General features: G+C 71.2%; 109 protein-coding genes, 2 tRNA genes, 1 other RNA gene and 2 pseudogenes (2 of these 114 running past the window's edge). 56 read left to right on the forward strand and 58 right to left on the reverse strand.

Annotation, left to right across the window (positions count from 1 at the left end; all coding sequences use genetic code 11):
* A protein-coding gene (locus BCF33_RS02785; RefSeq protein WP_106159403.1) for a leucyl aminopeptidase crosses the window boundary here: on the forward strand, positions 1-115 show its final stretch. Its footprint begins 1,343 nt before the window's first position; 115 of the gene's 1,458 nt are visible here — the last part of the coding sequence; the start codon falls outside the window, past its left edge; its stop codon occupies positions 113-115.
* Between the two features lie 141 nt (positions 116-256).
* Here BCF33_RS02785 and BCF33_RS02790 read toward each other — a convergent pair whose 3' ends face one another.
* The 5 genes from BCF33_RS02790 to BCF33_RS02810 form a co-directional block, all read right to left on the reverse strand.
* Positions 257-835 carry a retropepsin-like aspartic protease family protein gene (locus BCF33_RS02790; protein ID WP_106159404.1) on the reverse strand — a complete coding sequence of 193 codons (579 nt, stop codon included), beginning with the start codon at positions 833-835 and terminating at the stop codon, positions 257-259.
* Positions 832-1,407: a retropepsin-like aspartic protease family protein gene (locus BCF33_RS02795; RefSeq protein WP_106159405.1), complete on the reverse strand. Its 576-nt coding sequence runs from the start codon at positions 1,405-1,407 to the stop codon at positions 832-834. The genes BCF33_RS02790 and BCF33_RS02795 overlap by 4 nt, the downstream gene beginning before the upstream one ends.
* A gap of 15 nt (positions 1,408-1,422) precedes the next feature.
* The gene (locus tag BCF33_RS02800) at positions 1,423-2,049 is read right to left on the reverse strand and encodes a MarC family protein (RefSeq protein ID WP_106160168.1); all 627 of its coding nucleotides are present in this window, start codon (positions 2,047-2,049) and stop codon (positions 1,423-1,425) included.
* A 66-nt stretch (positions 2,050-2,115) separates the two neighbouring features.
* Complete coding sequence (locus tag BCF33_RS02805) at positions 2,116-3,957, reverse strand: ABC-F family ATP-binding cassette domain-containing protein (protein ID WP_106159406.1); 1,842 nt, start codon at positions 3,955-3,957, stop codon at positions 2,116-2,118.
* Positions 3,958-3,988: 31 nt separating this feature from the next.
* The gene (locus BCF33_RS02810; RefSeq protein ID WP_106159407.1) at positions 3,989-4,399 is read right to left on the reverse strand and encodes a VOC family protein; all 411 of its coding nucleotides are present in this window, start codon (positions 4,397-4,399) and stop codon (positions 3,989-3,991) included.
* A 78-nt stretch (positions 4,400-4,477) separates the two neighbouring features.
* On the opposite strand from BCF33_RS02810, the gene ndk reads away from it, so the two are divergent.
* On the forward strand, positions 4,478-4,900 hold the full coding sequence (gene ndk, locus BCF33_RS02815; protein ID WP_106159408.1) for a nucleoside-diphosphate kinase: 423 nt from the start codon (positions 4,478-4,480) through the stop codon (positions 4,898-4,900).
* Here ndk and BCF33_RS14270 read toward each other — a convergent pair.
* A complete protein-coding gene (locus tag BCF33_RS14270; protein WP_245883695.1) occupies positions 4,897-5,055 on the reverse strand; it encodes a hypothetical protein in 159 nt (52 codons plus the stop codon). The two genes, ndk and BCF33_RS14270, sit on opposite strands and share 4 nt — an antisense overlap.
* Before the next feature lie 448 nt (positions 5,056-5,503).
* On the opposite strand from BCF33_RS14270, the gene BCF33_RS02825 reads away from it, so the two are divergent.
* Positions 5,504-6,631 (forward strand): tyrosine-type recombinase/integrase, encoded by a 1,128-nt coding sequence (locus tag BCF33_RS02825; RefSeq protein ID WP_158259342.1) that lies wholly within the window; start codon positions 5,504-5,506, stop codon positions 6,629-6,631.
* A 297-nt stretch (positions 6,632-6,928) separates the two neighbouring features.
* Here BCF33_RS02825 and BCF33_RS14275 read toward each other — a convergent pair.
* Positions 6,929-8,188: pseudogene (locus tag BCF33_RS14275) on the reverse strand (PriCT-2 domain-containing protein); the annotation flags it as partial.
* On the opposite strand from BCF33_RS14275, the gene BCF33_RS14525 reads away from it, so the two are divergent.
* Complete coding sequence (locus tag BCF33_RS14525; RefSeq protein ID WP_483867464.1) at positions 8,103-8,495, forward strand: ImmA/IrrE family metallo-endopeptidase; 393 nt, start codon at positions 8,103-8,105, stop codon at positions 8,493-8,495. The pseudogene BCF33_RS14275 and the gene BCF33_RS14525 sit on opposite strands and share 86 nt — an antisense overlap.
* A gap of 225 nt (positions 8,496-8,720) precedes the next feature.
* Here BCF33_RS14525 and BCF33_RS02835 read toward each other — a convergent pair.
* Both BCF33_RS02835 and BCF33_RS02840 read right to left on the reverse strand, forming a co-directional pair.
* Positions 8,721-8,795 (reverse strand) — tRNA-Asn (locus BCF33_RS02835).
* A 14-nt stretch (positions 8,796-8,809) separates the two neighbouring features.
* Positions 8,810-9,721, reverse strand: coding sequence for an MBL fold metallo-hydrolase (locus BCF33_RS02840; RefSeq protein ID WP_106159411.1), 912 nt, complete (start codon positions 9,719-9,721; stop codon positions 8,810-8,812).
* Positions 9,722-9,816: 95 nt separating this feature from the next.
* Here BCF33_RS02840 and BCF33_RS02845 point away from each other — a divergent pair, with 95 nt between their 5' ends.
* Entirely contained in the window at positions 9,817-11,142 is a 1,326-nt protein-coding gene (locus BCF33_RS02845) for an ATP-binding protein (RefSeq protein ID WP_106159412.1), read from the forward strand.
* Here the strand turns inward: BCF33_RS02845 and BCF33_RS02850 are convergent.
* Positions 11,139-12,062: a ribokinase gene (locus tag BCF33_RS02850; RefSeq protein ID WP_106159413.1), complete on the reverse strand. Its 924-nt coding sequence runs from the start codon at positions 12,060-12,062 to the stop codon at positions 11,139-11,141. The two genes, BCF33_RS02845 and BCF33_RS02850, sit on opposite strands and share 4 nt — an antisense overlap.
* A gap of 92 nt (positions 12,063-12,154) precedes the next feature.
* Positions 12,155-12,232, reverse strand: a tRNA-Ile gene (locus BCF33_RS02855).
* Between the two features lie 105 nt (positions 12,233-12,337).
* Between BCF33_RS02855 and purM the strand changes: the two genes are divergently transcribed.
* From purM to rnd, 3 genes are read left to right on the forward strand one after another with little or no spacing between them, the layout of a single operon-like run.
* Positions 12,338-13,360 (forward strand): phosphoribosylformylglycinamidine cyclo-ligase, encoded by a 1,023-nt coding sequence (purM, locus tag BCF33_RS02860; protein ID WP_106159414.1) that lies wholly within the window; start codon positions 12,338-12,340, stop codon positions 13,358-13,360.
* Positions 13,361-13,395: 35 nt separating this feature from the next.
* Complete coding sequence (gene purN / locus BCF33_RS02865; protein ID WP_106160169.1) at positions 13,396-13,959, forward strand: phosphoribosylglycinamide formyltransferase; 564 nt, start codon at positions 13,396-13,398, stop codon at positions 13,957-13,959.
* Between the two features lie 28 nt (positions 13,960-13,987).
* Entirely contained in the window at positions 13,988-15,154 is a 1,167-nt protein-coding gene (gene rnd, locus BCF33_RS02870) for a ribonuclease D (protein ID WP_106160170.1), read from the forward strand.
* Here rnd and BCF33_RS02875 read toward each other — a convergent pair.
* On the reverse strand, positions 15,151-15,603 hold the full coding sequence (locus tag BCF33_RS02875; RefSeq protein WP_106159415.1) for a hypothetical protein: 453 nt from the start codon (positions 15,601-15,603) through the stop codon (positions 15,151-15,153). The genes rnd and BCF33_RS02875 overlap by 4 nt on opposite strands.
* A 111-nt stretch (positions 15,604-15,714) precedes the next feature.
* On the opposite strand from BCF33_RS02875, the gene BCF33_RS02880 reads away from it, so the two are divergent.
* Positions 15,715-16,125, forward strand: coding sequence for a SufE family protein (locus BCF33_RS02880; RefSeq protein WP_106159416.1), 411 nt, complete (start codon positions 15,715-15,717; stop codon positions 16,123-16,125).
* Here BCF33_RS02880 and BCF33_RS02885 read toward each other — a convergent pair.
* From BCF33_RS02885 to BCF33_RS02905, 5 genes are all read right to left on the reverse strand, one after another.
* Positions 16,122-16,724 (reverse strand): DUF1638 domain-containing protein, encoded by a 603-nt coding sequence (locus BCF33_RS02885; protein WP_106160171.1) that lies wholly within the window; start codon positions 16,722-16,724, stop codon positions 16,122-16,124. The two genes, BCF33_RS02880 and BCF33_RS02885, sit on opposite strands and share 4 nt — an antisense overlap.
* A gap of 126 nt (positions 16,725-16,850) precedes the next feature.
* Positions 16,851-17,168 carry a YbjQ family protein gene (locus BCF33_RS02890; protein ID WP_106159417.1) on the reverse strand — a complete coding sequence of 106 codons (318 nt, stop codon included), beginning with the start codon at positions 17,166-17,168 and terminating at the stop codon, positions 16,851-16,853.
* On the reverse strand, positions 17,165-17,374 hold the full coding sequence (locus tag BCF33_RS02895) for a hypothetical protein (protein WP_106159418.1): 210 nt from the start codon (positions 17,372-17,374) through the stop codon (positions 17,165-17,167). The genes BCF33_RS02890 and BCF33_RS02895 overlap by 4 nt, the downstream gene beginning before the upstream one ends.
* 53 nt (positions 17,375-17,427) lie before the next feature.
* Entirely contained in the window at positions 17,428-17,949 is a 522-nt protein-coding gene (locus BCF33_RS02900) for a superoxide dismutase family protein (protein ID WP_106159419.1), read from the reverse strand.
* A 290-nt stretch (positions 17,950-18,239) separates the two neighbouring features.
* Positions 18,240-18,941: a corrinoid protein gene (locus BCF33_RS02905; protein ID WP_106159420.1), complete on the reverse strand. Its 702-nt coding sequence runs from the start codon at positions 18,939-18,941 to the stop codon at positions 18,240-18,242.
* Between the two features lie 126 nt (positions 18,942-19,067).
* Between BCF33_RS02905 and BCF33_RS02910 the strand changes: the two genes are divergently transcribed.
* Both BCF33_RS02910 and BCF33_RS02915 read left to right on the forward strand, forming a co-directional pair.
* On the forward strand, positions 19,068-20,159 hold the full coding sequence (locus BCF33_RS02910; protein WP_106160172.1) for a PA0069 family radical SAM protein: 1,092 nt from the start codon (positions 19,068-19,070) through the stop codon (positions 20,157-20,159).
* Positions 20,160-20,201: 42 nt separating this feature from the next.
* Complete coding sequence (locus BCF33_RS02915) at positions 20,202-20,825, forward strand: SAM-dependent methyltransferase (RefSeq protein ID WP_106159421.1); 624 nt, start codon at positions 20,202-20,204, stop codon at positions 20,823-20,825.
* On the opposite strand, the gene bmt is transcribed toward BCF33_RS02915, so the two are convergent.
* A complete protein-coding gene (gene bmt, locus BCF33_RS02920) occupies positions 20,822-21,820 on the reverse strand; it encodes a betaine--homocysteine S-methyltransferase (protein ID WP_106159422.1) in 999 nt (332 codons plus the stop codon). The two genes, BCF33_RS02915 and bmt, sit on opposite strands and share 4 nt — an antisense overlap.
* Before the next feature lie 69 nt (positions 21,821-21,889).
* On the reverse strand, positions 21,890-22,210 hold the full coding sequence (locus tag BCF33_RS02925) for a DUF1476 domain-containing protein (protein ID WP_106159423.1): 321 nt from the start codon (positions 22,208-22,210) through the stop codon (positions 21,890-21,892).
* Positions 22,211-22,332: 122 nt separating this feature from the next.
* On the opposite strand from BCF33_RS02925, the gene purC reads away from it, so the two are divergent.
* From purC to BCF33_RS02955, 6 genes are all read left to right on the forward strand, one after another.
* Complete coding sequence (purC, locus tag BCF33_RS02930) at positions 22,333-23,091, forward strand: phosphoribosylaminoimidazolesuccinocarboxamide synthase (RefSeq protein WP_106159424.1); 759 nt, start codon at positions 22,333-22,335, stop codon at positions 23,089-23,091.
* Positions 23,091-23,321: a phosphoribosylformylglycinamidine synthase subunit PurS gene (gene purS, locus BCF33_RS02935; RefSeq protein ID WP_106159425.1), complete on the forward strand. Its 231-nt coding sequence runs from the start codon at positions 23,091-23,093 to the stop codon at positions 23,319-23,321. Before purC ends, purS begins: the two co-directional genes overlap by 1 nt.
* Positions 23,318-23,983, forward strand: coding sequence for a phosphoribosylformylglycinamidine synthase subunit PurQ (gene purQ, locus BCF33_RS02940; RefSeq protein ID WP_106159426.1), 666 nt, complete (start codon positions 23,318-23,320; stop codon positions 23,981-23,983). The genes purS and purQ overlap by 4 nt, the downstream gene beginning before the upstream one ends.
* Positions 23,984-24,053: 70 nt before the next feature.
* Entirely contained in the window at positions 24,054-25,796 is a 1,743-nt protein-coding gene (locus BCF33_RS02945; protein ID WP_106159427.1) for a sensor histidine kinase, read from the forward strand.
* 4 nt (positions 25,797-25,800) lie between these two features.
* Positions 25,801-27,129: a sigma-54-dependent transcriptional regulator gene (locus tag BCF33_RS02950; RefSeq protein ID WP_106159428.1), complete on the forward strand. Its 1,329-nt coding sequence runs from the start codon at positions 25,801-25,803 to the stop codon at positions 27,127-27,129.
* A 401-nt stretch (positions 27,130-27,530) separates the two neighbouring features.
* A complete protein-coding gene (locus tag BCF33_RS02955; RefSeq protein ID WP_106159429.1) occupies positions 27,531-30,068 on the forward strand; it encodes an Rne/Rng family ribonuclease in 2,538 nt (845 codons plus the stop codon).
* On the opposite strand, the gene BCF33_RS02960 is transcribed toward BCF33_RS02955, so the two are convergent.
* Positions 30,065-30,295, reverse strand: coding sequence for a sulfurtransferase TusA family protein (locus tag BCF33_RS02960; protein ID WP_106159430.1), 231 nt, complete (start codon positions 30,293-30,295; stop codon positions 30,065-30,067). The two genes, BCF33_RS02955 and BCF33_RS02960, sit on opposite strands and share 4 nt — an antisense overlap.
* A gap of 118 nt (positions 30,296-30,413) precedes the next feature.
* Between BCF33_RS02960 and BCF33_RS02965 the strand changes: the two genes are divergently transcribed.
* Together BCF33_RS02965 and BCF33_RS02970 are read left to right on the forward strand one after the other, a co-directional pair.
* Positions 30,414-31,658: a hypothetical protein gene (locus tag BCF33_RS02965; RefSeq protein WP_245883696.1), complete on the forward strand. Its 1,245-nt coding sequence runs from the start codon at positions 30,414-30,416 to the stop codon at positions 31,656-31,658.
* On the forward strand, positions 31,655-33,034 hold the full coding sequence (locus tag BCF33_RS02970) for a cytochrome P450 (protein WP_106159432.1): 1,380 nt from the start codon (positions 31,655-31,657) through the stop codon (positions 33,032-33,034). The genes BCF33_RS02965 and BCF33_RS02970 overlap by 4 nt, the downstream gene beginning before the upstream one ends.
* Before the next feature lie 160 nt (positions 33,035-33,194).
* On the opposite strand, the gene BCF33_RS02975 is transcribed toward BCF33_RS02970, so the two are convergent.
* From BCF33_RS02975 to BCF33_RS03035, 12 genes are all read right to left on the reverse strand, one after another.
* Positions 33,195-33,407 carry a ribbon-helix-helix domain-containing protein gene (locus BCF33_RS02975; RefSeq protein ID WP_106159433.1) on the reverse strand — a complete coding sequence of 71 codons (213 nt, stop codon included), beginning with the start codon at positions 33,405-33,407 and terminating at the stop codon, positions 33,195-33,197.
* Positions 33,404-33,574: a DUF4169 family protein gene (locus tag BCF33_RS02980; RefSeq protein WP_106159434.1), complete on the reverse strand. Its 171-nt coding sequence runs from the start codon at positions 33,572-33,574 to the stop codon at positions 33,404-33,406. The genes BCF33_RS02975 and BCF33_RS02980 overlap by 4 nt, the downstream gene beginning before the upstream one ends.
* Entirely contained in the window at positions 33,571-34,962 is a 1,392-nt protein-coding gene (gene fumC / locus BCF33_RS02985) for a class II fumarate hydratase (RefSeq protein WP_106159435.1), read from the reverse strand. The genes BCF33_RS02980 and fumC overlap by 4 nt, the downstream gene beginning before the upstream one ends.
* A gap of 67 nt (positions 34,963-35,029) precedes the next feature.
* Positions 35,030-35,533: an SspB family protein gene (locus BCF33_RS02990; RefSeq protein WP_106159436.1), complete on the reverse strand. Its 504-nt coding sequence runs from the start codon at positions 35,531-35,533 to the stop codon at positions 35,030-35,032.
* Between the two features lie 65 nt (positions 35,534-35,598).
* Positions 35,599-36,846: a chromate efflux transporter gene (gene chrA, locus BCF33_RS02995; RefSeq protein WP_106159437.1), complete on the reverse strand. Its 1,248-nt coding sequence runs from the start codon at positions 36,844-36,846 to the stop codon at positions 35,599-35,601.
* Between the two features lie 434 nt (positions 36,847-37,280).
* Positions 37,281-37,931: a DUF1194 domain-containing protein gene (locus BCF33_RS03005; RefSeq protein ID WP_106160173.1), complete on the reverse strand. Its 651-nt coding sequence runs from the start codon at positions 37,929-37,931 to the stop codon at positions 37,281-37,283.
* Positions 37,932-37,964: 33 nt separating this feature from the next.
* Positions 37,965-38,315, reverse strand: a transfer-messenger RNA (tmRNA) gene (gene ssrA, locus BCF33_RS03010).
* 113 nt (positions 38,316-38,428) lie between these two features.
* Positions 38,429-39,460, reverse strand: coding sequence for an extracellular solute-binding protein (locus BCF33_RS03015; RefSeq protein WP_106159439.1), 1,032 nt, complete (start codon positions 39,458-39,460; stop codon positions 38,429-38,431).
* Between the two features lie 71 nt (positions 39,461-39,531).
* The gene (locus BCF33_RS03020; protein ID WP_106160174.1) at positions 39,532-40,692 is read right to left on the reverse strand and encodes a cytochrome P450; all 1,161 of its coding nucleotides are present in this window, start codon (positions 40,690-40,692) and stop codon (positions 39,532-39,534) included.
* Positions 40,693-41,255: 563 nt separating this feature from the next.
* Positions 41,256-41,765, reverse strand: a complete 510-nt coding sequence (locus tag BCF33_RS03025; protein ID WP_106159440.1) for a bactofilin family protein — start codon at positions 41,763-41,765, stop codon at positions 41,256-41,258.
* Positions 41,755-43,062, reverse strand: a complete 1,308-nt coding sequence (locus BCF33_RS03030; protein ID WP_245883697.1) for a DUF5930 domain-containing protein — start codon at positions 43,060-43,062, stop codon at positions 41,755-41,757. Before BCF33_RS03030 ends, BCF33_RS03025 begins: the two co-directional genes overlap by 11 nt.
* A 203-nt stretch (positions 43,063-43,265) precedes the next feature.
* Positions 43,266-43,748 (reverse strand): peroxiredoxin, encoded by a 483-nt coding sequence (locus BCF33_RS03035; protein ID WP_106159442.1) that lies wholly within the window; start codon positions 43,746-43,748, stop codon positions 43,266-43,268.
* 82 nt (positions 43,749-43,830) lie between these two features.
* On the opposite strand from BCF33_RS03035, the gene queA reads away from it, so the two are divergent.
* Together queA and BCF33_RS03045 are read left to right on the forward strand one after the other, a co-directional pair.
* Positions 43,831-44,865, forward strand: coding sequence for a tRNA preQ1(34) S-adenosylmethionine ribosyltransferase-isomerase QueA (queA, locus tag BCF33_RS03040; protein ID WP_106159443.1), 1,035 nt, complete (start codon positions 43,831-43,833; stop codon positions 44,863-44,865).
* A gap of 95 nt (positions 44,866-44,960) precedes the next feature.
* Entirely contained in the window at positions 44,961-45,479 is a 519-nt protein-coding gene (locus tag BCF33_RS03045; protein WP_106159444.1) for a winged helix DNA-binding protein, read from the forward strand.
* 3 nt (positions 45,480-45,482) lie between these two features.
* Here the strand turns inward: BCF33_RS03045 and BCF33_RS03050 are convergent, their stop codons facing one another.
* The 3 genes from BCF33_RS03050 to BCF33_RS03060 all read right to left on the reverse strand — a co-directional run bounded on the left by BCF33_RS03050 (position 45,483) and on the right by BCF33_RS03060 (position 48,329).
* Positions 45,483-46,778: a TRAP transporter large permease gene (locus BCF33_RS03050; RefSeq protein ID WP_106159445.1), complete on the reverse strand. Its 1,296-nt coding sequence runs from the start codon at positions 46,776-46,778 to the stop codon at positions 45,483-45,485.
* The gene (locus tag BCF33_RS03055) at positions 46,778-47,302 is read right to left on the reverse strand and encodes a TRAP transporter small permease (RefSeq protein ID WP_245883698.1); all 525 of its coding nucleotides are present in this window, start codon (positions 47,300-47,302) and stop codon (positions 46,778-46,780) included. The genes BCF33_RS03050 and BCF33_RS03055 overlap by 1 nt, the downstream gene beginning before the upstream one ends.
* Before the next feature lie 64 nt (positions 47,303-47,366).
* On the reverse strand, positions 47,367-48,329 hold the full coding sequence (locus BCF33_RS03060) for a TRAP transporter substrate-binding protein (protein ID WP_106159446.1): 963 nt from the start codon (positions 48,327-48,329) through the stop codon (positions 47,367-47,369).
* Between the two features lie 257 nt (positions 48,330-48,586).
* Here BCF33_RS03060 and BCF33_RS03065 point away from each other — a divergent pair, with 257 nt between their 5' ends.
* The 6 genes from BCF33_RS03065 (at position 48,587) to BCF33_RS13875 (ending at position 55,934) form a co-directional block, all read left to right on the forward strand.
* Positions 48,587-49,840 carry an MFS transporter gene (locus BCF33_RS03065; RefSeq protein ID WP_106159447.1) on the forward strand — a complete coding sequence of 418 codons (1,254 nt, stop codon included), beginning with the start codon at positions 48,587-48,589 and terminating at the stop codon, positions 49,838-49,840.
* A 142-nt stretch (positions 49,841-49,982) separates the two neighbouring features.
* Positions 49,983-50,582 (forward strand): DUF924 family protein, encoded by a 600-nt coding sequence (locus BCF33_RS03070; protein ID WP_106160176.1) that lies wholly within the window; start codon positions 49,983-49,985, stop codon positions 50,580-50,582.
* A gap of 64 nt (positions 50,583-50,646) precedes the next feature.
* Positions 50,647-50,868: a hypothetical protein gene (locus BCF33_RS03075; protein ID WP_106159448.1), complete on the forward strand. Its 222-nt coding sequence runs from the start codon at positions 50,647-50,649 to the stop codon at positions 50,866-50,868.
* Positions 50,869-50,976: 108 nt separating this feature from the next.
* Positions 50,977-52,374: a dihydrolipoyl dehydrogenase gene (lpdA, locus tag BCF33_RS03080; RefSeq protein WP_106159449.1), complete on the forward strand. Its 1,398-nt coding sequence runs from the start codon at positions 50,977-50,979 to the stop codon at positions 52,372-52,374.
* A 288-nt stretch (positions 52,375-52,662) separates the two neighbouring features.
* A complete protein-coding gene (gene uvrA / locus BCF33_RS03085) occupies positions 52,663-55,521 on the forward strand; it encodes an excinuclease ABC subunit UvrA (RefSeq protein ID WP_106159450.1) in 2,859 nt (952 codons plus the stop codon).
* A gap of 2 nt (positions 55,522-55,523) precedes the next feature.
* The gene (locus tag BCF33_RS13875; RefSeq protein WP_146132777.1) at positions 55,524-55,934 is read left to right on the forward strand and encodes a hypothetical protein; all 411 of its coding nucleotides are present in this window, start codon (positions 55,524-55,526) and stop codon (positions 55,932-55,934) included.
* 12 nt (positions 55,935-55,946) lie between these two features.
* Here the strand turns inward: BCF33_RS13875 and moaA are convergent, their stop codons facing one another.
* Positions 55,947-56,966 (reverse strand): GTP 3',8-cyclase MoaA, encoded by a 1,020-nt coding sequence (gene moaA / locus BCF33_RS03090; protein WP_106160177.1) that lies wholly within the window; start codon positions 56,964-56,966, stop codon positions 55,947-55,949.
* A 95-nt stretch (positions 56,967-57,061) separates the two neighbouring features.
* Between moaA and BCF33_RS03095 the strand changes: the two genes are divergently transcribed.
* The gene (locus BCF33_RS03095) at positions 57,062-57,583 is read left to right on the forward strand and encodes a hypothetical protein (RefSeq protein WP_106159451.1); all 522 of its coding nucleotides are present in this window, start codon (positions 57,062-57,064) and stop codon (positions 57,581-57,583) included.
* Between the two features lie 125 nt (positions 57,584-57,708).
* Here the strand turns inward: BCF33_RS03095 and BCF33_RS03100 are convergent, their stop codons facing one another.
* From BCF33_RS03100 to glmU, 3 genes are all read right to left on the reverse strand, one after another.
* Positions 57,709-58,371, reverse strand: coding sequence for an HAD-IA family hydrolase (locus BCF33_RS03100; RefSeq protein ID WP_158259344.1), 663 nt, complete (start codon positions 58,369-58,371; stop codon positions 57,709-57,711).
* A 125-nt stretch (positions 58,372-58,496) separates the two neighbouring features.
* Positions 58,497-60,299: a glutamine--fructose-6-phosphate transaminase (isomerizing) gene (gene glmS, locus BCF33_RS03105; protein WP_106159453.1), complete on the reverse strand. Its 1,803-nt coding sequence runs from the start codon at positions 60,297-60,299 to the stop codon at positions 58,497-58,499.
* Between the two features lie 12 nt (positions 60,300-60,311).
* Positions 60,312-61,664: a bifunctional UDP-N-acetylglucosamine diphosphorylase/glucosamine-1-phosphate N-acetyltransferase GlmU gene (gene glmU, locus BCF33_RS03110; RefSeq protein WP_106159454.1), complete on the reverse strand. Its 1,353-nt coding sequence runs from the start codon at positions 61,662-61,664 to the stop codon at positions 60,312-60,314.
* Positions 61,665-61,784: 120 nt separating this feature from the next.
* Between glmU and BCF33_RS03115 the strand changes: the two genes are divergently transcribed.
* From BCF33_RS03115 to BCF33_RS03235, 24 genes and pseudogenes are all read left to right on the forward strand, one after another.
* Complete coding sequence (locus BCF33_RS03115) at positions 61,785-62,438, forward strand: HAD-IA family hydrolase (RefSeq protein ID WP_106159455.1); 654 nt, start codon at positions 61,785-61,787, stop codon at positions 62,436-62,438.
* A 70-nt stretch (positions 62,439-62,508) separates the two neighbouring features.
* Positions 62,509-62,949: a hypothetical protein gene (locus BCF33_RS03120; RefSeq protein WP_106159456.1), complete on the forward strand. Its 441-nt coding sequence runs from the start codon at positions 62,509-62,511 to the stop codon at positions 62,947-62,949.
* 112 nt (positions 62,950-63,061) lie between these two features.
* A complete protein-coding gene (locus BCF33_RS03125) occupies positions 63,062-64,174 on the forward strand; it encodes a lytic murein transglycosylase (RefSeq protein WP_106159457.1) in 1,113 nt (370 codons plus the stop codon).
* A 75-nt stretch (positions 64,175-64,249) separates the two neighbouring features.
* Positions 64,250-64,657 (forward strand): NADH-quinone oxidoreductase subunit A, encoded by a 408-nt coding sequence (locus BCF33_RS03130; RefSeq protein WP_425432739.1) that lies wholly within the window; start codon positions 64,250-64,252, stop codon positions 64,655-64,657.
* 148 nt (positions 64,658-64,805) lie between these two features.
* The gene (locus BCF33_RS03135; protein ID WP_170073281.1) at positions 64,806-65,330 is read left to right on the forward strand and encodes a NuoB/complex I 20 kDa subunit family protein; all 525 of its coding nucleotides are present in this window, start codon (positions 64,806-64,808) and stop codon (positions 65,328-65,330) included.
* Complete coding sequence (locus BCF33_RS03140) at positions 65,327-65,968, forward strand: NADH-quinone oxidoreductase subunit C (RefSeq protein WP_245883699.1); 642 nt, start codon at positions 65,327-65,329, stop codon at positions 65,966-65,968. Before BCF33_RS03135 ends, BCF33_RS03140 begins: the two co-directional genes overlap by 4 nt.
* Positions 65,968-67,200: an NADH-quinone oxidoreductase subunit D gene (locus BCF33_RS03145; protein ID WP_106159460.1), complete on the forward strand. Its 1,233-nt coding sequence runs from the start codon at positions 65,968-65,970 to the stop codon at positions 67,198-67,200. Before BCF33_RS03140 ends, BCF33_RS03145 begins: the two co-directional genes overlap by 1 nt.
* Positions 67,201-67,311: 111 nt before the next feature.
* A pseudogene (gene nuoE / locus BCF33_RS14280) lies at positions 67,312-68,277 on the forward strand (NADH-quinone oxidoreductase subunit NuoE); the annotation flags it as partial.
* Between the two features lie 719 nt (positions 68,278-68,996).
* A complete protein-coding gene (locus tag BCF33_RS14215) occupies positions 68,997-70,220 on the forward strand; it encodes a hypothetical protein (protein WP_211292353.1) in 1,224 nt (407 codons plus the stop codon).
* A gap of 3 nt (positions 70,221-70,223) precedes the next feature.
* The gene (locus BCF33_RS14425; RefSeq protein ID WP_158259345.1) at positions 70,224-70,547 is read left to right on the forward strand and encodes a DUF5337 domain-containing protein; all 324 of its coding nucleotides are present in this window, start codon (positions 70,224-70,226) and stop codon (positions 70,545-70,547) included.
* The gene (gene nuoF, locus BCF33_RS03165; RefSeq protein WP_106159461.1) at positions 70,547-71,839 is read left to right on the forward strand and encodes an NADH-quinone oxidoreductase subunit NuoF; all 1,293 of its coding nucleotides are present in this window, start codon (positions 70,547-70,549) and stop codon (positions 71,837-71,839) included. The genes BCF33_RS14425 and nuoF overlap by 1 nt, the downstream gene beginning before the upstream one ends.
* 463 nt (positions 71,840-72,302) lie before the next feature.
* Complete coding sequence (locus BCF33_RS03175; RefSeq protein WP_106159463.1) at positions 72,303-72,692, forward strand: DUF5333 domain-containing protein; 390 nt, start codon at positions 72,303-72,305, stop codon at positions 72,690-72,692.
* A gap of 96 nt (positions 72,693-72,788) precedes the next feature.
* Complete coding sequence (gene nuoG / locus BCF33_RS03180) at positions 72,789-74,780, forward strand: NADH-quinone oxidoreductase subunit NuoG (protein WP_106160180.1); 1,992 nt, start codon at positions 72,789-72,791, stop codon at positions 74,778-74,780.
* On the forward strand, positions 74,780-75,160 hold the full coding sequence (locus BCF33_RS03185) for a hypothetical protein (RefSeq protein WP_106159464.1): 381 nt from the start codon (positions 74,780-74,782) through the stop codon (positions 75,158-75,160). Before nuoG ends, BCF33_RS03185 begins: the two co-directional genes overlap by 1 nt.
* A 7-nt stretch (positions 75,161-75,167) precedes the next feature.
* Positions 75,168-76,229, forward strand: a complete 1,062-nt coding sequence (gene nuoH, locus BCF33_RS03190) for an NADH-quinone oxidoreductase subunit NuoH (protein ID WP_106159465.1) — start codon at positions 75,168-75,170, stop codon at positions 76,227-76,229.
* Between the two features lie 49 nt (positions 76,230-76,278).
* The gene (gene nuoI / locus BCF33_RS03195; protein WP_106159466.1) at positions 76,279-76,779 is read left to right on the forward strand and encodes an NADH-quinone oxidoreductase subunit NuoI; all 501 of its coding nucleotides are present in this window, start codon (positions 76,279-76,281) and stop codon (positions 76,777-76,779) included.
* Positions 76,780-76,789: 10 nt separating this feature from the next.
* On the forward strand, positions 76,790-77,404 hold the full coding sequence (locus tag BCF33_RS03200; protein ID WP_106159467.1) for an NADH-quinone oxidoreductase subunit J: 615 nt from the start codon (positions 76,790-76,792) through the stop codon (positions 77,402-77,404).
* A gap of 45 nt (positions 77,405-77,449) precedes the next feature.
* Positions 77,450-77,755, forward strand: coding sequence for an NADH-quinone oxidoreductase subunit NuoK (gene nuoK / locus BCF33_RS03205; RefSeq protein ID WP_106159468.1), 306 nt, complete (start codon positions 77,450-77,452; stop codon positions 77,753-77,755).
* Between the two features lie 88 nt (positions 77,756-77,843).
* A complete protein-coding gene (gene nuoL, locus BCF33_RS03210; RefSeq protein WP_106159469.1) occupies positions 77,844-79,943 on the forward strand; it encodes an NADH-quinone oxidoreductase subunit L in 2,100 nt (699 codons plus the stop codon).
* Between the two features lie 4 nt (positions 79,944-79,947).
* A complete protein-coding gene (locus BCF33_RS03215) occupies positions 79,948-81,495 on the forward strand; it encodes an NADH-quinone oxidoreductase subunit M (RefSeq protein ID WP_106159470.1) in 1,548 nt (515 codons plus the stop codon).
* Positions 81,492-82,928 (forward strand): NADH-quinone oxidoreductase subunit NuoN, encoded by a 1,437-nt coding sequence (gene nuoN / locus BCF33_RS03220; RefSeq protein WP_106159471.1) that lies wholly within the window; start codon positions 81,492-81,494, stop codon positions 82,926-82,928. The genes BCF33_RS03215 and nuoN overlap by 4 nt, the downstream gene beginning before the upstream one ends.
* A 14-nt stretch (positions 82,929-82,942) precedes the next feature.
* A complete protein-coding gene (locus tag BCF33_RS03225; protein WP_106159472.1) occupies positions 82,943-83,680 on the forward strand; it encodes a biotin--[acetyl-CoA-carboxylase] ligase in 738 nt (245 codons plus the stop codon).
* Positions 83,681-83,785: 105 nt separating this feature from the next.
* Positions 83,786-84,556, forward strand: coding sequence for a type III pantothenate kinase (locus BCF33_RS03230; protein ID WP_106159473.1), 771 nt, complete (start codon positions 83,786-83,788; stop codon positions 84,554-84,556).
* Entirely contained in the window at positions 84,553-86,217 is a 1,665-nt protein-coding gene (locus BCF33_RS03235; RefSeq protein ID WP_106159474.1) for a ribonuclease J, read from the forward strand. Before BCF33_RS03230 ends, BCF33_RS03235 begins: the two co-directional genes overlap by 4 nt.
* 72 nt (positions 86,218-86,289) lie before the next feature.
* Here the strand turns inward: BCF33_RS03235 and BCF33_RS03240 are convergent, their stop codons facing one another.
* The 4 genes from BCF33_RS03240 to BCF33_RS03255 form a co-directional block, all read right to left on the reverse strand.
* A complete protein-coding gene (locus BCF33_RS03240; protein WP_106159475.1) occupies positions 86,290-87,783 on the reverse strand; it encodes a DEAD/DEAH box helicase in 1,494 nt (497 codons plus the stop codon).
* 145 nt (positions 87,784-87,928) lie between these two features.
* Positions 87,929-88,360, reverse strand: coding sequence for a hypothetical protein (locus BCF33_RS03245; RefSeq protein WP_106159476.1), 432 nt, complete (start codon positions 88,358-88,360; stop codon positions 87,929-87,931).
* A 92-nt stretch (positions 88,361-88,452) separates the two neighbouring features.
* Entirely contained in the window at positions 88,453-88,881 is a 429-nt protein-coding gene (locus BCF33_RS03250) for an OsmC family protein (protein WP_106159477.1), read from the reverse strand.
* Positions 88,882-88,951: 70 nt separating this feature from the next.
* Positions 88,952-90,547 (reverse strand): peptide chain release factor 3, encoded by a 1,596-nt coding sequence (locus BCF33_RS03255; protein WP_106159478.1) that lies wholly within the window; start codon positions 90,545-90,547, stop codon positions 88,952-88,954.
* A gap of 103 nt (positions 90,548-90,650) precedes the next feature.
* Between BCF33_RS03255 and BCF33_RS03260 the strand changes: the two genes are divergently transcribed.
* Complete coding sequence (locus tag BCF33_RS03260) at positions 90,651-91,124, forward strand: nuclear transport factor 2 family protein (protein WP_158259346.1); 474 nt, start codon at positions 90,651-90,653, stop codon at positions 91,122-91,124.
* A 4-nt stretch (positions 91,125-91,128) separates the two neighbouring features.
* Here the strand turns inward: BCF33_RS03260 and BCF33_RS03265 are convergent, their stop codons facing one another.
* Positions 91,129-93,051 (reverse strand): ABC transporter ATP-binding protein, encoded by a 1,923-nt coding sequence (locus tag BCF33_RS03265; protein ID WP_245883701.1) that lies wholly within the window; start codon positions 93,049-93,051, stop codon positions 91,129-91,131.
* 181 nt (positions 93,052-93,232) lie between these two features.
* Here BCF33_RS03265 and BCF33_RS03270 point away from each other — a divergent pair, with 181 nt between their 5' ends.
* Positions 93,233-94,012, forward strand: a complete 780-nt coding sequence (locus BCF33_RS03270) for an SDR family oxidoreductase (protein ID WP_106159480.1) — start codon at positions 93,233-93,235, stop codon at positions 94,010-94,012.
* Between the two features lie 119 nt (positions 94,013-94,131).
* On the opposite strand, the gene BCF33_RS03275 is transcribed toward BCF33_RS03270, so the two are convergent.
* From BCF33_RS03275 to gltX, 5 genes are all read right to left on the reverse strand, one after another.
* Entirely contained in the window at positions 94,132-94,965 is an 834-nt protein-coding gene (locus tag BCF33_RS03275; RefSeq protein ID WP_106159481.1) for a DUF481 domain-containing protein, read from the reverse strand.
* A gap of 216 nt (positions 94,966-95,181) precedes the next feature.
* Positions 95,182-95,319, reverse strand: a complete 138-nt coding sequence (locus BCF33_RS03280; protein WP_106159482.1) for an entericidin EcnA/B family protein — start codon at positions 95,317-95,319, stop codon at positions 95,182-95,184.
* A gap of 216 nt (positions 95,320-95,535) precedes the next feature.
* The gene (locus BCF33_RS03285) at positions 95,536-96,420 is read right to left on the reverse strand and encodes a LysR family transcriptional regulator (protein WP_106159483.1); all 885 of its coding nucleotides are present in this window, start codon (positions 96,418-96,420) and stop codon (positions 95,536-95,538) included.
* A gap of 12 nt (positions 96,421-96,432) precedes the next feature.
* Positions 96,433-97,722 carry a citrate synthase gene (gene gltA, locus BCF33_RS03290; protein WP_106159484.1) on the reverse strand — a complete coding sequence of 430 codons (1,290 nt, stop codon included), beginning with the start codon at positions 97,720-97,722 and terminating at the stop codon, positions 96,433-96,435.
* A 32-nt stretch (positions 97,723-97,754) separates the two neighbouring features.
* Positions 97,755-99,149 (reverse strand): glutamate--tRNA ligase, encoded by a 1,395-nt coding sequence (gene gltX, locus BCF33_RS03295; protein WP_106159485.1) that lies wholly within the window; start codon positions 99,147-99,149, stop codon positions 97,755-97,757.
* Between the two features lie 68 nt (positions 99,150-99,217).
* Here gltX and BCF33_RS03300 point away from each other — a divergent pair, with 68 nt between their 5' ends.
* Positions 99,218-101,239, forward strand: a complete 2,022-nt coding sequence (locus BCF33_RS03300) for a ComEC/Rec2 family competence protein (RefSeq protein ID WP_106159486.1) — start codon at positions 99,218-99,220, stop codon at positions 101,237-101,239.
* A 13-nt stretch (positions 101,240-101,252) separates the two neighbouring features.
* Here BCF33_RS03300 and lexA read toward each other — a convergent pair whose 3' ends face one another.
* The 7 genes from lexA to BCF33_RS03335 are packed head-to-tail and all read right to left on the reverse strand — an operon-like array spanning position 101,253 to position 106,701.
* A complete protein-coding gene (gene lexA, locus BCF33_RS03305) occupies positions 101,253-101,942 on the reverse strand; it encodes a transcriptional repressor LexA (RefSeq protein WP_106159487.1) in 690 nt (229 codons plus the stop codon).
* Between the two features lie 56 nt (positions 101,943-101,998).
* On the reverse strand, positions 101,999-103,171 hold the full coding sequence (locus tag BCF33_RS03310) for a molybdopterin molybdotransferase MoeA (protein WP_106159488.1): 1,173 nt from the start codon (positions 103,169-103,171) through the stop codon (positions 101,999-102,001).
* The gene (gene moaC / locus BCF33_RS03315; protein ID WP_106159489.1) at positions 103,168-103,632 is read right to left on the reverse strand and encodes a cyclic pyranopterin monophosphate synthase MoaC; all 465 of its coding nucleotides are present in this window, start codon (positions 103,630-103,632) and stop codon (positions 103,168-103,170) included. The genes BCF33_RS03310 and moaC overlap by 4 nt, the downstream gene beginning before the upstream one ends.
* Complete coding sequence (gene trpC / locus BCF33_RS03320; RefSeq protein ID WP_106159490.1) at positions 103,629-104,429, reverse strand: indole-3-glycerol phosphate synthase TrpC; 801 nt, start codon at positions 104,427-104,429, stop codon at positions 103,629-103,631. The genes moaC and trpC overlap by 4 nt, the downstream gene beginning before the upstream one ends.
* A 6-nt stretch (positions 104,430-104,435) precedes the next feature.
* Positions 104,436-105,113, reverse strand: a complete 678-nt coding sequence (locus BCF33_RS03325; protein WP_106159491.1) for a uracil-DNA glycosylase — start codon at positions 105,111-105,113, stop codon at positions 104,436-104,438.
* Positions 105,110-106,123, reverse strand: a complete 1,014-nt coding sequence (gene trpD, locus BCF33_RS03330) for an anthranilate phosphoribosyltransferase (protein ID WP_106159492.1) — start codon at positions 106,121-106,123, stop codon at positions 105,110-105,112. The genes BCF33_RS03325 and trpD overlap by 4 nt, the downstream gene beginning before the upstream one ends.
* Positions 106,120-106,701: an anthranilate synthase component II gene (locus tag BCF33_RS03335; RefSeq protein WP_106159493.1), complete on the reverse strand. Its 582-nt coding sequence runs from the start codon at positions 106,699-106,701 to the stop codon at positions 106,120-106,122. The genes trpD and BCF33_RS03335 overlap by 4 nt, the downstream gene beginning before the upstream one ends.
* 170 nt (positions 106,702-106,871) lie before the next feature.
* Here BCF33_RS03335 and BCF33_RS03340 point away from each other — a divergent pair, with 170 nt between their 5' ends.
* Positions 106,872-108,365 (forward strand): divergent polysaccharide deacetylase family protein, encoded by a 1,494-nt coding sequence (locus tag BCF33_RS03340; protein ID WP_106159494.1) that lies wholly within the window; start codon positions 106,872-106,874, stop codon positions 108,363-108,365.
* Here the strand turns inward: BCF33_RS03340 and trpE are convergent.
* Together trpE and BCF33_RS03350 are read right to left on the reverse strand one after the other, a co-directional pair.
* On the reverse strand, positions 108,362-109,879 hold the full coding sequence (gene trpE, locus BCF33_RS03345; RefSeq protein WP_106159495.1) for an anthranilate synthase component I: 1,518 nt from the start codon (positions 109,877-109,879) through the stop codon (positions 108,362-108,364). The two genes, BCF33_RS03340 and trpE, sit on opposite strands and share 4 nt — an antisense overlap.
* Positions 109,879-110,882, reverse strand: the 3' portion of a protein-coding gene (locus BCF33_RS03350) for a peptidyl-prolyl cis-trans isomerase (RefSeq protein ID WP_106159496.1). Its footprint extends 841 nt past the window's final position; the window shows 1,004 of its 1,845 coding nt (coding positions 842-1,845); the start codon falls outside the window, past its right edge — the gene reads right to left on this strand; it ends in the stop codon at positions 109,879-109,881. Before BCF33_RS03350 ends, trpE begins: the two co-directional genes overlap by 1 nt.

The raw sequence follows: 110,882 nt of genomic DNA on the forward strand, positions 1-110,882 counted from the left end.
CTGGGCGCATCTCGACATCGCGGGCACGGCCTCGCAGTCGAAGGGCACCGATCTGGGCCCGGCTGGCGCGACCGGCTGGGGCGTGCGGGCGCTGGACAGGATGATCGGGGGGTGAGGGGCGGTCCGGCGGAGCCGGCGGTCGGTCCGGGGGACCGATCGAGCCCCGAACGGGCGCAGCCCCGGAGGAGGGGCGGTCCGGCGGAGCCGGCGGTCGGTCCGCGAGGCCGATCGGCCGGGACCGCCCGCGCCGGCGCCCTCAGCGCACGAGGCGCATCACGCCGTCCTCGAAGGTGATCTCGTCGAAGCGGGAGAGGTAGCTCATGCCGAGGAGGGAGATGGAGAGGTCGCCCTCGCCGATGGACACGAAGAGGACCGGATCGACGATGTCACCGAGGCGGACGTCCTCGACCCGGGCCTGGGCGGTGCGGACGGGGCCGTTCGCGGTGTTCACCACACCGTCGAAGCGCAGGGCGGCCGTGTTCACCCCGACCCGTGCGGCGTCCGCCATCGTCAGCGCGGTGTCCGTCGCGCCCGTGTCCACGAGGAAGCGGACCGGCGTTCCGTCCACCTCCAGCGTGGCATAGTAGTGGCCGCCGGGGCCGCGCGGCAGCTCGACCACCTCGCCGTTCCCGGAAGGGGGCGGGGGAGGCGCGATCTCGGCGGCGATCTCGGGCCAGAAGACGAGGGCGAAGCCGGCGCAGCCCGCCGCGAGCAGCCATTTGCCGAGGCCCCGCAGGCTGTCCCCGAGGCGGGGCGCCGCGGCCGTCCATGCGATCACGCCGAGGACGACGAGCCCGAGGAAGACGACGCGGACGAGGTCTGACGGCTCGCTCACGGCGTGAGGGTCAGGACGCCGCGGCGGATCGAGACGCTGCCGAAGCGGTTCAGGTAGCTCATCCCGAGGAGCGGCGTTCGAAGGCCGCCGCCGTTCACCGCGACGGGGACGTCGCGGTCCACCCGGTCGCCCAGGGCGACGGTGCCCACCCGCGCGCGGGCGAAGGGAACGGTGCCGTTGGCCGTCATGGCCTCGCCGTCGAAGGCGAGGGCGTCCACGTCGATGCCGACATCGGCCGCCACGTCGCGCGGCAGCGAGATGCCAGTCGCGCCGGTGTCGACAAGGAAGCGCACCGGGCGGCCGTCGAGGCGCAGCACGATCTCGTGGTGGCCGGAGCGGGCGCGCGGCACCTCGACCGCGCCGTTCGCGAGATAGGTCTGCGGCGGGAACCAGTCGTCGCGCAGATCCTCCCACGCGGCGAAGCCGAGCGCGGCGATCCCGAGGATGGCCGCCCAGATCAGCCCGTAGCGCAGGAAGCCCGAGAGGTTCTGCCCGCGCGCGACGACGAGGATCAGGAAGGCGCCGAGGAGCGAGAGGTAGAGAAGGCTGGCCGTGTCGTCGCCGGTCCACATGAGCGGGGTATGCCCCTAGCGGGGGCCGGGCGCCAGACCCGCGGCGAGGAGGCCCGACAGGACGAACTGCACCGCCAGCGCCGCGACGAGAAGACCGAGGAGGCGCGTCAGGACCGCGATGCCGATGGGGCCGAGCAGCCGCTCGATCAGGCCGGCGGCCATGAAGAGGGGGATCGCGATGCCCACGGCGGCCAGCATGGCGAGGTGCAGGGTGATCAGCTCGCCCGCGTCGTCCGCGCGCCCGGCCAGGAGGATCATCGTCGCGACCGCGCCGGGACCGGCGAGGAAGGGGATCGCGAGGGGGAAGACGGACGGATCGTCCCGCGTGGAGGATTCGGCCGTCGCCTCGCGCCGCTCGGTGCGCTTCTGGAAGAGCATCTCGACCGCGATGAGGAAGAGCAGGAGGCCCCCCGCGATGCGGAAGGCGGGCAGGGAGACGCCGAGATAGCGCAGCACCGCCTCGCCCGTCAGGCCGAACAGGGTGAGGATCGCCGCCCCGACGACCGCCGCGCGGATGGCGACCCCCGTGCGCTGGCGCTGGGTCATGCCCTGCGTCAGCGCCGGCACCAGGGGCGCGGTGCCCACGGGGTCGATGGTCACGAAGAGCGTGACGAAGGCGGTGACGAAGTCGGACCAGTCCATGCCGGGCGCGGTGGCGGGCGAGGCGCGCGGCGTCAAGGCTCCGCGCGGCGCGCGGCGCCGGGCGGCTCAGCCCTGGGCGGCGGCCAGCTTCTCCTCCGCGCGCAGCCAGAGGGTCTCGGCGCGGTCCATGGCCTCGCGGACCTCGGCGTACTTCTTCTGCCAGACCTCGCGCTCGCCCCCGCGGGCATCCTCGTAGAGCGCGGGGTCGGCGAGGCGGGCGGCGAGCTTGTCCTCCATCGCGGAGAGCTTCTCGATCCGCTCCTCCGCGCGGCGGACCTCCGCCCGCAGGGCGAGGACGGCCTCGCGCGAGGGCCGGGGCCTGGGCTTGGCCTTGGGCTTCTCCTCGCGGGGGTTCTGCGCGCCGAGGAGGTGGGCGCGGTAATCCTCGAGGTCGCCGTCCCAAGGCGCCACGCGGCCCCCGGAGACCAGCCAGAGGCGGTCCGCGACGAGCGAGAGGAGGTGCATGTCGTGGCTGACGAGGATCACCGCGCCCGTGTACTCGGTCAGCGCCTCGACCAGCGCCTCGCGCGATTCGATGTCGAGATGGTTCGTCGGCTCGTCCAGGATCAGCATGTGGGGTGCGTCGAGCGTCGCCAGCAGCAGCGACAGCCGCGCCTTCTGCCCGCCCGAGAGGCGCGCGACCGTGGTGTCGGCCTGGTCCGCCGTCAGCCCGAACCCCGCGAGGCGCGCGCGCAGCTTGCCCGGGGCTTCGGCCGGGAAGTGGCGGCGGAGGTGGTCGAGGGGGGTCTGGTCGACGACCAGCTCCTCGACCTGGTGCTGGGCGAAGTAGCCGACGCGCAGCGTGCGGGCCTTCGTCACGGTCCCCGCGAGGGCGGGCAGCTTGCCCGCGAGGAGCTTGGAGAGGGTCGACTTGCCCTCGCCGTTGCGCCCCAGCAGGGCGATCCGGTCGTCTTGGTCGATCCGCAGGGCGAGCTTCGACAGGACCGGGCGGCCGTCGTAGCCGACGGCGCCGCCGTCCATCGCGACGATGGGGGGCGACAGCTCCTCCGGCTCGGGGAAGGTGAAGCGGCGCAGCGCCGTCTCCTGCGGGGAGGTGATCGGCTTCATCCGGGCGAGGGCCTTCAGCCGCGACTGGGCCTGGCGCGCCTTGTCCGCCTTGTAGCGGAAGCGGTCCACGTAGGACTGGAGGTGGGCGCGCCGCTGCTCCTGCTTCCTGGCTTCGGCCTCCTGCGCCGCGAGCCGGGCCGCGCGGGTCTCGGCGAAGGCGTCGTAGCCGCCCGCGTAGAGGGTGAGGCGGCGGTCTTCGAGGTGGAGGATATGGCCCACCGCGCGGTTCAGGAGGCCCCGGTCGTGCGAGATCACGAGGACGGTGTGGGGGTAGCGGGCGAGGTAGGATTCGAGCCAGAGCGCGCCTTCGAGGTCGAGGTAGTTCGTCGGCTCGTCCAGGAGGAGGAGGTCGGGCTGCGCGAAGAGCACCCCGGCCAGCGCCACGCGCATCCGCCAGCCGCCCGAGAAGGCGCTGCAGGGCATGTGCTGCTGCCCCTCGTCGAAGCCGAGGCCCTTCAGGATCGCCGAGGCGCGCCCCTCGGCCGACCAGGCGTCGATGTCGGCGAGCCGCGTCTGCACCTCGGCGATGCGGGCAGGGTCCTGGCTGGTGTCGGCGAGGAGGGCGGCGCGTTCGATATCGGCTTCGAGAACGGTGTCGAGGAGGGTCGCCTCCGACCCCGGCACCTCCTGCGAGACGCCGCCGATGCGGGCGCCCTTCGGAAGCTGGATCGTCCCCACCTCCAGCGGCAGCTCGCCCCGGATGGCGCGGAAGAGGGTCGTCTTGCCCGTCCCGTTGCGCCCCACGATGCCGACCTTGTGCCCGTCCGGCACGACGGCCGACGCCCCCTCCAGCAGGGGGCGTCCGGCGACGGAGAGCGTGATGTCCTCGATGCGGAGCATGGGGGGGCGTTAGGATGCCGCGCGAGGCACCTCAAGGCTGCGAGGGCGGGCCCTTCAACTCGAGAAGGTTGCCGGAGGGGTCGCGGACGTAGAGCGCGAGGCCCATGCCGCGCGCCCCGACCTGCCGCACCTCCTTCACGACGGGCACGCGGTGGGCGGCGAGATGGGCGCGCAGGGCGTCGTCCGTCACCCCGTTCACCGCCAGCGCGAGGTGGTGGGCGTTCTCGCCCCGGGACGGCGGGGCGGCGTAGGCCGCTTCGGGCGCGTGGCGGTCCCAGAGGCCGATCACCATCGGGCCGAACCAGAGATGCTCCATCGCGATGTCCGGGAAGGACCAGGCGGGGCGGCAGCCGAGGACGTCGACGTAGAAGCGGAAGGCGTCGCCCATGTCGTCTACCCAGAGGACGACGTGGTCGAGGCCGGCGGGCGTGAAGGGCGGCATGCGGGGCTTCTAGCCCGGGGGTTTGCCCGTGGCGAGGAGGGTGCTAGGCGCGCGCCGGAATCCACATGGAGGCGGCACATGGCCACCGAACGCACCCTTTCGATCATCAAGCCCGACGCGACGAAGCGGAACCTGACCGGCGCCATCAACAAGAAGTTCGAGGACGCGGGCCTGCGCATCGTCGCGCAGAAGCGCATCCGCCTGACCGAGGAGCAGGCCGGCCGGTTCTACGACGTCCACCGCGAGCGCCCCTTCTTCGGGGAGCTGACCGAGTTCATGGCCTCGGGCCCGGTGGTCGTGCAGGTGCTGGAGGGAGAGGGCGCGATCGCGAAGAACCGCGAGGTGATGGGCGCGACGAACCCCTCCGACGCCGCCGAGGGGACCATCCGCGCCGAGTTCGCCGAATCGGTCGGCGAGAACAGCGTCCACGGCTCGGACGCACCGGAGACGGCGAAGGAGGAGATCGCGTTCTTCTTCTCGGGCCTCGAGATCGTCGGCTAGCGCCGGCGCATCGTCCCGATCCCGTCGAGGGCCGCTTCGAGATCGGGGCGGCCCTTCGTCTTTCGGGTCAGCGCGTCGAACCGTACCCGAAGCGCCTTCTTCTCCTCGGCCTTGCACTCGTTCCAGGGACGGCTCTGCAGGCCCATCCCGATCACGCGATGGCCGATGGAGCGCTGTCGGTGTCCGCTTTACAGCGGGCGGGCGCAGGCGGCGTCGGCGCCCGTCTAGCGCAGCTCCTCGGCGGCGGTGATCCCGGCGCGGGCGAAGGCAGCCTCCAGTGCCGGGGCGAGTTTCGGATGCCGGAAATCGCGGTCACGCGCGACGATCAACCCTGCGACCGCACGCCCGGCAAGGGCGGGGCGATCACGTCGGGCGCGAGGTTCAGGGCGTCCATCCGAACGGGGATCGTAGGCTGGCTCCGGCGGTAGGGATCGAACCTACGACCAATTGATTAACAGCTCCCCGGCGCACGCCGTGGGCGGTCGTGCAGAGTCTTGCCGGGGTTCGCGAAGGTCCTGAAACGGCGCACTTTTCTTGTGACGGTCCATGTCGGGCGGTGCTCGGCATCGGGCCTCGGGCCGGGCCTCACGAGGAAGGAAAGCCATGACCACCAAGCTCACACAGGCCACCGTCAGGAGGGCGCTCGACAAGCACCCGCCGGGCGTCCAGCTCCACGACGACCAAGTCTCGGGCCTACGCCTCGTCGTGGGCAAGACCTCCGCCAGCTATAAGCTGGTTGGCCGGATCAACGACGGGTCGAAGCGCTACGTCTCCATCGTCGTCGGCCGGACGGACGAGGTGTCGCTGAAGGACGCCCGCGACGAGGCCACCCGCCTGCGCCTCGCGCTGCGCCGGGGCGAGGACCCGCGGTCGAGGAAGACAGCCGTCCCGAACGTCGGGGCCGCGCTGGACGCCTACCTCGCAGGACGGCCCGACCTCTCGCCCGCGACCGTCGAGTGGTATCGGAAGCTGATGCGCGGCCCCCTCGCGCCCCTTAGGACCGTGCCGATGGACAAGCTAGAGCGGACCAAGGTGCGCGCCCTCCACGAGCGGATCACGAAGACCGCGCCCACGATGGCGAACGGGGCAATGCGGCTGCTGAAGGCGCTCGCGAACGACGTGGCGCGCACCCACGACCTGCCGCCGAACGTGGTCTCGCGGGCGGTGAAGATGAACAAGGACAAGGTGAGGGACTGGGCGGTGCGGCCGGAGGACATGTCCGCCCTCTGGTCAGCGATCGACGGGCTGGAGGACGAGAGGCGGCGGACGGCCTGGACGGCGCTCCTCACGACCGGCCTCAGGTCCCACGACGTCAGGTCGATGCGGTGGGAGCACGTCGACCGGGACCGCGTGCTGACGGTGCCCTGCCCGAAGGGCGGGGAGGACCGAGCGTTCCGGCTGCCGCTGACCCGCTTCCTCCTCCAGCGGCTGGAGGCGCTGCCCCGGACGTCGGACTGGATCTTCCCCGCGGCGTCCAGGACCGGCTACCTATCCGAGCTCCGCAGGACGGACGCGTTCCCATACGCGCCCCACGCCATGCGGCACACTTGGAGGACGATGGCGCTGGAGGCCGGCGTGGACCTGTCGATGGCGATGGTCCTGATGAACCACAAGCCGCAGGGCGTGACGTGGAACTACGTGACGAAGGCCAACCTGCTGGGGCCGATGCGCGACGCCGCCGAGCGCGTCTGCTCGACGCTGACCTCCTACCGCGGCCAGGAGGCGCCGTAGGCCGTGCGTGTCTCGTGCTGAGCGCCTTGGCAGCCGTCCGAGGCGTTCCGGTAGCCTGAGGCCGCCGAGAGCCGCCGAAAAGCTCTGCAAGAAAAATTGGCGGCGGGCGCCAAGGCCCGCCGCCCTCCGTTCCTCCCCCGGGGGGCGCGGGCTACCCGCGCCGTGCCTCCTCGGGCCAGGTCTCGTGCCTCTCGAACACGCCGTCGCCAGGGTCTGCTGCGACGTGTCCTGCGTGAGGAGGTATCCGACGACCTCCTGGAGCGTGGACCGGACCTCCTCGTCGTCGGGGAACACCTGCTCGAGGAACGCCAGCCAGGCCGTCGGCTCGGGCGCGGACGGGTCGTAGCGGACGGGCGAGGCGTTCCGGTTCACGAATCTCGGGTCCGCCGGGAGGAGGCGGCCCGTCGAGAGGTCGAGCAACCCGTTCCTGACGGCGAGCAGGTCCTCGGGGTCGGGATCGGCCGCCCTGGGCGGGTGCCAGGCGGGGAGCGCCCTCGGCCCCTGCCGCTGCGCGGTGGCGGCCCTCGTGACGTTCGACACGAGCCCGCCGTCCGCCGTCAGGCGCGCGACCTCCGCGCCCTTCCGGTAGGGTCGCCCGTCGGTCCAGCGCCAGACCCGCGACTCGAACGCCTCCGGCTCCTCCTCCACGTAGGAGTTCGCCGCCCCGTCGTAGCGGAGCCAGTCGCCGTTGCTGCGCACGAGCTCGACGCCTTCGAGCATCGCGCTCGCGATGACCATGGGCGCGCGGCCGGGGAGCGCCTCGGCCGGCGGCGGCGGCGCCGGGAGGGCGCCCTCGGGAACGTCCGCATCGTCCCCCTCGAAGTCGGTTGCGGCCGCCTCGTGGTCCGGCGGGACGAGGTGCGCCGCGCCCGAGGCGATCACGTCGCGGAACAGGGTGCGCTCGGTCACGCGTCGGCCCTTTGTGTCGGCGTGCAGGCTGTCCCAGCGACGGCCAATGATCCAGGAGTCCGCGGCGTATTGCGGGTCGGACGTCGACCACTCGATGAACTCCTGCCGGCCCTCGCCCGCGGTGGCGTGGTGGCAGGCCATCATCATCGTCAGCCACCGATCCTGGTCCCGGTAGGCCGTCGGGTCGAGCACCCCGAGGATCGCCTCTAGCCTCTCTGGTGTCACCGTGCCGACCGCAGCGGTCCCGACGACCTCTGGCTTGGTCAGCGCAGAGATTAACTCCGCCGGGGCATTCACGGCCACCGCGTCGTCCAGGGGGTCGAGTTCGAGCTGGTAGGTTCTGCCCGTCTCTGGATGGACCGATCCCGGCGCGACGACTTGGCGGCCGTGGGTCTTGAACTCGACACCGGGGTAGCCGTCCAAGGTCTCGACTATCATGACCTCAGCGGGTTTGGTCAGGTAAACGTGGAGCCCTCCGCCTCCGGTGACCACTCGGGGATGGGTGGGGAGGCCAAAGTCGGCAGCAAGCCGCGCAAGCGCGTCGTCGCCTTGCTCATAGTGCCTGGGGTCCGCATTTCTGATGCCGGCGTCGGACGTCCGTGCCAACCTTCCGCGGGTGGTTACGACCGACGGGATCGTGAGGCTCAAACGTCGGTGGGGTGTGTCAGCCGTAGCGCTCGCATACCGGCTCCATAAGATGGGCCGAATGACCGAATGGCAGTACGTCCAAGTCAGTCGCCAGTACCGGACCGAGGAGCCCAACCCGATGGATCGCGAGCGATCCGCTGTCTGGGACGCGGTCCTGCGCGAGCTCTGGCAGGACGGCATGTCCCGCGGTCGGGTGGCACGCGCCCTCGGCATTCCCGAAGACGAACTCCACGCCCTCTTGTTCGGCCTAACCGAGCAAGCCCCGACTCCTGCTTGTGGTAGCGGGCGCGCCCTTCGCGCTCTTTGAGGACATGAAGAGCGCGCCCGCGCAGGTCACTCCCGTATCTTCCCACGGAAGCCATGGCAGGAGGGACCATCGGACGGACGGCTAGGATCAGCGATGCAAATCGCGAGCGGATAAGCTCCAGGAACGATGATCGGTTCGAACGTGGCCTACGTCGGGCCTCGGGCCGGACAAGGAAAAGGCGTCGAGACCGTCAGGTGCTCAACGCCTTGTTCCAAATGCTGTTTTTGGCTCCGGCGGTAGGGATCGAACCTACGACCAATTGATTAACAGTCAACTGCTCTACCGCTGAGCTACGCCGGACCAGCGCCGGCGATCTAGCCGGGGGGGGGCGCCGGCGCAAGGGGGTGGAAGATGGCCCCTTCGGAAAGCGGGCCGTCCGGGCGGGCGCGCCCCTGGCGGGTCTGATCGAGGAGGTGGGCAAGGACGTTGCGCGCGGCGGCGGGCATCAGCGGCGCCGGCACGTCGTAGAGGCGTTCGGCGAGGTCGTGGGCGGTGCCCGGCCGCGCGCGAAGGGCGGCCGCGATCTGGCGGTCGCGCAGGGCGCGGTGGGCGAGGACCGCGTCGATCCGGGCGGCGGGGTCCTCGACCGGGTCGCCATGGCCTGGCAGCAGGCGCGAGAAACCCGCCGATCGGACGCGCGCGCAGCTCGCGCGGAAACGTTCGAGATCGCCGTCGGGGGGCGAGATGAGCGTCGTCGCCCAGCCGAGGATGAGATCGCCGCACAGCAGGTCCGGTCCGGCGGCGAAGGCCAAGTGCCCGCCGAAATGCCCCGGCGTGTGGAGCGCCGCGATGCGCGCGCCGCCCGTCTCGACCACCTCCCCGTCGCCCAGGGTGCGGTCGGGTCGGAAGGCCGCGTCGAGGCCCTCGCCGCCGCCCAGTGCGGCCAGTGCCGGCCCGGCCGGGCGCCCGGCCTCGGGCGGCCCGAAGGCGAGGACGGGCGCGCCCGTCTCGGCGGCGAGGGCAGGCGCGCTGGCCGAGTGGTCGAGATGGGCATGCGTGACGAGGATGGCGGCGATCCGCTCGCCCGGACCGAGCGCCGCGAGCAGCGCGCGGCGATGGCGGGGATCGTCCGGCCCGGGATCGACCAGCGCCACGGCGCCCGTGCCGACGACGTAGCCGTTCGTGCCGGGCCCCGTCAGCGGCGAAGGGTTCGGCGCCACCACCCGCCGCACGAGCGGCGAGAGCCGCACCGCACGGCCCGGGGCGAGGTCGTCGGACGGGTCCATGGGCGCGAGCCTGCCCCGGACGCGGGGCGGGGTCCATCGGGGGCGGCCGGCGCCCCCGCCTTGCCCGCGGAGGGCCCGCGGGGCAGGCAGGGGGGATGCGGCTTCCCCTTCCCGGCACGAACGTCCTCAAGCGGCTGACGCCGCGCGGCCTCTACGGGCGGGCGGTGCTGATCCTCCTGCTGCCGGTGGTGACGGTGCAGCTCGCCGTGGGGGCGGCCTTCATCCAGCGCTACTACGCGGACGTCACCACGCAGATGACCGGCAACCTCGCGCGGCCCCTGGCGGCGGTGGTGGCCCTGGTGGACGAGGCGCCGGACCTCGCAGCCGCGCGCGAGATCTTGGCGCAGGCCGCCCCCGCGCTGGGGGTCGAGATGCGCCTGCCGGGACCGGACGTGCCCGCCTTCCGCGAGTGGATCGACTTCTCCGGCCGGTCGGTCGTGACGACGCTGGAGCGTTTCCTTCCCGGGCTGGGCGACGTCTACCTCGCGCCGGGCCAGCGGGTGGTGCGGGCCGAGGTGGCGACCGTGCACGGGCGTCTCGTCGTGCAGGTGCCCCGGCGCTTGGTCACGGCCCGGAACCCGCATCAGCTTCTGGTGATCATGGTCTTCGCGAGCGTGGTGCTGACGGCGATCGCCTTCCTCTTCCTACGCAACCAGGTCCGGCCCGTGCAGGAGCTGGCGCGCGCAGCGACGGCATTCGGCCGGGGGCAGGCGGTGCCCTACAAGCCCTCCGGCGCGACGGAGATGCGGCAGGCGGGGCAGTCCTTCCTCGACATGCGCGCGCGGATCGAACGGGCGCAGCAGCAGCGCACGATCATGCTTTCGGGCGTGGGGCACGACCTTCGGACCCCGCTGACCCGGATGCGCCTCGCGCTGGAGATGTCGCAGGACCCCGAGGCGCCGGCCCTTCTGGCCGACGTCGCCGAGATGGAGACGATGACCCAGGCGTTCCTGGACTTCGCCCGCGCGGATGCCGGCGAGGGGGCCGAAACGGTGGAGATCGGCGCCCTCGCCCGGGAGGTCGTCGAGGGCGCGCGCCGCGCCGGGCGCGCGGTGGAGGAGGGGGAGATCGACGACGTCTCGGCGACCGTGCGGCCCGGCGCGATCCGGCGGGCGTTGGACAACCTCGTCTCGAACGGGGCGCGGTACGGCAGGCGCGTGATGGTCACGGTCCGTGCCGGCGAGCGGTCGGTCGTGCTGCAGGTCGAGGATGACGGCCCCGGCATCCCGGAGGCCGAGCGCGAGGCGGCGATGGCGCCATTCGTCCGGCTGAACCATGCGCGACCCCGCGACGGCGGGGCGGGCGTGGGCCTCGGCCTAGCCATCGCGCGGGACGCGGCGCGCGCCCATGGCGGGACGCTGCGCCTGGGCACCTCGGAGGCACTGGGCGGCCTCAGGGCGGAGATCGTCCTGCCCCGCTAGGCCCGCCCGGCGAGGTGGGCGTCGATCTCGGCGCGGGTGGGCATGGAGGCCGCCGCGCCGGGGCGGGTGATCGACAGGCCCGCGAGGGCGTTGCCGAAGCGCACCGCATCGAAGGGCGCGCGCCCCTCGGCCAGCGCGGTCGCGAAGCCGGCGTTGAAGGCATCGCCCGCGCCCGTCGTCTCGACGACCGGGCCGGCGGGGCGGGCCGGCACGACTTCCGACACCCCCCGCGCGTGGAAGAGCGCGCCGCGCGCCCCGAGGGTGAGGATCACCGCCTCGGCCACGCCCTTGGCAAGCAGCGCGTCCGCAGCGCGGCGGGCGCCGTCCTCGTCCGCCACCGCGATGCCGGTCAGCGCCTCGGCTTCCGTCTCGTTCGGGGTGACGTAGTCGCACATCGCCAGCACCTCGTCCGGCAGGGGCATGGCGGGCGCGGGGTTCAGCAGCGTCACGACCCCGGCCTCGCGCGCGATGCGCAGGCCGGCGGTGGCGGCGCCGACGGGCTGCTCGAGTTGGGTGACGAAGACCTTCGCCCCCCCGATCAGATCGCGCCGCGCCTCGACGTCCGCGGGGCCGATGCCGGCCGCCGCCCCCGGCACGATGACGATCGCGTTGTCGCCCGACGCTTCGTCCACGAAGATCATGGCCGACCCGGTCGGCTCGTCGACGCGGTCGCCGGCGAAGGCGACGCCGGCGGCGCGCCAGGTCTCCTCCGCCATGTCGCCGAACGTGTCCCGGCCGATCCGCGCCAGCATGGCGACCCTCGCCCCGGCGCGGCCGCAGGCGACCGCCTGGTTCGACCCCTTGCCGCCGGGCCCGAGCGCAAAGCCCGACCCCAGGATCGTCTCGCCCATCCGGGGCAGGCGTCCCGCCCGGTAGGCAGCGTCGGCGACGAAGACGCCGAGGATAACGATGTCGGCCATCCGGGCCCCCCTGGTTTTCCGATGCCCGTCCGTATGGCCGTGGCCGCGCGCGCTGTCACCCGCGGGGGGAAGGCGGCCGTCATAGAGGGGAGTGGTAGGCCTGGTAGGATTCGAACCCACAACCTCAACCGTTATGAGCGGCGCGTTCTAACCAGTTGAACTACAGGCCCCCGGCAGGCGGAATAGGGCGGCGGGCGCCCGGAGCGCAAGCGGTCCGGGTTTTGGGCGCGCCGGGGCGCTGATAGGCGGGCGCGCGAGGGGCACGGGGGATTCGGATGGCCAAAGGCATGACCTATGCGGGCGCGGGCGTGGACATCGCCGCCGGGGACGCCCTCGTCGAGCGCATCAAGCCCGCCGCGAGGGCGACCGCCCGGCCGGGGTCGATGGGCGCGCTCGGCGGCTTCGGCGGGCTCTTCGATCCGCGCGCCGCCGGATACGACGACCCGGTGCTGGTCGCCGCGACGGACGGGGTGGGCACGAAGCTGCGGATCGCGCTGGATGCCGGCGACCTCTCGGGGGTCGGGCAGGACCTCGTGGCGATGTGCGTCAACGACCTCGTCTGCCAGGGGGGCGAGCCGCTCTTCTTCCTCGACTACCTCGCCTGCGCGCGGCTCGACGTGGACCGGGCCGCCACGGTGGTGGAGGGGATCGCCGCCGCCTGCGCGGAGGCGGGCTGTGCCCTTCTGGGCGGCGAGACCGCCGAGATGCCGGGCATGTACGGCGAGGGCGACCTCGATCTCGCGGGCTTCGCCGTCGGCGCGATGGAGCGGGGGAAGGGGCTGCCGCGGGACGTCGCCGAGGGGGACGTGCTGCTGGGGCTGGCCTCGTCTGGGGTGCACTCCAACGGCTTCTCGCTCGTGCGGCGGGTGGCCGACGCTGCCGGGTTGGCCTGGGGCGATCCCGCGCCGTTCGGGGATGGGACGCTGGGCGAGGCGCTGCTGGCGCCGACGCGCCTCTACGTCCGGTCGGCGCTGGCCGCGGTGCGGGCGGGGGGCGTGCATGCGCTGGCCCACGTGACGGGCGGCGGGATCACGGAGAACCTGCCCCGCGTCCTGCCCGAGGGCCTGGGCGCGGAAGTCGATCCCGGTGCATGGCAGCGGCCTGCGATCTTCGATTGGCTGGCCGGGCAGGGCGTGGATCCGGCCGAGATGCTGCGGGTGTTCAACTGCGGGATCGGCATGGTCGCGATCTGTGCCGAGGACGAGGCGACCCGCCTTGCCGGCCTCCTGCAGGCTGAAGGCGAGCGGGTGTTCCGAATCGGGCGCGTGGTCCGGGGGCAGGGGGTCGCCTACCGGTGAGGGTGGCGATCCTGATCTCGGGCGGCGGCTCGAACATGGCCGCGCTGGCCGATTCGATGATCGGCGACCACCCCGCGCGACCGGTTCTCGTCCTCTCGAACCGCCCCTGCGCGGGCGGCCTGGAGAAGGCGCGCGAAAGGGGCATTCCGGTGGCGACCATCGACCATGCGGCCTTTTCGGACCGCGAGGGCTTCGAGGACGCGCTCGACGCGGCGCTGCGGCGGGCGGCGGTCGACCTGATCTGCCTCGCGGGGTTCATGCGCGTCCTGACGCCGGGCTTCGTCGCGCGATGGAAGGGGCGGATGCTGAACGTGCACCCCTCGCTCCTGCCGAAGTATCCGGGGCTCGGCACCCATGCGCGCGCCATCGCCGCGGGCGACGCCGAGGCGGGCGCATCGGTGCACGAGGTCACGGCCGAGCTGGACGCCGGTCCCGTGCTGGGCCAGGCGCGCGTGCCCGTCCTGCCGGGCGACGACGCCGACGCGCTGGCCGCGCGGGTGCTGCGGGCCGAGCATCTCCTCTACCCGGAGGTGCTGCGCCGCGTCGCCGCGGGGGATCGATCACGGGTGGACCTTTCCCTCGGGCCCCCCGCGGATTAGAGGGCCGCGACCCGAACGGGACATGAACATGCGAACGATAACGACCACGGCCGACCTGTCGGCCTACTGCGAGGCGGCTGCCGCTCACCCCTACGTCGCCGTCGACACCGAGTTCCTGCGCGAGCGGACCTACTGGGCGAAGCTGTGCCTCGTGCAGCTGGCGATGCCGACGGAAGGCGATCCGGCCGACCCGGACGGCGCGGTGCTGATCGATCCGCTGGCCGAGGGGATCGACCTCGCGCCGCTCTGGGCGCTGATGGTGGAGCCGTCCGTCGTCAAGGTGCTGCACGCCGCCCGGCAGGACGTCGAGATCATGCATCACGATGGGGGGGTGATTCCTGCGCCGCTCTTCGACACGCAGGTCGCCGCGATGGTTGCGGGCTTCGGCGAGCAGGTCGGCTACGAGACCCTCGTGCGGAAGATCGCGCGCCAGCAGCTCGACAAGACCTCCCGGTTCACGGACTGGTCGCGCCGTCCGCTGTCGGATGCGCAGAAGCGCTACGCGATCGCCGACGTGACGCATCTTCGCGCCATCTACGAGCATCTGCGCGAGGAGCTCGACCGCACCGGCCGCGCCGCCTGGGTGGAGGAGGAGATCGCCGTCCTGAGCGATCCGGCGACCTACGTGACCGAGCCGGAGGATGCATGGCGGCGGCTGAAGCTGCGCTCGAGCAACCCGCGCTTCGCGGCCGTGGCCGCCGCGCTTGCGGATTGGCGCGAGCGCGCCGCGCAGGAGCGGGACGTGCCCCGCGGCCGGGTGCTGAAGGACGACGCCCTGCTGGAGGTGGCGGGCCTTAAGCCGAAGACCGCCGAGGAGCTGGGGCGCTCGCGCCTCGTGCAGCGCGAGGGGCGCAAGCCGGAGACCGCGAAGGGCATCCTCGATGCCGTGGCGCGGGGCATGGCGGCGGACGAGGCGCCCTTCGCCCGCCGCGACAGCGAGCGGCTTCAGGTGAACCCGGCCCTTTCGGATCTCCTGCGGGTCCTCCTCAAGGCGAAGGCCGAGACGTTGGGCGTGGCCTCGAAGCTGATCGCGACCTCCGCGGACCTCGACCGGATCGCGGCCGGAAAGCGGGACGTGCCGGCGCTGAAAGGCTGGCGCGCAGAGGCGTTCGGCGAGGACGCGGTGCGCCTTTGCGAAGGGCGGCTGGCCCTCGCGGCCGAAGGCGAGGCCGTGCGCGTGATCGCGCTGGCCTAGCGGCCGGCGGTGCGGGCGTTCCGGGCCGCCTCGACCCTGATCGTGGTGATCCGGCGCAGCACCTCGTCCGGCACGAAGGCGGCGACCACGATCTCGCGGCTGGGCGTGGGACCGACGGGGCGGGGCCCGGGCGCGGCGTTGACGCGGAAGGCGTAGCGCAGGACGCCGCCCTCCTCACCCTCCTGCGTCAGTTCGGCGTCCCACTGGCCTTGGACGGCCGGCAGGCCGACCGCGCGGACGAGGGCGCCGCCGGGCACGGGCTCGACCGCGAGGGCGGTGACTTGGTCGATGTAGCCGCGTTCGTCGGTCTCGTCCCGGCGTGTGGGGACGAGGGGCGCGGGCGGCGCCTCGGCTGACGTGCCGAAGAGACCCCCGGCGGATCGCAGCCCGTCCGTCGCCGCGCATCCGGCCACGGCCGTGCAGAACGCCAGCGCTATGATCGGCCGCATGTCTTCCCCCGTTCCGCCCGGCGCATGGCTAGCGCGGACGTCCCGCTACGCCAAGCCTTGCGGCGTGGGGGCCCGGGGCCTAGGTCGCCCGCGAGCCCAGAGGAGCGTCCCATGGCCCAGCCCGCCTTCGAGGAGATCGTCGAGACCTTCGAGTTCCTCGAGGACTGGGAGGATCGCTATCGGGAGGTGATCGACATGGGCCGCAGGATGCCGCCCATGGACGCGGCGCTGAAGGTGCCTGCCACCAAGGTCGACGGCTGCGCGAGCCAGGTCTGGATCGCCCCCCATACGGAGGGCGGCGTGCTGGAGTTCGACGGCGATTCGGACGCGATGATCGTGAAGGGCCTGATCGCGGTGCTCCACGCGCTCTATGCCGGGTTGCCGGTGGGCGAGGCGGCCGGCATCGACGCGCGAGCCGAGCTGGCGCGCCTGAATCTGGCGGATCATCTTTCCTCGCAACGGTCCAACGGCCTGCGCGCGATGATCCAGCGGCTGGATGGGATCGCCCGCGAAGCCGCCTAGCCCAGCGTCGCGAGCGCGCCGTAGCCCGTGAGCCGCCGCTCGAAGGCCCAGCCGAAGCGCGCCGCGATGCGCCGGGCTTGTGCCGTGAGGACCGGATCGTCCGTCTGGGCCTGGTAGATCAGTCGCTCGTACCCGGCGAAGTAGTCGTCCGCGAGGTGGGGGTGCCGGTCGAGGCCGAGGGGCCGGGCGACGAAGGCGTCGAACTGCCGCACGAGGAAATCGGTGACATAGAAGGCGCGCATGTCGCCTGCGCCGAACGCCTCGACCCCTTCGTAGAAGGCATAGCAATGTGCGCCGGGAAGCATGTCGATCCCGCGCTCCGCGCAAAGGCGCGCGAGCGCCCCGCCCGTGCCGCAGTCCGCATAGGCGAGGATGGCCCGCTCGTGCGGGATCGCGTCGAGCGCGGCGGCGGCGGCGGGCACGATGCGGTCCGGATGGTTGTGAAGGATCGCCGGTAGGCAGTGAAGCCGCGCATGGGTCCAGCCGTTTGCGCGGATCAGCGCGGCGATCTCGCGCCCGAGCGCGCCGCAGGCGAGGATCAGGAGCGGGGCCGGGCCGCCGCTGTCGTAGCCCCGTGCGAGCAGCGCGGAATCCGACAGGGTCGCCGCGGGGGCCGCGGGCCGTTCGGACAGGCGGGCGGCACGGCCCCTTCGGCGCGTGGCGGCCCCGCCTTGTCGATCCGTGGGGCGCGCTTGGCCCCCGTGGTCGGACGGCCTGGGCACCCCCTAGCGAAAGCGCACGGCGGTGCCGTAGGCCATCACCTCGCTGGCCTGCTGGGCGATGGTGGAGGTCTCGAACCGTACACCGATCACCGCGTCGGCGCCGAGCGCGCGGGCCTCGTCCAGCATCCGGTCGAGCGCCTGCTCGCGCGCCGCGCCCAGAAGCGCGGCGTATTCCCGGATCTCGCCGCCCACGAGGTTGCGCAGCCCGGCCACGATGTCCGATCCGATATGCTTGGCCCGAACCGTCGATCCGCGGACGAGGCCCAGCGCCTCGACCTCGCGTCCGGGAACGCTCTCCAGCGTGAATATGGGAAGGGTCACTTTTCGATCCGATCGTATCCGCCCTTCTCGGACAGGCGATCGGACACGACGCGCCAGAGGAGGTAGGCCACCAGTCCCACGGGGATCAGCGTCAGCCAGCCATAGGGAACCATTCCCGCCGTCACGAGCAGCGCGCCCAGCCAGACGGTCGCGCCGGCGGCCGCGATGACGATCACGAGGATCAGGACGAGGCGGTCGAGGGGCATAGGTCGGATCCTCCTCCCCCGAAGGTGGAGGCTCCGCCCCATGCGCGCAAGGCTCAGTCCTCGACCGCGTCGCGGACCACGCCGCAGGCGATGCGGTCGCCCGCGTTGCCGGCCGGCTGGCTGGTGTAGTCGTCCGACTGGTTGTGAAGGATGAAGGCGCTGCCGTCGTCATCCATCATCGTGGCGATGTCGATGCGATCGGTGAAGAACTCGGCCGCGACGACGCCGTCCTCCTGGATGTGGACGTTGGGCAGGTCGCCGGGATGGGGGCCGTTCTCGGCGAAGATGCCGTGCTCCTTGTCGCCGGCGATGTGCCCGCCGGCGGAGGAGAAGTCGCCTTCGCATTCGCCGGTCTCGTGGAGGTGCGCGGCGTTCACGCCCGCGTCGAGCCCCTCGAGCTGGACGATAACCTGGAGGTAGCCGCTGGGCGATTCGAGAAAGCGGACGTTGCCGATCTCGTTGCCGTCGCGGTCCTGGACGACCGCCACGGCGGTGGGAACGTCCGCGTCGGGGTTCTGGGCCAGGGTGGTGAGGGGGAAGGCCGCGAGGGCGGCCACGAGGATAGTCGAGCGCATGGCGATGCTCCGGTTTTGTGCGTGCGTCCGGAAGGTTAGCGCGCTGGCGGGCTTGGGGAAGGATCGTTTCCCGAAGCGGCACCCGGGCGGGGCGGCGGGCCGACCATCGGCCGCCGATCTGGACGAGGCGGGTGATGGCCGGATGCCGGGCGTCGCGGGGCCGATGCGGAGGGTCAGCGCCGCGAGGGCCGTCGGGACGGGCGCAACGGTCGCCAGGGATGTCCGCGGATCTGGGTCGTATCCGGAAGGTGCTGCGGTGGAGCGGCCGGGGAAAGGGCGCGGCGGCGCGCCTATCCGGCCGCCATCTGGTTGTGCTTCCTCGCCATGAAGTCCTTCGCCGTCTCGACCGCGACGGCGGCATCGCGGCAATAGGCGTCGGCGCCGATGGCGCGTCCGAACTCCTCGTTGAGGGGGGCGCCGCCGACGAGCACGGTGTAGTCCTCGCGGATGCCGCGCTCGACCAGCGTGTCGATGACGACCTTCATGTAGGGCATGGTGGTCGTCAGGAGGGCGGACATCCCCAGGATGTCGGGCTTCTCTGACTCCAGGGCGCCGAGATATTTGTCCACGTCGTTGTTGATGCCGAGATCGACCACCTCGAAGCCGGCCCCCTCCATCATCATGGAGACGAGGTTCTTGCCGATGTCGTGGATGTCGCCCTTCACCGTGCCGATGACCATCTTGCCGACCCGCGGCGCGCCCGTCTCGACCAGCAGGGGTTTCAGGATCGCCATGCCGCCCTTCATGGCGTTGGCAGCCTGCAGCACCTCGGGCACGAAGAGGATGCCGTCGCGGAAGTCGTTGCCCACGATGGTCATGCCGCCCACCAGGGCCTTGGTAAGGATGTCGTAGGGCTGCCACCCCCGACCGAGCAGGATGTTCACCCCTTCCTCGATCTCCTCGCGGAGGCCGTCATAGAGGTCGTCGAACATCTGCTGCACCAGCTCGTCGTCGTCGAGCTCGCTCAGGATGATCTCGTCTTCGTCGGACATGACGTTCTCCAGGGATTTCCGTCGATCTTCTACGGTGAGATGGCGCGTGCGGGACGGTTTGCGACGTGCGCGGCGCCCTGCGCGACGGCGGTGACATGCGTTCGCTTTTCGTTCATGGTGATGGTCATGGAATCATCCCTTCCGAGAGCGGCGCGGACAGGGGCCGCGCCGGGCCGCGCGGCCGGCGCGAACGAAGCCGGACGGTTCGAGCGGCACGCCCGCGAAGCCGTCGACGACGGCTGGGACAGGGAGGAAGACCTGCCCCCGCTGCGCACGCAGGTCGCGGAGGAGAGGCCGCGCCGCGCCGTCACGCGCAACGACAGCCCCGACATCGGCTTCGATCGTTCCATCAATCCCTACCGCGGGTGCGAGCACGGTTGCATCTACTGCTTCGCCCGGCCGACGCACGCCTTCCTCGGGATGTCGCCCGGCCTCGACTTCGAGACGCGGCTGGTCGCCAAGGAAGGGATCGCCGAGGCGCTGGAGCGGGACCTTCGCAGGCCCGGCTACCGCCCCAGGCGCGTCGCGATAGGCACGGCGACGGATCCCTACCAGCCGGAGGAGGCGAAGCGCGGCCTGATGCGCGACGTGCTGGAGGTGATGGGCCGGTTCGGGCACCCCGCGACCATCACCACGCGCGGCGCGACGATCGAGCGCGACCTCGACCTTCTCGGCCCCTTGGCCGAGCGGGGGCTGGTCCGCGTCGCGATCAGCGTCACGACGCTCGACCGCGCCCTCGCCCGCGCGATGGAGCCGCGCGCGCCTGTGCCGAAGCGGCGCCTGCAGGCGATCGAGGCGCTGGACCGCGCAGGGGTGCCGGTGATGATCAGTGCCTCGCCCATGATCCCCGCGCTGACCGATCACGAGCTGGAGGCGATCCTCGGGGCCGCGCGCGAGGCGGGGGCGGTCGCCGCCTCGTGCATCCCGCTGCGCCTGCCGGGCGAGGTGGCGCCCCTGTTCCGGCAATGGGTCGAGGAGCATCGGCCGGACGCCGCCAAGCGCATCATGGGCCGCGTGAACGAGCTGCACGGCGGGCGCGACTACGATCCGGACTTCGGCAAGCGGATGACGGGGCAGGGGGTTTGGGCGCGGCTCCTGCGGCGGCGCTTCGACGTCGCGGTGGCGCGGCTCGGGCTGTCGGACGGCTGGGGGGGCGATCTGCGGGCGGACCAGTTCGGCGTTCCGCTGGGCACGAGGGAGCAGCCCTCGCTGTTCTAGCCGGCCGCTCCACCTGCTAGCATGCAGGCCGGAGGGTCGATCATGGCGGGACCGTACGAGGGGGCGGCGTTCTGGGACGCGAAGTTCGCCGGACCGAAATACCGCTTCGGCACCGAGCCGGCGGCGTTCCTTCGCGACCATGCGGACGTGATACCGCCCGGGGCGCGGGTGCTCGTCCCCTGCGACGGGGAGGGGCGCAATTCCGTCTGGCTGGCAGAGCGGGGGCACGCGGTCACGGCCTTCGACGTCTCGCCGGTGGGGCTGCGCAAGGCGCGCGCGCTGGCCCGGCGAAGGGGCGCGCGACCCGAACTCGTCCCCGCGGGGATCGACGACTGGAACTGGGACCAGCCCTTCGACGCGGTGGTCGCCGTCTTCGTCCAGTTCGCGGGCCCGGACCGGCGCACGCGCCTCTTCGAGGAGATGGCGCGCGCCCTGCGGCCGGGCGGCGTGCTCCTGCTGCACGGCTACGCGCCCCGGCAGGTGGGCTACGGCACCGGAGGGCCCGGCGCGGCCGGGAACCTCTACACTCTGCCGATGCTGCACGAGGCGTTCGAGGGGTGGGACGTCCTGCACGAAGCCGACCGTGACGCCGTGATCGAGGAAGGGGACGGTCATTCCGGCCTGTCCGCGCTGATCGACTTCATCGGCCGCAAGCCCCGCACCTAGCCGCGCCGCCTGCCGCGCCGGCGGGCCGGGGCGGCGCCGCCAGTGCCGTCCGCCTCCGAGGAGAAGCCCCCCAGCTTCGCCGCGACCTCGTCCAAGGTGGGCGGAGGGCCCTTGGGCGTGGCCTCCAACGCGGCGCGCATCTCGCGCAGGTGCGTGGGCGTGGTGCCGCAGCACCCGCCGATTATCGAGGCGCCCGCGTTCCGCGCCATCACCGCGTACTCCGCCATGAGCGCCGGCGTGCCGTCGTAGTGGATGTGCCCGTCCACGTATTTGGGGATGCCCGCATTCCCTTTGGCGATCAGCGGGATGTCGTTCTGGCCGGCCATCCCCAGCACGGTCCGCACGAGGTCGGAGGCCCCGACCCCGCAATTGGCGCCGACGGCTACCGGCGGATGGTCCAGCCGCGCGGCAAGGCGGGGCAGGCGGTCGGCGGTCACGCCCATCATCGTGCGCCCGGCGGTGTCGAAGCTCATGGTGCCGCACCAGGGCATCCCGGCCAGCTTCGCCGCCTCGGCCGCGGCGCGGTACTCCTCCTCGGCGGAGATCGTCTCGAGCCAGAGGACGTCGGCGCCGCCCTCCTTCAACCCCTCGGCCTGCTCGTGGAACATCTCGACCGCCTCGGCGTGCGAGAGGGCGCCGACCGGCTCCATGATCTCGCCGGTGGGGCCCATGCTGCCGGCGACGACGACGGGCCGGCCGGCGGCGTCCGCCACCTCGCGGGCCAGGGCCGCGGCCGCGCGGTTCAGCGCGCGTACGCGATCCTGGGCGTCGTGCAGCTTCAGCCGGGCCGCGTTGCCCCCGAAGGAGTTCGTGAGGAAGAGGTCGGCCCCCGCCTCGACGCTGCCGCGATAGAGCGCGCGGATGTCGCCGGGGCGGTCGTCGTTCCAGAGCTCGGGCGGGTCGCCCGCCTGCAGCCCCATGTTGAAGAGCGCGGTACCCGTCGCGCCGTCGGCCAGCAGCCAGCCACGCTCGGAGAGAAGGTCGGTCAGGATCATGCCCGCGCGCTGGCACGCGCGCAGGTGGCCGGCAAGGTCAAGCGATCTCAATCACCGCTTGAGGCGGCCTCAAGACTTGTTCTCGGTCTCGATCTGCTCGGCCGCGGTCACCTTCAGCTCGGACATCTTGGCGCGTATCTCGTCCTCGTCCGCCTTGCCTTGGAGGTCGCCCGCCACCTTGCGGAAGACGTCCTCGTCGCCCGCCTCCTCGAAGTCGGACCGGACGACGTCCTTGGCGTAGGCCGTCAGCTCGTCGCCCGACTTGCCCAGCTTCGCGCCCGCCCATTCGCCCAGGAGGCGGTTGCGGCGGGCTTCGGCCTTGAACCGTAGTTCGGCGTCGTGGGCGAACTTCGACTCGTATGCCTTCTTGCGATCGTCGAACTGGGACATCGGGGCCCTCCCTCGGATTGGCGTCGCCTCCGATATGGCGGCGGCGCGCGCCGCTGCCAAGCGTGGACGGGCGCGCGGCGGCCTGATAGGCGCGCCCCGTTCCAACCACGGGAGTCGCCCGCATGGCGCGCCGCAAGAAGGTCTACGAGGGCAAGGCGAAGATCCTCTACGAGGGCCCCGAGCCGGGCACCTACGTCCAGTACTTCAAGGACGACGCCACGGCCTTCAACGCCGAGAAGCGCGAGACGATCGAGGGCAAGGGCGTCCTGAACAACCGTCTGTCGGAGCATTTCATGACGGGGCTGCAGTCCATCGGGGTGCCGACGCACTTCATCCGCCGCCTGAACATGCGCGAGCAGCTGATCCGCCAGGTTGAGATGATCCCGCTGGAGGTGATCGTCCGCAACTACGCGGCCGGCTCGATGTCCAAGCGCCTGGGGCTGAAGGAGGGCGAGGCCCTGCCGCGCCCCATCGTCGAGTTCTGCCTGAAGGACGACGCCTTGGGCGATCCCCTCGTCACGGAGGAGCACATCGCCGCGTTCGGCTGGGCGACGCAGCAGGACATGGACGACATGATCGCGCTGGCGCTGCGGGTGAACGACTTCCTCTCCGGGATGATGCTGGGGGTCGGCATCCGCCTGATCGACTTCAAGATCGAGATCGGCCGCGTGTGGGAAGACGACTACGCCCGGCTGGTGGTCGCCGACGAGATCAGCCCGGATTCCTGTCGCCTCTGGGACGTCGAGACGGATCGCAAGCTCGACAAGGACGTGTTCCGGCACGACCTCGGCGACCTCGCGGACGCCTATTCCGAGGTGGCGCGCCGGTTCGGGCTGATGCCGAAGCAGTCCTTTACCTCCGGTCCCAAGCTGGTGCACTGATGCGGGCCCGCGTGACCGTGATGCTGAAGGACGGCGTGCTCGACCCGCAGGGCGAGGCGATCCGCCACGCCCTCGGCGCCCTCGGCTTCGAGGGGGTGGAGGGGGTGCGCCAGGGTAAGGTGATCGAGCTGGACCTCGCGGACGGGACCCCCGAGGGGGCGGTCGACGCGATGTGCCGGCGGCTGCTGGCGAACACGGTGATCGAGAGCTACCGGATCGAGGTGGCGTGAAGGCCGCCGTCGTCACCTTCCCCGGCTCGAACTGCGATCGGGACATGCGGGTCGCCTTCGCCGCCGCCGGGGCGGAGGTCGTGCAAGTCTGGCACAAGGACGACGCGCTGCCGGCAGGCACGGACGTCGTGGGCGTACCGGGGGGCTTTTCCTACGGTGACTACCTGCGCTGTGGTGCCATCGCGGCCAATGCGCCCGTCATGGGGGCGGTGCGCGCCCATGCGGGGCGGGGGGGCATGGTCCTCGGAATCTGCAACGGGTTCCAGGTCCTTTGCGAGGCAGGGCTGCTGCCGGGCGCCCTGGTGCGGAACGCGGGGATCGCCTTCGTCTGCCGCCGCGTCGCGCTGGATGTGACGGGAGACGGGCCGTTCCTCGCGGGCTACGCGCGGGGCACCCGGATCGAGCTTCCGGTCGCCCATCATGACGGGAACTACGTCGCGGACGACGAGACCTTGCGCGCGCTGGACGGCGAGGGCCGGGTCGCATTCCGCTACGGCGAGGCCGTGAACGGCAGCCTCGGCGGCATAGCCGGGATCACGTCCGCGAACGGCCGGGTCCTCGGCATGATGCCCCATCCCGAGCGGGCCGTCGACACGGTCCATGGTGGCGCGGAAGGGCTGCCGATCTTCCGGGCGGCGGCGGTCGCGCTGGCCCGCGCCTAGGCGGGGCGCCGCCCATCGCATCCGCCGGCGCGGCTTGTGGGGTGCCTGACCCCCGCCTAGCTTGCATGCCATGACGGGGACCCATGAGACGCGCCACACGTCGTGGCGACTGCGGATCGCGGTGTTCCTGGTGATCGCGGTCGCGATCGTGACGGTGGCCCTGACGAACAACTTCCTGACGGACCGCTACACGAACCAGACCCGCCAGCGCGCGGAGATCCGCCTCGCGCTCTATGCGGGCAATATCCTCGCCGAGCTGCGCAAGGCGCAGGTGATCCCCCAGCTCCTGGCGCGCGACCCGGCGCTGATCGGCGCGCTGTCCTCCGGCGACTACCAGCAGACCACGCAGCGCCTGATCGAGTACGCCGAGGAGACGGGCGCCGCCTCGCTGACGCTCCTCGACTCGGGCGGACGGGTGGTGGCCGCGACGGACCGTGCGCTCCTCGGGGCGAACCGGCGGCAGTCGCCCTCCGCGGTCGCCGCCCTGCGCGGCTCGGGCACGGTCTTCATACCCGAACGGTCCGAGGCCGGCCCGACCGGCTTCGCCTACGCCCGCCGCCTGGAGGTGGGCCGCGACCTCATCGGGATCATAGTCGTCGAGGTGGACCTGCGGCAGTACGAGACGCGGTGGGCCGGCTTCTCGGACGCGGTGTTCGTCATGGACTCCTCCGGCGAGATCATCCTGTCCACCGAAGGCCTTTGGCGCGGCCGCACGGAGGACGAGGCGCTGGCCGCGACGGACGCGACCTCGGCGATCCGGCGGGCGGCGCAGAGCGCGACCGAATGGTCGGATCTGCCCTTCGGCAAGCTCTTCGACAGCGGCGCTGTCGTGCGATCGGAGGCGCGGGTGCCGTTCCAGGGATGGCGGATCGTGGCCTACACCGCCTATTCCAGCGTGCGCGAGCGGGTGAACGGCGTCCTCGCCGTCGAGCTGACGGTATTCGCGCTGATCATCGCCGGCCTTCTTTGGGCGGCGCAGCGCCAGGCGACGGGGCGCATCCGCTCGCTCGGCCGCGAGAGCGCGCAGCTCCGCGAGCTGAACGCCCGTCTGTCGCGCGAGATCGCGGAGCGTCAGCGCGCCGAGGAGAACCTCGAAGCGGCCGAGGCGACGTTGGAGCAGTCCTCGAAGCTGGCCGCGCTGGGCGAGATGTCGGCGGCCGTCAGCCACGAGCTGAACCAGCCGCTCGCGGCGATGAAGACCTATCTCGCCGGCGCCAAGCTTCTCGTGCAGCGGCGCCGGCCCGAGGAGGCGCTGACGTCGTTCCAGCGCATCGACGACCTGATCGAGCGGATGGGCGCGATCACCCGGCAGCTGAAGTCCTATGCCCGCAAGGGCGGCGAAGGGTTCACCCCCGTCGACCTGCGCGAGTGCATCTCGGGCGCCCTCTCCATGATGGAGCCGCAGCTGCGATCGCGCGCCGCCGCCATCGAGCGGGACATGCCCGGCGAGCCCGTGATGGTCATGGGCGACCGCCTCCGGATCGAGCAGGTCCTGGTGAACCTCCTGCGCAACGCCCTCGACGCGACGCGCGGAGAGGACGAGCCGCGGATCGAGATCCTCCTCGCCGCGGGCGAGGAGGCGGTGCTGACCGTAAGGGACAACGGGCCGGGAATCGCGGACTTGGACGCTTTGTTCGAACCGTTCTACACCACGAAGCGCCCCGGGGACGGGGTGGGGCTGGGGCTGGCGATCTCCTCTGGGATCGTGTCGGACCTCAAAGGGCGCCTGACGGCGCGGAATGGCAGGACGGGCGGCGCGGTCTTCGAGGTGCGCCTGCCGATCCTGCAGGATCGAATGGAAGCGGCGGAGTAGGCATATGGCACAGGCGATGAAGATCGCGATCGTCGACGACGAGCAGGACATGCGGCAGTCGATCAGCCAGTGGCTGGCGCTGTCGGGCTTCAACACGGAGACCTTCCCGTCCGCGGAGGACGCGCTGAAGGGCCTTTCGCAGGACTACCCCGGGATCGTCGTGACCGACGTGCGGATGCCCGGCATGGACGGCATCCAATTCCTGAAGCGCCTGATGAGCCAGGATTCGGCGCTGCCCGTCATCGTCATCACCGGGCACGGCGACGTCCCCATGGCGGTCGAGGCGATGCGCCTCGGGGCGTTCGACTTCCTCGAGAAGCCCTTCAACCCCGACAAGATGACCGAGCTCGCCAAGCGGGCGACGACCGCCCGGCGCCTGACGCTGGACAACCGCGCCCTTCGCAAGGAGCTGTCGGGCGGCGGCGCCATCATGGAGCGGCTCATCGGCTCGTCCGAGCCGATGCAGCGCCTGCGGGAGGACATCCTCGACCTCGGGCAGGCCGACGGCCACGTCCTGATCGAGGGCGAGACCGGGACCGGCAAGACGCTGACCGCGCACGCGCTGCACGCCGTCGGCTCCCGCGCGGGGAAGAAGTTCGTCCTCGTCTCCTGCGGGGCCTATGACGAGACGGCGCTCGCGATGCGCCTCTTCGACGGGATGGACGACGGCCTGCCCGCCATCGAGGAGGCGCGCGGCGGCACGCTGGTGCTGGAGGACGTGGAATCGCTGTCCTCCGGCCTCCAGTCGCGGCTGATGACCGTCCTGAACGAGCAGGGCACCCCCGCCGAGACGCGGATCATCGCGATCTGCAACCTTCAGGACGAGGGCAGGACCTGCGAGGACACGTTGCGGTCCGACCTCTACTACCGGCTCGCGGCCATGAAGATCGTCTGCCCGCCGCTCCGCGCGCGCGGCGAGGACATCCTAACCCTCTTCACCCGCCTCTCGGAAGGCTTCGCGGACGAGTACGGGTGCGACGCGCCGCAGGTCACGGCGCAGGAAGCGGCGCAGCTCCTCCAGGCGCCTTGGCCGGGCAACGTGCGCCAGCTGACCAACGTGGCCGAACGGGCGGTCCTGCAGAACCGCCGCGGCACGGGAACGATCGCGTCCCTCCTGATGAACGACGACACGCAGGTCGCCCCCGTGATGACGACCGAAGGCAAGCCGTTGAAGGAGTACGTCGAGGCGTTCGAGCGGATGCTGATCGACAACACGATGCGCCGCCACAAGGGGTCCATCGCGTCGGTCATGGACGAGCTGCGCCTGCCGCGCCGGACCCTGAACGAGAAGATGGCCAAGTACGGCCTGCAACGTGCCGACTACCTTGGCTGACCGCCCGCGCGCGCGCCCGGAAATGGGGATGTCCGCTTGGGGATTGCGCCCGGGAGGCACGCGCCCTTAGATGGCGCGACGCCCCCGGGACGCCCGGCGCCCCGTGGGTCGACAAGATTCCGCCCGCCCAGGCGCGCCCGTGCAGCGGCGCGGCGGCGCGGCGGTCCGGCCGGGCTTCTCCCGGTCCCCGACGTGCCAGGGGCGGTGCCCCGGCAATGAACGCGGCCCCCAGGGGCCGGAACAAGGAACGCGATGCGGAGCATGGCAGAGGACAGGGCAGGGGCAGCGGCAACGCCGTTCCCGGTGCCGTCCGCCGGACCCGCGCTCGCCCCATCTCGCCGATCCGCATCCCGCGCCGCCCCCCGGGCGGCCGCGCCACCGGGCGGCACAGGACGCATGCAATGTCAAAGAAGATGCTCATCGACGCCTCCCATCCCGAGGAGACGCGCGTCGTCGTAGTGGACGGCCAGAAGGTTGAGGACTTCGATTTCGAGTCCGAGAACAAGAGGCAGCTCGCGGGGAACATCTACCTCGCCAAGATCACCCGGGTCGAACCCTCGCTCCAGGCGGCCTTCGTGGACTATGGCGGGAACCGGCACGGCTTCCTCGCCTTCTCGGAGATCCACCCGGACTACTACCAGATCCCCATCGCCGACCGGGAGGCCCTTCTCGCGGAGGAGCAGGCCCAGGCCGAGGCCGAGGCCGCCGAGGAGGAGGAGCGCGCGAAGAAGCCCGCCCGCGGCCGCGGCCGTTCCAAGGCCGCGAAGGCCAGGGAGGAGAGCACCTCGACCGAGCCCGAGGGCATGGAGACCATCGAGGCATCGGACGCGCTGGACGACTATGCCGCCGTGGCGGGCGACCCCGATACCGGCGCCCCGGCCGAGCCCCTCGGCGAGGAGGGCGAGGCCGCCGATCCCGTCGAGCCGGAGGAGGACCTGCCCGAGGCCCCGATCGAGCCCGTCGCCGAGAAGGAGGTCGACGAAGCCGACAGCGACGCCATCTCCGAGGCGCGTCCGCCGCGTCGCAAGCAGCCTGCGCGCCGCTACAAGATCCAGGAGGTCGTGAAGGTCCGGCAGATCATGCTGGTCCAGGTCGTCAAGGAGGAGCGGGGCAACAAGGGCGCCGCGCTGACCACCTATCTCAGCCTCGCCGGGCGCTACTGCGTGCTGATGCCGAACACCGCCCGTGGCGGCGGCATCTCGCGCAAGATCACGAACGCCGCGGACCGCAAGAAGCTGAAGGACGTCGCGTCCGAGATCGAGGTGCCGAAAGGGGCCGGCCTCATCATCCGTACGGCGGGCGCCAAGCGCACCAAGACCGAGATCAAGCGCGACTACGACTACCTCCAGCGCCTGTGGGAGCAGATCCGCGAGCTGACGCTGAAATCCGTCGCGCCGGCGAAGATCTACGAGGAGGGGGACCTGATCAAGCGGTCGATCCGCGACCTCTACAACAAGGACATCGACGAGATCGTCGTGGACGGGCAGCGTGGTTACGACTCCGCCAAGGAATTCATGACGATGATCATGCCGTCCGCCGCCGGGTCGGTGAAGCGTCATGACAGCCCGGTGCCCCTATTCACCAAGGCGGGGATCGAAGGCACCCTGAACGCGATGTTCAACCCGACCATCCAGCTCAAGTCGGGCGGCTACATCGTGATCGGCGTGACCGAGGCACTGGTTGCCATCGACGTGAACTCGGGCCGGGCCACGAAGGAAGGCTCGATCGAGGAGACGGCGCTCAAGACCAATCTCGAGGCCGCCGAGGAGGTCGCCCGCCAGTGCAAGCTGCGCGACCTCGCGGGGCTCGTCGTGATCGACTTCATCGACATGGACGAGCGACGCAACAACTCCGCCGTCGAGAAGCGCCTGAAGGACGCGCTGAAATCGGACCGGGCGCGCATCCAGATGGGCCGCATCAGCAGCTTCGGCCTTCTGGAGATGTCGCGCCAGCGGATGCGCCCCGGGATGCTCGAGGCGACGACCCAGCCTTGCCCGCACTGTCACGGCACCGGGCTGTTGCGGTCCGACGACTCCTCCGCGTTGCAGATCCTCCGCGCGTTGGAGGAGGAGGGGGCGAAGCGCCGCGCGCGCGAGGTGCTGCTGAAGGCGCCCGTCGAGGTGGTGAACTACCTTTTCAACGAGAAGCGCGAGGCCATCGCCGCCATCGAGCAGCGCTTCGGCATGGCCGTCCGCCTGGAAGGCGTCGCCGACATGGTCGCGCCCGACTTCAGCATCGAGAAGTTCAAGACCCAGACTCGCCGGGTCGAGGCCGCCGCGGTCGTCACGGGCGGTGCCGCGCTGATGGACGACATCGACGAAGCCGCAGTCGCCGAGGAGGCCGAGGCCGAACGCGACGCCGAGGCCGACGCCCCGGATGCCTCCGAGGGCGAGGACGGCGCACCGAAGAAGAAGAAGCGGCGTCGCCGCTCGCGAGGGGGGCGCGGCCGGTCGAAGAACGGCGAGGCTGCCGAAGGCAGGACCGAGGACGGCGAAGGGCTGTCCGAGGCTGCCCGTGCCGAAGGGAACGATGCCGCCGAGGATGCCGCCGGCGGGGCAAACGGCCCTGCCGAGGTGCCGGAAGGCGGGGAGAAGCCGAAGAAGAAGCGCACCCGCTCGCGCAGCCGTAAGAAGCCGGCCGAGGTCGAGGCGACCGAGGCGGTGGCCGATGGGCCGGGCACGGACGAGTCCGCCGGCGCCCCGTCAGCCCCCGAGGCCGAGCGCGAGGCCCCGGCTGCCGAGCCCACCCCGGCCCCCGAGCCGGTGACGGAGCCGGAAGCCGACGTCGCGCCCGACGCTGCCGATGCGGCCCCGGAGGACGAACCCGACAACGAGCCGGCCCCCGCCACCCCGAAGGAGCCCGAGACGGTCGGCGCCGAGGCCGAGCGGGAGGCGCCGAAGAAGACGAAGAAGCGTGGCTGGTGGTCGCTCGGCCGCTAGGCTCGTCGCAGCCACCATCGCGTCACCCCGTCCTCCTCGCGCTGCGCGAGGAGGACGGTTCCGCTCTCGGCGCAGTAGTGGGGCACGTCGACGACCGCCGCCGGATCGTCCGACCGCATCAGAAGCACCTCGCCGGGGGACATGGCGCGCAGCCGCTTGGCCGCCTTCAGAACGGGCAGGGGACAAAGCAGCCCCGTCGCGTCGAGCTCGTGGTCGTGGTCGATCATGAAGGCTGCGCTAGCTCCGCGCGTCGCGAGGGTCCAGTCCGCCTTATGTCGGCCATGCGGCAGCGCTAGTCTGACCGCCGTGAACGCTCATCCGCAGACCGTCAGGCCCGATCGGCCCGTGCGTCGCCGACGCGCCTTCTATCTGCCCGGCTACGACCCGTTCCACCCCCGCCGCTACCGCGAGCTCTACCGAAGGGAAGGCGCCCGGCAGGCGGAGCTGTCGGGCTACGAGATCGCGCTGACCCCGAAGGAGGGGCCGCGATACGGATGGACCGTCACCTCGGTTCAGGACGGCGCACCTGTCCGGACGGAGGTGGATGTCTTCGTCTGGTCCGATCTCGTCAGGGGATCGATGTCCGCGTCGATCTCGGCGACCTACTGGCAGCTCGTGCGCACGGCTTGGGTCTACGTCGCCTCCGGGACGCTGCGGCGGCTGACTTGGTTGCGCAGGGGGCCGGTCGTCGCCGCGCTCTACCCTGCCGCCGTGCTGATCGGTCAGCTGCTCCTTTCCCTGCTCGCCGCGTGGATCGCCGCGTCGATCTTGGCCTCAGGGCTGGCCGCCCTCCTGGGCTTGGCAGGCCGAACCCCCTGGCCATGGCTGACCTCCGGGCTTTGGTGGGCGGCGTTCCTCGGGGGGATCGTCGTCGCCCTGCGCTGGTGGAAGCGTCAGGACCGCAGGTTCTATGCCCATTATCTGATGCACGACTACGCGTTCGCCGCGAAGCTGAAGGGGGCCACCCCCCCCGAGCTGAAGAGGCGGACCGGGGCGTTCGCGTGCGACATCGCCGCCGCGCTGGAGGGTGATTGGGACGAGGTGCTCGTCGTGGGCCACTCCTCGGGCGCCCATCTGGCGGTGTCGGCCGTCGCGGAGGCGGTCCGCGGTGGTGCGGTTCGGCCCGGCGGGCCGGTTCTCTCCCTTCTGACGCTGGGACAGGTGATGCCGATGGTGTCCTTCCTCCCGCGCGCGGAGAAGCTGCGCGGCGACCTCGCATTCCTCTCCGCCTCGGATGCGCTGACCTGGGTGGACGTCACGGCGCCCGGCGACGGCTGCGCCTTCGCGCTGTGCGATCCGGTGGCCGTCTCGGGCGTGCAGCCGGATGGGGCGCGATGGCCGCTCGTCCTCTCCTGCGCGTTCACCCGGTACCTTCGGCCGGAAACGCTGCACGCCCTGCGCCACCGCTACTTTCGACTTCACTTCCAGTATCTCTGCGCCTTCGACCGCCTGCGTGGCGAGCCGGGAGAGTACGACTACTTCCGCGTCACCGCCGGCCCCCTGACGCTGGCCGAGCGGTTCCGCGGCCGCCGCCCCTCGCCCAGCCGGATCGACGTGCCCGCGTCGGCGCACGTCTCGGTCCCGGCGTGATCCCCCCGAAACCGGCGGCCCGGCCCCACCGTGTGGGGCCGCTACGCTACCTGCGCCTTCTGCGGCGCGACGTCCTCTCGGCGCAATCGGACCGGCTCTATCGTGCGAAGATGGCCGATTATCGCGTGCCCGGCCTCCTGCGGTCGGTCCTCGTGAATGACCCTCCCCTCGTGGACGAGGTGCTGCGCCGCCGCCCAATGGACTTTCCCAAGTCCGCCCGCGTCGGGCGCGGCCTGCGCCCGCTGCTCGGCCGTTCGGTCTTCCTGACCAACGGCTCGGAATGGGAACGTCAGCGCCGCATCATCGATCCGGCCTTCGAAGGCGGGCGCCTGCGCGACGCGTTCCCCGGAATGGTCGCCGCAGCGCGTGCGGGCGCCGGACGCCTGTCGGAAGGAGAAGTCGAGATCGAGGAGGCCGCCTCGCACGCCGCCGCCGACGTCATCTTCCGCACCCTCTTCTCCGTGCCGATCGAGGATGCGGATGCCCGCGCCACCTTCCAAGCCCTTCAGGCCTATCAGCGCAGCGGCGCCGTGATGCGAGCGCGGCACTGGCTGCCGCTGCCCGGGTGGATTCTTCCCCCGTCGCCCCGGCCAGTACGGGCGGCAGGGGCCGCCGTGCGGCTGCTGATCGAGCGCATGGTCGCCCGCCGCGCCGCGGAGATCGAAGCGAAAGTCGCGCCGGACGATCTGGCGACCAAGATCATGACGCAGCCCGACCCGGAGACGGGAGAGCGGTTCGGCCCGGCCGAGATGGTCGATCAGGTCGCGATCTTCTTCCTTGCCGGGCACGAGACCAGCGCGGCGGCCCTCTCCTGGGCCCTCTGGTGCCTCGCCGCGGCACCGGATTGGCAGGATCGCGCGGCGGCCGAGGCGGCGGCTTGGCCGGAGGTGCCCGGCTTCGGCGACCTCTCGAAGCTGCAGGTGATCCGCGACGTCTTCCGCGAGACGCTGCGCCTCTACCCTCCCGTCCCGATGATGATGCGCACGACCACGGCCCCCGAGACTTTCCGTGGCCGACGGCTCCGTGCGGGCACCCAGGTCGTTCTCTCACCCTGGCACCTCGGCCGCCACGAGGCACTTTGGGACCGTCCCGACACGTTCGATCCCGGTCGCTGGGGCGCGGCCGGCGCGCGGGAGGCGGCGAGGCACGGGTTCCTTCCCTTCAGCGCCGGCCCGCGGGTCTGCACGGGTGCGGGCTTCGCGATGGCCGAAGGCGCGGTGCTCCTGGCCGAAATGCTGCGCGCCTGGCGATTCGAGACGGCGGGCGAGGTGCCCATGCCGGTGGCGCATCTCACGGTGCGTTCGGCCAACGGCATCCGTCTGCGATTGTCCCGAAGACAGGGAGACGCCCGCATGCGGCCCGAACCGCCCCCCTAGGTGGACGGACCACAGCCGCGCTTCTCTCGCCAGGCGCCTTCGTCGCCGGCGCAGCTCGCGCGGCGGCCGAGGCGGGATGGATCGCGGTCGAAGGCATGGGCGTCGTCCGGGCCGGGCGGGGTGCCGGACATCACGGGGGGCTTCAGCAACCTGCGAAGGCTCAGCCCCTCGCCGCCCGCTCCAGCACGAAGACCCGGATCGCGCTCGCCAACCCGCGGCCGGTCCCACGCGCCTCGTCCACCTCGGCGGCCAGGTCGTTGAGCGTGCGCCCCTCCCGTGCCGCGATGGCCCGGAAGGCGGCCCAGAATTCGGGCTCGAGCGATACGCTGGTTCGGTGCCCCCGCAGCGTCAGCGAGTGTTTCTCGGGTCTCACTCCCGCTTTGCGCCGTCCAGATCGCGCCGGGCCCGCTCGGCCTCCCGCCGGTCTCCTTCGCGCTCGGCCTTCGTGCGCCCGAAGCGGGCGGCGTTCTCGTCGGCCTGCCGCTTCGCTTCGGCCCGCGCACGGGCCTTGCGGGCGCGGTTCAGGTTCATCGGCTTCATTTGGGGCCGATCATCGTCTCGGGGCGGACCACCTCGTCGAAGCGCTCGGGCGTGACGAAGCCGAGGTTCACCGCCTCCTCGCGCAGCGTGGTGTCGTTGGCGTGCGCCGCCTTGGCGACGGCTGTCGCGTCGTCGTAGCCGATCTCGGGCGCGAGCGCGGTGACCAGCATCAGCGACTCCCGCATGAGGGCATCGATCCGCCGCTCGTCCGCCTCGATACCCTCGACGCAATTGTCGGTGAAGGCGACCGACGCATCCCCCAGAAGCTGCATGGACTGCAGCAGGTTGTAAGCCATCATGGGCTTGTAGACGTTCAGCTCGAAATGGCCCTGGCTCGCCGCGAAGCCGGTGGCGGCGTCGTTGCCCATGACGTGCGCGCAGACCTGCGTCATCGCCTCGCACTGGGTCGGGTTCACCTTGCCAGGCATGATCGAGGACCCCGGCTCGTTCGCGGGCAGCTTCAGCTCGGCCAGGCCGCAGCGCGGGCCCGACCCGAGGAACCGGATGTCGTTCGCGATCTTGAAGAGCGAAGCCGCCACGACCCGGCAGGCGCCAGACATCTCGGACATGGCGTCATGCGCGGCCAGCGCCTCGAACTTGTTGGGGGCTGTGACGAAACCGATCCCCGTTATGCGCGCGACGTTGGCCGCGACGGCCTCGCCCCAGCCCTTCGGGCTGTTCAGGCCCGTGCCCACGGCGGTGCCGCCCTGGGCCAGCTCGTGGATGGCCGGCAACGCCGCCTCGATCCGGCGGATGCCCATCCGGACCTGATGGGCGTATCCCCCGAACTCCTGCCCGAGGGTCAGGGGGGTGGCGTCCATCGTATGCGTGCGGCCGATCTTGATGATGTCCGCGAAGCTCTCCGCCTTCGCCTCGAGGGCTTCGGCGAGCTTCCTGAGGCCCGGCAGCAGGACGTCGCGCGCGGTGGTGGCGACCGCGATGTGCATCGCCGTCGGGAACGTGTCGTTCGAGGATTGCCCCATGTTCACATGATCGTTGGGATGCACCGGATCCTTCGAGCCGACCTCCCCGCCGAGGATCTCGATCGCGCGGTTCGCGATGACCTCGTTGGCGTTCATGTTCGACTGGGTGCCCGAACCGGTCTGCCAGACCACGAGGGGGAAATGGTCGTCCAGCTCGCCCTCGTGCACCTCCGTCGCGGCCTTGATCACCGCGTCCGCGATGCGGTCGTCCAGGGCGCCGCGGGCCTTGTTGGCCTCCGCGCAGGCGTGCTTGACGACGCCGAGGGCGCGGACGATGGCGACGGGCTGCCGCTCCCAGCCGATGGGGAAGTTCAGGATGCTGCGCTGCGTCTGCGCGCCCCAGTAACGATCCGCCGGAACCTCGAGCGGTCCGAAGCTGTCGGTCTCGGTGCGCGTCGCGGCCATTGCTTTCCCTCCCTGGCGTTCGAGCGCTTGCTAGCTGCGCGCCTCTCCGGGGGAAAGCCTCCGGAGATCAGTGCTTGCGGAACTGGTCCAGGCTGACGACCTCGGCGGCCGGACGGTCGGCGTCCTCCTCCTCCTGGGGGGCGTCCTCGGCCAGCGGGGCTGGTAGGCCTGCGACGGGGGCGTCGGCCTCCTCCTCCGGCTCGTCGGCGGCGGCTTCGTCCTGCGCCTCGAAGCGCAGGCCGAACTCGACGGACGGGTCCACGAAGGTGCGGATCGCCTCGAAGGGCACGCGCAGCCGTTCGGGGGCGTCCCCGAAGTTCAGCGTCACGCCGAACCCCTCCTCGTCGACCTCCAGCGCGTCGAACCAGTGCTGCAGCACGATGGTCATCTCGCCGGGATAGCGGTCCGAGAGCCAGTCGGCGATGCCCACGTCCGGGTGCATCGTGTCGAAGGTTATGAAGAAGTGGTGCTCGCCGGGAAGGCCGTTCGCGCCGACATCCTCCAGGATGTCGCGGATCAGGCCGCGCATGGCGCGATGCATCAGGCTGCCGTAGTCCAGGCGGCGCGTCATCTTCAGGTTCCCCCCGGGGTGCTTCCCGGGCAGCCTAGGCCGGGCCGCCGGGGGTTCCAAGAGGGTCAGCGCAGCGCTGCCGTCGCAAGCCCGGCGAAGGCCATGATGCCCAGCGCGGCGATCAGCGGCAGACGGTTCGGCAGGATCAACCCCGCCGCCAGCGCGGAAAGGCCGGCGGCCGCCGGGTCCAGCGTGCCCCATTCCGGCCAGGGCATCGACAGCGGCCCCGCCTCCAGCCGGCCGACCCCCCCGAACACGACGTGCAGCGCGAACCATAGCGAGAGGTCGGCGATCACCCCGGCCACCGCCGCCGTCACGCCGCGCAGCGCCCCGGCGAGGCGGGGCTGCGCGGTCAGACGTTCGAGCCACGGCGCGCCGACGAGGATCCACAGGAAGCAGGGCGCGAAGGTCGCATGAAGCGCGACGAGCCCTCCGGCGAGCAGCCCCCAGGCGCCGGGCCCGTTGGCGAGCGCGCCGACGAACTGCGTGACTAGGATCAGCGGCCCCGGCGTCGTCTCCGCGAGGCCTAGCGCATCGATCATCTGATCCGGCGTCAGCCAGCCCCGGTCCTCCACGACCTCCTGCGCCATCCAGGCGAGGACGGCATACGCGCCCCCGAAGGTGAGCACGGCGAGCTTGGCGAAGAACCACCCCACCGCCGCCAGGCGCTCCGCCCCGGCGAGGCTGAGGACCACCAGGGGGATGAGCCAGATCGCACCCCACATAGCGGAGGTCCGCGCCATGTCCCTCATCGAGGCCGCCGGCCCCTCCGCCGGCGCGCCGGGCCCTTCCGTCGCCAACGCCCCCCAGAGAGCAGCGGCCGCCAGGATCGAGGGGAAGGGGGCATCCAGGGCGAAGATGGCCACGAAGGCCAGCACGGCGATCACCCGGCCCGACGTGTCGGTCAGCGCCTTCCGCGCGACCTTGGCCAGCGCCTGCACGACGACGACGACGACTGCCGCCTTGATCCCGAGGAAGGCGGCCTCGACAGTCGGCAGATCGCCATATGAAAGGTAGAGCAGCGCCAACGCGAAGATGGCGACCGCCCCCGGCACGACGAAGAGCAGCCCGGCCAGCAGCGCGCCGCCCGTGCCCCGCAGCCGCCAGCCGCAGAAGGTCGCCAGCTGCATCGCCTCCGGGCCCGGAAGGATCATGCAGAAGCCCAGCGCGCGCTGGAACCGCTCCTGCGTCAGCCAGGGCCGCTCGTCGACCAGCTCGCGCTGCATCAGGGCTATCTGCGCGGCCGGTCCGCCGAACGACAGGACCCCTATGCGCCCGAAGACGCGCGTCATCTCGGACCAGTCGGGGGTCATGGGTGGCGATGCTCCTCGTCCCGGGTGTCTCGCGCCCATCCGCAGGGCGCGTCACGGAGCGTAAGCGCCGCCTGCATCAGTTCCGCGTCATCCGTTTGAAGCCGGGCGGGCCGGACCGAGATCGCGTGAAGCCCCCCGCCTCGTCCGCATCGCTTCCGGCAGACGACGACCACCGGCATCTTCAATGGCATCCCCGGGACATCCACGACGGGCATCCCCCAGGCCATGGGAATACGTCGCATGATCCTTCGGCAGGGTGAGGTCTAGGACAACCAGCGCATAGGCCTGTGCCCGGCGAGCTATCAAGTGGGTCGGGCTGATATTGGGGAAAGGCATGCGGCATCGGCGATCCGGCGGGTGCGAGACTTCGGCGCTGACCTCGCAGGGCGCTCGTGGAACCCCTCTGGGCTGGCACACGGCGGCGGTGCGGCAGGTCAAGACGTCACGCGGCTGATCTCGCGCAGGATCTTCCGGCGGATCGCCGCGGGGAAGTCGCGGTGGCCCCGCGCAGTCATGACGAACCCGTCCCGCGTGCGGATCGCGGCGCGGTAGAAGTTCGTCACCGGCAGCCCCGGGCCCAACGCCTCGATGGCGAGGCCGTTGATCGTGATCCCGGCCGCTTCCGCCTCGCGGGGCAGGGGGCGGACGTCACCCCCCCCGTTCGGGGTGCCGTCGCCGGACACGTCGATGACACGCCGCCCGCATTCGGGCGCCCCGGCCATGAGGCGCAGCCCGAATGCCAGCGCCTCGGCCGGTGCGGTCCCGTCCAGCGCCCCCGAGCGGGGCATCGTGCGGGCCCGCTCCGCCAAAGCGGCCAACGCTGCCGGGCCGTCCACGACCGTCCAGGGGATCGCCACCCGCTGCAGACCCGTGCCGGACCACTGCACGACGGCCAGGGCATTCCTCTCGCGCGTCATGATCTCGGCTATGGCGGGATCCTCGAGCGCGGCCGCCAGCCCTTCGGACTGCAGCCGCCACTCCGCCCGATCGACCGAGCCCGAGACGTCCATCAGAAGGAGCAGCGCCGTGCCGCAGGCCCGCGCCGGAAGGGCCAGGCAGCACAGCAGGAGGGCGGCCGCACGCATGCCGAAGGTTGGCCGGGGCATGGGAAAAGGTAAAGTGCAGGCTTCTGTTGCCAGGTGCCTGCGAACCCCGCGCTACGCGGCTAGGCGCAGCGGCTTAAGTTTCGGTCTTGCGGACTGCTTACGCAGCCAGCGCGACCGGAGCACGGTTGTCGTTGGCAACTGTACAAATCGGACCGATGACGGTGGTACCTCACCGAGACAAAGCAGACGCCTTTACACGTTCGTCGATCCTGTTTCGGCCCCATGATCCCCCAACGATGGGATGGTGGTGGAGCCGCCGGGTACCGCCCCCGGGTCCGAACCGCTTATTCCGCGCGCGTTTATGTCCATAGTCCCCGAGGGGACATCACAGATATAGGCGCCCGAGTAGGCGCTGTGAAGGCTTCTCCCGACCAAACGTTCGTCAGGGGCGGCGCTGCGCTCCGGCGCCGCCCTCCGCAAGGGGTGGGCAAGAGGCCGCGCGGCTTCCGGCGCCGGGCGGGCCGGAAGCCTCGGTTTCAGAACCCTGCCTTGATCATCTCGAACGCCTCGATCTGCCGCTCCCGCAGGTCCGCGGACTGCGGGAGCTGCGCCAGAACCGGACCGCTCACCTCGCCCAGCCCCGCGGCCTCGAGATCATCGGCCGACACGTCCGCCATCGCTGCCGCGTTGGCATGCCCGAACCCGTCCTCTAGAAGCGGCCGGGTGGAGCTCGGTGCATAGTAGGCGTCGAGGTAGTCGTAGACCTGGTCCTCCGACCCCGGGCCGTCAGCGAGGTTGACCCAGCCGCAAACCCATAGGGAGGAGCCTTCCTCCGGCTCCCGCTCGAACCCGATGGGGAAGCCCTCGTCGGCGAGCGTCGGATAGGTCTCGTTCCATGCCCAGGAGATCAGGACCTCCCCCGAGGCCATGAGCTGCGCCAGCTCGGCCGGATCGGCCCAGTAGGTGCGGATGTTCGGATGCACCTCGCGTAGCCATGCGGTCGCGGCCTCGAAATCCTCTTCGGTGGCCTGTGTCCAGTCCGTCACTCCGGTGGCGAGGTAGGCCAGCGCATAGGCGTCGGCGACGTTGTCGGGCATCGTGACCCGTCCCGCGTAGGCAGGGTCCTTGAACACCTCCAGCGAGGCGACGTCCTCGGCGGGCACCTCGTCCGTGTTGTAGGCGATCGCGGTCGATCCGAAGTCGGCCGGAAGGTAGAACACCTCGCTCTCGCCGCTCTGGGCGCCGATCAGCTCGTCGTTGAGGTCGTCGTAGGCGGCGACCCGATCCGTGTCCCAAGGCTCGATCAGGCCGGCCTCGGTCCATTTCGGAACGGAGTCGGAGCAGATATGCGCCAAGTCCGCCTCGAATCCCGTCCGCAGCTTCTGGAACGCCTCTTCCTCATCGCCGAAGAAGGAATAGTCGGGGCTGCCGCCATACCGCTCGGCATAGGCCGTATGATATCGGGGATCTTCGAACCCGGCATAATCCATGATCAAGAGGTCGGCTTCCTGCGCGGCGGCGGGCAGCGCGAGAAGGGCGGTGGTGCCGGCGAGAAGGCGGCGCATCATAGTGTCCTCCCTGGACGGTGACTTGGAACGGGAACGCTAGCAGGGCGGCAGGGGCACGCAAGCGCCCGCCTTCAAGGCCGGACCGGCAGCGCGGCGAGGCCGTGAAAATGATAGATCGGCGCGTATCGCGCCTCGCCGGCGAGGCGCAGGGCAGGGCGGCGCGCGAAGAGACGCTCCAGCGCGACCTCTATCTCCAGCCGGGCGAGGGGCGCGCCGACGCAGAAGTGGATGCCCCCGCCGAAGGCGGCGTTCGCCTTGGGTGCGCGTTCTGGATCGAACCCGTCCGGGCCGTCATGGGCGGCCGGATCGCGCCCCGCGCTGGCCAGGAGGGCCGCGACCTCGGTTCCAGCCGGGATCGCGATGCCTTCTACGACGACGTCCTCGTAGGTCTGGCGGGTGAAGAGATGCAGCGGCGGGTCGAACCGCAAGGCCTCCTCGGCGGCCCGCGCCGGGTTCCCGGGCACCCATCCGTCCGCCAGCAGCCGGGCCACCGCGTTGCCCAGCGCATGAACGGTCGCCTCATGCCCTGCGTTCAGCAGGAGGATGGCCGTCGTCACCATCTCCTCCTCCGAGAGGCGGTCCGCGCCGTCCCGCGCTGCGATCAGCTCCGACAGCAGGTCGTCCTTCGGAGCGCGCCGCTTCACCGCGATCACGCAGCGCAGGTAATCGACGAACTCTGCCGTGGCGGCGACGGCGGCGTCCTCCATCGCACGCGTGCGGCCCGCCTGGTACATCCCGACCATTCCCGTGGACCACCGCAGCAGGTCCGGCGCGTCCGCGTCCGGCACCCCGAGCAGGCGGGCGATCACCGTCACGGGGATCGGCGTGCAGTAGGCGGGCAGGAGGTCGAACGGCCCCTCGGGAAAGGCGTCGATGAGCGCGTCGCAGAGGGTCGCGACCTCCGGCCGCAGCGCCCCGACCCGACGCGAGGTGAAGGCCCGCAGCACCAGCCCCCGCAGCCGAGTGTGGCGCGGCGGCTCCAGCTCCAGCATGGAATGGGCCTCGATGGCGTAGAAGGGCGCCAGCCGTGCCGGAACCTCCAGCGCGGGCCGCCTTTCGCGGCCCATGCCGCGATGCTTCAGAACCGCCATGACGGCGGCGTTCGTGGTGGCGCAAGGCATCCTGTACTCCTCCCAGAACACCAGGGGGCCGAGGGCGCGCATCCGGGCGTAGTGGGGGTAGGGGTCCTGGACGAAGGCTGGCTCCGTCGGGTCCTGGCTGATCCGGGGCATCTCCATGTTCCAACCCATCCCGCCGCCGGCTGCGTTGTCCACCCTGAAGCCGCGGATTTCGGGGCGATCGCAGCGATCTCCGGTGCTCAAGGTCATCCGGCGTTCGCGGCGCCCTAGCTTTGGCGCTCGGGGGGGGGGCCGCCACCGCGGAAGGCGGCGTCGACGAAGACGGCGGTGCCTGCGCCGAACACATCCGCCACGCCGTAGCGACCCCCGGCGCATCGCCGGCGAGGATTAGCGCCGCCAGCGGCAGGAGGTCGGCGTCGTCGATCGAGGCCACATCCGTCGGCGAAGCCGTCGAGTTCCACGCACGTGGACGCAGGGGATGGCACGACCGGGGCGCCGATGACCCCGTCGCGGAGGCGAGGATGGCGGCTGCCAGGATCCAAGGCGGTGCGAGGGCGGGCAGAAGCCGTCGGCGGGAAGGGCGGCGGAACAGGGCGCACGGGCGGAAACGTGCGCGAAGGTCGAAGGTCACGGTTCCTTGGGGCAGGGCGACGTCCGGAACGAAGAAGGCGCCGCGGGTGCGGCGCCTCTGCTCGTTCCGGTGATGGACTGTCGCCTCAGCCGGCGGGCTTCGGGACGGGCGCGCCCCCGCCGCCCGCGCCCCCGGCCTTCGCGCCGGCGAGCGGGTCGTCCTGCCGCTGGACCGACCCTTCGAACTGGGCGCCCGATTCGATGGCGATCGTCTTGTGGATGATGTCGCCCGTCACCCGCGCGGTGGCCGTCAGCCGGACCTTCAACCCGCGCACCGTCCCGTCGATTCGGCCGTTGACCACGACGTCGTCGGCGATCACCGTGCCGTTGACGGTCGCGCCTTCGCCCACGGTCAGCAGATGGGCGCGGATGTCGCCCTTCACCTGTCCTTCGACCTGCACGTCGCCCGAAGTTCTGATGTCGCCGTCGATGTTCAGGTCGGGCGAGAGGACCGAGGCGGGCGGCTTGGCCTTAGGCGCGCCGGACGTCGCCTGCGAGGGGGCGGGCTTGTACTCGGCCGGGCGGCTGCCGGCGGCGGCGGGGGTGGCGGCGGATTCTGGCTTCGCGCTCTCGCCCGGCTTGTTCTTAGAAAACATCTCGTCCTGCCCTTATCCATGTCATCGGGTTCACCGCCCGGTCCCCGATCCGCACCTCGTAGTGCAGATGGACTCCCGTGGACCGTCCGGTGGTGCCCATACCACCGATCCGCTCCCCGCGCGAGACCTGCTGGCCCACGTCCACCGAGATCGAGCTGAGATGCGCATAGCGCGTCATGACCCCATGGGCGTGCCGGATCTCGACCGTCCTGCCATAGCCGGAGAACCAGCCGGCGCGGATCACCTCGCCCGACGCGGTCGCGTGAATCGGCGTGCCGCGCGCGCCCGCGAAGTCCAGCCCGTTGTGCATCCGCGTGCCGCCCCGGATCGGATCGCGGCGCGGCCCGAAGGCCGAGGTCTGGCGGTAGTTGCCCGACGGCACGGGATTGGCGAAGGGCAGGGATTGGGCCGCGATGCGGTAGAGGTCCATCTCCTCCATCTGCTCGAGGATCGCGGCGGCGCGGGCGGCATCGACGGAGGAGCGTCCGGAGGTCGAGAGAATCTCCTCCATAGGGCCGCCTTGGCCGCTGTAGCCGCGCCGGACCTCGTCCAGGATGCGGTCGGGCGGCATGCCGGCGTTGCGGAACATGGTCTCGAGCGGGGCGATCGAGACGCTCACCGCTTCCTCGAGCTGGGTGAATATCTCGTCGTTGCGCCGCTCGATCAAGGTGAGGTCGGCGCGCAGGCGGTCCGCTTCCTCCTCGGCGAGGGCGGCCGTCCGGGCGATCTCGTCGCGCTCCGCGGCGGTGGTCGCCAGGGCGGCGACCATCGCGTCCAGCTCCGCCCCCTCCGCTGCCGGTACGACGCCCTCGCCCTCGGACAGCGCCGCGAGGCGCGAGCCGAGGGCGTCGCGCTCGCCCAGGCTCTCGCGCAGGCGGGCATGGGATATCTCGATCCCGCGCTCGAGCTCGGCGCGCGCGTGCTCGGCCTCCAGCAGCTGCGTCTGAAGGTCGCCCAGCTGGGCCAGGGCCGTGTCGAACCGCTCGCGCGCTTGGGCCGCCTCGGCGGCCCGATCGTCACGCTCCCCCGCGAGGGCGTTGAGCCGCCGCTCGTAGATCTGCTGCTCGCGCTTTGCCTGATCACGGACCGACCCCGACCCGATCGAGTCCATCAGGACGATCGCGGAGGCGATGATGCACCAAGCAAGTATCGCGGAGCCGCCCAAGAGCGCGACGAGCTGCGTTCCGGGCCGCAGCCGAATGTAGCGCGTGGTGGTGTCCGACCGGAGGAATACGCGGCGCTCGGGGAGGATCCGTTCGAGCCAGACGTGCAGGCGATAGATGGTCGGTGTCTTCACGCGTGGGTCCCCGTCGCCGTTGCAAGGACCGGCGGCGGGGCCGGTCCGGGACGTTCTAGAGGGCATGACGGGACAACTCCAAGGCGCCAGCCGGAATTCCGGCCAAACCGGCACCGAAGGGCTGCAGGTTGTGCGGATTGTTGCCGAGATAACGCGTGGTAAAGCTGGTTATCGGCCGCCGTCAGCCCCTTGCGCCCCCGGCCTCACGCCGAATCGGCAGGTTCGCCGCCGAGGGCGCGCGCGTCCCGGAGCACCTCCTCGACATGCCCGGGGACCTTCACCTTCCGCCAGACCCGGCGCACGGTTCCGTCCGCGCCTATCAGGAAGGTAGACCGCTCGATCCCCATGCTCTTGCGGCCGTACATGTTCTTCTCGACCCAGACGCCGTAGCGCTCGCAGACGTCGCTCTCCGCGTCGGACAGGAGCCGCACGGAAAGGTCGTGCTTGGCGGCGAACTTGTCGTGCTTGGCGACCGTGTCCTTCGACACGCCCAGCACGGTCACGCCCGCATCGGCGAACCCTCCTCCCGCGGCGGTGAAGTCCTTCGCCTGCGTGGTGCAGCCGGGCGTGTCGTCGCGCGGGTAGAAGTAGAGGACGACGGGTCCCGCAATGGCCGACAGCGTCACCTCGCCATCCGCCGAGGGAAGGGTGAAGTCCGGGGCCTGGTCACCTTCGGTCACGGTCATGCCTGTCTCCTTCCGGTTGCACGCTCGGACTGTGGGCGAGGGGGGTTGAGGCGGCAAGGGCGGCGGCGTAGCGGCGTGCCCCATGCGACTGGACGCGTTCGACTTCGACCTGCCCGAGGAACTGATCGCCGTGCGCCCCGCGCGCCCGCGCTCGTCCGCACGGCTTCTCGTGGCCGAGGCGGGCGCGATCGCGGACCGCCGGGCGTCGGACCTGCCGTCCGTGCTGCGACCGGGCGACCGCCTGGTGCTGAACGACACGAAGGTCATCCCGGCGCGGCTGACCGGTACCCGGCGGCGTGGCGAGGCGGAGGCGCGGATGGACGTGACCCTCCTCGAGCCGCGCGGGGACGGCCGCTGGTCCGCGCTGGTCCGCCCCCTGCGCAAGCTTTCCGAAGGCGAGATCATCGTGTTTCCGGGCGGCCTCTCCGCCACGTTCGCGGGCCGCGAGGGGGACGCCGCCATCCTTTCCTTCCGGGCGGAGGAAGATTTCGACACCGCGCTGGAGCGGGCAGGCCGTATGCCTCTTCCCCCTTATATTGAGGGCCGCCGCGCCGCGGACGACGCCGATCGGACCGACTATCAGACCGTATGGGCGCGCGAGGCCGGGGCCGTCGCCGCCCCCACGGCGAGCCTCCATTTCGACGAGCCGCTGCTCGCCGCGCTGCGGGCGCGGGGGGTGGGCTTCACGCACGTCACCCTCCATGTCGGGGCCGGCACGTTCCTTCCCGTGAAGGCCGAGGACACCGATGATCACGTCATGCACGCCGAGCGGGGGCGCATCGCCCCGCGGGCCGCGGCCGAGATCGCAGCGACACGTGCCGAAGGGGGGCGGGTGATCCCCGTGGGCACCACCGCCATGCGCCTGCTCGAAACCGCCGCGCGCGAGACGGGTATGGTGCAGCCCTGGGAAGGTGCGACCGACATCTTCATTACGCCGGGCTTCCGGTTCCGCGCCTCGGACGCGCTGATGACGAACTTCCACCTGCCGCGCTCGACCTTGATGATGCTGGTCGGCGCCTTCATGGGCATGGACCGCATCCGAGGGATCTACGCATACGCGATCGCCGAGCGCTACCGCTTCTTCTCCTACGGCGACGCGAGCCTTCTCGTCCCGTAGCGCCCCGAGCGCCTCAGGCCGTGTGCCGTTCTGTGGCGCACCTCGTCCGTCTGTCGCAGAATGCGGGTGAAACGTCAGCGAGAAGGCATCGATCCATGTCCCAAACCGATCCCGAACGCCGCCGCATCGTGTCGAGCCGCCATCTGGCCGACGGCGAGGGCTGGGAGGCGTCCGAGCTCGAGTTCGGGCTCATCGTCGCCTTCAACGCGTTCTCGCGTTGGACGGTCCGGTGCATGGCCGCCGCCGGCAGCGAGCTTTCCCCGCTGGAGATCCTGGTCCTGCACAACGTCAACCATCGGGAACGCGACAAGCGCCTGACGGACATCAGCTTCCTGCTGAACATCGAGGACACGCACACGGTGAACTACGCGCTCCGCAAGCTGCTGCGGGCGGGTCTCCTATCTTCCGAGAAACGGGGGAAGGAAGTGTTCTACGCCACGTCGCCGAAGGGCCGCGACCTCTGCGACTCCTACCGCGAGCTGCGTGCCCAATGCTTCCTGGAAGGGCTGGGGCGGACCGACCTGACGGGCCCGCAGATGCGCGAGATGGCAGCCCGTCTTCGTGCGCTCTCAGGTCAGTACGACCAGGCCAGCCGTGCGGCCGCGTCCCTCTAGCGGTCACATCAGCGAAGGCAGCCACAGCACGATGGACGGAAAGGCCACGATGAGGCCGACCCCCGCCAGCAGGAGCAGGAAGAACGGGAACGCGGCCTTCGCGATCCGGACTATGTCGATCCCGGTCAGCCCCTGGATCACGAAGAGGTTGAACCCCACGGGCGGCGTGATCTGCGACATCTCCACGACGATGACGAGGTAGATGCCGAACCAGATCGGGTCGATTCCCACCGCCTGCACCATCGGCAGGATGATCGACGTGGTCAGCACGATCACCGAGATGCCGTCGAGGAAGCAGCCGAGCACGATGAAGAACACCGTCAGGGCCGCCAGCAGCGCCAGGGGCGAAAGGCCCATCCCCCCGATCCACGCGGCCAGCGCCCGCGGGATGCCGGTGAAGCCCATCGCCACGGAGAGGAAGGCCGCGCCGAGAAGGATGAAGGCGATCATCGCCGAGGTCCGGACGGCCGCCATGGCCGCCTCGCCGAGCCGCGCCCAGCTGAATCCCCCCGTCCCGAACGCCAGGATCACCGCCAGCACTACGCCCAGGGCCGCGGCGTCCGTCGGCGAGGCGAGGCCCGTGTAGATCGAGCCGATTACCCCGAGGATCAGCAGCATCACGGGGATCAGCCGCCGCGACGCCGAGAGACGGGCGAGGAACGACGCACGCTCGCCGGGCGGCGGGATGAGCGCGGGGTTCATCCAGGCGCGCGCTGCGACGTAGAGGCCGAACATCGCCGTGAGCATCAGCCCCGGAATGATCGCCGCCACGAACAGGCGCGCGATGCTCTGCTCGGTCGCGACGCCGTAGACGATGAGGATGATCGAGGGCGGGATCAGCAAACCCAGCGTGGCCGAACCGGCGAGCGTGCCGATCACGAGGCCCTCGGGATAGCCGCGGCGCTTCAGCTCGGGCACGGACATCCGCCCGATGGTCGCCGCCGTCGCAGCGGACGATCCCGAGACGGCCGCGAAGATGGCGCAGCCCAGGACGTTGACGTGTAGCAGGCGACCCGGCACCCGGCCCAGCCAGGGCGCCAGCCCGCTGAACATGTCCTCGGACAGTCGCGAACGCAGCAGCACCTCGCCCATCAGGATGAAGAGCGGCAGCGCGGCCAGCGACCACGAATGGGAATGCCCCCAGAGCGTCGTCGCCAGCACCAGCCCCGCCGGCGCGTTCGAGAAGGCGAGCAGCGCCACCAGCGCCACGCCACCCAGCGCGATGGCGATCCACACCCCCGCCGCGAGGAACGCGAGCAGCACCCCCAGTAGCGCGAGGCCGACGAGGATCAGGTCCATCAGGCCTCTTCCCCGCCGCCCAAGACGGGCCGGCGCGCGGCCCAGGTCTCGAACAGCGACTGGCCCAGCGCGGCCGTCAGCAGCGCCAGCCCCGCGACCATCGGAAGCTGGACGATCCATGTGGGGATCGCGACGATGCCGGACGAGACGTCGCCGAAGCGGCGGCTCTCCTCCGCGAGGATCGCGGCATAGGTCGTCGCGTAGCCGGCGAAGCCGGTTCCCGCCGCGAGCACCACCAGCTCGACCGCCCATGCCGCGCGCTCCGGCAGGCGCGAGGTGACGAGGTTCACCCGGACGTGCCCGCCCGTGCGCAACGTCCAGGGCAGCGCGAGGAACGTCGCCGCGGCCAGCAGGTAGCCGGCGAAGTCCGCATAGGAGGGGATGGTCGGCGGCAGCGGCAGGCCGGCGCGCGTTCCGGCGTTCAGCAGCACCTGCGCCGAGATCAGCAGGCAGATCGCGGCGATGCAGCACGCGGCGAGGACGGCTGCGCCCCGGTAGAGGGCGTCGAGCGCTCGGGACATCATCGGCTGGCCTCTCGTGGGCTCGGGCGGAACCGGGGCGGCTCCGCCCGTCTTCATGCGCGCGCGGTCACTCGCCGCGATATTCCGACAAGACACGGAGGGCCGCGTCCGAGGCCGCGTCCTCCCAAGTGCCCAGCATGGCCTCGCCGATACCCTCGAGGTCGGTGAGCAGCGTCTCGCCCGGCTCGTAGATCGTCATGCCGTTGTCGGCCATGACCTGCGTCTTCTCCTGCGTCTCAGTGCGCGACAGGTCCCATCCACGCGCCTCTGCGGCCTCTGCGGCCTCCAGCACGGCGGCCTGCACGTCCTCGTCGAGGCGCTGGAAAGCGCGCTGGTTCACGACGACGACGTTCTTCGGCAGCCAGGCGTCGACTTCTCCGTAATGGGTGACGAAATCCCAGGCCGACGAGTTCGCGCCCGTCGAGGGCGAGGTCATCATCGCCTCGACCTGTCCCGTGGCGAAGGCCTGCGGGATGTCGGACGCCTCCACCTGCACAGGGGCCGCGCCCGCGAGGGCGGCGAACTCCTCCAGCGCAGCGTTGTAGGCGCGGAACCGCAATCCCGCGAGATCGGCCGCGGAGGTGATCTCGCCGTCGGTGTAGAGGCCCTGCGCCGGCCATGGCACCGAGAAGAGCGGCATCAGCCCCTGCTCGGCCAGCAGCTCCGTCACCACGGGCTCCTGCGCGTCCCAGAGGCGGCGCGCGTCGTCGTAGGAGGTCGCGAGAAAGGGCTGGCTGTCGATGCCGAAGGTCGCGTCCTCGTTGGAGAGCGTGGATAGGAGGAACTCCCCGATCGGGACCTGCCCGGAGCGGACGGCGTTCTTGATCTCCGAATGCGGGAAGAGCGACCCGGCCGAATGGACGGTGATGTCCAGGGCGCCATCGGTCGCTGCGCGTAGGTCGTCGGCGAACTGCGCGATGTTCTGGGTATGGAATGTCGCGTCGCCATATGGCGTCGGCATGTCCCAGGACTGGGCCAAGGCCGGCGCCGCTGCGGCCAGCGCGAAGGCGGATGCCAGGATGCACTTCATCGATCGATCTCCCTGAATTCGGCGCGCTCGTCTCGGCTCGCCTGCAGGACGCTGACGTTTTGTCGCCATATCGTCAAGCAGGCGCACGGCCCCCTTCCTCCGCACCCCGCGGACCGGCGGAGGATACGGCGCCCCGCGGGCACGACCATACGTCCGCCGACGTCCCGCGCGCCATCTCCGAAACCGACGCCGGGGGTCGTTTCCAAGCTATCGGCGGCCGGCGGGCGGGCCTAGGGCGGCCCGGAAAGGATTCCCCGATGCTCTCCATCCTGAAACGCGCCTGGGCGCTTTATCTCGGCATCGGCCTCCTGATGGTCGGGAATGGGCTGCAGGGCTCGCTCCTGGGGGTGCGGGGGGCGATCGAGGGGTTCACCACCCAGCAGATGTCCTACGTGATGTCCGGCTACTTCGCCGGCTTCCTCGTCTCGGCCTCCGTCACGCCCATCATGATCCGACGCGTCGGGCACGTTCGGGTGTTCGCGGCGCTGGGCTCGCTGATCTCGGCGGTGTTGATCCTCTACCCGGCGCTGACCGACTGGTGGCTGTGGCTCGGGCTGCGCGTCGTGATCGGGTTCTGCTTCTGCGGGGTCTACGTCACGGCCGAGTCCTGGCTGAACAACGTCACCACGACCGCCAACCGGGGCAGCGCGCTGTCCCTCTACATGGTGACGCAGATGGCCGGCATCGTCAGCGCGCAGGGCCTGCTGGCGATCGGCGACCCGTCGGGGTTCATCCTCTTCATCGTGCCGTCGGTCCTCGTCTCGCTGGCCTTCGCGCCGATCCTGCTGTCGGTGAACCCCGCCCCATCCTTCGAGACCACGAAGCCCATGTCCCTCGCCGAGCTCTGGCGTGCCTCGCCGCTCGGCACGGTAGGGATGGCGCTGATCGGCCTCGTCTTCGCCGCGCAGTTCGGGATGACGGCCGTCTATGGCACCCTGGCCGGATTCACGGTCGCGCAGATCTCGCTCCTCGTGGGGGCGACCTACGTGGGGGGGCTGGTGCTGCAGTTCCCGATCGGCTGGGCGTCGGACATGATGGACCGACGGGTGCTGATCCTGGGCTGCGCGGTCGTCGCAGTCGGTGGCGCGGCGGCCGGCCTTTCGGGCGGGTTCGCCGGGGCCGTAGTGGCCGGCGCGATGGTCGGCGGGTTGTCGAACCCGATCTACGCGCTGCTCATCGCCTATGTGAACGACCACATCGAGTACGAGGACATGCCCGCCGCCTCCGGCCGCTTGCTCTTCGTGAACGGCCTGGCGGCGGTGGCCGGACCGGTGGTGGTCGGCTCCGCGATGAACGTGGCCGGTCCGACGGGATTCTGGTGGTTCCTCCTCGTCGTGATGGCGGTGCTGGCGGGCTACACCGGCTGGCGCATGACCCGTCGTCCCGCACCCTCGGCCGAGGAGACGGGAAGCTTCGCCCCCATCTTCGCCGAAGCTTCGGCCGTCACCTGGGAGGCCGTCTCCGAGGAGATGGAGGAGACCTCCGGCGAGGACGAGGAGCGGGCGGCCTGAACGGCGGAGGGGGCCGCCGCCGCACGTTTCGCCCCAGGGGGTACCGGCCCCGTACTTCCCTCAGGCTACCTGGGGGGAGGCACGGCCCGGCGGGACCCGCCCCGTGCCGCAGATCGTTGGGAAAGAGATGGCGGAGGGCGGCATGAGCGGCACGGACGAGGTGGACGATGTCCTGGCTTTCTGGCTGGACGAGGTCGGGCCCGAAGGGTGGTACAAGGGCAGCGAGGCGCTCGACGCGCGGATCCGCGCCCGGTTCCTGGGCCTCTGGCACCAGGCGGCGGCGGGGGCGCTCTCCCTCTGGCTCACCTATCCCGAGGGCGCGCTGGCCTACTGCATCCTGACCGACCAGCTTCCGCGCAACATGTTCCGCGGCACGGGCAAGGCGTTCAGCACGGACCGGATCGCGCGCCGGGCGGCGTGCATGGCCGTGAGCCGCGGGTGGGATCGGCGGATCGAACCCCCCGCGCGGCAGTTCTTCTATCTGCCCTTCGAGCATTCGGAGGCCCGCGCCGACCAGGACCGCGCCGTCCGCCTGATCGCCGAACGCCTGCCCGCCATGGACGAGACGCTCCTCCATGCGCGCGCGCATCGAGAGGTGATCCGCCGCTTCGGCCGCTTCCCGTTCCGCAACGATGCCTTGGACCGCGCCCACACCCCGGAAGAGCGGGATTGGATGTCCTCCGGCGGATACGGGCGCACCGTCCGCGCCATGGGCGGGGACATGCCGGACGGCGCGCCGTGAAGAAGGTTTCCCGAACGGGCCGGGCGCGTTAGGCTGCCTCCAACCCTATAGAGGATGACGGACCATGCAGAATCGTACCCTCTGGGCCGTTATCGCCCTGATCGGACTGGTGACGGTCTCCCTGACGCTCTTTGGATGGGTGGACGCCGGACCGTCCTGGATACAGGGGTTGGGCTACCTGATCTTCCTGTTGGGCGTGTGCGGGTTCATCTGGTCGTGGATCGTCGAGGCGCGGCGCGCCCGGCGTCCCGGCGACGACCGCTACAATCCCCCCCGCAACGGCTGAGGCGGTTCGCAGCGCAGCCATGCGCAGCAGGGCCCTTCCGCTCGACGCCCCGAGATGGCACGTTGAGATAGTTCAACGTTAAACCATCCCGTGGGAGGGGGCCGCCGCATGGCCGAGACCAAGTTCGACATGATCGTCATCGGCGCCGGCCCCGGGGGCTACGTCGCCGCGATCCGAGGCGCGCAGCTCGGCCTGAAGGTCGCCTGCGTCGAGCGCGAGCATCTGGGCGGCATCTGCCTGAACTGGGGCTGCATCCCCACGAAGGCGATGCTCCGCTCGTCGGAGGTGTTCCACCTGATGCACCGCGCGAAGGAGTTCGGCCTGAAGGCCGAAGGGATCGACTACGACCTGGACGCGGTGGTCAAGCGCAGCCGTTCCGTGGCCAAGCAGCTCTCCGGCGGGATCGGGCACCTCTTCAAGAAGAACAAGGTCACGTCGATCATGGGCGAGGCCCGGCTGGCCGGTAAGGGCCGTGTCGAGGTTAAGGGCGAGAAAGGCACCCAGACGCTGGAGGCGCCCAGCATCGTCGTGGCGACCGGGGCGCGGGCGCGGAACCTGCCGGGGCTGGAGGCGGACGGGAAGCGCGTCTGGCATTACAAGCACGCCCTGCAGCCGCCGCACATGCCCGAGCGGCTGCTCGTCATCGGGTCGGGCGCCATCGGGATCGAGTTCGCGAGCTTCTACAACACCCTCGGCGCCGAGACGACGGTGGTCGAGGTGATGGACCGCATCCTGCCCGTCGAGGACGAGGAGATCAGCGCCTTCGCGAAGAAGCAGTTCGAGAAGCAGGGCATGACCATCATGCAGAAGGCCATCGTGAAGGGGCTGGACCGTCAGAAGGACAAGGTCGTCGCCACCATCGAGGCCAACGGCAAGGCCGAGACGCACGAGTTCGATACGGTCATCTCGGCCGTGGGCATCCAAGGGAACGTCGAGGGGATCGGCCTGGAGGAGGCCGGCGTCACGGTCGAGAAGTCGCACGTGGTCGTGGACGAGTACTGCCGCACGGGCGTCGAGGGGGTCTACGCCATCGGCGACATCGCGGGCGCGCCCTGGCTTGCCCACAAGGCCTCGCACGAGGGGGTGATGGTGGCCGAGCTGATCGCGGGCAGGAACGACGTCCACCCGATCCGTCCGGGCGCCATCGCGGGGTGCACCTACTGCCATCCGCAGGTCGCCTCCGTCGGCATGACCGAGGCCGCCGCCAAGGAGGCGGGGCACGAGATCAAGGTCGGCCACTTCCCGTTCGTCGGCAACGGCAAGGCCATCGCCCTGGGCGAGCCGGAGGGGATGGTGAAGACCGTCTTCGACGCCAAGACCGGCGAGCTTCTGGGCGCGCACATGGTCGGCGCCGAGGTCACCGAGCTGATCCAGGGATACATCGTCGGTCGCCAGCTCGAGACGACGGAGGCCGACCTGATGGAGACGGTGTTCCCGCACCCGACCCTCAGCGAGATGATGCACGAGAGCGTGCTCGACGCCTACGGCCGCGCCATCCACTTCTAGGGTCCTGCGCGCGGTGGAGGCCGGTACGCTTCTCCGCCGCGCGGGCCTCCGAGGGCGGTCCGGTCGCTCCGGCCTCGTCGCCCGCCGGGCCGGCACCGAACGTCGCGGGCCGGGCGCCGCCTTTCGGGCCCTCTGGCACGACGGCGCCGGATACGTTAACCGTTCCTTATATGTTCCACGTGGAACCCTGCCTCGCCGGGCTTGCCGCAGGGGAACGACGTTCCTAGCTGTCGCGTTCGGCGTCGTCCCGCGGAGGGGCAGGGGCCGCGCATCCTCCGAGGTCGGCCCATGGCAGAAATGAAGAAGATCGAGGTGCGCGGCGCGCGCGAGCACAACCTCAAGTCCATCGACGTCTCGATCCCCCGCGACGAGCTGGTGGTCATCACGGGGCTCTCGGGTTCGGGCAAGTCCTCGCTGGCCTTCGACACGATCTATGCCGAAGGGCAGCGCCGCTACGTCGAATCCCTGTCCGCCTACGCCCGCCAGTTCCTCGACATGATGGAGAAGCCGGACGTCGACCACATCGCCGGCCTCTCGCCCGCGATCTCGATCGAGCAGAAGACCACGTCGAAGAACCCCCGCTCGACCGTGGGCACGGTGACGGAGATATACGACTATCTCCGCCTCCTCTTCGCGCGGGTCGGCGTGCCGCACAGCCCCGCCACCGGCCTGCCCATCGAGGCGCAGCAGGTGCAGGACATGGTCGATCGCGCCATGCGGATGCCCGAGGGCACGCGCGGCTACCTCCTCGCGCCCATCGTGCGCGACCGAAAGGGCGAGTACCGCAAGGAGATGCTGGAGCTGCGCAAGCAGGGCTTCCAGCGCGTGAAGGTCGACGGGCAGTTCTTCGAGCTGGACGAGCCCCCCACGCTGGACAAGAAGTTCCGCCACGACATCGACGTGGTCGTCGACCGGATCGTGATCCGCGAGGGGATGGAGCAGCGCCTCGCCGACAGCTTCCGCACCGCGCTGGACCTCGCGGACGGCATCGCGATCCTGGAGACCGCTCCGAAGGAGGGCGAGGCCGAGCGCTTCACCTTCTCGGAGAAGTTCGCCTGCCCCGTCTCCGGTTTCACGATTCCGGAGATCGAGCCGCGGCTCTTCTCCTTCAACGCGCCCTTCGGCGCCTGCCCGGAATGCGACGGCCTCGGGGTCGAGCTCTTCTTCGACGAGCGGCTGGTCGTGCCGGACGCCGCCCTGACCCTGGCCGACGGTGCGCTGGCCCCCTGGCGCAGGGGCAAGTCGCCCTATTTCCTCCAGACCATCGAAGCCATCGCGAAGCATTACGAGTTCGACGCCGCGACCCGCTGGAAGGATCTACCGGCGCATGTGAGGCAGGTCTTCCTCCACGGCTCGGGCGACGACGAGATCACCTTCCGCTATGACGAAGGGGGCCGCGTCTATCAGGTCGCCCGACCCTTCGAGGGTGTGATCCCCAACATGGAGCGTCGCTACCGCGAGACCGACAGCGCCTGGGTCCGGGAGGAGTTCGAGCGCTACCAGAACAATCGTCCTTGCCACGCCTGCGACGGCTACCGCCTGCGCCCCGAAGCGCTGGCGGTGAAGATAGCGGGGCTGCATATCGGCGAGGTGGTCGAGAAGTCGATTCGCGAGGCGGCGGCATGGATGGAAGGCGTAATGGAGACGCTGACCCCCCAGCGGCGGGAGATCGCGCGCGCCATCGTCAAGGAGATCGCCGAACGCCTGGGCTTCCTGAACAACGTCGGCCTGAACTACCTGACCCTGTCGCGGAACGCCGGCACCCTCTCGGGGGGCGAGTCGCAGCGCATCCGGCTGGCCAGCCAGATCGGCTCGGGCCTGACGGGGGTGCTCTACGTACTGGACGAGCCATCCATCGGCCTGCACCAGCGTGACAATGACCGCCTTCTTACGACGCTGAAGAACCTGCGCGACGCGGGCAACACCGTAATCGTGGTCGAGCACGACGAGGAGGCCATCCGCGAGGCGGACTACGTCCTCGACATCGGCCCCGGCGCGGGCGTCCACGGGGGCGAGGTGATCGCCGCCGGCACCCCGGCCGAGATCATGGCGAACCCCCGGTCGGTAACGGGCGACTACCTCGCCGGTCGGCGCGAGATCGCGGTCCCGGCCAGGCGCCGGAAGGGAAACAGGAAGAAGGTCACGGTCGTGAAGGCGGCGGGCAACAACCTGAAGGACGTCACGGCCGAGTTTCCCCTGGGCAAGTTCGTCGCCGTCACGGGCGTCTCCGGCGGGGGCAAGTCCACGCTGACCATCGAGACGCTGTTCAAGACCGCGTCCATGAAGCTGAACGGCGCCCGCCAGACCCCCGCGCCCTGCGAGACGGTCAAGGGGCTGGAGCATCTCGACAAGGTCATCGACATCGACCAGCGGCCCATCGGCCGCACGCCCCGGTCGAACCCCGCGACCTACACCGGCGCCTTCACCCCCATCCGCGACTGGTTCGCCGGGCTGCCCGAGGCCAAGACCCGCGGCTACAAGCCGGGCCGCTTCAGCTTCAACGTGAAGGGCGGGCGCTGCGAGGCGTGCCAGGGCGACGGCGTCATCAAGATCGAGATGCACTTTCTTCCCGACGTCTACGTCACCTGCGAGACCTGCAATGGCGCCCGCTACAACCGCGAGACGCTCGAGGTCACCTTCAAGGGCAAGAGCATCGCCGACGTCCTCGACATGACCGTCGAGGACGCGCAGGAGTTCTTCAAGGCGGTCCCCTCCATCCGCGAGAAGATGGACGCCCTGGTCCGCGTGGGCCTGGGCTACATCAAGGTCGGCCAGCAGGCGACGACCCTCTCGGGCGGCGAGGCGCAGCGCGTGAAGCTGTCGAAGGAGCTGGCGAAGCGATCGACGGGCCGGACGCTCTACATCCTGGACGAGCCGACGACCGGCCTGCATTTCGAGGACGTCCGCAAGCTGCTCGAGGTGCTGCACGAGCTGGTCGACGCGGGGAACACCGTGGTGGTGATCGAGCACAACCTCGACGTCGTGAAGACCGCCGACTGGGTGATCGACATCGGCCCCGAGGGCGGCGACGGCGGCGGCACCGTGGTCGGCACCGGCACCCCGGAGGACATCGCGGCGATCCCGGAGAGCCACACGGGGACCTACCTCGCGCCGATGCTGAAGGCGCGGAAGATCGCGGCGGAGTGAGTATGGATCGAGCCGATATTCGACGGCTACCGGAAAAACCTAAGATCGACGAAGCGAACTACGGTTGGACAGGGAAATTTAACGACCAGCCGTGTTTGATTATCGGGCACAATCAGCTGAATTGGAACCCGGAATTAAAGACCTCCGTCATCGATACGAGGAACTGGCTGAAGGGCGACTTTTCCGCACCCCAGCTCCGTCGAAGCAAGAGGTTCCACGATCTTGCGGCTGATCAGCAGGATGTCGGTATCCTAGTCTATGTCTTCGAAGACGTCGGGGGCGGGACGACCAGCAAGGGTGAGTACCAAGCCAAGCGTGGCCGGAAGCGGCTGACAGGGTGGTTCGAGATCGTCGAAGTAGGCGAAGAGGATGGCCGAGGTTGGATGCGGGCGGTGATGAGAGCGCGCGACTGATCTGATAAGCTGCTAGCCGCCGGTGTGGGACATGTGACGGCGCATCTTGCCGCCCTCGGTCCCGCGCGAGTAGTCGAAGTCGTGCCCCTTGGGCTTCTCGCCGATGGCGCGCCGGATCGCTGCCTCCAGCGGACCGTCCGTTCGACTAGCGCGCAGGGGCGCACGGAGGTCCATGCGGCCCTCCTGGCCGAGGCAGGTGTAGATCTCGCCCGTGCAGGTGACGCGGACGCGGTTGCAAGATTCGCAGAAGTTGTGCGTCAGGGGCGTGATGAAGCCGATGCGCTGACCCGTCTCTTCCAGGCGGACGTAGCGGGCGGGGCCGCCCGTGCGGTCGGGAAGGTCGGTGAGGGTCCACGTCTCGGACAGGCGCCGCCGCAGGTCCGAGAGCGCCCAGTACTGGCCGACGCGGTCCGCCTCGGGGCCGAGGTCGCCCATGGGCATGACCTCGATGAAGGTCAGGTCGTGTCCCTCGGCGCCGCACCATTCGACCAAGCGCTCCAGCTCGTCCTCGTTGAAGCCCTTCAGGGCGACCGTGTTGATCTTGACCCGCAGCCCCGCGGCTCGCGCCGACTCGATGCCCCGCAGGACCTGTGGCAGCCGTCCCCAGCGGGTGACGCGGGCGAACCGCGCCTCGTCCAGCGTGTCGAGCGAGACGTTGACCCGCCGCACCCCGGCCGCCGCGAGGGGGGCGGCGAAGCGGGCGAGCTGCGAGCCGTTGGTCGTCAGCGTCAGCTCGTCTAGGCCGCCGTCCTCCAGATGGCGGGACATGCCCTCGAAGAAGCGGACGATGTCCCTGCGAACCAGCGGCTCGCCGCCGGTCACGCGCAGCTTGCGCACCCCGAGACGGACGAAGGCGGTGCAGAGGCGGTCCAGCTCCTCCAGGGTAAGGAGTTCCTTCTTCGGCAGGAACTGCATCTGCTCGGACATGCAGTAGACGCAGCGGAAGTCGCACCGATCCGTCACCGAAAGGCGCAGATAGGTGATCGCCCGCGCGAACGGGTCGATGAGTGGGGCGGGGCCGGGCGCGTTCATCCTGCCGAGGCTAAGGTCCGCGAAGGCCCGCCACAATGGGCGCGCCCTCGGCAGTGGGGGGTGCGTCCGCGGAAGGCGGCGCATAGGGTCGCGTCATGAGGACCATCCTGATCGCCCCGCTCGCCCCGTTCGCCCTTCTCGCCGCATGCGCGGCCCCGCCCGGGGCGCCGCAGACGGCCTCCGCGCCCGGTGGGGGTCCGCTCCCCCAGGTCACGCTGCCCGAGACTCCGGGCGCGACGGATGCCGTCGTCGCCGAGGCCGGGACCGCCCCTCCGCCGCGCGGCGCGCGGACCGCGGACCAGTTCGACACCACCACCGCGGAGGAGCGCGCGGTCGCCGTCACCGCCGCCGCCGAGCCCGAGGCCGCGCCGCAGCGGCTGCTGGGCACGCAGGTGGTCGCCCTGGGCGATCCCTCCGAGACAGGGTTGTGGCTGGCGACGGACCTCGTGTCGTCGGAGACGCCGGGGCGGGTGGTCGACCCCGCCAACGGCAACGGCGTGCTGGTCGAGCTGAGGCCCCTCGCGGGTTCGGGCGCGCCGCAGATCAGCCTCGCGGCGCTGCGCCTGCTCGGCGCTTCGCTGACCGCGCTGCCAGAGGTCGAGATCTACGCCCGCTAGGGCCGTTCGCCGGGTTCAGCCCGGGCCGGACCCCCGCTCGGGGGGCCCGACCCGGACCGGAGACGTCCCGTGGCAGCCCGTCGGCCGCCCCCCAGCGGCCTCCGGCGGTCCGTCTCGTCTTTGGGTCACCCCGCCGGGACGGGCCCCTCCGCGAGGCCGAGGGCCTCCGGGGTCAGGCGGGTGACGATTCGTTCGGCGCCGGGAAAGGCGCGATGGGCATGGCGCGCGCCCGGAAAGGCGACGACCCGGAGGCCGGCTTCCCGCGCGGCGGCGGCGTTCTCGGGGCTGTCCTCGACCGCGACCGCGCGCGAGGCCGGAACGCCGAGCGCGTCCAGCGCGGCGTGCCAGATGTCGGGCGCCGGCTTGGGGCGCAGGTCGGCGACCCGCGTCCCGTCGAACCCGATCGCGCCCGCGGGCAGGCCCGGCCGCCCGCGAGCGAGGATCAGCTCGACGGTGTCGGGCGAGGTGGTCGAGCAGACGGCGACGGGGACGCCCGCCTTCCATGCGGCCTCCACGACGTCGGACACGCCGGGGCGCAGGGGGACGCCGTCCTTCAGGGCGGCGTTGAAGATCTCGGTCTTGCGGCGATGGATGGCGCGGGCGTCGATATGCGCGCCGCGGGCGCGGTTGTATTCCTCGATCCGGCGCAGTCCGCCCGGACGTTCGAGAAGGGCGGTGTACTGCTCGTCCGTCCACCTCCAGTCGAGGTCGGCCTCGGCGAAGGCGCGGTTGAACGCCTCGCGCTGCATGTCCGAAGTTTCGGCCAGGACACCGATGGATCCCAGCAAGATGGCTTCCGTCCGCATTCGGCCCCCGGCGTCGTGTGCTGCCACTATGCGGCGGGGCGCCCCGCCGGTCCACCCTGAACCTGGGATTTTTCCATCCGCACCGGGGGTTGCGCGTTCGAAGGATGCTATTCGACCGTCACGGACTTGGCGAGGTTGCGGGGCTGATCGACGTCCGTCCCCTTCAGGCGGGCCGTATGGTACGCGAGCAGCTGCAGCGGCACCGCGTAGATCATCGGGGCCAGGATCGCCGGCACCTCGGGCATTGTCAGCACGCGGACGGGCCCCTGCCCGGCGGCCTTCGCCCCAGCGGCGTCGGTCAGCAGGACGACGCGCCCCTCGCGGGCCATCACCTCCTGCATGTTCGAGATCGTCTTCTCCAGGAGGGGGTCGGTGGGCGCCACCACGATGACCGGCATGTCGCGATCGACGAGGGCGATGGGCCCGTGCTTCAGCTCGCCCGAGGCGTAGCCTTCCGCGTGGATGTAGCTCAGCTCCTTCAGCTTGAGCGCGCCTTCCAGGGCCAGCGCGCTCATCGCGCCGCGGCCGAGGAAGAGGGCGTCCGAGGCCAGCGCGAGCTCCTGCGCGGCGGACTCGATCCCCGGCTCGGCGCCGAGCGCCTCGTTCATCAGGCCCGGCAGGCGGTCCAGCGTCGCGAGGTCGGGCGCCGGATCCCGGCCGAGGAGGTCGAACGCGGCCTTCAGCGCCAGCAGCGCCAGCACGGCCAGCTGGCAGGTGAAGCCCTTGGTCGAGGCGACCGCGATCTCCGGCCCCGCATGGATCGGAAGGACGATGTCGGACTCGCGCGCGATGGTCGAGGTGGCGACGTTCACCACGCCGACGATCCGGTCCGCCTTGCCCTTCATGTAGCGAAGCGCGGCCAGGGTATCGGCGGTCTCGCCCGACTGCGAGACGAAGATGGCCGTCGTCCCTTCGGGAACGGGCGGCTCGCGGTAGCGGAACTCGGACGCGACGTCGACCTCGACGGGGATGCGCGCCATCCGCTCGATCCAGTGCTTGGCCACGAGGCCGGCGAGGTAGGCGGTGCCGCAGGCCACGATTGTCACGCGCCGGCATCCGCGGAAGTCCAGCGTCTCGGGCAGGCGCAGGGCGCCGCCGTCGGCATAGGCGCGCAGGCAGTCGGCGAGGACGGCCGGCTGCTCGTGGATCTCCTTCAGCATGAAGTGCTTGTAGTTGCCCTTGTCCGTCACGGCCGAGGCGGCGATCCGCTGCTCGGCGCGCCGCACCTCGCGCCCCGATCCGTCGAAGAACGTGGCCCCCGCGCGCGTGACGACGGCGCGATCCCCCTCCTCGAGATAGGTGATCCGGTCGGTCAGCGGGGCGAGGGCGATGGCGTCCGAGCCCACGAACATCTCGCCGTCCCCGTGCCCGACGGCCAGTGGGCTGCCCTGGCGGGCGACGACCATCAGGTCGGGATGCCCGTCGAAGAGGAAGGCAAGGGCGAAGGCCCCCTTCAGCCTGTCGACGGTGGCTAAGGCGGCCTCGACCGGCGTCATCCCGGCGGCGAGGTGCCGCGCGGCGAGGGCTGCCACGGTCTCGGTGTCGGTCTCGGATTCGAGGGCCGCGCCGTCGGCCTCCAGCTCCTCGCGGAGGGCGCGGAAGTTCTCGACGATACCGTTATGGACGACCGCGACGGGTCCGGTCCGGTGCGGGTGCGCGTTCGAGGTGGTCGGCGCGCCATGGGTGGCCCAGCGCGTGTGGCCGATGCCCGCGAAGCCGGGCAGGGGGTCCGTCACCAGGAGGTCGGCGAGGTTCGCCAGCTTGCCGACCGCCCGCCGCCGGTCGAGACGCCCGTCGTCCACCGTCGCGATCCCGGCGCTGTCGTAGCCGCGATATTCGAGCCGCTTGAGCGCCTCGACCATGATCGGGGCCGCCTGATGCCGGCCGAGGACGCCGATGATGCCGCACATGGGGTAGCTCCTTCAGGAGGGGCGCTTGGACTGCCGCAGCCGCGCCATGAGGGCCGCGCCGCGGCCCGCCTTGTTCACCTGCCGGCCCCGGCCGAGCGCGAGGTCGCCGGGGGGCACGTCCTCGGTCACGACCGAGCCCGAGCCGACGACCGCGCCCTCGCCCACCGTGACCGGGGCCACCAGCATCGAGGACGAGCCGACGAACGCGTCCGCGCCGACGACGGTGCGGTGCTTGTGCACGCCGTCGTAGTTGCAGGTGACGGTGCCTGCGCCGAGATTGGCGCGCGGCCCGACCTCGGCGTCCCCCACGTAGGAGAGGTGGTTGACCTTCGCGCCCTCGCCCAGCGTGGCCTTCTTCACCTCGGAGAAGTTGCCGACCCTCGCGTTCGGGCCGATCTCCGCGCCGAGCCGCAGCCGGGCGAACGGGCCGATCACCGCGCCGGGCGCGACCGTGCACCCCTCGAGATGCGAGAAGGCGCGGATCACGGCCCCCCCCTCGACCCGCACGCCGGGGCGGAAGACGACGTTGGGCTCGACGGTGACGTCCGGCGCGAGCGCCGTGTCGTAGGCGAAATGGACCGTCTCGGGCGCGACGAGCGTCACCCCCTCGTCGAGCGCGCGGAGGCGGGCGGCGTCCTGGAACGTCCGCTCCGCCGCGGCGAGGTCAAGGCGCGAGTTGACGCCCATCGTCTCGACCTCCTCGCAACGGACGACGCGCGCGGACCAGCCCCGCCGGCGGGCGATGGCGGGGATGTCGGTCAGGTAGTGCTCGCCCGCGGCGTTGTCGTTCCCGACCGCGGCGACCAGCTCCAGCAGGAGCGGTGCGGGCCCCATGACCACCCCCGAATTGCAGAGCGTGATCGCCCGCTGCCGCTCGTCGGCGTCGGCATACTCGACGATATCGAGCAGCTCGTCGCCGTCCGTCACGAGCCGGCCGTAGCGCCCGGGATCGGCGGCCTCGAAGCCCAGCACGACGAGGTCGGCGCCCCCGTCGCGGGCCCGCACCATCCGGCGCAGGGTGGCCGCCGTGACGAACGGCGTGTCGGCATAGAGGACGACGGCGTCGCCGCCGAACCCTGCCAGGACCGGCGCCGCCTGCGCGACGGCATGGGCCGTTCCCTTGCGCTCGGGCTGGTGGACGACGTCGGCGCGGGGATCGACGAGCCGCGCCGAGGCCGCGACGAGGTCCGCGTCGTGGCCCGTGACGACCACGGTCCGGGCCGGCCCCAGCGCCGCGCCGCCGCGCATCGCGTGGTGGAGGAGCGGGGCGCCCGCGACCTCGTGCAGGACCTTCGGCAGGGCCGAGCGCATCCGCGTGCCGGCGCCCGCCGCCAGGATGATCAGTGCCGTCTCGCGTGCGCCCATGCCCGTCCCCCGTCGTGATCCGCGCGGGGTATCCCCGCCCCGTGGGGGCGGCAAGACATGCGCCGTCGCGGGATGTTTCAGCCCGTTGCGCCCGCCGCCCGCCATGCTAGGGGCGCGTCCATGCGGACGGTGATCCTGGACCTCGACGGAACGCTGATGGACACGGGCGCCGACCTGCTGGCCGCGGCGAACGCCGCCGTCGGCGCGGACGTGCTGGACCCGGCGGAGGACAAGGCGACCGCGTTCCGCGGGGGGCGGGCGATGATCCGCCTCGCGCTCGGGCGGATGAACGGCGCCTGGACCGAGGCGGAGGTCGACGCCCTCTTCCAGCCGCTCCTCGACCGATACGAGGCGCGGATCGACGAGCGGACCACGATCTATCCCGGCGCCATGGAGGCGGTCGACGAGATGCGCGGCCGCGGCTGGCGCGTCGGCATCTGCACCAACAAGCCGGAGGGCCTGGCCGAGACCCTGCTGCGCCGGAAGGGCGTGAGGGATCGGTTCGATTCGCTCGTGGGGGCGGACCGGCTGGCGGTCAGGAAGCCCCATCCCGACCACTACGCGCTTTCGGTCGGGGAGGCCGGGGGCGACGTGGCGCGCTCGCTCCTCGTGGGCGACACGGAGACGGACCGCGAGACTGCGCGCCAGGCCGGGGTGCCGTGCGTCCTCGTGGCTTTCGGGCCCGAGGGGCGCGCCGTGGAGCGGATGGCGCCCGAGGCGCTGCTCAACGGCTACGAGGATCTCGTCGCGATCGCCGAGCGGCTGATCCCGTGACGGCCGCCGGCGGGACCAAGCGGCTGACGGCCCGGCCCTATGTCGGCCGGACACCAGAGGGAGGACGCGCATGATGCGAAAGGCGATGGCGGGGCTCGCGGCGCTGCTTCTTGCGGGGCCGGCGGCCGCGCAGGACGCGACGCTCCCGGCGCTGATGGCGGAGAACCGGGTCGAGGTGACGGACCTCTTCCTCGCGGACCTCGATCCGCGCGATCCCTCGGCCGGCAGGGCGCTGGAGATGCGCGTCGAGAGCGCGATCCCCGTCGAGCCCGCCGCCCTGCGCGCCGGCGAGATCGACGCCGGCAAGCTCGCCCTCTTCGAGGGGCTGTGCGCCGAGGTGCTGATGCCGATGGCCGAACGGATGAACGCGGGGACGGGCGAAGGGATGCTGGCCGGCATCCGCATCCTCTTCGACGAGACCCCCGGCGCCGCGATCGGCGCGGCCAGCCGGATGCGGGGCGTCACCTTCGCCGTGACGATGGAGCAGGGCTGCGGCCACTTCTCGGGCTGAGCCGCCGTCGCATCCGCGCCACGCCCGCGGGCGGAGGTTCGCCGCGTCGCCCTCGTCCCGGTTGCGGGCCGGGCCCGCGGGCGGGAGAGTCCGCCCGGAGGAGGACCTTCCCATGCCGAACCGCCGTCTCTTCGTCCTGTCGGGGCTCGCGCTGGCCGGGTGCGGCGGGGGCGGCGTGCCGGCGTCGGCGCCCCCCGCGGCGCAGGCGCGCTTCGTGGCCGTCCCGAACGCCGGATGGGACGCCTGGGTCGCGGCCTACCGCGACCGCGCCGCCGCGCGCGGCATACCCGCCGCCACGATCGACGCCGCCTTCCGCGGGGCGGGCTTCCTGCCCGAGGTGATCGAGCGCGACCGCAACCAGGCCGAGTTCAGCCGTTCCTTCGAGGACTACCTCCAGCTCGTCGCGTCCGAGCAGAGGGTGCGCGAGGGGCGGGCCGCCTTCGCCCGCCGCGAGCGGACCCTGCGCGCCGTCGAGGCCCGCTACGGCGTCCCGGCCGAGGTGCTGGCCGCGATCTGGGGCGTCGAGAGCCGCTACGGCACGCGGCGGGGCACGGTTCCCGTGATCTCGGCCGTCTCGACGCTGGCCTATGACGGGCGCCGGGGCGCCTTCTTCGAGCGTCAGCTCGACGCGGCGCTGCGGATCCTCGGCGCGGGCGACGTCTCGCCGGACCGGATGGTCGGCTCCTGGGCTGGGGCGATGGGGCACACGCAGTTCATCCCGACGAGCTTCCGGCAGTCCGCCGTGGACTTCGACGGCGACGGGCGGCGCGACATCTGGGGCGCGGATCCTGCCGACGCGCTCGCGACTTCGGCGAACTACCTCGCCCAGGCCGGCTGGCGGCGGGGCGCGCCCATCGCGTCCGAGGCCGCGTCCGGCCTGCGCCCGGACCCCGGCGGGCCGGCCTTCGCCACGGGGCCGAACTTCCGCACGATCAAGCGCTACAACAACTCGGACAACTACGCGCTCGCCGTGGCCTACCTGGCGGGCCGCATCGCGGGGGGCGGGCCGCTCGGGACGGCGTTCGGGCCGGACCGGTTCGGGCTGACGCTGGAGGACCGGATCGCGCTGCAGGAGCGTCTGAACGCCGCCGGGTTCGACGCCGGAAACGCGGACGGGGTGATCGGCGACGGCACCCGGGCCGCGATCGAGGCGTTCCAGCGTTCGCGCGGGCTGGCCGCCACGGGTGACCCGTCGCCGGTGCTTCTGGGGGCGCTGGCGGGGTAGAACACGGCGCCGCGCCCCCGTTGACCCCCGGCGGGACCGGCCGTACTGCCGGTGGCAGCGAGAGGAGTTGCCGCGATGGAGAACGAGGTCGTCGTCCTGATCGACACGATGGGCCCCTACCAGGCCCTCCTGCGGGAGTATCTGCCGATCGTCATCTTCCTCGGCCTCGCCATCGCGCTGGGGATCGTGCTCGTCCTCTCGGCGGTGGTGCTGGCGGTGAAGAACCCCGACCCCGAGAAGGTGTCGGCCTACGAGTGCGGGTTCAACGCCTTCGACGACGCGCGCATGAAGTTCGACGTTCGGTTCTACCTCGTCGCGATCCTCTTCATCATCTTCGACCTCGAGGTGGCGTTCCTCTTCCCCTGGGCGGTCGCCTTCCCGCATCTGTCCGAGGTCGCGTTCTGGTCGATGATGGGCTTTCTCGGCGTGCTGACGATCGGCTTCGCCTACGAGTGGAAGAAGGGCGCGCTCGACTGGGAGTGACGCGGCCGCTAAGGCGCGGCGCCCGGCCTTGATGCCGCGTCGCCGGAGGGAAGACCGACCTGCTTCCGAAGGTCGCGCCGCGTTGACCCGCCCGTGCCGCGCGCATAGGTCGGGGCCGATCAAGGAAAGGGTATCCGCTATGGGCGTGATGACCGGCGCGAACACCGCGGGCGCTGACCTCGAGTACGGCACCCAGACCCTGAACAGGCAGCTTCAGGACAAGGGCTTCCTGCTGTCCTCGACCGAGAACGTCATCAATTGGGCCCGCACCGGCAGCCTTCACTGGATGACCTTCGGCCTGGCCTGCTGCGCGGTCGAGATGATCCAGACCTCGATGCCGCGCTACGACATCGAGCGTTTCGGCGCCGCGCCCCGGGCCTCGCCCCGCCAGTCGGACCTGATGATCGTGGCGGGCACGCTGACCAACAAGATGGCGCCCGCGTTGCGCAAGGTCTACGACCAGATGCCCGAGCCGCGCTACGTCATCTCGATGGGCTCCTGCGCGAACGGGGGCGGGTACTACCACTACTCCTACTCGGTGGTGCGGGGCTGCGACCGGATCGTGCCGGTGGACGTCTACGTGCCCGGCTGCCCGCCGACGGCGGAGGCGCTGCTCTATGGCGTGCTGCAGCTCCAGAAGAAGATCCGCCGCACGGGGACGATCGCGCGATGAGCATGGTGGTGACCGCCCGCGGCGGTGACGAGGCCGCGCTGGCCGAGCTGGGCGAGTACGTCGAGGCCAGGCGCCCCGACTGCGTGCTGGGACGCGATGTCCGGCTGGGCGAGCTGACGATCGAGGCGACGCTCTCCTCGCTGCCCGGGTTCGTCGACTTCCTCAAGCGCGACGACCAGACCCGCTTCTCGACGCTGGTGGACATCACCGCGGTCGACCACCCCGGCCGCGAGAAGCGGTTCGACGTGGTGTACCACTTCCTGTCGATGTACCTGAACCATCGCATCCGCGTCCGCATCCAGGCGCGCGAGGACGATCTCGTCCCGTCGCTGACGGACGTGTTCCCGTCCGCCGACTGGTTCGAGCGCGAGGTGTTCGACCTGTTCGGGCTGATGTTCAGCGGACACCCTGACCTGAGGCGCATCCTGACGGACTACGGCTTCCGCGGGCATCCCCTGCGGAAGGACTTCCCGACCACCGGCTACACGGAGGTCCGCTACGACGAGACCCTCAAGCGCGTGGTCTACGAGCCGGTGAACCTCGTGCAGGAGTACCGGCAGTTCGACTTCATGTCCCCCTGGGAGGGCGCCGACTACGTCCTGCCGGGCGACGACAAGGCGGAGGAGGAGAAGGCGTGATGGACGGCGACCTGACCACCGCGCGGGGCTTCGAGGACGCCGCCACGGGCGAGCAGAAGATCCGCAACTTCAACATCAACTTCGGCCCGCAACACCCTGCGGCGCATGGGGTCCTGCGCCTCGTGCTCGAGCTCGACGGCGAGATCGTCGAACGGTGCGACCCCCATATCGGCCTGCTGCACCGCGGCACCGAGAAGCTGATGGAGTCGCGCACCTACCTGCAGAATCTGCCCTATTTCGACCGCCTCGACTACGTCGCCCCCATGAACCAGGAGCATGCCTGGTGCCTGGCGATCGAGCGGCTGACCGGCACGGAGATCCCGCGCCGCGCCTCGCTGATCCGCGTCCTCTACTGCGAGATCGGGCGCATCCTGTCGCACCTCCTCAACGTCACGACGCAGGCCCTCGACATCGGCGCGCTGACCCCGCCCCTCTGGGGCTTCGAGGAGCGCGAGAAGCTGATGATCTTCTACGAGCGTGCTTCCGGCGGGCGGCTCCACGCGGCCTTCTTCCGCCCCGGCGGCGTCCACCAAGACCTTCCGCCCGAGCTGCTGGAGGACATCGACGCCTGGTGCGACGCCTTCCCCAAGGTCCTGGACGACATCGACGGCCTTCTGACCGAGAACCGCATCTTCAAGCAGCGCAACGCCGACATCGGCATCGTGAGTGAGCAGGAGGCCCTCGACTGGGGCTTCTCGGGCGTGATGGTGCGCGGCTCGGGCATGGCCTGGGACCTGCGCCGGGCCCAGCCCTACGAGCTCTACGACGAGTTCGAGTTCGACATCCCCGTCGGCCGGAACGGCGACTGCTACGACCGCTACCTCGTCCGCATGGAGGAGATGCGCCAGTCCGCCCGCATCATGAAGCAGGCCGTCGCCAAGCTGCGCGCGCCCGAGGGGCAGGGCGACGTCCTGGCGCGCGGCAAGATCACGCCCCCCAAGCGCGGCGACATGAAGACGTCGATGGAAAGCCTGATCCATCACTTCAAGCTCTACACCGAGGGCTTCCACGTCCCTGCGGGCGAGGTCTACGCCGCCGTCGAGGCCCCGAAGGGCGAGTTCGGGGTCTATCTCGTCGCCGACGGGACCAACAAGCCCTACCGCGCCAAGCTGCGCGCGCCGGGCTACCTGCACCTTCAGGCGATGGACCACATCTGCCGGGGCCACCAGCTCGCCGACGTGGCGGCCATCATCGGCACGCTCGACGTGGTGTTCGGCGAGATCGACCGGTGAGGGTCGCGCATGGCGGGGGCGGCGCCTTCGCCATGCGGCCTATGCCCGCGCCGGGTTGAACCCCGTGCCCGGGCCGCCCTATCTGCGCCCGACTCCGCACGAGGGACCCCCATGCTCCGCCGCCTCTACCACGACCAGCCCGAGGGTTTCGCCTTCACGCCCGCCAACCAGGAATGGGCCGAGGCGCAGATCACCAAGTACCCCCCGGGCCGGCAGGCCTCCGCGATCATCCCCCTCCTCTGGCGCGCGCAGGAGCAGGAGGGGTGGCTCTCGCGCCCCGCGATCGAGCACGTGTGCGAGATGCTCGACATGGCCTTCATCCGGGGGCTCGAGGTGGCGACCTTCTACTTCATGTTCCAGCTTCAGCCCGTGGGCCGCGTGGCGCACGTGCAGGTCTGCGGCACCACCTCCTGCATGATCTGCGGGGCCGAGGACCTGATCGCCGTCTGCAAGGAGGAGATCGCGCCGAGGCCCCACCAGCTCTCCGCCTCGGGCGACTTCTCCTGGGAGGAGGTCGAGTGCCTCGGCGCCTGCGCCAACGCGCCGATGGCCCAGATCGGCAAGGACTACTACGAGGATCTCACCGCGGACATCCTGCGCGACCTCCTGCGGCGCATGGCGGCGGGCGAGGTGCCCCAGCCGGGGCCGCAATCCGCGCGCTTCGCGTCCGAGCCGATGATGGGCCTGACCTCGCTGGGCGAGCGTGACGGCGAGCGCTACGACCACAACGCCTCCGTCACCCTGGCGACGGAGATCGGGGACACGCTGAAGCGGATCGACGGCACGGAGGTGCCGCTGAGCGCGCCCTGGCGCAAGCCCGAGCCCGACGGCGCCGCCCACCCCGAGCGCGACCCCCTGACCAGCCCCGGGGCGGGCCCCTCGCAGGCCGAAGGCGGCGCGCCCGGATCGGGCCCGGAGGACGAGCCCGAGGCGGCCGAGCTGTCGGACGCCCCGGTCGACGGCACGCATTACCGGAAGGGCGAGGGCGACGCCGTGTCGACCGCCCGCCCCCGCGAGAGCGAGCCGGCCGAGGCCGCGCAGTCCGGCGCCACGGCGGGCGACGACCCGCGCGTCGGACGGCAGGCGGTCGTCGGCGCCGAGCCCACCGTGGCCGAGACGAAGCCCGAGGATGCCGGCCCGGTCGCCGAAGGGCTGACGGGTCGGGACGTTCCGGACGGCGCCGAGACGCGCGGCGGCGTGACCACGGGCAACGCCGCGGCGGCGGACGGCCCTTCCGGCGGCGTCACCCCGGCCGAGGGCGACGACGAGCCCGCGCCGGTCCGCGAGCCCGATCGCGACCGGCCGGCGGCGCACCCCGCGCCGGACGCCGAAGGCGACGCCGGCACGGAGGGACCCGGTCCGCACGGCGGCGCCGACGCGCCCGAGAGCGTCCCGGAGACGCCCCCCGCCGAGACGAGGCGCCCCCTTCCCACGGACGAGGCCCCGATCGGCACGCGCCCTTCGGGTCTGGACGAGCCGAGGGAGGGCGGTCCCGACGACCTCAAGCGGATCGGGGGGATCGGCCCGAAGCTGGAGGCCATGCTCCACGACCTCGGGGTCTATCACTTCGACCAGATCGCCGCCTGGGGACCGGAGGAGGTGGCCTGGATGGACCGCAACCTCCGGGGTTTCCAAGGCCGCGTGACCCGCGACGACTGGGTGGGGCAGGCGAGGGCGCTGGCGGGGTGACGGCCGGCCGGCGCGCCCGCACCGCACGGGGGCGGGACTTCGCGCCGCAGTTGCGCTAGGTAGGGACGTCACAAGACGCAGATACCGCACGAAACGGGGATCCCGCCATGCCGACGAAGCACCGAAACTCGCCCAGCGCCCTCTTTCCGGCGTCGCTCTTCGCCCTGATGGTGGGCGTGATCGCGGCGACGGTCCTTCTCGTCATGTACGACGACTGGTCGTGGATCGGCGCGCTCGGCATCGCGGCGCTGATCGCCTCGGTGGTGTTCGTCGTTCTTCTCGTGATGCTGCGGGCCCCGAACCCCCCCGCGGCCGAGAGCGCGGACGCATTCGAGCCGCTGAACGACACCCGCAGCGCCCCGCCCGCGAGCGCGGAGGGCGCGGCCGTCGGCCGCCACCTGGGCGAGGGGACGACCACCGCCGCCGCCGTGACCTCCGCAGGAACGGCCAGCGCGCCGTCCGTGGCGGTTCCGGCCGACGCGGCCCGCCGTTCCCCCCTCGATCCGGCGGAGATGCCCCTGCCGGGCGCGGGCGACGTCGGTCCGCCGGCGGGCGGCTCGAGCGAGGGGGCGGTCGACGCGCTGGCGGAGCGTGGCAAGGCCATCGAGACGGCGGAGTCGGCCCCGCTCGCGCCGGAGGTGCCCCGGAAGGGCGCGCTCGACGGCGGCACCGTCGCCAGCGAGGGCGTCCCCCACGACGAGAAGCCGCAGGCGAAGAAGGTGCCGCCTGCCGCGACCGCCCATCACGCCGAGGAAGCCGGCGGCGGCGATCCCGGCGGCGTCGATCCCATGATGCCGGCGCCGACGAAGCCCGACCCGGCGGCCCGCGACGACGCCCGCGCCGCCTTCGAGGCGGAAGCAGGCGGCGGCGATCCGGGGGGCGTCGATCCCATGATGCCCGCCCCGGGTGCGGGCGCAGCCGCGGATCGCGCCGATGCCCGCGCGGCCTTCGGCGCGGAGGCCGGCGGCGGCGATCCGGGCGGGGCGGACCCGATGATGCCCGCCGTGGACGCCGCCCCCGCCGGAGAGAGCCGCGAGGACGCGCGCGCCGCGTTCGCCGGCGAGATGGCCACGGGCCGCGCCCCCGGCGCCATCGAGGGCGCGCGGGCGGGCGGCGCGGACGACCTGAAGATGATCAAGGGGGTCGGCCCGAAGCTGGAGGCGATGCTGAACGGCATGGGCATCTACCACTTCGACCAGATCGCCGCCTGGGGCAGCGACGAGATCGCCTGGGCCGACGCCAACATCGAAGGGTTCAAGGGCCGCGTCAGCCGCGACGACTGGGTCGGCCAGTCCCGCACCTTGGCCGCGGGCAGCGATCCGGCGGCCTGATCCATGGCGGAGTCCCGGCAGGTCAGGCGGGCGAGGGCCAGGCGGGCCGGGGCACCTTCCACGGGCCAAGGCCCCCCCCCATCCGTCCGGCGCGAATACGGCCCCGAGCGCCTGGCCCTGGCGCGGCAGGCGCGATCTGCCGCACTCGTCATGGCGGGGACGATGGTTATCTGGTTCGGGCTGAACATGCTCGGGCGCGAGATGGGGATGCCGGGGGGCTATGCCCTCGTCTTCGACCTCGCGGCCGTCGCCGCGTTCATTTGGGCCCTTGCGGTCGTCTGGCGCGTGTGGCGCAAGGGCCGCGAACTGGATCAGGAGGGGCGGTGATGCTCGCCGACAAGGACCGGATCTTCACGAACCTCTACGGGATGCACGACCGCTCGCTCGCGGGGGCGAGATCGCGCGGGCAGTGGGACGACACGAAGGGCATCGTCGCCAGGGGCAGGGACGCCATCATCGAGGAGATGAAGACCTCCGGCCTGCGGGGCCGGGGCGGGGCGGGCTTCCCCACCGGCCTGAAATGGTCGTTCATGCCCAAGGAATCGGACGGACGGCCGCACTACCTCGTGGTGAACGCCGACGAGTCCGAGCCGGGGACCTGCAAGGACCGCGAGATCATGCGGCACGACCCGCACACCCTGATCGAGGGATGCCTGATCGCGTCCTTCTGCATGGGCGCGAACGCCTGCTACATCTACATCCGGGGCGAGTACATCCGCGAGCGCGAGGCCCTGCAGGCCGCCATCGACGAGTGCTACGACGCCGGGCTGCTGGGCGCGAATGCGGCCCAGACGGGATGGGATTTCGACCTCTATCTCGTGCACGGCGCCGGCGCCTACATCTGCGGCGAGGAGACGGCGCTGCTGGAGAGCCTCGAGGGCAAGAAGGGCATGCCGCGCATGAAGCCGCCCTTCCCGGCGGGCGCGGGCCTCTACGGCTGCCCGACGACGGTGAACAACGTCGAATCGATCGCCGTCGTGCCCACCATCCTGCGCCGCGGGGGCGAGTGGTTCGCGGGCTTCGGGCGCAAGAACAACACCGGCACGAAGCTCTTCGCGATCTCGGGCCACGTGAACGAGCCCTGCGTCGTCGAAGAGGCCATGTCGATCCCCTTCGAGGAGCTGATCGACAAGCATTGCGGCGGCATCCGGGGCGGCTGGGACAACCTCAAGGCGGTGATCCCGGGCGGGTCCTCCGTGCCGCTGCTGCCGGCGGACACGGCGCGCGAGGCGATCATGGACTTCGACTGGCTGCGCGAACGGCAGTCGGGCCTGGGCACCGCCGCCGTCATCGTCATGGACCAGTCGACAGACGTCATAAAGGCGATCTGGCGGTTGTCGAAGTTCTACAAGCACGAGAGCTGCGGCCAGTGCACCCCCTGCCGCGAGGGCACCGGCTGGATGATGCGCGTCATGGACCGGCTGGTGCAGGGCGACGCCGAACCGGCCGAGATCGACATGCTGCTGGACGTCACCAAGCAGGTCGAGGGGCACACGATCTGCGCCCTCGGCGACGCCGCCGCCTGGCCGATCCAGGGGCTGATCCGTCACTTCCGCGACGAGATCGAGGAGAGGATCGCCCACAAGCGCCGCCGTCCGGTGCCCTTCGCGGCGGAGTGAAGGGACGGGCGGGACGCCCCGCCCGGCCCCGGCATGGGCCGTCGGCGCGGCGATCACGGGCGACAGGGCGGCCCGGCGCGGGGATCGCGTGCCGCCGCCGGGTGCCATAGCCCGGACGTCGCACGCCGCGCGTCGGCTCGGCCGGGCGACGCTGCGGGGTGCCATCGGCGGCGAAGGAAGGGGCATGCAATGCCGGAGACGAACGCGACGCTGGGCGCATTGCTGGCGCAGGAGGGGCGGAGGGCCTGCTGGCCTTCGGCCTGATCGCCGGGGCGGGCATGGCGCTGGCCCTGGCCGGGCTGCCGCCCCTGCGGGCCGTGCTGCGGGCCATTCGGCGCTGATCGTACGCCGCGGTGCGGCGGGCCCTCGTCGTGCCGCGGGATGGCGGGGCAGGGTCATTGAATGACCCGTCCCCGATGGCCAGTTCGGGGCACGAACGGAACCGAGCAAGGGGAGGTGCGCCATGCGCATCCTGACCGCCACGATCCTCGCCGCCGCGCTGGCCCTTCCGGCCCACGCCCGGACGCCGTCCGACATTCCCGAGGTGGTCGAGCGGTTGCTGGTCGTCGGCATGGCCGACGAGCTGCGCGAGCAGTGCGGCGACGTCTCGGCCCGTGTGGTCCGCGCGATCGGCTACCTGCGCGAGACGGCGCAGGTGGCGCTGGACGCCGGCTTCACCCGCGCGGAGGTCGAGGCCTATGTCGACGACGACGCCGAGAAGGAGCGGCTCCGCGGCATCGCGCACCGGCTGCTGCTGGACCTGGGCGTCCAGGAGGGCGACGAGGCCAGCTACTGCGCCGTCGCGCGCGGCCAGATCGAGGGCGGCACGGCGGTGGGGCGATTGCTCCGATAGGTCGCGGGGGGGGCGGCGGCGGGCGCCCTTGAAGGCTTACCGGGGCCGGCGTAGGTGGACGCCGAACGCCTTCCGGCCAAGGGGTCCTTTCCGCGCATGTCAGACCTTCGCACCATCGTCATCGACGGCAATGCGGTCGAGGTGGACCCCCGCCTGACGCTGATCCAGGCCTGCGAGGAAGCGGGGATCGAGATCCCGCGCTTCTGCTACCACGAGCGTCTGTCGATCGCGGGCAACTGCCGGATGTGCCTTGTCGAGATCGTGGGCGGGCCGCCGAAGCCCGCAGCCTCATGCGCGATGCAGGTGAAGGACCTGCGGCCGGGCAAGGACGGCGAGCCGCCGGAGGTCCGCACCAACAGCCCCATGGTGAAGAAGGCCCGCGAGGGGGTGATGGAGTTCCTGCTCATCAACCACCCGCTCGACTGCCCGATCTGCGACCAAGGGGGCGAGTGCGACCTTCAGGACCAGGCGATGGCTTACGGGGTCGACTTCTCGCGCTATCGCGAGCCGAAGCGCGCGGTCGTGGACCTCGACCTCGGGCCCCTGGTCGAGACGCACATGACGCGCTGCATCTCGTGCACCCGCTGCGTGCGCTTCACCACGGAGGTCGCCGGGATCACCCAGATGGGCCAGACCGGACGGGGCGAGGACGCCGAGATCACGTCCTACCTGGGCGAGACGCTCGATTCGGAGCTGCAGGGCAACATCATCGACCTCTGCCCCGTGGGCGCGCTGGTCTCGAAGCCCTACGCCTTCACCGCCCGCCCTTGGGAGCTGACGAAGACCGAGTCGGTGGACGTGATGGACGGGCTGGGCTCCAACATCCGCGTGGACACCAAGGGGCGCGAGGTGATGCGCTTCCTGCCCGTCAACCATGACGGCGTGAACGAGGAATGGATCTCGGACAAGACGCGCTTCGTCTGGGACGGGCTCAGGCGGCAGCGGCTGGACAAGCCCTACATCCGGCAGGGCGGCAGGCTGCGGCCCGCCACCTGGCCCGAGGCGCTGGCCGTCGTGGCCGAGCGGATGAAGGGCGCGGCGCAATTGTCTGGGATCGTTGGCGATCTGGCGCCGGTCGAGGCCGTCTTCGCGCTGAAGCAGCTGATCGAGGGGCAGGGCGGCATCGTCGAGTGCCGGACCCTGGGCGAGGCACTGATCCCTGGGAACCGGGGCGCCTATGTCGGCGACGCCCGCATCGAGGAGCTGGACGACGCGGATCGGATCGTGCTGATCGGCACCAACCCCCGCACGGAGGCGCCCGTCCTGAACGCACGCATCCGCAAGGCGTGGCTGCGCGGCGCCACCGTCGAGCGGCTGGGGATGGCGGCGGACCTGGGCTACGACGTGGAGGAACGGGGCGACGATCCCCGCGAGGTGTCGAAGCTGGACGGCGGCGGCGTGTTCGTGATCGGCATGGGCGCGCTGGCGCGGCCCGACGGGAAGGCCATACTCGCCGCCGCGCTGGAGGCGGCGGGCGACGGCAAAGTGCTGATCTTGCATCATTCCGCCGCCCGCGTGGGCGCCATGGACGTCGGCGCTACCTGCGAAGGCGGGATCGAGGCGGCGTTGGGTGCTCAGGTCGTCTGGAACCTCGGCGCGGACGAGATCGACGTGCCGCCGGGGGCGTTCGTGATCTATCAGGGCAGCCACGGGGACCGGGGCGCGCACCGGGCGGACGTGATCCTGCCGGCAGCCGCCTACACGGAGGAGAACGGGCTTTTCGTGAACACCGAAGGTCGCCCGCAGCTGGCCTTCCGCGCGAGCTTCCCGCCGGGAGACGCCAAGGAGAACTGGGCCATCCTGCGCGCCGCCTCCGGCGAGATGGGGGAGGTGCTGCCCTACGATTCGCTGCCCCAGCTCAGGCAGGCGCTGGTGAAGGCGCATCCCGTCCTGGGGCGGGTGAACGAGGTCACCGAGAGCGTGCGCGCGCCCGTCGAGCCGGGGGGCGAGGTCACGGACGTGCGCCTCGTGAACCTGATCGCCGACTTCTACATGACGAACCCGATCGCCCGCGCGTCGGAGGTCATGGCCGAGCTGTCCGCGAACCGGAAGGCGCGGCGCGAGGCGCCGCCCATCGCGGCCGAGTAGTGCGCGGGGCCGTGGCGATAGCCCTCCTTGCCGGATGCGCCGCCGGCGGGGCGCCGAGGGGCGCGGTAACGGAGCCCGTGCACGTCGGGATCGAGACGCGTCTGCTGGACGACGACCTGACGCAGTTCCTCGTCGAGATGCGGGGCGGCGCGGGGCCGGAGGACGTCGACGCCTACGCCCGCTGCGCCGCGGCGCAGTACGCCCTGATCCGGGGCTACGCCTTCGCGCGGCAAGTGCGCACGCAGGCGGCCGAACGGGGTGGCACCTGGTTCGGGGATGCTGTTTACGTCATCTCGCCCGGCCTGCCGCGCGGCGCGCGGACCATCGACGCCGAGGTGACGGTGCGGGACTGCCAGGCCCGCGGGATACCGACCGTATGAGGACAGCATGATCCTGATCGAATCGCCCTTCTGGGCCACGGGCGCAGGGCTCGCGCTGCTGGCGCTGCTGCAGTCGCTGCTGCTGGTCGTGCTGCTGCTGCTGAGCCTTGCCGTGCTGCTCTACGCGGACCGGAAGATCTGGGCGGCGGTGCAGATGCGCAAGGGACCGAACGTGGTCGGCGCGTTCGGGCTGCTGCAATCCTTCGCGGACTTCTTCAAGTACGCCCTGAAGGAGGTCGTCGTGCCCGCCGGGGCCGACAAGCCCGTCTATTTCCTCGCGCCGATGCTGAGCTTCACGCTGGCGCTGATGCTGTGGGTGGTGATCCCGTTCGACGAGGGCTGGGTGCTGGCCGACATCAACGTCGCCATCCTCTACATCTTCGCGATCTCGTCCTTCGAGGTCTACGGCGTGATCATGGGTGGCTGGGCCTCGAACTCGAAGTACCCGTTCCTGGGCTCGCTGCGGTCGGCGGCGCAGATGATCTCCTACGAGGTGTCGATCGGGCTGATCCTGGTGGGGGTCATCATCTCGACCGCGTCGCTGAACCTGACGCATATCGTCGAGGCGCAGCGCGGGGCGGGCCTCCTGTCCTGGTACTGGCTGCCGCACCTGCCGATGGTGGCGCTGTTCTTCATCAGCGCCCTGGCGGAGACGAACCGCGCGCCATTCGACCTGCCCGAAGCCGAGTCCGAGCTGGTCGCGGGCTATCAGGTGGAGTACTCCTCGACGCCCTTCCTGCTCTTCATGATCGGCGAGTACGCGGCCATGGTCTTCATGTGCGCGCTGATCTCGGTCCTGTTCTTCGGGGGCTGGCTGTCGCCGGTGCCGTTCCTGCCGGACGGGGCGTGGTGGATGGTGCTGAAGATCGGGCTGTGCTTCTTCATGTTCTCGATGGTCAAGGCGGTGGTGCCGCGCTACCGCTACGACCAGCTGATGCGGATCGGCTGGAAGGTGTTCCTGCCGCTGTCCCTGGCCTGGGTCGTGATCGTCGCATTCCTGGCCCGCTACCGGGTGCTGGACGGGTTCTGGGCCCGCTGGCCCGAGGCGATCCCCCTGGTGGTAAACTGATGCGCCGCGCCCCACATCACGAGGACCGCAACCGTTCGGGAGGCAGGTCATGACGACGCAATCCATCGACTACGGGCGGGCGGCCAAGTACTTCTTGTTGTTCGACTTCTGGAAGGGTCTGGGCCTCGGGCTGAAGTATTTCTTCCGGCCGAAGGCGACGGTGAACTACCCGCACGAGAAGGGCCCGCTGAGCCCCCGATTCCGGGGCGAGCACGCCCTGCGCCGCTATCCCAACGGCGAGGAGCGGTGCATCGCCTGCAAGCTCTGCGAGGCGATCTGCCCCGCGCAGGCGATCACCATCGACGCCGAGCCGCGCGAGGACGGCTCGCGCCGGACGATCCGCTACGACATCGACATGACGAAGTGCATCTACTGCGGCTTCTGCCAGGAGGCATGCCCGGTCGACGCCATCGTCGAGGGGCCGAATTTCGAGTACTCGACCGAGACGCGCGAGGAGCTGTTCTACGACAAGGAGCGGCTTCTGGCGAACGGCGAGCGCTGGGAGGCCGAGATCGCCCGCAACCTCGAGCTGGACGCTCCCTACCGCTGAGGAGGGCCGCATGGCCGCCGTGATCTTCTTCTACCTCTTCGCCCTCCTCTCGATCGTGGGGGGGCTGGGGACGGTGCTGGGGCGCAACCCGGTGCACAGCGTGCTGTGGCTGATCCTGAGCTTCATCAGCGCCGCGGGCCTCTTCGTGCTGGCCGGGGCGGAGTTCGTCGCCATGCTGCTGGTGATCGTCTACGTCGGCGCGGTCGCGGTGCTGTTCCTCTTCGTCGTGATGATGCTTGACGTGGACTTCTCGGCCCTGCGGGCCGAGACGTCGCGCCTGCTGCCCGTGGGGCTGCTGATCGGGCTGGTGATCCTGCTGCAGCTCGGGATCGCGTTCGGGGACTGGCACGCCGCGCCCACCGCGCCCGAGCTGGCGCGCGCGCCGGTGCCGGACGCGACGCTGATCCAGAACACGGCCGCCATCGGTCAGATCCTCTACGACGAGTACTTCCTGGCCTTCCAGATGGCGGGCCTCGTTCTGCTGGTCGCGATGATCGGGGCGATCGTGCTGACGCTGCGGCACCGCCAGGACGTGAAGCGCCAGAACGTGATGCTGCAGATGTCGCGCGACCCGAAGAAGGCGATGGCCGTGATCGACGTGAAGCCGGGGCAGGGCCTGGGTTGAGGAAATCGGGACGCACCGCGCGGTGCGTTAACGAAGGGGGCCGGGATGATCGGCATCGGACATTATCTGGCGGTCGGGATGGTCCTGTTCGTGACGGGCATCTTCGGGCTGTTCCTGAACCGCAAGAACGTCATCGTCATGCTGATGAGCATCGAGCTGATGCTGCTGGCGGTGAACGTGAACTTCGTCGCATTCTCGACCTTCCACAACGACTTGCAGGGACAGGTCTTCACCCTCTTCGTGCTGACAGTCGCCGCCGCCGAGGCCGCAATCGGGCTGGCGATCCTGGTCTGCTTCTTCCGCAACCGCGGCACGATCGACGTCGAGGACGTCAACGTGATGAAGGGCTAGCGCGCGGTGGGGCAACGGACTGTCAACCTCTTGCGGGTAGTCTCAATCCCCGTGACTAGAGGCGCGGATTCGAGGGAGCGCTGAGACAATGGCGACGATCATCCTGTTCGCGCCCCTTCTGGGCGCCATCGTCTGCGGCTTCGGCTGGCGCGCGATAGGCGAGGCCGGGGCCCAGTGGTTCGCCACGGCGCTGATGTTCCTCGCCGCGATCCTGTCATGGGCGGTCTACCTCACCCATGACGGCGTCACGCAGACCCTCACGCTGATGACCTGGATCGAGAGCGGGACGATGGCGGCCGACTGGTCGATCCGCATGGACCGGCTGACGGCGACGATGCTGATCGTCATCACGACGGTCTCGGCGCTCGTCCACCTCTACAGCTTCGGGTACATGGCACACGACGAGAACTTCCGCGAGGGCGAGAGCTACCGCCCGCGGTTCTTCGCGTACCTGTCGTTCTTCACCTTCGCGATGCTGATGCTGGTGACGGGCGACAACCTCGTGCAGATCTTCTTCGGCTGGGAGGGGGTGGGCCTCGCCTCCTACCTCCTGATCGGGTTCTACTTCCGCAAGCGCAGCGCGAACGCCGCCGCGATGAAGGCCTTCGTCGTGAACCGGGTCGGGGACTTCGCCTTCCTCCTGGGCATCTTCGCGATCTACGTGGTCTTCGACACGGTCAGCCTGCAGGCGATCTTCGAGGCGGTCCCCCTCGCGCGGGACGAGACGATCCGCTTCCTCTGGACCGACTGGCCCGCGCTGGAGGTGATCGCGATCCTCCTCTTCGGGGGGGCCGCGGGCAAGTCGGCGCAGCTTCTGCTGCACACGTGGCTGCCCGACGCGATGGAGGGGCCGACCCCGGTCTCGGCCCTGATCCACGCGGCGACCATGGTGACGGCGGGGGTCTTCCTGCTGTGCCGGATGTCCCCGATCATGGAGTACGCGGATTCGGCCATGGTGTTCGTCACCGTGCTGGGCGCGCTGACGGCGTTCTACGCCGCGACGGTCGGCCTCGTGCAGACGGACATCAAGCGGGTGATCGCGTACTCGACCTGCTCGCAGCTGGGGTACATGTTCGTCGCCGCCGCCGTCGGGGTCTATTCGGTCGCCATGTTCCATCTGCTGACGCACGCCTTTTTCAAGGCGCTGCTGTTCCTGGGGGCGGGGTCGGTCATCCACGGGATGCACCACGAGCAGGACATGCGGAACTACGGCGGGCTGCGCCGCAGGATGCCGCTGACCTTCTGGGCGATGATGATCGGCACGCTGGCGATCACGGGGGTGGGGGTGCCGCTGCTCTATATCGGCTTCCCGGTGGGCTTCGCGGGCTTCGTGTCGAAGGACGCCATCGTGGAGAGCGTCTTCGCCGCCGCGCAGGTCGAGGGGGCCGCCCACGCGACCTTCGCCTTCTGGGCGCTGCTGGTGGCGGCGACGCTGACCTCGTTCTACTCGTGGCGTCTGATGTTCCTGACCTTCTTCGGCGCGCCGCGGGGCAACGCCAAGACCCACGAGCACGCGCACGAGAGCCCCTGGACCATGCTGGTCCCGCTGGGCGTGCTGTCGGTCGGCGCGGTGGTCGCGGGCATGGCGTTCTACAAGCCCTATTTCGGGGACCACGACGCGGTGGCGAAGCATTTCGGCATCCCCGCGCACCACGCCGAGGCTGCCGAGCCCCCCGCCGAGGGGGCGGCGGTCGAGAGCGACCTCGCCGAGAGCGACGCGGAGGAGCTGACGCACGCGCTGCCGGGGCAGGGGGCCATCTACATGGCGCCGGACAACGAGGTCCTCGACGGCGCGCACCATGTTCCCTACTGGGTCAAGCTGTCGCCCTTCGTGGCGATGCTGCTGGGGCTGGTGCCGGCTTGGCTGCTCTACATCCGCCGGCCCGAGCTGCCAGCGAGGATCGCCGCCGCGAACCGGCCGATCTACCTGTTCCTGCTGAACAAGTGGTACTTCGACGAGATCTACGACTTCCTCTTCGTGCGGCCGGCGCTGTGGCTGGGCCGGTTCTTCTGGAAGAAGGGCGACGGGGCGGCGATCGACGGGACCGTCAACGGCGTGGCGCTGGGGATCGTGCCCTTCTTCACCCGCCTCGCCGGGCGGGCGCAGTCCGGGTACCTCTTCCACTACGCGTTCGGGATGGTGATCGGCATCGCCGCCCTGCTGACGCTGATGACGCTGCTGGGCTGACCCGATGAGCAACCTCCTCTCCATCGTCCTGTTCCTGCCGGCCATCGCGGCGGCGATCCTCGCGCTGTTCCTGCGCGGCGACGACGAGGCCGCGCAGCGCAACGCCAAGTGGCTGGCGCTGATCGCGACGACGGCGACCTTCCTGATATCGCTGGGCGTCTGGTTCCAGTTCGACCCCCTCCAGCCCGGTTTCCAGTTCGTGGAGGAGCGGGCGTGGATCCTGGGCCTGAACTACAAGCTGGGCGTGGACGGGATCAGCCTGCTCTTCGTGATGCTGACGACGCTGCTCATGCCGCTGGTGATCGCCTCGGCCTGGGAGGTGACGAGCCGGGTGAAGGAGTACATGATCGCCTTCCTCGTCCTCGAGACGCTGATGATCGGCGTGTTCGTGGCGCTGGACCTGGTCCTGTTCTACCTCTTCTTCGAGGCCGGCCTCATTCCGATGTTCCTGATCATCGGCATCTGGGGCGGCAGGGAGCGCATCTACGCGGCGTTCAAGTTCTTCCTCTACACCTTCCTCGGCTCGGTCCTGATGCTGGTCGCGATGATCGCGATCTACGTCGCGGCGGGGACGACCGACATCCCGACCCTGCTGGCGACCGATTTCCCGTCCGAGACGGTGTACATCCTGAACGGCGCGGTGCCGGGAGGCTTCCAGACGCTGCTGTGGCTGGCCTTCTTCGCGTCCTTCGCGGTGAAGATGCCGATGTTCCCAGTCCACACCTGGCTGCCGGACGCGCACGTGCAGGCGCCCACGGCCGGGTCGGTCGTGCTGGCGGCGATCCTGCTGAAGATGGGCGGCTACGGGTTCCTGCGGTTCAACCTGCCCATGTTCCCCGTGGCGAGCGAGATCATGGCCCCGCTGGTGCTGTGGCTGTCGGCGATCGCGATCGTCTACGCGTCCCTCGTCGCCCTGCGGCAGGAGGACATGAAGAAGCTCGTCGCCTATTCGTCCGTGGCGCACATGGGCTTCGTCACCGCGGGCATCTTCGTGGCGAACCAGCAGGGACTGGACGGGGCCGTCTTCCAGATGATCTCCCACGGGTTCGTCTCGGGCGCGCTCTTCCTCTGCGTCGGGGTGATCTACGACCGGATGCACACGCGCGAGATCGCCGCCTATGGCGGCCTGGCGAACCGGATGCCGGCCTACGCGCTGGTCTTCCTGCTGTTCACGATGGCCAATATCGGCCTGCCCGGCACCTCCGGCTTCGTGGGCGAGTTCCTGACCCTCATGGGGATGTTCCAGTACGACACCTGGGTCGCGGTGGTGGCGACGACGGGCGTGATCCTCGCGGCGAGCTACGGCCTTTGGCTGTTCCGGCGCGTCGTCCTCGGCGACCTCATCCGGGAGAGCCTGCGCTCGATCACCGACATGACGCCGCGCGAGAAGTGGATCTTCGCGCCCCTCGTCGCCTTCACGCTGTTCCTGGGGATCTACCCCTCCTTCATCCTTGACCCGATCCAGCCGGCCACGGCCGCGCTGCTGGAGGAGGTCGAGACCGCGCGCGCGCTTCACGACGGCGCGCTGCGCTTCGCGGAGTCGCCTGAATGATCGGACCGTCCCTGGAAGTCATCCTGCCCGAGCTGATCCTCGCGCTCTACGCGATGGGGGGGCTGCTGCTCGCGGTGTACACCGCGAAGGACCGGGTGGCGAAACTGCTGACCTGGGTGACGGCGGCGGTGTTCGTCGCCCTCGCGGTCTGGATCGGGACCATGCAGGGCGTCGGCGTGGGCTTCGGCGGGATGTTCGTGGCGGACGGGTTCGCGCGCTTCGCGAAGATCGGCATCCTGCTGTCTGCGGCGGCCGTGCTGCTTATGGCGGTCGACTACCTGGAGCGGCGGGACCTCCTGCGGTTCGAGTATCCGATGCTGGTCACGCTGGCCGTCGTCGGGATGATGGTCATGGTTTCCTCGGGGGACCTGATCATCCTCTACATGGGGCTCGAGCTGCAGTCGCTGGCGGCCTACGTGATCGCGGCGATCCGGCGCGACAGCGTGAAGTCGACGGAGGCGGGGCTGAAGTACTTCGTCCTCGGCGCGCTGTCCTCGGGGCTGCTGCTCTACGGGATCAGCCTGGTCTACGGCTACGCGGGCACGACGCTCTATGCGGGGGTGTTCACCGTCGCCTTCGGCGAGATGCCGCTGGGGCTTCTCTTCGGCCTCGTCTTCGTGATGTCGGGGCTGGCCTTCAAGATCTCGGCCGCGCCGTTCCACATGTGGACGCCCGACGTCTACGAGGGCGCGCCCACCCCGGTCGCGGCCTTCTTCGCCACCGCGCCGAAGCTGGCGGCGATGGCCTTGCTGGCGCGGGTCGTCTGGGACGCGTTCGGGCTGGCCGTGGCGGACTGGACGCAGGTCATCGCCCTGCTCTCGGTGCTGTCGATGATCCTGGGATCCGTGGCCGCGATCGGGCAGCGGGACATCAAGCGGCTGATGGCCTACTCGTCCATCGGGCACATGGGCTACGCCCTGATCGGCCTGGCTGCCGGGACGGCCTTCGGGGTCGAGGCGATGCTGCTCTACATGGCGATCTACATCGCGATGAACGTCGGCGCCTTCGCCTTCATCCTCCTGATGGAGAGGGGCGGGCGCCCGGTGCCGGACATCGGCGCGCTAGGCGGCCTCGCACGCTACGAGCCGGTCCGCGCCTGGTCGATGCTGGTCCTGATGTTCTCGATGGCGGGCGTGCCGCCCTTCCTCGGGTTCTTCGCCAAGTTCGTGGTGCTGCAGGCGGCCGTCGCGGCGGACATGGTCTGGCTGGCCGTGATCGGCGTCGTGGCGAGCGTGGTGGGCGCGTTCTACTACCTGCGGATCGTGTACCTGATGTTCTTCGGCGAGGAGGCGGACGAGCTGGACCGCGGGGGCGACGCCATCCAGCGCGTCATGCTGGTCGGCTCGGCTGCGGTGATGGTGCTGGGGATGATCTCGCTTCTCGGGGTGGACGACGCGGCGGCCCTCGCGGCGGCGGCGTTGATCGCGGGCTGAGGCGCGGCGCAGCCATGGCCAGGCCGGAGGGAGAGGGCGCCGGCTGGCCCGCCGGCGTGGAGCGGATCGTCCTGCCCGAATGCGCCTCGACCATGGCGGAGGCGCGCAGGATCGCCGACGGGCGGGAGGGGCCGTTCTGGGTCCTGGCGCACCGGCAGACCAGCGGGCGCGGCCGGCGCGGCCGGTCCTGGCTGATGCCGGAGGGGAACTTCGCCGCGACGGGCGTGTTCGAGGCGCCCCCGGCGGAGGCGCCGCTTCGCAGCTTCGTCGCCGCGGTCGCGCTGCGGGATGCGCTGGAGGGCGTGCGGGGGCAGGCCGGCCTGTCGCTGAAGTGGCCGAACGACGTCCTCCTGGGCGGCCGGAAGCTGGCGGGCATCCTTCTGGAGGGGCTGCCGGGGGGGCGCGTCGCCGTCGGGGTCGGCGTCAACCTCGCCGCCGCGCCCCCTTCGGACGCGCTGCCGGAGGGGGCGCTTCCGGCCGTGGCGCTGGATCGGCCCTGCACGCCGGAGGGCTTCCTCGACCGGCTGGCGCCGGCCTTCGCCCGCTGGGAAGGGGCGCTGCGCGCCGGGGGCTTCGCCGAGGTGCGCGCCGAATGGATGCGGCACGCCGCCCGGTTGGGCGAGCGGGTGGCGGTGCGCCTTCCGCGCGGGGTCGTGGAAGGGCGGATGGAAGGGATCGCGCCGGACGGCGCGCTGGTCCTGGCGACGGTGACGGGCGAGCGGCGCGTGTCGGCGGGCGACGTGCTGCCTTGAGCGGTTGCCGTCCGGGATGCTGCCGGGTGCCCCGTCGGCCGTCCCCAGGCCGGGGCGGGGCCGCTTTCGCTTGCCCCCGCCGCCGCTGCGCGTAGAGGGGGCGGCATGCTGCTCTGCATCGACTGCGGGAACACGAACACGGTCTTCTCCGTCTGGGACGGAACGCGCTTCCTCGCCACCTTCCGCACCGCGACGGAGTGGCAGCGGACGGCGGACCAGTACTGGGTCTGGTTCGAGGCGCTGGCCCGGCACCGGAAGCTGGACGCGGACATCACGGACGTCATCGTCTCGGCCACCGTGCCGCGCGTCGTGTTCAACCTGCGCGTCATGGCGGATCGCTATTTCGGGTGCCGCCCCCTCGTCGTGGGGCGCGACGCGGCCCTGCCCACCCCCCCGCGGGTGGACGAGGGCACCACGGTCGGGCCGGACCGGCTGGCGAACGCGGCGGGGGCATACGACCGGCACGGCGGCGACCTCGTGATCGTGGACTTCGGCACCGCCACCACGTTCGACGTGGTGGACGCCGACGGCGCCTATGTCGGGGGGGCCATCGCGCCCGGGATCAACCTGAGCCTCGAGGCGTTGCACCAGGCGGCCGCCGCGCTGCCGCACGTGGACATTACCAAGCCCCAGCGCGTCGTGGGGACCAACACCGTCGCCTGCATGCAGTCGGGCGTCTTCTGGGGCTATGTCGGCCTCATCCGCGAGATAACGACCCGCATCCGCGCCGAGAGGGCGCGTCCGATGAAGGTCATAGCGACGGGCGGGCTGGCGCCCCTGTTCCAGCAGGCCGAACCCCTCTTCGACGCGTTCGAGGAGGACCTGACCATGCACGGGCTGACCGTGATCCATAAGCACAACGAAAGCATGAAATGACCGAGAGACTGATCTACCTCCCCCTCGGGGGCGCCGGCGAGGTCGGCATGAACGCCTATGTCTACGGATGGGGCGAGCCCGGGGCCGAGCGGCTGGTCCTGGTGGACCTCGGCGTGACCTTCCCCGACATGGACAGCACGCCCGGGGTCGACCTGATCTTCCCCGACACCGCATGGCTGGAGGAGAACCGGGACCGGCTGGAGGCGGTGTTCGTCACCCACGCGCACGAGGACCATGTCGGCGCGGTCGGGCATCTTTACAGCCGGCTGGGGGACGTGCCGGTCTATGCTCGGAAGTTCACCGCGATCCACGCCCGCCGCAAGCTGGAGGAGCAGGGCTTCGACGCCGGACGCATCGTCAGGGTCGTGGGCCCGATGGAAGGGGTGCCCGTCGGGCAGATGACGCTGAGCTTCATGCCGGTCCCCCACTCGATCCCCGAGGCGTCGGGGATGCTGATCGACACGCCCGCGGGGCGGATCTTCCACACGGGCGACTTCAAGCTCGACCCCGATCCGGTGGTGGGCGAGGGCTTCGTCGAGGAGGATTGGCGCGCCGCGGCCGGGGACGGGGTGCACGCGCTGGTCTGCGACAGCACGAACGTCTGGGTGCCGCATCCGGGGCGGTCGGAATCCCTGGTCGGGCCCAACATCCGCGAGCTGGTCGCCGAGGCGTCCGGCATGGTCGTGGCCACGACCTTCGCGTCCAACGTCGCACGGGTCCAGTCAATGATCCGCGCGGGCCAGGAGGCGGGGCGCAGCGTCTGCCTGCTGGGCCGGTCCATGCAACGCATGGTCGCCGCCGCGAAGGAGGCCGGGGTGGTCGAGGACTTCCCCGAGACCGTCGACCTGGAGGACGCCCGCGACATCCCCCGCGAGAGCCTGATGCTGGTCGTCACCGGCAGCCAGGGCGAGCGGCGGGCAGCCTCGGCGCAGCTGAGCCGCGGCAAGTACCTGGGGCTGACCATGGCCGAAGGGGACACGTTCCTCTTCTCGTCCAAGACCATCCCGGGGAACGAGCGGGGCGTGCTTCAGATCGTCAACGCCTTCTCGGAGCAGGGGGTGGACGTCGTCTCGGACGAGGAGACGGCCTATCACGTCTCGGGCCACGCGAACGGGCCGGACATCCAGCGCGTGCACGAGATCATGCGCCCGGCCATGGTGATCCCCATGCACGGCGAGCACCGGATGCTGCGCAAGCAGGCCGAGATGGCCCGCGCCGCCGGGATTCCCAGCGCCGTCGCGACGAACGGGACCATGCTGGACCTGACCGGCGAGGCGCCGAAGGTGGCCGAGCACATCGAGGCCGGGCGCATCTACAAGGACGGCGAGGTGCAGATCGGCGCCCTGGACGGCGTGGTGCGCGACCGCATCCGCATGGCGCTGAACGGGACCTGCGTCGTCACCCTGATCGTGGACGAGGATGGCGACGTCCTGGGCGAGCCCTGGGTCGAGCTGATGGGCCTGCCCGCCGAAGGCAGGTCCGGCCCGTTGGCCGAGACGATGGAGGCCCGGCTGGGCGCGACGGTGGACGCGCTGTCGCCGAAGCAGGTCGCGGACGACGACAAGCTGGACGACGCGCTTCGCAAGGCCGCGCGCGCGGTGTCGAACGACGAGATCGGCAAGAAGCCGGAGGTGATCGTCGTGGTGTCGCGGCTGTCCTGAGGGGCGGGGCGGCGGGCCGGGGCCCGCGCCCCATCGGGTCGGCGGGACGGGCTTCGACCCGCCCCGCCGCCGTCACGATGCGAGGCGTTCCTCGAAGGACTTCTCGATGAAGCCGGGAAGGTGATCGCCCATCCCCACGACCTTCGGGCCGGTCGGGCCGCGGTCGTCGTCGTCCCCGCGGCCCCGGCCGCGCCCACCGCGGGAGCGGCCGCGAGGCGAGCCGTCGCTTTCCCCGCCCTCGGCCTTCACCGGGACCTCGGGGGGGCGGGCAGGCCCTTCCTCGCGCTCGCCCGCCGGGGCGGCATCCTGCCCGGCTTCGGCGGGCTTCTGGGCCTCGTCCTTCTTCTTCCGCGAGCGGGAGGAGCGGGACTTCTTCGGCTTCTCCTCGGCGGCTTCCTCGGGCGTGGGGGCCTCGTCGGGCGCGCCGCCGGCGCGGGGGATGTCGCTCTTGATGAGGCGCTCGACGTCCTCGAGGTTCCTCTCGTCGGCGGTGGAGCAGATCATCACCGCCACGCCCGAGCGTCCGGCCCGGCCGGTGCGGCCGATGCGATGGACGTAGTCCTCGGCGTGTGAGGGCACGTCGTAGTTGAAGACGTGGCTGACGGCCGGGATGTCGAGGCCGCGCGCGGCGACGTCCGAGGCGACGAGGAACCGCAGCTGGCCCTCGCGGAACGAGGCCAGGGTCGCCATCCGGGTGGACTGGTCGAGGTCGCCATGGATCGGCGCGGCGTTGTAGCCGTACTTCTTCAGGGACTTGGCGACCACGTCCACGTCCGTCTTGCGGTTGCAGAAGACGATCGCGTTGGTGCAGCCCTCGCCCTCGGCGTCGATGACCTGTCGCAGCAGCTTGCGCTTCTCGGTCGCGGCGCGGTCGCGGCGCGAGGCGCGGAACATCACGACGGACTGGGCGATGTTCTCGCCCGTGGTGGCGGCGCGCGCGACCTCGATCTTGGCAGGGTCGTTCAGGAAGGTCCTGGTGATCCGCTCGATCTCCGGCGCCATGGTGGCGGAGAAGAAGAGGGTCTGCTTGCGCGAGGTCTGGGTGATCTGGAAGATGCGCTCGATGTCGGGGATGAAGCCCATGTCGAGCATGCGGTCGGCCTCGTCCACGACCATGATCTCGACCCCCGAGAGGAGGAGCTTGCCACGCTCGAAGTGGTCGAGGAGGCGGCCGGGCGTGGCGATCAGCACGTCGACGCCCTTGTCGAGCAGGGTCTCCTGCTCCTTGAAGGAGACGCCGCCGATGAGGAGGGCCTTGGAGAGCTTCACGTGCTTGGCGTAGGCGTCGAAGTTCTCTGCCACCTGCATGGCCAGCTCGCGCGTCGGCGCGAGGACCAAGCTGCGGGGCATGCGCGCGCGGGCGCGGCCCCGGGCCAGCTTGGTGATCATGGGCAGCGTGAAGCTGGCGGTCTTGCCGGTGCCCGTCTGCGCGATGCCGAGGACGTCGCGTCCTTCGAGCGCGGGGGGGATGGCCCCCGCCTGGATGGGGGTGGGGGTCTCGTAGCCGGTCTCCTCGACCGCCTTGAGAACCTTTGGGGAGAGGTTCAGGTCAGCGAATTTCGTCATGAGCGTCCGTTGGGTGGCGACCTTGGGCGGCCGCGGTTCCGGGACGCTGATTCGGCGCGTCCCACATATGCGCGCAGCCGAATGCCGCGGCTGCGCGGTCCCTAGGACATGTGGGCGCTTCGGTCAACGAAGCAAGGGGGCGCCCCTACGCGTCGAGGCGCACCGCATCGGTGAGGATCACGGATTGCCAGGTCTCGGGGTCGTGGACGGGGATCAAGGCGCCGCGCAGGACGACGCGCTGGGACGCGTCGATGCCGGGCATGGGCTCGGCCATGGAGACGTTGACCGTGACGCCGTGGTCGCCCGCGCCGCAGAACGGGCATTCGGCGAGGTCGGAGACGAGCATGAACTCGCGCCCCTCGAGGTCCATGGGCACGGCGTAGCCGGACACCTCGAACGCGGGCGCGCCGTCCGCGATCTCGGCGGGGAAGGTCTTGTGGACGGCATAGCTGTCCTCGGTCGCCACCTCGTCGAAGGTGATCCGGTCCAGGACGTGCCAGGCGTCGGCGGCGCCTTCCGTCTCGGCGACGGCGGGCAGGGCGGGTAGGGCGGCGAGGGGGATCATGGCGCGGCGCATCGGTCGGCTCCTCCGGACGGTCGGGCGGAGGTTACGCGGGAGCGGGCGCCGCGCAAGGCCGGCCGGCGGTGGTCCGCCGGCCGGCGTGCCGGTCAGGCGACGGAGAGGTCCATCGTGATCTCGGCGTTCAGCAGCTTCGAGATGGGGCAGTTGGCCTTGGCGCCCTCGGCCGCCTCGCGGACCTGATCCTCCGTGGCGCCGGGCACGGTGGCGCGGACCTCCAGATGGGACTTGGTGACGGCGAAGCCGCCGTCCTTCTCCTCGAGGGTCACGGTGGCGGTGGTGTCGATGGCACCTGGGGTCAGGTCGGACTGGCCGAGCACCATGGAGAAGGCCATGGAGAAGCAGGAGGCATGGGCGGCCGCGACCAGCTCCTCGGGGTTGGTGCCGGGCGCGTCCTCGAAGCGGGTGTTGAAGCCGTAGGGGTTGTCCTTCATCGCGCCCGAGCCGGTCGAGACGGTGCCCTTGCCGTCCTTCAGGCCGCCGGTCCAATGGGCGCTGCCGCGTTTCTTCGTAGCCATGATTGGGGTCTCCTTCCTTCGCTTGAGGAACGGGAACGGCCCCGGGGACGCCGCGTTCCCGGCCGTCAGGTCACACCATCATCTCCTTCGTGGCGCTCAGCGTCAGCTCGGGGTGGTCCCGCTCGATCCGGTCGATGTCCCATTGGAGGCGCGTGAGGTAGACGAGGTCGCCGTCGTTGTCGTGGGCGAGGTGGCCCTTGTTCCTCTCGGCGAAGGCCTCGACGGCCGCCTTGGGGCCGGTGATCCAGCGGGCGGAGGTGAACTGCGAGGGCTCGAACCGGACGGGCAGGCCGTATTCCCCCTCGATCCGGGAGGCGAGGACGTCGAACTGCAGCGCGCCGACCACGCCGACGACGAAGCCCGACCCGATGGCGGGCTTGAAGACCTTGGCGGCGCCTTCCTCGGCGAACTGCATCAGGGCCTTCTCGAGGTGCTTGGCCTTAAGGGGATCCCCGGCGCGGCAGTTCTGGAGAAGCTCGGGCGCGAAGGAGGGGATGCCGGTGACGCGGATCGCCTCGCCCTCCGTCAGCGTGTCGCCGATGCGGAGCTGGCCGTGATTGGGGATGCCGATGATGTCGCCCGCCCATGCCTCGTCCGCCAGCTCGCGGTCGCTCGCCAGGAAGAGGACGGGGTTCGACACGGCCATGGGCTTCTTCGTGCGCACGTGGGTCAGCTTCTGGCCGCGGGTGAAATGGCCGGAGGCGAGGCGCAGGAAGGCCACGCGGTCGCGGTGCTTGGGGTCCATGTTGGCCTGCACCTTGAACACGAAGCCCGCGACCTTCGGCTCCTCCGGGGCGACCTGTCGCGGCTCGGCGGCCTGGGGCTGGGGCTCGGGGGCGAGGGCGCCGATCCCCTCCATCAGCTCGGCCACCCCGAAGGAGTTGATGGCGCTGCCGAACCAGATCGGGGTCATCGTCCCGTCCAGCACCGCCTGCGGGTCGAGGGGGGGCAAGAGCTCGCGCGCCATCTCGACCTCCTCGCGCAAGGTGCCGATCAGGTGGGCGGGGACATGGTCCGCGAGCGCGTCGTCGTCGATCCCGACGGTGATCCGCTCGGCCACCACGTTGCGGTCGGCGCGGTCCATCAGCACGACTTGGCCGTTCAGCATGTCGTAGACCCCGACGAAGTCCGCGCCGATCCCGATGGGCCATGACGCGGGGGTCACGTCGATGGCGAGGCTCTCCTGGATCTCGTCGACGATCTCGAAGGTGTCCCGGCTCTCGCGGTCCATCTTGTTGCAGAAGGTCAGGATCGGCAGGTCGCGCAGGCGGCACACCTCGAAGAGCTTGCGGGTCTGGGATTCGACCCCCTTGGCCCCGTCGATCACCATGACGGCGGCGTCCACGGCCGTCAGCGTGCGATAGGTGTCCTCCGAGAAGTCGGAGTGGCCGGGCGTGTCGACGAGGTTGAAGCGGAAGTCTTTGTAGTCGAAGGACATCGCGGAGGCGCTGACGGAGATGCCGCGATCCTTCTCCATCTGCATGAAGTCCGAGCGGGTTCGCCGCGCCTCGCCCTTGGCGCGGACCTGGCCGGCGAGCTGGATCGCCCCGCCGTAGAGCAGGAACTTCTCCGTCAGCGTGGTCTTGCCGGCGTCCGGGTGCGAGATGATCGCGAACGTGCGCCGGCGGGCGATCTCGGGCGGCAGGGCGGGGCGGTTCGTGTCCATGGGCGGCAGGTATGCGGCGCCAGGGCGATGTGCAAACGGCCGTTGCGCGGGCTTCCTTGGCGTCAGGGTTGACCGAAAGGGGCCTTTGGGATGCGTTGGGCGGATGGCGCGCCTTCGCGCTTGGGGGGCGGCCATGTCCGTGACAGCGATCGCCGAGGCGCTGATCTCCGCCATTCGGGCGGGGCGCCTCGTGGACGCCGTGGCCGACCTCTACGACCCGGAGGCGGTGGTGGTCGAGGGCCACTGGTCCGACGTCGGCGCGCCCTTGCGCGGCCATGTCGAGATCCGGGCGGCCTACGAGGCGCGCGCGGCGCTGGTGAAGCCCGCGGAGATGGACGTGGCGGGCCCGTTCCTGTCGGGCCCGCAAACGACGGATGCCGGGCGGTTCGCGCTGCAGTTCCATGGGCGCCTCGTCTCGCATGACGGGCGCTTCGCGCAGGACGTCCGCTCGGTCGGGGTGTTCGAGGTCGAGGGCGGGCGCATCGTCCGGCAGGAGTTCTTCCTGCCCCCCGCGACCGTCCCGGTCGAGCCTTCGGTGCGCTGGCCCGCGATGCGCGGCGTGGAGGAGGCGGGCTAGGTCCCTAGTCGTAGAGGACCCTGCGGGGCGTGTCGCCGAGGAGGGCGCCGTCCTCGCGGATGGCGTTCTCGGCCCGCACGAGGTCGTCCGACCGCTCGAATCCGCCCCATTCGCCCCGCAGGACGCGGTGGCCCGGCGCGACCTCGTCGTATTCGGATGGTGCGGGGTCGTAGGAGAGGTCGAAGATGGGCGAGGGGACCGGCTTGAAGTCGAGATCCGCCTCCAGCTTGCGCACCCGCGGGTCGGGGACCGGGACCGCCGCGAGGAGCTGGCGCGTGTAGGGGTGCCGGGGATCCTCCATCACCGCCTGGCGGGGCCCGATCTCGACGATCCGGCCGAGATACATGACCGCGACGTGATGGGAGACCCGTTCGACCACGGCCATGTCGTGCGAGATGAAGAGGAAGGCGAGGCCCAGATCGGCCTGCAGCTCCATCATCAGGTTCAGGACCTGCGCCTGCACCGAGACGTCGAGGGCCGACACCGCCTCGTCCGCGACGATCAGCTTGGGGTTCAGCGCGAGGGCCCGGGCGATGGCCACGCGCTGGCGTTGGCCGCCCGACAGCTCGTGCGGGTAGCGGCGCATGAAGGCGCGGGGCAGGTGGACGCGGTCGAAGAGGGCGCGGACGCGGTCGTCGATCGCGTCGGTCAGCCCGTAGTTGCGCAAGGGCTCGGCCACTTGTTCGAAGAGGCGGCGGGTGGGGTTCAGGGACGCGAACGGATCCTGGAAGATCATCTGCATCTCGCGCCGCTCGCCGCGCATCTGCGAGGGGCCGAGCGCAGTCACGTCCGTGCCGTCCATCACCACGCTGCCGGAGGTCGGCTCGACCAGGCGGAGGATCGAGCGGCCGGCGCTGGACTTGCCGCAGCCCGACTCGCCCACCAGCGACAGCGTCTCGCCCCGGTTGAGGGTGAAGGTCAGGTCCTCGACCGCGTGGACGTTGGCGACCGTGCGGCGGAAGAGGCCCTTCCGGACCGGGAACCGGGTGGTCAGGCCGCGCACCTCGAGCAGGGGCACGCCCGTGCGGGGGATCGGCCTCGGCTCGGGCTGGTCCTCGGCGCCCAGGATGCGCATGGGTTCGGGGTCGGGCCTGCCCTGCATCTCGCCCAGCTTGGGGACGGCGGCGAGCAGGGCCTTCGTGTAGTCGGCCTTCGGGTTCTCGAAGATCTCCGTGACGGTGCCGGTCTCGACGAGGTTGCCGCGGTACATGACGACCACTCGGTCGGCCATCTGGGCGACCACGGCCATGTCGTGGGTGATGAACATCACCGCGGTCCCCGTCTCGCGCTTGAGGCGGTCGATCAGGGCCAGGATTTCGGCTTGGATGGTGACGTCGAGGGCGGTCGTCGGCTCGTCGCAGATGAGGAGGCGCGGCTCGCAGATCAGCGCCATGGCGATGACCACGCGCTGGCGCATGCCGCCCGACAGCTCGTGCGGGTACTGGCGCAAGCGCCGCTCGGGCTCGGGTATGCGGACCTGGCGCAGGAGGTCCGTCGCCCGGGCCTCGGCCTCGCGGCGGGTGACGCCGCCGTGGACGCGAAGGCCCTCGGTCAACTGGCGGCCGATGGTGAACACGGGGTTCAGCGTGGTCATCGGCTCCTGGAAGATCATGCCGATGGCGTTGCCGCGGATGTCGCGCATCAGCCGCTCGTCCGCGGTGGCGAGGTCGATCGTCTCGTCGCCCCGCCGGAAGCGCAGCGTGCCGCGGACGATCTCGCCGCCTCCGAACTCGACGAGGCGCATGAGCGAGAGGGAGGAGACGGACTTTCCCGAGCCGGACTCGCCCACGACGGCGACCGTCTCGCCCGGGGCGATGGCGAAGGAGACGTCCTCGACCCCGACGACGGTGCCTTGCGAGGTCTCGAACTCGACCCGGAGGTCGTCGATGGCGACGAGCGGCCCCATCCCTGGCGTGTCGAGCGGCATGGCGTCCCCCTTTCCGGCGGCAGGCTAGCGGGCGCCGTGCCGCCGCGCCAGCCACCCTGGGGCGCCGCGGGCCGCTGTGCCGCGAGATCGGGCGGACCGGCCGGAATGCCGCCGGCCGCTGCGGGATGGCGCGGTGCGGGCGCTTGGACTAGGCCGGCGGCGAACGGCCGGAGGATATCGGATGGACTTGGGGATCAGGGGAAGGCGCGCGGTGGTCTGCGCCGGATCGAAGGGCCTGGGGCGCGGCTGCGCCGAAGCGCTGGCGGCGGCGGGCTGCGACGTCGTGCTGAACGCCCGGGGCGCCGACGCGCTGGAGCGGGCGGCCGGTGCGATACGCGACGCGCACGGCGTCGAGGTGACGACCGTCCCTGCGGACGTGACCACCGAAGAAGGGCAGGCGGCGGTGATCGAGGCGGCGGGCGCGCCCGACGTCCTGGTGACGAACGCCGGAGGGCCGCCGCCGGGGCACTGGTCCGACTGGGGACGGGCGGACTTCCAGGCCGCGCTCGACGCGAACATGCTGGCGCCGATCCTGCTGATGACGGCGCTGCTGCCGGGGATGTGCGAGCGCGGCTGGGGGCGGGTGGTCAACATCACCTCGCAATCGGTGAAGGCGCCGATCCCGCAACTGGGCCTGTCCAACGCGGCGCGCGCGGGGCTGACGGGCTACGTGGCCGGGACCGCGCGGCAGGTGGCGCCGATGGGGGTGACGATCAACAACCTCCTGCCGGGCATCCATGCGACGGACCGAGCCGACGCGCTGGACCGGGGGGTCGTGAAGGCCGAAGGCATCACGCTGGAGGAGGCGCGCGAGCGGCGCAAGGCGACCATCCCCGCCCGCCGCTACGGCACCCCGGAGGAGTTCGGCGCGACGTGCGCTTTCCTCGCCTCGGTCCACGCGGGGTTCATCGTGGGGCAGAACGTGCTTCTGGACGGGGGCGCGACCAACGCGACGATTTGAGGGGGCCATGGCGGGGAGAAAGGACGGGCGCGTAGGAAGCGCGCCCGGGCCCGGGCCCGGAAGCGGGCCAGTGGCCCCGCCGGCCGGACCCCTTCCGGGGTGGCCGGCGGGGCCGGGGGTCAGAACCCGTAGACGAGGCTGACGCCCAGGCGGTTGTCGGTGCTCTCGGCCCCGGGGAGGGGGTCGGACACGTAGTCGGTCACGTAGGAGATGCGCGTCGAGGCACGATCCGTGATGGCGAAGTTGAGGCCGAAATCGTTCCGCAGCGTCCACTGCGCCTCGTCCGAGTAGAGCGCGGCGGTGTCGTTGGTCAGCGAGAGCGTCGGCGTCAGCTGCTGGTAGTAGCGCGACGAGATGAGGCCGGCGAGCTCCGTCTCGTCGTCGCCGAGCTGCGTCTCGGTGTAGCGCGCGCCGGGGCCGGCCTGGACGCGCCAGGTCTGCGACGGCGTCGCCAGGATACGGTAGCCGAGGCCCGCGCCGATGAAGAGGTCGTCCTCGAAGGTCCCGAACTCGTCGTACTGGTAGGAGCCGAGGCCGAAAGCGTAGAGCGGGCCGTTGATCTGGCGCGAGTACTCGCCGACCAGGAAGGCCTCGTTCTTGGTCTCCTCGTCGTCGGTCTCGCCGTACTCGATGCCGAAGCCGAACGTGTAGGCGTTGGCGCCCCGGCCATAGGTGATGCGCCCGGCACCCGTGATGTCGGTCGTCTCGGTGTTGCCCGAGGTGGTCGAGAAGCCGAGGGCCGCGGAGCCCGCGAAGCCCTGGGGGACGCCGCCGAAGCCGAACCGCTGCTCGTCCTCGCCGCGGCGGAAGTCCTCGTCGATGACGTCGGTGAGGTCGTCGACGCGATCGTCGAGGGCCTCGGTGCCGACGAGCACGGCCTGCGCCTGTGCGGCGCCGGCGGTGGCGAGGAGGGCAGCGGCGAAGATCGCCGAGATACGGGTCTTGATCATCATGGAAACATCATCCTTCTGCGGCGCTGCGGCCGGATCATTCGTTTCTGGTCGGGCGATACGGCGTGATGCGCAATGCGCCGAACCCGTTCCGCGACAAGGCCGCGAAACCCCGCCTTTCCGCCGATGCCCGGTTCTGCACGCGCGGTCATCCGCCGAGCGACCGGGGCGGGAATGGCGTCGCGGCGGCCCGGGGGTCCCGTGCCGCCGCCTGCCGGCTCAGTCGTCGTCTCCGACCTGGTTCACCACGAAGCGGGCCGCGCCGTAGGTGTCGCGCGCGACGCCCCCCACGGTGTTGCAGGCGCTGAGGAAGAGGGTCCCGAGCAGGACCGCGGTGATCGTCTTCGTCGTCTTCATGGCCACATCCTTTCGATCAGGCCGCGCGCCGCGAGGCGCTGGATTGCATGCGAACGACCGAGGGCATCCGCTTGTGCCGCGGGTTCTGTCAGGAAGCCCGCAGCGGTCGGAGGCGAAATGGGCCAGGGGTCCGTCTCGTGCCTCCGTTGCAGCAGTCATATTCCTGACAGCAGGATAAAGGAAATTCGAAATTCTTCCCGATAGCATGATTTAAAATCAGCCTATCGCCTGCAAGACGCGGTCCTGCTCGGCCTCGGCCTCCGCTACCGCGGAACGCAGCGCGTCGTCGACGGGGACGGACGCCTCGCCGGCGAGATCCTGACGGAAGACGGACCACACGGGAAACTCGAAGATCGGCGCGCCCTCGACCGGGTGCAGGCGCCCGTCGGCGATGTGCCGGGCGACGTAGCGGGCCGGCTGGTAGGCGGCCGCGTCGCGCTTGAGGAGGTAATCCGCCACCTGCGCGCCGAGCGACATCGTCACCCCCTGGCGCGAGAGGTCGGGAAGGGCGGCCGCATGGCGCGCCGCGAAGTCCGGGCCCCAGTCCGTCATCACGTAGCGCGACCCCAGGGCCTCCGCCGCGTCGCCGGGCCGGGTGGAGACGAGGACCAGCTCCTCCGAGAGGATCTTGGCCGCGCGCAGGCCCGGCCGCAGGATGGGCGCGTAGAGGAGGGCCGCCTGCAGCGTGCCTAGCGAGAGCGCCCGCGTCAGGTCCTCCGCGCTGCCGGTCTCGGCGCGCACGGCGATCTCGGGCCAGCCGGCGCGCAGCGCGTCGATCCACCTGAAGCCGAGGCGGGGCCAGAGGGACGGCTGCGCCCCGAGGCCGACGGCGCGGGTGAACCGTTCGGGAAGGGAGACCTGCTGGCGCGCCTCCTCCCATGTCCGCAGGATCGAGGTGGCGTACCGCTCGAACTGCCGGCCGGGCTGGGTGAGGCGCGCGCCCGCCTTCGAGCGGATGAACAGCGTCTGCCCGAGCTGGTCCTCGAGCCGCTGGATGCGCAGGGACACGGCCGATTGCGTGACGAAGAGCCGCTCGGACGCCGCGACGAACGAGCCCGTCGCTGCGACCTCGAGGAAGGAGCGGACGAGGGCGATGTCCAACCGGGCGCGTCCCTACCGGTCCTCGACCTCGACGTAGTCCCGTTCGGTCGCTCCCATGTAGAGCTGCCGGGGACGCCCGATCTTCTGCTTGGGGTCCATCAGCATCTCCTTCCACTGCGACACCCAGCCGACGGTGCGCGAGACGGCGAAGATCGGCGTGAACATCGAGGTCGGGAAGCCCATCGCGTTGAGGATGATGCCCGAGTAGAAGTCCACGTTCGGGAAGAGCTTGCGATCCGCGAAGTAGGGATCGTCGAGCGCGGCCTTCTCCAGCTCCTTGGCGACCTGTAGGATGGGGTTGTCCTCGATCCCGAGGAGGTCGAGCACCTCGTCCGCGGACTGCTTCATCACGACGGCGCGGGGGTCGAAGTTCTTGTAGACCCGGTGGCCGAAGCCCATCAGGCGGAACGGGTCGTCCTTGTCCTTGGCGCGGGCGATGTACTCGGGGATGCGGTCGGGGGTCCCGATCTCCTCCAGCATCTCGAGGGCGGCCTTGTTCGCGCCGCCATGCGCTGGCCCCCAGAGGCAGGCGATCCCGGCGGCGATGCAGGCGAACGGGTTCGCCCCCGAGGAGGAGGCCAGCCGGACGGTGGAGGTCGAGGCGTTCTGCTCGTGGTCGGCGTGGAGGGTGAAGATCCTGTCCATCGCGCGCGACAGGATCGGGTTCGGCATGTAGTCCTCGGCCGGCAGCGAGAAGCACATGCGAAGGAAGTTCGTCGCGTAGTCGCAGTCGTTGCGCGGATACACGAAGGGCTGGCCGATCGAGTACTTGTAGGCCACCGCCGCGATGGTCGGCATCTTGGCGATCATGCGGAAGGCCGCGACCTCGCGCTGCCAGGGATCGGTGATGTCGGTGCTGTCGTGGTAGAAGGCGGACATGGCGCCCACCATGCCGACCATGATCGCCATGGGCGGCGCGTCGCGGCGGAAGCCGCGGGTGAAGTTGTACATCTGCTCGTGCAGCATGGTGTGGTGCGTCACGTCGTGGACGAACTTCTCCAGCTCGGCGGCGGTCGGCAGGTCGCCGTAGAGCAGGAGGTAGCACACCTCGAGGTAGGACGATTTCTCGGCGAGCTGCTGGATCGGGTAGCCGCGATGGAGGAGGACCCCCTCCTCGCCGTCGATGTACGTGATCGTCGATTCGCACGAAGCCGTGGAGGTGAAGCCCGGATCGTAGGTGAACACGTCGCCCTGCGCGTAGAGCTTGGAGATGTCGATCACGTCGGGCCCAGCGGTGGGCGAGTGGATCGGCAGCTCGACCGTGTTGTCGTCCCAGCTCAGCTTCGCGGTCTTGTCGGCCATTCGGGCCCTCCCCATTCGCGGGGCGGCGCCCCTCATGCTTCGGCCGCGTCCCGGAGGCGCGCGAGGGTCTCCTCCCGCCCGAGGACCAGCATCATGTCGAACACGCTGGGGGTGACGGTGCGGCCGGCGAGCGCGGCCCTGAGGGGTCCCGCGAGCTTGCCGAACTTGATGCCCTTCGCTTCGGCGAAGGCCGAGGCGATCCCCTCCAGGTCGTCGCGTATCCAGCTACCCTCTCGCAGGCGCGGCGTCAATTCGGCGAGCCATCCGCGCGCCTCGGGCGTCAGCGCCTTCTGCGCCTTCTCGTCCGGTGCGACCGGGCGCGATGCCAGCGCGAAGTGCCCCTTTTCAAGAAGATCGGGGTAGGTCTTCGCCCGCTCCTTCAAGTGGGGCATCGCGGCGAGGAGACGGTCCGCCTGACCCTCCGTCAGCGGCGCGGCCCCCGTCGCGGCCAGGAAGTCCCGGATGCCATGCAGCAGCGCAGCATCCGCCGTCATCGCGATGTGGCGGCCCGAGATCGCCTCGAGCTTCTGAAGGTCGAGGCGCGCGGGCGAGGCCTTCACCGCCGCCAGGTCGAACCATTCGATCAGCTGGGCGTCGCCGAACACCTCGTCGTCGCCATGCGACCAGCCGAGGCGGGCGAGGTAGTTGCGCATGGCGGAGGCCGGAAAGCCCATGGCGCGATACTCGGCCACCCCCAGCGCGCCGTGCCGCTTGGACAGCTTCCTGCCGTCCGGCCCATGGATCAGGGGGATGTGCGCGTATTCGGGCACCGGCCAGCCCATCGCGGCGTAGACCTGCACCTGCCGGGCGGCGTTGGTCAGGTGGTCGTCGCCGCGGATGACATGGGTGACGCCCATGTCGCGGTCGTCCACCACCACCGCCAGCATGTAGGTCGGCGTGCCGTCGGCGCGCAGCAGGACCATGTCGTCCAGCGTATCGTTCCGCACGCGCACGTCGCCCTGCACCGCGTCGCGGATCACGGTCTCGCCCTCGCGCGGGGCGCGGAGGCGGATCGCCCCGCCATCGGGCTTCTCCGCGTCCGGCACGTCGCGCCAAGGCGAGCGGAAGAGGGTCGACCCGCCCCGCGCCTTCGCCCCTTCCCGGAATGCGGCGATCTCGTCCTGGGTCGAGAGGCAGCGGTAGGCGGCGCCCTTCTTCAGCATCTCGCGCGCGATCTCGGCATGGCGGGGCGCGCGCGCGGACTGGGAGACCGCGTCGCCGTCCCATTCGAGGCCGAGCCAGCGCAGCCCGTCCAGGATCGCCTCCACCGCCTCGGGCGTGTTGCGGGCCCGGTCCGTATCCTCGATCCGCAGCAGGAACCGGCCACCGCGCCCCTTGGCGTAGGCCCAGTTGAACAGCGCGGTGCGCGCGGTGCCGATGTGCATGATGCCCGTGGGCGAGGGCGCGATCCGCGTGACGGGTGCCATTAACGATTTCCTAACCAGTGCGGGGCAGGGTCGCCGGGCGTCTCGCAACTGGGCCGGGAAAGGACAAGATGGCGGATCTGGGTCTTCACCGGGCCGCCGGGACGCGCCCCCGCCCGGCCGCCTGGGCCGAAGGGCAGCGCGGGCACCGCCTGCCCTGGGTGCCGGTGCTGCTGGGGACCGGGATATGCGGCTGGTTCGCCCTGCGGTTCGAGCCGGGGGCCGGCTTCTACGCCGCGGCGGCGTCGGCGGTGGCGCTCGCGCTGCTGTCGGGCCGGCGGCTGCCGCTCGCGGCCGTGGCGGTCGCGCTGCTGGCGGGGGGGCTGCTTCTCGCGGGCGCGCGGGCGCACTGGGTCGCTGGGCCGGTGCTGGGCTTCCGCTACTACGGGCCGGTCGAGGGGCGGGTGGTCGCGATCGACCGCTCGGCGTCCGGCAAGGTGCGGGTGACGCTGGACCGCGTCCGGCTGGAGGACGTCCGCCCCGCCCGCACCCCGGCGCGCGTGCGCCTCTCGCTGCACGGCGAGGGGGGGACCCTGCCGCGGCCGGGGCTGCTGATCGGCGTGACGGCGCATCTCTCGCCGCCCTCCGGCCCGGTCGAACCGGGGGGGTTCGACTTCCGCCGCAAGGCCTGGTTCGAGCGGATCGGCGCGGTCGGCTATGCCCGCGCCCCGCCCGTCGCGCTGGTCCGGCCCGAAGGCGGGATGCCCGTGTTCCGCCTGCGCCGCGCCATCGCCGCCGGGGTGATGGAGCGCCTGGAGGGGGACACCGGCACCGTCGCCGCCGCCCTCCTGACCGGCGACCGGGCCGAGATCGACCCCGCCGTGCGCGACCGCCTGCGGGCGACGAACCTCGCGCACCTCCTGGCGATCTCGGGGCTGCACATGGGCCTGCTGACGGGGGTGGTCTTCGGCGCGGTCCGCTTCGGGCTGGCGCTCGTGCCGGCGGTGTCGCTGCGGGTGCCGGCCAAGCGGATCGCGGCCGGGGCGGCGCTGGCCGCAGGGGCGGGCTACTACCTCCTCTCCGGCGGGTCCGTCGCGACGGAGCGGGCCTTCGTCATGGTGGCCGTCGCCCTCGGCGCGGTGATGCTGGACCGGCGGGCGATCACGCTGCGGGCGGTCGCGGTGGCGGCATGCGTGGTCCTCGTCCTGCGGCCTGAGGCGGTGACGGGGCCGGGCTTCCAGATGAGCTTCGCCGCCACGACCGCGCTGGTGGCGGCGTTCGGCGCGATCCGGGGCCGCGTGCCACGGGCGCCGGGCTGGGCGCAGTTCCTCGGCGCGACGGTGTTCTCTTCGGCGGTGGCGGGACTGGCGACGGCGCCCTTCGCGGCCGCGCACTTCAACATCTGGTCCAGCTGGGGGCTGGTCGCCAACCTCCTCTCCGTGCCGGTGATGGGGGCCGTCGTGATGCCCTGCGCGGTCGCGGCGGCGGTGCTGTGGCCCCTGGGCCTGGAGGGCGTGCCCCTCTGGATCATGGGCGCGGGGATCGACTGGATTCTCTTCGTCGCGGAGGAGGTTGCCTCCTGGGAGGGGGCGGTGCGGGGCGTTCCCGCGCCGCCGCCGGCGGTCCTGCCGCTGGTGACGCTCGGCGGGCTGGCGTTGTGCCTCTGGCAAGGGCGCGGACGTCTTGCCGGCCTCGCGCCGGTCGCGGCGGCGCTGATGGTCTGGATGCAGGCGGAGCGTCCACCCGTCCTGATCGCCGAAGGCGGCGGATTGGTCGGCGCGATGACCCCCGAGGGACGCGCGCTGAGCCGGGAGCGGGGGGACGGCTTCGCGGGGCGCCTCTGGCTGGAGAACGACGGCGACCGCGCGGGGCGCGAGGTCGCGTCCGCCCGCCTGCCGGGCGCGCCGTGGTCCGCGTCGCTGCCGGATGGCGGAAGGATCGTCCACCTTCCCGGCATCCGGGGTATGGAGCGCCTGGAGGAGGTCTGCCGGGAGGGCGCGCTGGTCGTGACCAACGTGCCCGACCGTAACGCGCCCCCGGGCTGCACGCTGATGGGCCCCGAGGCCCTGCGCCGTACGGGCGCGATCGCCTGGACGGCGGGCGGCCCCCGCACCGCGGCGGAGGCGACGGGTCCGCGCCTCTGGGTGCGCTAGCCCCCGTAGAACCTCAGTAGGTGCGGATGAGGCCGACGAGGCGGCCGCGAACCTCGACCTGATCCTCGGGGAAGACGCGCGTCTCGTAGGCCGGATTCGCTGCCTCGAGCGCGACTGTCCCGCGGGCACGGCGCAGCCGCTTGAGCGTCGCCTCCTCGCCCCGGACCACCGCGACAACAATGTCGCCGTCGTCGGCGGCGCGCCCCTCGCGGATGACGACCGTGTCGCCGTCGTTGATCCCGGCCTCGATCATCGAATCGCCCTGCACCTCGAGCGCGTAGTGCCGCGCCTCGCCCGAGAGCATCTGGCCCGGCACCGCGACCGTGTGCGACGGCTCGGCGATGGCGGCGATCGGGGTGCCGGCGGCGATACGGCCCATGACCTCGATCTCGGACGCGTGCATCTCGACGGGCATGGCCCCCGCGGGCGCGTCGGTGCGATCGCCCTCGATCACGCGGGGGGTGAAGCCGGCGGGCCTGCCCTCCAGGGCGTCGGGAAGCTTCACGATCTCGATCGCGCGGGCGCGGTGCGCGAGGCGCCGGATGAAGCCCCGCTCCTCCAGGGCGGTGATGAGGCGGTGGATGCCCGATTTGGAGCGCAGGTCGAGCGCGTCCTTCATCTCGTCGAAGGAGGGGGGGACGCCGTCCCGCTGCATCCGCCGGTTGATGAAGTCGAGCAGTTCGAGTTGCTTGCGCGTCAGCACCGGCGCACCCCCAGAATGATGTTGCGGCTTCGTTCTAGAAAGGTTCGCCTTTCATGTCAAAGCCCGATCGAGAGGCACCTCGCGACGTCGCCGACCCGCCGCGCCGGATCGTGGGGCGGACGCTGGATCAGGAGGTCGGCCCGCGCGAGCGGCGAGAGGCGCCCCGAATCCTGGTTGCCGAGGGCCCGAACCCCGCCATCCTGCCGCACGGCGCGCATGAAATGGGTGCGGGGGCCGTTCGCCTCCAGCGGCGCTACGAGGGCGATCCCGGACGCCTCGTCGTCCTGCGGCAGGTGGAGCATCCGGCGCAGCATCGGAACGAGGAAGACCCGTCCGCAGATCATGGCGCTGACCGGGTTCCCCGGCAGGCCGAGGACGACCTGCGCGCCGAGCGTGCCGGCCAGGACGGGCTTGCCGGGCCGCATGGCGATCCGGTGGAAGTCCAGCCGCGCGCCGAGGCGTTCGAGGGTGGGCGCCACGAGGTCGCGGTCGCCCACGCTGGCCCCGCCGGAAGTCACGAGGACGTCCGCCCCGGCGCCTGCACGGATGGCCCCCGCGAGGAGGTCGGGATCGTCCGCGGCGATGGGCAGGATCCGGGCGCGGCCGCCCGCGGCCCCGACCAGCGCGGCAAGGCCGTAGGCGTTGGACGCGAAGATGCCGTCGGGGCCCGGATCGCCCCCGGGCGGCGTCAGCTCGTCGCCCGTGGAGAGTATGGCGACCTCCGGCCGTGCGGCGCAGCGGAGCGTGGCCGCGCCGAAGGCGGCGGCGAGGGCGACGAGCGCGGGGGAGAGGACCTGGCCAGCCTCGATCCGGGCGCCGGCCGCGAAGTCCGCACCGGCGGGCCGGACATAGGAGGCCCGATCCGCGCCCCGCTTCGGCACGACGTGGTGGCCGTCACGCTCGACGTCCTCCTGGATGAGGACGCGGTCCGCGCCGTCCGGGACGGGCGCGCCGGTCAGGATGCGCACCGCCTCGCCGGACCCGAGGGGGCCGGAATGGCGCCGCCCGGCGGCCGCCTCGCCCACCACCCGGAGCCGGCTTCCGGGGGCGGGATCCCCGGAGACCGCGTAGCCGTCCATCATCGAGGCGCGGAAGGGCGGCGAATCCCGCCGGGCGATCACGGCCTCGGCCAACGCGCGCCCGCCCGCGCGGTCCAGGGGGACCGGTTCGGACGGGAGGGGCGCGACGAGGGCGAGGAGGCGCCGGCGGGCTTCCTCGAACGGGATCAACGGCGCCAGTCGCCCGATGCGCCGCCGGCCTTCTCGAGAAGGCGGATGCCGCCGATCTCCATGTCCTTCTGGGCCGCCTTCAGCATGTCGTAGAGCGTCAGGCACGCGACCGACACGGCCGTCAGCGCCTCCATCTCGACGCCGGTTCGGCCCGTGGTGCGGACGGTCGCGGCAACCCGGATGCCGCCTTCGCACGCCGCGATGTTCAGCGAAACCTTCGAGAGCGGCAGCGGATGGCAGAGCGGGACGAGGTCGGCCGTTCGCTTGGCCGCCATGATCCCCGCGAGACGCGCCGTGCCGATCACGTCGCCCTTGCCGGCGCGCCCTTCCCTAGCCAACGCAAGGGTTTCTGGCGACATCCTTATGTGCCCTTCGGCGGTCGCGGTGCGGGTGGTGACGTCCTTGTCGGTGACGTCGACCATGTGCGCCGCGCCGGAGGCGTCGAGATGGGTGAGGGTCATGCCGCCTTCCTTTCGGCGGAGAGGATGCGGCGGGTCGCGGCGGCGATGTCGGGCCGGCGCATCAGGCTTTCCCCGATGAGGAACCGGCGTGCCCCGGAGCGGGAGAGCCGGAGGAGGTCCGCCGGCTGGGAGAGGCCGGATTCGGCGACGAGGTCGCGCCCCGCCGGCAGGCGCGCGGCGAGGCGTTCGGTCACCTGAAGATCGACCTCGAAGGTCTTGAGATCGCGGTTGTTCACGCCGATGAGAGGTGAATCCAGCGCGAGGGCGCGGTCGAGCTCGGCCTCGTCATGGACCTCGATCAGGGCGGCCATGCCGTGGAGCCGCGCGGCATCCTCGAGCTCGGCGGCCTGGGCGTCGGACACCGTCGCCATGATGATCAGGATCGCGTCGGAGCCGATGCTGCGGGCCTCGGCGACTTGGTAGGGCGCATAGAGAAAGTCTTTACGAATGACCGGTAGATTGGTGGCCGAACGTGATTCGATGAGGAACGATTCGTGGCCCTGGAACGAAGGCCCATCCGTCAGGACGGAAAGGCAGGCGGCCCCGCCTTCCGCGTAGGCGCGCGCGTGGGCGGCCGGATCGAAGTCCCGCCGGATCAGGCCCTTCGACGGGCTGGCCTTCTTGATCTCGGCTATCAGCGCGAAGCCCCCCCGCGCCTTCGCCGCGAGCGCGCCGGCGAAGTCCCGGACCGGGGGCGCGGCCTCGGCGCGGCGCTCCATCTCGGCCTCGGGTACCTCGCGGCGGCGCTGCGCCACCTCCTCCAGCTTGTAGGCCTTGATGCGGTCGAGGATGTTCATGGACGTCTATGTCCCGCACCAGTCGACCGGGGGCAAGCCGCGCGCGGCGAGCCAGTCGTTCGTTTGGCTGAACGGGCGCGAGCCGAAGAACCCCTTGCGCGCCGCGAGAGGCGAGGGGTGCGCCGTCTCGATCCGCAGATGGTCGCCGGTCAGGTGCTTCGCGGCGACCCCCTGCGCGCGCCTGCCCCAGAGGATCGCGGCGCGGGGCCGGCCGGACAGGCGGGCGAGGACCTGGGCGGTGAGCCGCTGCCAGCCGAGGCGCCGGTGCCCGTCGATCACCCCCTCGGGGACCGTGAGCGCCGTGTTGAGCAGGAGCACGCCCTGCCGGGCCCAGTCCGAGAGGTCGGGGTTCGACCGCCGGCAGCCGAGGTCGTCCTCGATCTCGCGGAAGACGTTCCTCAGCGAGGGCGGCAGGAAAGCCGCGCCGGGCGCGACGGAGAAGGCGTATCCATGCGCGTGGCCCCGGGTCGGGTATGGGTCCTGGCCCAGGATCAGGACGCGCACCGCGTCCGGCGGCGAGGCCTCGAGGGCGGCGAAGACCTGGGAGGGGGCCGGGAGCACCGGTCGGGCCTCGGCGGCGAGGCCGGCCGCGATGGCCGGCAGGTCCTCGGAGAAGAAGGGCAGCTCGCGCCAGGGTCCGAGGCGGGAGAGGTCGAAGCGGAACGGCGCGGGGGCGGCGGTCACGCCTTCGGGCTGACCCGGGCGAGGCCCTCGGCCTTCCCGCGCGCGGCGCCGCTGTCGATGGCCTCGGCTGCCATGGCCGCCCCTTCCTTCAACTCGTCGGTGCGGCCCGCGACCACGAGGGCGGCTGCCGCGTTCAGCAGGACGGCGTCGCGATACGCTGATCGCTCGCCGCCCAGGAGCGCGCGAAGGGCACGGCCGTTGGCCTCTGGCTCGCCGCCGAGGATCGATTCGAACGGGTGGACGGGCAGCCCCGCATCTTCGGGGTGGACCTCGCGCCGGGTGACGGCGCCGTCCTTCAGCTCGGCCACCTGCGAGGCGGCGGAGATCGCCAGCTCGTCGGTACCGTCGCCGCCGTGGACCAGCCACGCGGCCTCCGTGCCGAGAGCGAGGAGCGTCTCGGCCATGGGCCCGATCAGCGCGGGCGAGAAGGCGCCGGTAAGCTGGCGGGTGACGCCTGCGGGGTTGGTCAGCGGGCCGAGGATGTTGAAGAGGGTGCGGGTGCCCAGCTCGCCCCGGACGGGCATCACGTGGGCGATCGCGGGGTGGTGCATCGGCGCCATCATGAAGCCGATGCCGACCTCGGCGAGGGCCCGCTCGACGGTGTCGGGGCCGGCCATGACCTCGATCCCGATCTGGCCCAGCGCGTCGGCGGCGCCGGATCTCGACGAGAGGTTGCGATTGCCGTGCTTGGCGACGGGCACCCCGCACCCAGCGACCACGAAGGCCGCGGCGGTCGAGATGTTGAGCGTGCCCTTGCCGTCGCCGCCGGTGCCGACGATGTCGATCGCCCCCTCCGGCGCGCGGACCGGCCGCGCCCGCGCGCGCATGGCGGCCGCGGCGGCGGCGTACTCCTCGACCGTCTCGCCCCGGGTCCGCATCGCCATGAGGAGGCCGCCGATCTGGGCGGGCGTGGCCTCGCCCTCGAAGAGGGCGTCGAAGGCGGCGCGCGCCTCGTCGGGGGAAAGGGGGCCTTCGGCCGCCTTCCCGATCAGGGGCCTGATGCCGGTCATGCGGGAAGGGGGACCCGATCGAGGAACGTGCGGAGCATCGCCCGGCCGTGCTGGGAGCGGATCGACTCGGGGTGGAACTGTACCCCCTCGACCGGGGCGGCGCGGTGCCGCAGGCCCATGACGGTGCCGTCGGCAACGCGGGCGGTCACCTCCAGCTCGTCCGGCAGGCGCGCCGGATCGACCGCGAGGGAATGGTAGCGCGTCGCGGAGAGGGGCGAGGGCAGGCCGGCGAAGACGCCGGCGCCGTCGTGCCGGATCCGGCCTGGCTTGCCGTGGACGATGGCCGGCGCGCGCACGATCCGGCCGCCGAAGGCCTGGCCGATCGCCTGCATCCCGAGGCAGACGCCGAAGAGGGGCATCCCCGCCTCGGCCGCGGCGAGGACGAGGGTCACGCAGATCCCGGCGGCGTCCGGATCGCACGGCCCGGGGGAGAGGACGATCGCCGAAGGGCGCATCGCCATCGCCTCGCGCACCGTGAGCGCGTCGTTGCGGACCACCTTCGCCTCGACGCCCAGATCGCCGATCAGGTGGACCAGGTTCCACGTGAAGCTGTCGTAGTTGTCGATCAGCAGGAGCATCTTCGCGGCCTCACTCGCGCGCAGGAATCCAAGGCGGGGCTGTCCCGCCCCTTCGCGCGCGGTATAGCTGTGCCGGGCATGGGGGTGGCGTCAAGCGGCCATGGTGAGGCGTCGACTGCAAGGGCGCGGAACGACGATCGGAGGGCGGTGCGGGCGATGGGGGGACGGCTATGCTGAAGGGCCTGCTGGCGGGCGTCGCGCTGGGGTCGGCGCTGTCGGTCCTGGCGCTCGGCACCACTTCGCTGCTGGGGGGGCAGCGGCCGCCGGCCGGGGCCCGGGAGATCGGGGCGCAGACCGATGTCGGCCCGGTCGTCGCGGCGGAGGAGGCGCCGGCCCCCGTCGCCCCGGCGCCGGCCCGCGACGCCGATCCGGTGGTGCCTTCCGCCGCGCCCGGGACGGCCGCGGGCGCGGGTCTGGGCCCTGCGCTGGACGTCGAGGGAGCCCCGGTCCCCGCGACCGGGGCGGACCCGCTGCGCCCGGGCGCCGCCCCCGGCGCCCTCGAGACGCCCGTCCGCCCCGTGGCCATAGACCCGGTCGAGCCGCGCCTCGCCCCGCCGGGCGGGGATGACGGCCCGGTGATCGAGCGCCGCGTGCCCGTGCTGCCGATCGAGCGGCCCCGTTCCGCGGTGCCCGGCGAGGACGTCGTGCCGACGCTTCCCGGCATGCCGCCAGATGGGACGGCGACGGCGACGGGGGCTCGCGGCGTGGAAGGGTCCGGGGCCCCGCCCGTGAAGGTCCCGGAAGGGCAGGACGATGCGCCCGATGCTGACGACGGGGGGTCGGCGGGGAACGGAACCGATGCGGCCGGAGGCGCAGAGGGTGGAGAGGGATCCGGCACCGCGGCCGCCAGGCCGGAGGCGGCCGGCCAGGGCGGTGCGGGGGGCGGCGGGGCGGACGTCGCGCGCATCGTGATGGAGAACGGCGCGTCCATGATCGAGCGCGTGGTGCCGGTCGAACCCGTCGCTTCGGCAGCCGCGCCGGCGGCCGCGCCAATCGGCGACCGCCCGGCCCGGATCGCGAACGCCGCGTCGTTCGAGAACCCGCTGGACCTGCCCCTCATGGCGGTGGTGCTGCGCGACGCGGAGCCGCGCCCGGCAGCCCGGACGCTGGAGGCGCTGGACGCCCCGATCACCATCGCCGTCGATGCCGAAGCGCCCGATGCCGCCGAGGTGGCCGCCTTCTACCGCGACGCGGGGCTGGAGGTCGTGCTCTCCGCGTCCCTTCCCGCGGGGGCCGGACCGCAGGACGCTGCGACGGCCCTCGCCGCCTGGGAGGCGGCCGTGCCGGTCGCCGTCGGCCTTCTGGAGCTGTCGGAGGGCGGGTTCGCGCCCACGCGGGGCGCGCTGTCGCAGATCGTCTCGGAGGCCGAACGGAGGGGCTACCTGATGCTGACCTATCCGGCCGGGCTGAACGCCGCCCGGCAGGAGGCCGAGCGCGCGGGCGTTCCCGCCGGCCTCGTCTTCCGAAGCTTCGACGTCGCGGGCGAGTCGCCGGAGGTCATCCGCCGGTTCCTGGACCAGGCCGCGTTCCGCGCGACCCGCGAGGAGGGGATCGTCATGCTGGGCACCGCCACCGAGGGCACCCTGGGGGTCCTCGCCGAATGGCTGGAGGGGCCGCGGGCGGAGAGGATCGCCCTGGCGCCGGTCAGCGCGGTGATCGACTAGCGGTTGCCACCCTCGCCGAAGCGGTGCGCGTCCGCCGCCGCCGCGCGCAGGGCGTTCGACTTGGCGACGGTCTCCTGCCACTCGGCCTCGGGGTCGCTGTCGTGGACGACGCCGCCGCCCGCCTGGACGTAGAGCTTGCCGTCCTTCAGCACGCCCGTGCGCAGTGCGATGCAGAAGTCCATGTCGCCGCCCGCCGAGAAGTAGCCGACGCCGCCGCCGTAGACGCCGCGCTTCTCGGGCTCGAGCTCGTCGATGATCTCCATCGCGCGGACCTTCGGCGCGCCGGAGACGGTGCCCGCGGGCAGGCCGGCGAGGAGGGCGGAGAGCGCGTCCTCATCCCCCCGCAGCTCGCCGACGACGTTCGAGACGATGTGCATGACGTGGGAGTAGCGCTCGACCGTGAACTCCTCCGTCGGGCGGACGGTGCCGATGCGCGCCACCCGGCCGACGTCGTTGCGCCCGAGGTCGAGGAGCATCAGGTGCTCGGCCAGCTCCTTCTCGTCGGCGAGGAGTTCGGCCTCGAGCGCGGCGTCCTCCTCCGGGGTGGCGCCGCGGGGGCGGGTGCCGGCGATGGGGCGGATCGTGACCTCGCCCCCCATGACGCGCACGAGGATCTCGGGCGAGGCGCCGACGATCTGGAAGCGGTCCCCCTCGGCCGCGCGCATGTCGAAGTGGAACATGAAGGGCGAGGGGTTCGTGCGGCGAAGCGAGCGGTAGAGGGCGAAGGGGGGCAGGGGGAAGTCCTGCGTCCAGCGCTGCGCGGGGACGACCTGGAAGATGTCCCCGGCGGCGATGTACTCCTTCGCGCGCCGCACGGCGTCGAGGTAGCCGTCCTTGGTGAAGTTCGACACGGGCTCGGCCACGGGGCCGGGATCGGTCAGTTCGCGCGGGGCGGGGACCGGGCGCTCGAGGTCGCGCACGGCGTCCATCAGGCGCTCGGCCGCCTGGGCGTAGGCGGCGCGGGCGGAGAGGCCGGAGGCGGCCCAGGCGGGGGCGCAGAGGATCGCGTCGCCCTTCACCCCGTCGAGCACGGCGACCACCGAAGGACGCATCAGCATCGCGTCGGGCAGGCCGATCGGGTCGGGGTTCACGTCGGGCAGACGCTCGACCAGGCGGATCATGTCGTAGCCGAGATGCCCGAAGAGGCCGGCGGAGGCGGCGGGCAGGCCGTCCGGGATCGCAATGCGAGATTCTGCCAGCAACGCGCGGAGCGAGGCGAGCGGGTCTGCTGGGTCGTCCTGCCAGCCATCGGGGTCGTGGCGGGCGGCGCGGTTGATGCGCACGGCGCCGCCGCGGCACTGCCAGATCAGGTCGGGGCGCAGGCCGATGATCGAGTAGCGCCCCCGTACCTCGCCGCCGGTGACGGATTCGAGGAGGCACGACCCCTCCGCGGCGCGCGCGAGCTTGAGGAAGAGGGAGACGGGCGTGTCGAGATCGGCCGCGATGCGGATCCACAGAAGCTGGTTCTCGCCCCGGTCGAACCCTTCGGCGAAGGCGTCGAAGGTCGGGTGCATCAGTTGCCGTACTGCGCGGCGATCGCGTTCAGCATCGCCTGGTCCACGGTCACGTCCATCCGGGCCTGCAGGGCGCGGGCATAAGCGGCGAACACGTCGCCGGGATAGCCGCGCGGGTTCTCGGCGACGAGGGCGGCGCGCAGCTCCCGCGTGGCGGGATCGTCGGGGTCGGCCGGCGTGACTTGGTCGACGTGGACGAGGGCGGCGGCGCCGGGAAGGCGGACGGTCGCGGTCCCGCCCTCCGGGGTCTCGAAGATTGCGCGGGCCAGCGCGGGCGGCGCGCCGTCGAGCCCCGCGACGCGGACGAGCGCGTCCTCCTCGATCGTATCGAGCGGGGCCTCGCCCGCGGCGAAGTCGTCCCGCAGCGCTTCGGCCAGGGCCATGAGGGCGTCGGTCTCGGCCTCGCGGCGCCAGGTGGCGAGAACCTCCCCGCGGACCTCGTCCAGGGCGGGCGCGCGGGCCTCGCGCATCCCGTCGAGGCGCAGGGCGAAGAGGCCGCCGTCGTCGGTGCGGACCGCTTCGGGGAAGTCGTCCTCGGTCGCCGCGCGGGCCGCCTCGCGGAAGGTGTCGTAGCCGAGGAGCGGGTCGTCGCCGTCGGGGCCGGCGAAGAGGGTGCCGGAGACGGCCGGCCCGATCTCGGCGGCGACGTCCTCGACCGTGGCGCCGCCGGCGAGGAGGTCGTCGACCTCGTCCTCGAGGTCGTCGATGACGCGGCGCGCACCCGCGAGACCCAGCTCGAGCGTCAGCTCCTCGCGCACGTCCTCGAACGGGATCTCGACCGCGTTGAGGAGGGCGTTGACGCGGAAGATGGCGGGCCCGTCCTCGGTCGGGACCACGCGGGTCAGGCCGGGCTCGGTACGGGCGAAGACGGCCTCCGCGGCGCCGCCCAGCCCCTCGAAGGTCACGTCGCCGAGGTCGACGTCCTCCGGGGCGAGGCCGGCGGCCGCAACCTCGGCGTCGAAGTCCGAGGCGCCGGTGGCGATGCGGCCCAGCACGGCGCGGG

It is taken from the genome of Hasllibacter halocynthiae (genome assembly GCF_003003095.1).
Classification (GTDB): Bacteria; Pseudomonadota; Alphaproteobacteria; order Rhodobacterales; family Rhodobacteraceae; genus Hasllibacter; species Hasllibacter halocynthiae.

Coding starts and splice junctions, on each gene's coding strand:
- gltA (WP_106159484.1), bottom strand. CDS start 97,722: ATGGCCGACAAGACCGCGAAGCTGAGCTGGGACGACAACACGGTCGAG.
- nuoN (WP_106159471.1), top strand. CDS start 81,492: ATGATCGGACCGTCCCTGGAAGTCATCCTGCCCGAGCTGATCCTCGCG.
- lpdA (WP_106159449.1), top strand. CDS start 50,977: ATGGCCGAGACCAAGTTCGACATGATCGTCATCGGCGCCGGCCCCGGG.
- BCF33_RS14215 (WP_211292353.1), top strand. CDS start 68,997: ATGCCGACGAAGCACCGAAACTCGCCCAGCGCCCTCTTTCCGGCGTCG.
- BCF33_RS02805 (WP_106159406.1), bottom strand. CDS start 3,957: ATGCTCCGCATCGAGGACATCACGCTCTCCGTCGCCGGACGCCCCCTG.
- uvrA (WP_106159450.1), top strand. CDS start 52,663: ATGGCAGAAATGAAGAAGATCGAGGTGCGCGGCGCGCGCGAGCACAAC.
- BCF33_RS02850 (WP_106159413.1), bottom strand. CDS start 12,062: ATGGCCGACATCGTTATCCTCGGCGTCTTCGTCGCCGACGCTGCCTAC.
- BCF33_RS03120 (WP_106159456.1), top strand. CDS start 62,509: ATGATGCGAAAGGCGATGGCGGGGCTCGCGGCGCTGCTTCTTGCGGGG.
- nuoL (WP_106159469.1), top strand. CDS start 77,844: ATGGCGACGATCATCCTGTTCGCGCCCCTTCTGGGCGCCATCGTCTGC.
- BCF33_RS03145 (WP_106159460.1), top strand. CDS start 65,968: ATGGACGGCGACCTGACCACCGCGCGGGGCTTCGAGGACGCCGCCACG.
- purC (WP_106159424.1), top strand. CDS start 22,333: ATGGCGCGCCGCAAGAAGGTCTACGAGGGCAAGGCGAAGATCCTCTAC.
- BCF33_RS03335 (WP_106159493.1), bottom strand. CDS start 106,701: ATGCTCCTGCTGATCGACAACTACGACAGCTTCACGTGGAACCTGGTC.
- BCF33_RS03240 (WP_106159475.1), bottom strand. CDS start 87,783: ATGACGAAATTCGCTGACCTGAACCTCTCCCCAAAGGTTCTCAAGGCG.
- nuoH (WP_106159465.1), top strand. CDS start 75,168: ATGATCCTGATCGAATCGCCCTTCTGGGCCACGGGCGCAGGGCTCGCG.
- BCF33_RS03045 (WP_106159444.1), top strand. CDS start 44,961: ATGTCCCAAACCGATCCCGAACGCCGCCGCATCGTGTCGAGCCGCCAT.
- BCF33_RS03215 (WP_106159470.1), top strand. CDS start 79,948: ATGAGCAACCTCCTCTCCATCGTCCTGTTCCTGCCGGCCATCGCGGCG.
- BCF33_RS03270 (WP_106159480.1), top strand. CDS start 93,233: ATGGACTTGGGGATCAGGGGAAGGCGCGCGGTGGTCTGCGCCGGATCG.
- BCF33_RS03200 (WP_106159467.1), top strand. CDS start 76,790: ATGGCCGCCGTGATCTTCTTCTACCTCTTCGCCCTCCTCTCGATCGTG.
- purN (WP_106160169.1), top strand. CDS start 13,396: ATGGCCGCGCTGGCCGATTCGATGATCGGCGACCACCCCGCGCGACCG.
- purS (WP_106159425.1), top strand. CDS start 23,091: ATGCGGGCCCGCGTGACCGTGATGCTGAAGGACGGCGTGCTCGACCCG.
- BCF33_RS03250 (WP_106159477.1), bottom strand. CDS start 88,881: ATGGCTACGAAGAAACGCGGCAGCGCCCATTGGACCGGCGGCCTGAAG.
- BCF33_RS03260 (WP_158259346.1), top strand. CDS start 90,651: ATGGCGCGCCTTCGCGCTTGGGGGGCGGCCATGTCCGTGACAGCGATC.
- BCF33_RS02905 (WP_106159420.1), bottom strand. CDS start 18,941: ATGTCCGACGAAGACGAGATCATCCTGAGCGAGCTCGACGACGACGAG.
- BCF33_RS02795 (WP_106159405.1), bottom strand. CDS start 1,407: ATGTGGACCGGCGACGACACGGCCAGCCTTCTCTACCTCTCGCTCCTC.
- BCF33_RS03115 (WP_106159455.1), top strand. CDS start 61,785: ATGCGGACGGTGATCCTGGACCTCGACGGAACGCTGATGGACACGGGC.
- glmU (WP_106159454.1), bottom strand. CDS start 61,664: ATGGGCGCACGCGAGACGGCACTGATCATCCTGGCGGCGGGCGCCGGC.
- BCF33_RS03300 (WP_106159486.1), top strand. CDS start 99,218: ATGGCGGATCTGGGTCTTCACCGGGCCGCCGGGACGCGCCCCCGCCCG.
- BCF33_RS03225 (WP_106159472.1), top strand. CDS start 82,943: ATGGCCAGGCCGGAGGGAGAGGGCGCCGGCTGGCCCGCCGGCGTGGAG.
- BCF33_RS14425 (WP_158259345.1), top strand. CDS start 70,224: ATGGCGGAGTCCCGGCAGGTCAGGCGGGCGAGGGCCAGGCGGGCCGGG.
- BCF33_RS03005 (WP_106160173.1), bottom strand. CDS start 37,931: ATGCGTGCGGCCGCCCTCCTGCTGTGCTGCCTGGCCCTTCCGGCGCGG.
- trpC (WP_106159490.1), bottom strand. CDS start 104,429: ATGAACATCCTCGACCGCATCAAGGCCTACAAGCTGGAGGAGGTGGCG.
- BCF33_RS03255 (WP_106159478.1), bottom strand. CDS start 90,547: ATGGACACGAACCGCCCCGCCCTGCCGCCCGAGATCGCCCGCCGGCGC.
- BCF33_RS03230 (WP_106159473.1), top strand. CDS start 83,786: ATGCTGCTCTGCATCGACTGCGGGAACACGAACACGGTCTTCTCCGTC.
- BCF33_RS02925 (WP_106159423.1), bottom strand. CDS start 22,210: ATGTCCCAGTTCGACGATCGCAAGAAGGCATACGAGTCGAAGTTCGCC.
- BCF33_RS02960 (WP_106159430.1), bottom strand. CDS start 30,295: ATGATCGACCACGACCACGAGCTCGACGCGACGGGGCTGCTTTGTCCC.
- BCF33_RS02800 (WP_106160168.1), bottom strand. CDS start 2,049: ATGGACTGGTCCGACTTCGTCACCGCCTTCGTCACGCTCTTCGTGACC.
- BCF33_RS02825 (WP_158259342.1), top strand. CDS start 5,504: ATGACCACCAAGCTCACACAGGCCACCGTCAGGAGGGCGCTCGACAAG.
- BCF33_RS03125 (WP_106159457.1), top strand. CDS start 63,062: ATGCCGAACCGCCGTCTCTTCGTCCTGTCGGGGCTCGCGCTGGCCGGG.
- moaA (WP_106160177.1), bottom strand. CDS start 56,966: ATGAACGCGCCCGGCCCCGCCCCACTCATCGACCCGTTCGCGCGGGCG.
- purM (WP_106159414.1), top strand. CDS start 12,338: ATGGCCAAAGGCATGACCTATGCGGGCGCGGGCGTGGACATCGCCGCC.
- BCF33_RS03235 (WP_106159474.1), top strand. CDS start 84,553: ATGACCGAGAGACTGATCTACCTCCCCCTCGGGGGCGCCGGCGAGGTC.
- rnd (WP_106160170.1), top strand. CDS start 13,988: ATGCGAACGATAACGACCACGGCCGACCTGTCGGCCTACTGCGAGGCG.
- nuoG (WP_106160180.1), top strand. CDS start 72,789: ATGTCAGACCTTCGCACCATCGTCATCGACGGCAATGCGGTCGAGGTG.
- BCF33_RS03245 (WP_106159476.1), bottom strand. CDS start 88,360: ATGCGCCGCGCCATGATCCCCCTCGCCGCCCTACCCGCCCTGCCCGCC.
- BCF33_RS03130 (WP_425432739.1), top strand. CDS start 64,250: ATGGAGAACGAGGTCGTCGTCCTGATCGACACGATGGGCCCCTACCAG.
- BCF33_RS03280 (WP_106159482.1), bottom strand. CDS start 95,319: ATGAAGACGACGAAGACGATCACCGCGGTCCTGCTCGGGACCCTCTTC.
- BCF33_RS03025 (WP_106159440.1), bottom strand. CDS start 41,765: ATGTTTTCTAAGAACAAGCCGGGCGAGAGCGCGAAGCCAGAATCCGCC.
- fumC (WP_106159435.1), bottom strand. CDS start 34,962: ATGGCCGCGACGCGCACCGAGACCGACAGCTTCGGACCGCTCGAGGTT.
- BCF33_RS03075 (WP_106159448.1), top strand. CDS start 50,647: ATGCAGAATCGTACCCTCTGGGCCGTTATCGCCCTGATCGGACTGGTG.
- BCF33_RS03275 (WP_106159481.1), bottom strand. CDS start 94,965: ATGATGATCAAGACCCGTATCTCGGCGATCTTCGCCGCTGCCCTCCTC.
- BCF33_RS03050 (WP_106159445.1), bottom strand. CDS start 46,778: ATGGACCTGATCCTCGTCGGCCTCGCGCTACTGGGGGTGCTGCTCGCG.
- BCF33_RS02950 (WP_106159428.1), top strand. CDS start 25,801: ATGGCACAGGCGATGAAGATCGCGATCGTCGACGACGAGCAGGACATG.
- BCF33_RS03140 (WP_245883699.1), top strand. CDS start 65,327: ATGAGCATGGTGGTGACCGCCCGCGGCGGTGACGAGGCCGCGCTGGCC.
- BCF33_RS02915 (WP_106159421.1), top strand. CDS start 20,202: ATGGCGGGACCGTACGAGGGGGCGGCGTTCTGGGACGCGAAGTTCGCC.
- BCF33_RS03095 (WP_106159451.1), top strand. CDS start 57,062: ATGAGGACCATCCTGATCGCCCCGCTCGCCCCGTTCGCCCTTCTCGCC.
- moaC (WP_106159489.1), bottom strand. CDS start 103,632: ATGACCCTCACCCATCTCGACGCCTCCGGCGCGGCGCACATGGTCGAC.
- bmt (WP_106159422.1), bottom strand. CDS start 21,820: ATGATCCTGACCGACCTTCTCTCCGAGCGTGGCTGGCTGCTGGCCGAC.
- BCF33_RS13875 (WP_146132777.1), top strand. CDS start 55,524: ATGGATCGAGCCGATATTCGACGGCTACCGGAAAAACCTAAGATCGAC.
- trpE (WP_106159495.1), bottom strand. CDS start 109,879: ATGCACCCGACCTTCGACGCCTTCGCCGAAGGGTTCGACCGGGGCGAG.
- BCF33_RS02840 (WP_106159411.1), bottom strand. CDS start 9,721: ATGGACCCGTCCGACGACCTCGCCCCGGGCCGTGCGGTGCGGCTCTCG.
- BCF33_RS03060 (WP_106159446.1), bottom strand. CDS start 48,329: ATGAAGTGCATCCTGGCATCCGCCTTCGCGCTGGCCGCAGCGGCGCCG.
- BCF33_RS02990 (WP_106159436.1), bottom strand. CDS start 35,533: ATGACGCGCCGCCTGGACTACGGCAGCCTGATGCATCGCGCCATGCGC.
- BCF33_RS02810 (WP_106159407.1), bottom strand. CDS start 4,399: ATGCCGCCCTTCACGCCCGCCGGCCTCGACCACGTCGTCCTCTGGGTA.
- BCF33_RS03065 (WP_106159447.1), top strand. CDS start 48,587: ATGCTCTCCATCCTGAAACGCGCCTGGGCGCTTTATCTCGGCATCGGC.
- ndk (WP_106159408.1), top strand. CDS start 4,478: ATGGCCACCGAACGCACCCTTTCGATCATCAAGCCCGACGCGACGAAG.
- BCF33_RS03035 (WP_106159442.1), bottom strand. CDS start 43,748: ATGACCGTGACCGAAGGTGACCAGGCCCCGGACTTCACCCTTCCCTCG.
- BCF33_RS02895 (WP_106159418.1), bottom strand. CDS start 17,374: ATGCCCCTCGACCGCCTCGTCCTGATCCTCGTGATCGTCATCGCGGCC.
- BCF33_RS03015 (WP_106159439.1), bottom strand. CDS start 39,460: ATGATGCGCCGCCTTCTCGCCGGCACCACCGCCCTTCTCGCGCTGCCC.
- nuoI (WP_106159466.1), top strand. CDS start 76,279: ATGACGACGCAATCCATCGACTACGGGCGGGCGGCCAAGTACTTCTTG.
- BCF33_RS03175 (WP_106159463.1), top strand. CDS start 72,303: ATGCGCATCCTGACCGCCACGATCCTCGCCGCCGCGCTGGCCCTTCCG.
- BCF33_RS02945 (WP_106159427.1), top strand. CDS start 24,054: ATGACGGGGACCCATGAGACGCGCCACACGTCGTGGCGACTGCGGATC.
- BCF33_RS03340 (WP_106159494.1), top strand. CDS start 106,872: ATGCTGAAGGGCCTGCTGGCGGGCGTCGCGCTGGGGTCGGCGCTGTCG.
- BCF33_RS02955 (WP_106159429.1), top strand. CDS start 27,531: ATGTCAAAGAAGATGCTCATCGACGCCTCCCATCCCGAGGAGACGCGC.
- nuoF (WP_106159461.1), top strand. CDS start 70,547: ATGCTCGCCGACAAGGACCGGATCTTCACGAACCTCTACGGGATGCAC.
- BCF33_RS02880 (WP_106159416.1), top strand. CDS start 15,715: ATGGCCCAGCCCGCCTTCGAGGAGATCGTCGAGACCTTCGAGTTCCTC.
- glmS (WP_106159453.1), bottom strand. CDS start 60,299: ATGTGCGGCATCATCGGCGTCCTCGGCCGGCATCAGGCGGCCCCGATC.
- BCF33_RS02900 (WP_106159419.1), bottom strand. CDS start 17,949: ATGCGCTCGACTATCCTCGTGGCCGCCCTCGCGGCCTTCCCCCTCACC.
- BCF33_RS02980 (WP_106159434.1), bottom strand. CDS start 33,574: ATGAAGCCGATGAACCTGAACCGCGCCCGCAAGGCCCGTGCGCGGGCC.
- BCF33_RS03070 (WP_106160176.1), top strand. CDS start 49,983: ATGAGCGGCACGGACGAGGTGGACGATGTCCTGGCTTTCTGGCTGGAC.
- BCF33_RS02910 (WP_106160172.1), top strand. CDS start 19,068: ATGGAATCATCCCTTCCGAGAGCGGCGCGGACAGGGGCCGCGCCGGGC.
- gltX (WP_106159485.1), bottom strand. CDS start 99,149: ATGGCACCCGTCACGCGGATCGCGCCCTCGCCCACGGGCATCATGCAC.
- BCF33_RS02845 (WP_106159412.1), top strand. CDS start 9,817: ATGCGGCTTCCCCTTCCCGGCACGAACGTCCTCAAGCGGCTGACGCCG.
- nuoK (WP_106159468.1), top strand. CDS start 77,450: ATGATCGGCATCGGACATTATCTGGCGGTCGGGATGGTCCTGTTCGTG.
- trpD (WP_106159492.1), bottom strand. CDS start 106,123: ATGACCGGCATCAGGCCCCTGATCGGGAAGGCGGCCGAAGGCCCCCTT.
- queA (WP_106159443.1), top strand. CDS start 43,831: ATGCGACTGGACGCGTTCGACTTCGACCTGCCCGAGGAACTGATCGCC.
- chrA (WP_106159437.1), bottom strand. CDS start 36,846: ATGACCCCCGACTGGTCCGAGATGACGCGCGTCTTCGGGCGCATAGGG.
- BCF33_RS02875 (WP_106159415.1), bottom strand. CDS start 15,603: ATGCGGCCGATCATAGCGCTGGCGTTCTGCACGGCCGTGGCCGGATGC.
- BCF33_RS03135 (WP_170073281.1), top strand. CDS start 64,806: ATGACCGGCGCGAACACCGCGGGCGCTGACCTCGAGTACGGCACCCAG.
- BCF33_RS03020 (WP_106160174.1), bottom strand. CDS start 40,692: ATGCCCCGGATCAGCCAGGACCCGACGGAGCCAGCCTTCGTCCAGGAC.
- BCF33_RS03055 (WP_245883698.1), bottom strand. CDS start 47,302: ATGATGTCCCGAGCGCTCGACGCCCTCTACCGGGGCGCAGCCGTCCTC.
- BCF33_RS03265 (WP_245883701.1), bottom strand. CDS start 93,051: ATGCCGCTCGACACGCCAGGGATGGGGCCGCTCGTCGCCATCGACGAC.